This is a genomic window from Rhodococcus sp. MPR-R1B (assembly GCF_058793255.1).
The window spans coordinates 57,672-173,014 of sequence record NZ_JBXAFO010000005.1; the positions used below are offsets into that span (position 1 = coordinate 57,672).

A 115,343-nucleotide genomic window follows, 5' to 3' on the forward strand; every position below is an offset into this window, starting at 1 on the left:
CCGATGATCATTCTGTTCGGCATCTTCTTCTTCGTCATGAACCGGATGCAGGGCGGCGGTGGTCGCGGCGGAGTCATGGGATTCGGTAAGTCGAAGGCCAAGCAGCTCACCAAGGACATGCCGAAAACCACGTTCGCAGACGTCGCCGGTGCGGACGAGGCTGTCGAAGAGCTGTACGAGATCAAGGACTTCCTGCAGAACCCGGCTCGCTACCAGGCGCTCGGCGCCAAGATTCCGCGCGGTGTCCTGCTGTACGGCCCTCCCGGAACCGGTAAGACGCTGCTCGCACGCGCTGTCGCAGGCGAAGCCGGCGTCCCGTTCTTCACCATCTCCGGTTCTGACTTCGTCGAGATGTTTGTCGGTGTCGGTGCTTCGCGTGTTCGCGACATGTTCGAGCAGGCCAAGCAGAACAGCCCCTGCATCATCTTCGTCGACGAGATCGACGCCGTCGGTCGTCAGCGCGGCGCAGGACTGGGCGGCGGACACGACGAGCGCGAGCAGACACTCAACCAGTTGCTCGTCGAGATGGACGGCTTCGGTGATCGCACCGGCATCATCTTGATCGCCGCAACCAACCGCCCCGACATCCTCGACCCCGCACTGCTGCGTCCGGGACGCTTCGATCGCCAGATTCCGGTCGGCGCCCCCGACCTCGCCGGTCGCCGCGCGATCCTGCGCGTGCACTCGCAGGGCAAGCCGATCGATCCCAACGCCGACCTCGAAGGTCTCGCCAAGCGGACCGTCGGAATGTCGGGTGCCGATCTCGCCAACGTCATCAACGAGGCTGCGCTGCTCACCGCACGCGAAAACGGAACCGTCATCACCGAAGCCTCGCTCGAGGAATCGGTGGATCGTGTTGTCGGTGGACCGCGGCGTAAGAGTCGCATCATCAGCGAGCACGAGAAGAAGATCACGGCGTACCACGAGGGCGGTCACACGCTGGCTGCTTGGGCAATGCCTGACATCGAGCCGGTCTACAAGGTCACGATCCTCGCTCGCGGTCGCACGGGTGGCCACGCGATGACCGTGCCCGAGGACGACAAGGGTTTGATGACGCGTTCGGAGATGATCGCTCGTCTCGTCATGGCAATGGGTGGACGCGCCGCCGAGGAGTTGGTGTTCCACGAGCCCACCACCGGAGCGTCGTCCGATATCGACATGGCGACCAAGATCGCCCGCGCGATGGTCACCGAATACGGCATGAGTGCCAAGCTCGGCGCGGTTCGCTACGGACAGGAGGGCGGGGATCCGTTCCTCGGCCGTTCGATGGGCGTTCAGTCCGACTACTCACACGAGATCGCCCGTGAAATCGACGAAGAGGTGCGCAACCTCATCGAGGCAGCGCACACCGAAGCGTGGGCAATCCTCAACGAGTACCGCGATGCGCTCGACCTCATCGCTACCGAACTGCTCGAGCGTGAGACGTTGACTCGCAAGGACCTCGAGAAGATCCTTGCCGGCGTCGAAAAGCGTCCGCGCATCACGGCTTTCAACGATTTCGGTGGGCGCACGCCTTCGGATCGTCCGCCGGTGAAGACTCCTCGCGAACTCGCGATCGAGCGCGGCGAAACCTGGCCGGAGCCCGCTGCCGCACCTGTTCTCGTCAAGACAGGTGCACCCAACAGCGGTGTCCCCAACGGTGGTCTCCCCAACAACGGTGGTCTCCCCAACAACGGCAACCAGGGACCCTCGAACGGCTACGCACAGCCTTCGTACCCGCAGCCGAGTGCTCCGCAGCAGACTCCGCAACCGGGTACGCCCGACTACGGAGCGCCCGCCGGATGGTCGGCACCGGGTTGGCCTCCGCGTGAGAACCCGTCGCCGACGTACCCCGGACAGCAGTCGGGTGGGTACACCGGTGGACAGAATCCGACCCCGCCGAACCAGTCGCAGGGCCAGTACGGTCAGCCCCAACACGGTCAGCCCCAGCCCGATCAGGGGCAGTACGGTCAACCGCACCCGGGGCAGCAGGCGTACCCGGAGCAGCCGCATCCCGGCCGCCGTTACCCCGCGCAGCCCGATTACCCGGTGCAGTACCCGGACAGTGGACCCTTCGCCGATCCGAACCGGGGAAACCCGACCGGCGAAAACCAGTGGCAGAGCCCCGCACCGGAACAGCCGCAAACTCCTCCGCCGCACCATTCGGCTGAGGACGAGGGACCGAGCACCGTTCGCTGGGACGGACCGGACGGATCTCGCTGACCTTGCGCCACTAGGCTCTGCGGCGGGGGACCTGTGAACAATTCTCGAGGAGAGTTCGGTTGTCGGTGAATGATGTGGCCAGTGAACTGGTGTCGCTCGGAACGGGCCGCCCGTTCGATCAGGCGCGGGCAGAGGCTGCCGTACGGGAATTGTTGATCGCGGTCGGTGAAGATCCGGAGCGCCCAGGCCTGCTCGATACGCCGGCCCGGGTTGCGCGCTCGTACAAGGAGATCTTCGCGGGTCTGTACTCCGAACCTGACGACGCGTTGAACACAACTTTCGACGAGGGTCACCAGGAGTTGGTGCTCGTGCGAGACATTCCGATGTTCTCGACGTGCGAGCACCACCTGGTGTCCTTCCACGGTGTTGCTCACGTTGGCTACATCCCGGGAAAGTCGGGCAAGGTCACCGGTTTGTCGAAGCTCGCGCGCGTCGTCGACCTGTACGCCAAGCGTCCGCAGGTTCAAGAACGCCTGACCAGTCAGATCGCGGATGCTTTGATGCGCAAGCTCGACCCGCGCGGAGCCATCGTCGTCATCGAAGCCGAGCATCTGTGCATGGCGATGCGCGGTATCCGCAAGCCCGGAGCCAGCACGACCACGTCTGCGGTTCGTGGGCTCCTGCAATCCAGCGCGGCCTCGCGGTCCGAAGCGCTGGACCTCATCCTGCGTAAGTGAGCAAGATGTCCGCGGCTCCCGTTGCAGGCAGCGATCCGGCCCGGATGGTCGTGATGGGGATTCTGAACGTCACCGCCGATTCGTTTTCCGACGGTGGTCAATTTCTCGATCGTGACGCGGCGATCGCTCGCGGACTCGAACTGCAACGCATCGGCGTCGACATCGTCGACGTCGGCGGCGAGTCGACGCGCCCCGGAGCCACCCGCGTCGATCCGAAACTCGAGGCGGACCGAATTGCCCCGGTGATCGAAGAACTCGTGGCAGCCGGAATTCGCGTCAGCGTCGACACGATGCGTGCTTCCGTCGCCGCCGCCGCGATCGAAGCGGGCGCAGGCATCGTCAACGACGTATCGGGCGGTCGCGCAGACCCCGACATGGCCTCCGTTGTGGCCGACGCCGGAGTGCCCTGGATCCTCATGCATTGGCGCTCGGCCGGCGACTACGTCCATCGTGGCAGCGCCGATCACTACGACGACGTGGTCCGCGACGTCCGTGACGAACTGCTGTCGCAGGTCGATCTGGCGTTGAAAGCAGGGGTCGATTCGTCGTCGATCATCCTCGACCCCGGCCTCGGGTTCGCTAAGAACGCCGACCACAACTGGGCACTGTTGCGAGCACTACCCGAGTTCAACGCGACCGGATTCCCGGTACTGGTCGGCGCTTCCCGAAAGCGGTTCCTCGGGTCTCTGCTCAGCGATCCCGACGGCAATCCGCGTCCACCCGGTGGCCGCGAGACTGCGACGGCCGTGGTCTCCGCCCTTGCAGCGCGCGAAGGCGCCTGGGGAGTTCGGGTGCACGACGCACAAGCCTCGCTCGACGCCATTGCCGTGGTCGACGCCTGGAACCGTGGACGAGAAAGGGCCTGACATGGGGGACCGAATCGAATTGCGCGGACTGAAGGTTCGCGGCAATCACGGAGTGTTCGACCACGAGAAGCGTGACGGTCAGGACTTCTTCATCGACATCACCGTATGGATGGACTTGGCTCCCGCCGCGGCGTCGGACGACCTGACGCAGACCCTGCACTACGGCGAGTTGGCGGAAGCCGCCGCAGCGGTAGTCGCCGGCCCGTCGCGCGATCTCATCGAGACCGTCGCCGCTGAGATCGCCGACGACGTCATGAAAGATTCGCGAGTCGAGAGCGTCGAGGTTGTTGTCCACAAACCGTCGGCACCGATTCCGCTGGTTTTTGCGGACGTCGCCGTCGTCGCACATCGGACCCGATCGGCATGACGCGCGCTGTTCTGTCGATCGGTTCCAACATCGGCGACAGCGTGGCTCACCTGCAGTCCGTTGTCGACGGGTTGGGCAGCGCCGTCGTTGCTGTCTCACCGGTCTACTCGACCGCGCCGTGGGGTGGCGTCGAGCAGCAGGATTTCTACAACGCGGTGGTGGTGGTCGACGATCCCGAAGCCGATGCCGCTGAATGGCTTCGCCGCTCGCAAGCTCTCGAGGAAGCCGCAGACCGGGTGCGCGAACAGCGGTGGGGGCCAAGGAGCCTGGACGTGGACGTAGTCGACTGCGAAGGCGTCGTCAGTTCCGATCCCGTGCTCACACTTCCGCATCCGCGCGCGCATCTTCGGGCATTCGTTCTCGTTCCCTGGCTGGACGTCGAGCCTGACGCGACGCTGATCGTCGACGGCCAGAAGTTGCCGGTGGCACAAATTCTCGACGGCCTCGATAGCACTGAGCGCGAAGGTGTCCGCACTACCGATGTGGTGCTTGCGCGGTGACCGAAAACGACAAGGGTTTGAAGCCGACCCGGATCAGTGAACTCGCGGTACTCGCCGCAGTGGCGGCCGTGGCCACCTGGATTCTGATTCGCGTGTTCTACGGTTCGATGCCGCCCATCCCCGTTTATGCGGGAGCGTCGCTCTACTTCGTCGCCGTTGCCGAGGCCGTCTTCGCTTTTGTCATTCGTTCACGCGTCAAGAACCGGCAGGTCGGCGACGGGCTCAGACAGCTTCATCCGATCACCGCCGCCCGAGCGCTGGCATTGGCCAAAGCATCCGCTTTGGTCGGTTCAGCTACCGTCGGTGTCTGGGTCGGAGTGCTGGTGTATCTCATCCCACAGCGCTCGGTTCTGCAGGCCGCAGCCTCCGACACGCCGGGCGCGTGGGTGGGGTTGGGCGCCGCAATTGCGCTGGTAGCGGCAGCTCTGTGGCTCGAACATTGTTGCAAGACGCCGGAAGATACACCTGACGAGCCTGCGCACTGACAGCCTGGTCGGCAAATCACCCACCGAGGTACGTGGCGACCCCGGTCTCGGCAAGTACCCTGGCAACCATGACAAATTCTGGTCGATCGAAGTCTGCGCGCCGAAGCAAGCGCAGCGCGAGCCAGATGATCATCGCTGCTCTTCTGGCACTTGCTGTCATTGCTTCGCTGTTTCTGATTTTCAGTAACAGCGTTCAGCTTCTTCGGGTGGGTCTGGTCGTCGCTCTGTGGGCAGCCACCCTCGGCGCTATCGCCATGACCAAGTATCGGCGTGAGTCGGCACTGGACAAAGCCAAGGTTGCCGATCTGCAGACCGTGTACGAACTGCAGCTCGAACGTGAAATTTCTGCTCGACGCGAGTACGAACTGAGCGTCGAAGGTCGCGTGCGACGTGAGGTGACCGCGGACGCGGAGGAACTGGCCGGCCTGCGCGCCGAATTGGTGGCGCTGCGCCGAAACCTCGAAGCACTGTTCGAAGGTGGGCTGCTGCCCGAACAGACCGCGCTCAAGACCGATTCGACGCGAGTGCCGGAACTTGGCGGTAGTTCGTACGGCGCGTACCAGCCGGCACCGTCGGGGTTGTACGTTCCCGGCGCCGGCCAGAGCGGGCCCAGCCAACCGGCACCGAACGTCGGCGGCTTGGCTTCGCCCAACGACGATCCGGTGACTGCTGAGACAACCGTCGTGTTCGCGGAGACGTCGTGGCGTGACAGCAGCTTCGTGGCGCCGCGCGTCATCCCGACCCAGAAGTCTCGAGAGACGCAGAAGCCACAAGAGACGCAGAAGCCCCAGAGCGGGAACCAAGCACCGAGTTCTCCGGTGAGTTCCTCGCCGACACGAACGGTGAAAGACGTTCCGGTGAAGAAGGATTCGGAGCCGGTCGCGCCGGTCGAGCCTGAAGTCAAGGCTCCGGCCCAGGCCCCGAACATCGAAGATGCCGTCATCGAAGACGCTGTCGTCGAAGAGGTGCCCGAGGTTGTTCCCGCGGTTGTTCCCGAAGCTGTCGCGGAAGCTGAACCCGAATCCGCTGCGGAGCCTGACGCGGAGCCGCGACGTCGTCGCCGTGCTGCCCCGGAAGATGCCGCCAGTGGTGCTCATTCCAACGGATTGACCGTCGCCGAAATCATGGCAAACCTGAGTTCGAACAACCCGTCCGAAGGCTCCGGTCGACGCCGTCGCCGAGAGGACTGAGTCGCAGATCACTCGCCCGGCCATGGCATGACGGTTCGGGCGAAGGATATCCTCGGACGCAGAACGTCTGGTACCCGCCGAGCGGGACTGGAACGAACGAGAGGAATCCGGTGACTTCCTTCGGGATCACTAATGGACCTGCACCTGCGCGATTGACGGTAGGAATTGTCTCCGCAGGCCGGGTCGGAACAGCTGTCGGTGCCGCATTGGAGCGAGCCGGTCATGTTGTCAGCGCTTGCTCCGCCGTCTCGAGCGCCTCGGTTGCCCGCGCTGTGAAGCGGCTTCCCGATACCGAAATTCTTCCGGCCGCCGACGTCGCAGCTCGTTCCGAGTTGCTGATTCTCGCCGTTCCTGACGATCAACTTGCGGATCTTGTTCGAGGTCTGGCGGCCACCCATGCCGTCAAGCCGGGCACGCTCGTCGCCCATACGTCCGGTGCCAACGGGATCGCGATCCTGACTCCACTCACCGAACTGGGCGCACTACCCCTGGCTATCCATCCGGCGATGACGTTCACCGGTCACGACGAGGACACCGCACGGCTGTCGTCGGCATGCTTCGGAATCACCGCTGCCGACGACATCGGTTACGCGATCGCGCAGTCACTGGTCCTCGAGATCGGCGGCGAGCCCGTCCGAGTGCGCGAGGAGAACCGCGCGCTCTACCACGCCGCACTGGCTCACGGCAGTAATCACCTGGTCACGCTCGTGGTCGACGCCGTCGAGGCCCTGCGAGCGTCGTTGCAAGGTGACGAGCTGCTCGGTCAGCAGTTGGTCGACGGCGATCCGGGTGGAGTGGCCGAGCGAGTCCTGCAGCCGCTGCTGTCGGCGGCCTTGGACAACGCGCTACGACGCGGTCCCTCGGCGTTGACCGGCCCGGTGGCACGCGGCGACGCTGCTGCTGTCGACACACATTTGCGCGTACTGACAGACCTGGATCCGGAGCTCGCTGCCGGCTATCGGGCGATGTCCTTGCGATCGGCCCAGCGGGTGGGCGCCCCCACCGAATTGTTCGACATCTTGACTGAAACGGGAGGTGACCGTCGTGAGTGATCTGCAGGGCGGATACAAGCGCGGCGAACTGACGGTGCACCACGATCCGGACAAGCTTCGGCGCGTCTCGCGGGCACTGCGAGGTGTCGGGCGTCAGGTGGCGCTCGTTCCGACGATGGGTGCGCTGCATGCCGGCCACATCGAACTGGTTCGTCAGGCCAAGGTCACCGGCGCCGTCGTGATCGTTTCCATCTTCGTGAACCCGCTCCAGTTCGGTGCCGGTGAAGACCTGGACGCGTACCCGCGCACTCTCGATGCGGATCTCGACCTGTTGCGCGCCGAGGGCGTCGAATTGGTGTTCGCGCCGAGCGCCAAGACGATGTACCCGCGGGGCCAGCGCACCACCGTCGTGCCGGGCCCGTTGGGTAGCGAACTCGAAGGCGGAGCGCGCCCCACTCACTTCGCGGGAATGCTGACGGTAGTGGCGAAGTTGCTGCAGATCGCGGCACCCAATCACGCGTACTTCGGTGAGAAGGACTACCAGCAGCTGACGCTCATCCGTCAGATGGTGTGGGATCTCAACTTCGATGTACAGATCATCGGAGTTCCGACGGTTCGCGAGTTCGACGGTCTCGCGTTGTCCTCTCGCAATCGCTACCTCGACGAGAACCAGCGCGCGGCAGCGGTCGCGCTGTCCGCCGCTCTGATCGCCGGTGCACACGCGGCGGCTGGGGGAGCGGAAGCAATCCTGGAAACCGCACGCGCTGTTCTGGCAGCTGTTCCGGAAATCGAGGTCGACTACCTCGAGGTTCGGGGCGTCGATCTGGGCCCCGCGCCCGAGCGAGGTGACGGCCGACTGTTGGTGGCCGCCAAGCTCGGAACCACCCGTTTGATCGACAACGTCGGTGTCGCGGTGGGAACCGGCTTCCTCGAGCGTGACACCGACCCATCCGCCGACGCCATCGACGACCTGCTGTATCACTGAGCACTTTTCACGAGTAAGGACCTGGATATGTTTCGCACGATGATGAAGTCGAAGATCCACCGCGCCACCGTGACTCACGCCGACCTGCATTACGTCGGCTCCGTCACCGTCGACCAGGATCTGATGGACGCCGCAGACCTCCTCGAAGGCGAACAGGTGTGCATCGTCGACATCGACAACGGTGCGCGTCTCGAGACGTACGTCATTGCCGGCGAGCGCGGAACCGGTGTCATCGGAATCAACGGTGCGGCAGCGCATCTGGTCAAGCCAGGCGACCTGGTCATCCTCATCGCCTACGGCGTGATGAACGAGCAGGAAGTCAAGGAGTACTCCCCGCGCGTCGTCTTCGTCGATGCCGACAACAAGCAGATCGAACTCGGTTCCGACCCGGCTCACGCGCCGGAGGGTTCGGGTCTGATCACCCCACGCATGCTGTCGACGCTCGAGGCCTCGCGCGAATCCAGCCTGGTGTAATCCATGCTGCTCACGGTCGACGTCCGGAACACCAACATCGTTCTCGGTCTGTTCTCCGGGACTGGTGAGTATTCGAAGCTGTTGCAGGACTGGCGAATGCGAACCGATCCTCGGATGACTGCCGACGAGTTGGCGTTGACCTTCCGTGGGCTGTTGGGTTCTCATGTCGATCAGATCACCGGCGTTGCGGCGCTGTCGACAGTGCCGTCCGTCTTGCGTGAAATCCGTGTGATGCTCGAGCGGTACTGGGGTCACGTTCCCCATGTGGTCGTCGAACCGGGTATTCGCACCGGTGTGCCACTGCTGGTGGACAACCCCAAAGAGGTGGGAGCCGACCGGATCGTCAACAGCCTTGCCGCTCACCATCTTTACGAGGGGCCATGCATTGTCGTGGACTTCGGTACGTCGACCTGTGTCGACGTCGTTTCCGCCAAGGGTGAGTTTCTGGGCGGCTGCATCGCGCCCGGACTCGAGATCTCGACCGATGCCTTGGCGTCGCAGTCCGCTGCGCTGCGCAAGGTCGAATTGGTGCGCCCGCGTTCGGTGGTCGGCAAGAATACCGTCGAATGCATGCAGTCCGGTGCGGTATTCGGCTTTGCAGGCCTCGTCGACGGATTGGTCAACCGCGTCCGCGACGAACTACCGGAGTTCGGTGGTGACGACGTCTCCGTGATCGCGACCGGGGACAGCGCACCGCTGATCATTCCCGAGTCCGACACCATCGATCACCTCGAACGGGACCTCACCCTCGAGGGGCTGAGGTTGGTCTTCGAGCGCAATCAGGCGCGTCGTGGATCCGGTCGACGACCCGTCGCCTGATCGATTGTTTCGTTCCAGCGGTTTCGCGATTGCAAAAGTTATGCCACAATGGTGCTCGTGAATCGCTGCATGGGTGCTCAGGAGTGTTGTCGAGGCTGACCGCTGCCTTGACCAATTCACATTCCTTGGAGCTAGCTCGTGCTATCCACATATTCTGCAGATCTCTCTGTTTTGACCCCGACTCTCGCTGCTGATCGTGCTGTTTCCGCAGGTCGTAGCGCTAATCGTGGGGCGTCCGGACGCCGTCCGAGTGGTGCGTCGTTGCCTACCCGCCTTCGCCCGGCCGATCTGCTGCGTCTGACCGACGAGGGAGCAAACGGCGTGCTCGACGGCCGTTTCGACCACCTCATCCCCGACACCTTCCCGACGCTCGACCGTTGGTCCACCCGCTTGCACGCGGACGACGACGTCGATGTGTGGCTCATCAGTTGGGTACCCGAACGCAACACCGAATTGCACGACCACGCAGGCTCGTTCGGCGCCTTGACCGTCCTCAGTGGTTCGCTCACCGAATTCCGTTGGGCCGGTGACGCCCTGGTGGAACGCCAGCTCGACGCCGGCGACCAGGCTTCGTTCCCGCTCGGCTGGGTTCACGATGTCGTGCGTTCGACGGATGCTCCCGGTGCTCCGATCGAAATCAGCTCTGATGCACCGACTCTGAGCGTTCACGCGTACTCGCCGCCGCTGACGGCAATGTCCTTCTACGAAGTGACGGATCACCGGACACTTCGCCGCACCCGTACCGAGCTGACCGACCTGCCCGAGGGGGGCACCAAATGACCATCGACCAAATGCTCGACGACGCTCGCGCACAGATCGATCGTATGTACGTCTTCCAGCTCACCGAAGCCTTCCACCGCGGCGCGATCTTCGTCGACATTCGCCCGCAGGCGCAGCGCGCCATCGAGGGAACTCTTCCCGGCGCACTCGCGATCGAGCGGAACGTGCTCGAATGGCGCCTCGACCCCACCAGCAGCGCACACCTCGCGTTGGCCACCGACCACGACGTCGAGTGGGTGATCGTCTGCTCCGAGGGTTACACCTCGAGCCTGGCCGCAGCGTCGTTGCAGCAGTTGGGTCTGCACAAGGCCACCGATCTCGTGGGCGGGTACCAGGCGATCAAGGCCGCCGGCCTGCTCGGTGCGCTCAGCGGAGTTCGTCATTGCTCCCGCGAGTTGGCGGCTGTGTCAGCTCATTGAGGTATTTGCTGTGCGCCTTTATTAACCGCGGGCGGTTAATAAAGGCGCACAGCGGGTCTGGCGGTACATCTTCGGGCTCATTCCGTGATGACGGGTGAACGCGGTTGTGAGGGCAAAGGGGCTCGAGTAACCCACTTCTCGCGCGATCGACGACACCGTTCGTGCCGGGTCTGCGAGCAGATCCGCCGCCACCGACAAGCGCCACTCGGTCAGATAGCCAACCGGTCCGATCCCCATGAGGCTGGTGAACCTGCGCGCGAAGGCCGCTCGCGAACAGCCGGACTCCTGGGCCAAAGCCGCGACCGTCCAGGGGTGCTCCGGCCGATTGTGTATGAGCCGCAAGGCATGCCCGATGACGGGATCCTCGTAGGCCTTGATCCAACGCGGCGATCGATCCGGGTTCGCCGCGAACCACGTACGGACCGCCGAGATCAGAACCAGGTCGAGGAGCCTGTCCAACAACACTTCCTGCCCTGGCCCGTCCGCGGCGATTTGTTGTTCCAGAAGCGTCGTCATCGGCGTGGTTTCCATGCTGCGACGGACTACCGCGACGGGTATCAGGCTGTCGAGGATCTGACGGCTGACATAGGAGTCCAAACGGTATGTGCCCGTGAGCATGACGGTCTGACCACTGGTCGAGTTGCCCCAGGTGCGAACGCCGAGAACCGACATGTCCTCGAGTGCTGTGCCGTCGACCGCAGCGCAATTCTGTGCCTCGTCGATCAGTACGTGGACTGGTGTGTCCGGGTGATCGGCGACCGTATACGGATCGGGGCCGCGCAACAGTGCAACGTCGCCGGCCTCGAGTTCTTCTGTCTGGCCGGTGTCGGAGACGACGACCGCGCTGCCTCGAACCAGAACCAGCACGGTGATCGGTGCGTGGTCCTCGATACGTAGTGACCACGGTGGATCGAGCAGCGAGCGCAGTAGAAAAGCGCCCTCCGCCCGCGATCCCGCCAGCATCATCGACAATGCATCCATGCTTCGACCGTAGACGCTGGCGTATGTTTCTGCGACCTTCGGCTATGGATCGTATTGGTGCTCCGCGGTCGAATGAGTGCATGACGACAACAAGCGACATTCAATCGGCAGTAGTGATCGGTGGTACCGGTAAGACCGGTGCGCGCGTTGCGCAGAGGCTGACGGCGGTGGGAATCCGTACCCGAATCGCGTCGAGAACATCCGGGACGCGTTTCGACTGGAACGATCAGGCGACGTGGCAGCCAGCAGTGTCCGGCGTCGACGTGGCATATGTGACGTATGCGCCAGATCTGGCTGTTCCGGAATCGAGCACCCACATCGAGGAGTTCGCGGAGCTTGCGTACCGCGAAGGGGTTCGTCGCATGGTGCTCTTGTCCGGGCGCGGTGAACCGGCGGCGCAGAAAGCCGAGCAGGTTCTCGCCGACAGCGGTCTGGAATGGGCTGTGGTGCGGGCCAGTTGGTTTGCCCAGAACTTCAGTGAGGGGTACCTACTCGATCCGATTCGGGAAGGCCACCTGGCACTTCCGGTCGGTGAGGTGGGGGAGCCGTTCATCGACGTCGACGATCTCGCCGACGTGGCGGTGGCCGCATTGACTCGAACCGACCTCCTCGGCCGAGTTCTCGAGGTGACAGGTCCGGAGTTGCTCACCTTCGCGGCGGCGGTGGATGCGATTTCGACGGCGTCGGGTCGTCTCGTGACATTCGAAAGAATTGGACTCAAACAGTTTTCCGACGGCATGGCGGAGGTCGGCGTCCCGAGTGACGTCGTGGAGTTACTCATGTACCTGTTTGCCGAGGTTCTCGACGGACGAAATCAAAGTGTGACCGGCGTCGTCGAAGCGGTCCTGGAACGACCCGCTCGAGATTTCACCACTTTTGCCGGCGAGGCTGCCCGAACGGGGGTCTGGTCGTGAAGAAGTCCGAGATCTTCTTGGAGCTGTTGCTCGGGGTGACTGCGCTCGGCGCGCTCGTTGCCGGTGGTGCGTTGTTTGCCTTCTCTTCCTTCGTGATGCCCGCCCTGCGGTCGGTGGATGCACATACCGCGATCACGTCGATGCAGGCGATCAACGTCGAAGCGCCGCGTAGTGCGTTGATGCTTCCGCTGGTCGGATCGGCGCTCACCGCGATCGCCGCTGGAATCTGGGCATCGATCTCCAGACCGGACGGCTGGGTCCTTGCTGTCGTCGGTTGCGTCGGGGTGCTCGCGTCCTTCGCGGTGACCGCGATCTACCACGTCCCTCGCAACGACGCGTTTGCCTCGGTCAGCACTACCGACGCGGCCGCATGGGCGTCGTACGAGGCGGGTTGGACTATGTGGAATCACGTTCGGGTCGGGCTGTACCTGCTGTCGGGAATCGTGCTCGCGGTGGCCGCGGTGCTACCAGCAACAAACGCGGTGGACACGGCCCAGTAGTCTTGTACCCCGTGAGTGATGTAGAAGCCCAGCCAGTCGACGACACCCCCGAGCAGCTCCGTATCCGGCGCGAGAAGCGTGAACGGATCCTCGCGCAGGGGCAGGAGGCGTACCCGGTTTCGGTCGATCGCACCCACACGCTCGCGCAGATCCGCGCGGAGTACCCGGAACTCGAGCCGGACACGGCGACTGGCGTGCTGGTCGGCGTCGTCGGCCGCGTCATCTTCATGCGCAACACCGGCAAGCTGTGCTTCGCGACTCTGCAGGAAGGCGACGGTACCCAGCTGCAGGCCATGATCAGCCTCGCCGGCGTCGGCGAAGAGGCACTGGCTGCCTGGAAGTCCGACGTCGACCTCGGCGACTTCGTCTTCATCCACGGTGAGGTCATCAGCTCCCGTCGCGGCGAGCTCAGCGTGATGGCCGACGCGTGGCAGATCGCGTCCAAGTCGCTGCGCCCCCTGCCGGTTGCTCACAAGGAAATGAGCGAAGAGTCCCGGGTGCGTCAGCGCTACGCGGATCTGATCGTTCGCCCCGAGGCTCGGGACAACGCCCGCAAGCGCGTCGCAGTTGTCCGTGCGCTGCGCAATGCACTCGAGAGCCGCGGCTTCCTCGAGGTCGAGACGCCGATGCTGCAGACGCTGCACGGCGGCGCGGCAGCTCGCCCGTTCGTCACGCACTCGAACGCCCTCGACATCGACCTGTACCTGCGTATCGCGCCGGAACTGTTCCTCAAGCGTTGCGTCGTCGGCGGTATCGAGAAGGTCTTCGAGATCAACCGCAACTTCCGCAACGAGGGCGTCGACTCCACTCACTCGCCCGAGTTCGCGATGCTCGAGACGTACGAGGCCTACGGCACGTACGACGATTCCGCGAAGATGATTCGTGAACTCGTCCAGGAAGTTGCGCAGGAAGCATTCGGCACGCAGGTCCTCACCCTCGCCGACGGTTCCGAGTACGACGTCAGTGGCGAGTGGCAGGTTCTCGAGATGTACCCGTCGCTGTCGGCTGCCATCGGCACCGAGGTCACGCCGGATACAACGGTCGACGAGCTTCTCGCTCTGGCGGAGAAGGTCGGCCTCGAGGTTCCCAAGGACAAGGGCTACGGCCACGGCAAGCTCGTCGAGGAGTTGTGGGAACACCAGTGCGGCGATCAGCTGTACGTGCCGACGTTCGTCCGTGACTTCCCGGTCGAGACGTCGCCCCTGACCCGTGATCACCGCAGCAAGAAGGGTGTCACCGAGAAGTGGGACCTCTACATCCGCGGATTCGAATTGGCGACCGGCTACTCCGAACTGGTCGACCCGGTCATCCAGCGTGAGCGCTTTGTCGACCAGGCGCGCCTCGCGTCGGCAGGCGACGACGAAGCGATGGTGCTGGACGAGGAGTTCCTCGCCGCGATGGAACAGGGCATGCCGCCGACCACCGGCACCGGCATGGGAATCGATCGACTGCTGATGGCTTTGACTGGTCTCGGTATTCGCGAGACGATCCTCTTCCCGATCGTTCGTCCGTCCGCTCGCTAGCTTTACTTCGATCAAGGTTCGGCCGCACATGTTGCGGCCGAACCTTTTTCAGTTGGGGCGCTCCCAAGGTATTCGATAGTTCCCAACGACATTCGCCTGCGACAAAGGATTCATCCATGCGCGGTCGCCCGAGTTTCGGACTTTCGAATTGTTGCGATGATTTGGTCGATCGTGCCCTGGTTGAGTGCGTCAGGTAGTCCCTGATCCGACTGGACAAGGAAGACCATGACCTCGGCTGTGGAGTATCCGGGTGTGGTGACGACATCGAATTGTGCTGAGGGCGGATAGCATTCGTTGTCCGCCGGGATATTTGTGACGGTTGCGGCGTACCGGATCGAAGGGCGTCCGGAGATGGTGAAATTCGTGGGTCCGCCGTAAGCGATACTGGCGAGAGTGCCGTTCTTGGAGGCGAAGATTGCGCTCGGTAGAGGTCTTTTCTCGAGCCGTCGTCTGTCATGATTCCCCCGTCTGGATGCATCCCCCGATGCGTCGCGAGGAGTGTATCGGCACTGTCCTTGTCGCAAGACAAGTCGACCGGCATACCCGGTGGCGAGAAGTCCCAATCATCCTGACGAGCCGAGACAGGACGTTTGTCCAGGTGCTATTGTCGCTGCTTATCGAAGGATCTGGGGAGGAATGGTCGTGGTGAAAAAGGTTGTTGTCACGATGGTTGACGATCTGGACAAAAAATCACCCGCGGACGAAACTGTGGAGTTTTCCGTCGACGGAGTTGCTTACGAAATCGATCTCACCGCCGCCCACGCCGCGGAACTGCGCGATGCATTGAAAAAGTGGATTCCCCATGCGAGAAAGTCGAATTCCGCAAAATCGGCCAACGGATCGGTGGCCAAGTCTCGCCCAGTTGCCGACCGCGATCAGAGTGCCGCCATCCGCGAATGGGCCAAGGGTGCCGGCTTCGAGATTTCGGCCCGCGGTCGTATTTCCACCGAGGTGCGCCGAGCCTACGAAAAGGCCGTCTGAAATGGATCGCGAATGGATTCGGGCGCATTTTGCCGAAACGGATTGATAACGCGTTCTAGTTTGTTAGCGTCTGCACGGTTCGCATCTCTCGTAGAGGAGTCGGTCGTGCACAGAAACAGGTTGTTCGGGGGCGTGGTTCTTGCCGCTCTGATGCTCGTCGGGTTCACCTCCGTGGCTTCGGCTCAGGCTCCGTTGCCCGTGCCCAATGCCTTCCTTGCCGGTGTTCCTCAGGAGTTGGGAAATCCTGGCGGTTCAGCTCCTGGATCCAATGACTTTTCGTGTAAACCGACTGCCGAACATCCCAATCCGGTTGTGCTCGTTCACGGAACGGGTGGAAACAGGCAGACCAACTGGGCCACCTATGCGCCGTTGCTCGCCAACGAGGGCTACTGCGTCTTCGCGCTGACGTACGGCAACTTCCCCGAGCAACCGTGGCCGTTGTCGGCGATCGGTGGAATGCAGGAAATTCCTTCCAGCGCAGCACAATTGTCGAATTTCGTCGATCAAGTACTTGATGCCACGGGTGCTACATCGGTAGATCTGATCGGACATTCCCAGGGCACCATCATCAACGGGTACTACGCGAAGTTCCTCGGTGGTGCCGACAAAGTGGACAACATCGTCTCGGTGGCGTCGCTGTGGAAGGGAACGCTCGGAAACGAGCAGGCAAGTGTCGGCCGCAGCCTTCGCGAACTCGGGGTATCCGAGGCAGCGCAGGCCGGATTCCCGATCTGCAAGGCATGTCTGAACATGGGGGCAGGTTCGGAGTTCATCGAAAATCTCCGTGCGGGAGGCGTTTACGCGCCGGGTGTTCACTACACGAACATCACGACCCGCTACGACGAACTGGTGCTGCCGTATACAAATGGGCTGGAGCCTGGGCCGAACGCCACCAACATCGTCGTCCAGGACGGTTGTGAGCAAGACATCTCCGATCACCTCGCCATCGCGGCATCGCTGCGCGCCGCGACTTTTGCTCTCAATGCACTCGACCCCGCGCATCAGAGGCCGGTACCTTGCAACTCGGTATTGCCCGTCGTGGGTTGATCACTATGCGGAGGCCTTCGGTGGGGATTCGAACATGCGTGGGCGCTCTCGCTGTGGCGGGAGCCGTGGCAGTGTCCGCGCCGTCTCTTGCGTCGGCGAACGAACCTCTTCCCGTCCCGTCCGGTTTCCTCAGTGGAATCGCCCTCGAAGCGACCAACCCGGGCGGATCGGCCCCTGGCACCAACGACTTCTCGTGCACGCCTTCCGCTGCTCATCCTGATCCGGTCGTCCTGGTGCACGGGACGGCGGCCAACCGTCAGACCAATTGGGGTGTACTCGCACCCGTACTGGCCAACGAGGGATACTGCGTTTTCGCGCTCACCTTCGGGAATCGAACGGACCAGCCGTGGCCGATTTCCGCAGCCGGCGGTCTCGCACCACTCGGAGACAGCGCAGGGCAGCTGTCGGACTTCGTCGACGACGTTCTCTCTGCGACGGGTGCCTCGAAGGTCGACCTGATCGGGCACTCCCAGGGGACGACGGTCAGTGCCTACTACGCCAAGTTCCTCGGCGGTGACACGCACGTTTCCAAGATCGTCTCCATCGCTCCGTTGTGGGACGGCTCGGAGGTCGGCCCGCCGGAAGGCGTCGGGGGACCGGATTTCGACAACGCCAGCTTCGTCACCGAACTGCGCGACGCGGGCGTCTACTCCGATGACGTCGAGTACACCAACATCGTGACTCGGTTCGATCAAGTGGTCGTTCCGTACAGCAGCGGAATACTGGCCGCGTCGAACGCGTCGAACATAGTTGTTCAGGACGGTTGCGAGCAGGACCTGTCGGATCACATCGCGCTGGTGGCGTCGCAGCGAACGGCGACTCTGACGCTCAACGCGCTGGATCCGTCGAATCCGCGTGAGGTGCCGTGCGCTCGGGTACTCCCGATATTCGGCTGATCAGGCGTCGAAAATCGCTGTTCGCTTCAGGCGTACAGGAACCGGGAAACGATTCCCTCAGCTGCGACGTTGTGAACGGTAAGCAGTCCGGCTTCCGCCGCCAATCGGGTGGAGGAGCAGCAGGTGGACTTCGCGCCCTCTAGAGTAATAAGTGGGGTCGTGCAACCTTTGTCGATTCGTGGACGTCAGTCCGCTGACCGGCGAGGCGATCAGTCTGTAGTGCCGGAGCGAAACGCGGCGACCAGGGACGAGACATCCGGTCTCGAACCTGCCCGCCGGAGAGTGTGAGGGAGAGCGATGTTCGAGAGGTTCACCGATCGCGCGCGGCGCGTTGTTGTCCTGGCTCAAGAAGAAGCCAGGATGCTCAACCACAACTACATCGGCACGGAGCACATCCTTCTCGGCCTCATTCACGAGGGCGAAGGTGTCGCAGCCAAGTCGTTGGAGTCGTTGGGTATCTCCCTCGAGGGAGTCCGCAGCCAGGTCGAGGAGATCATCGGCCAGGGCCAGCAGGCTCCGTCCGGTCACATCCCCTTCACACCGCGCGCCAAGAAAGTCCTCGAGCTGAGTCTGCGCGAAGCGCTGCAGCTCGGACACAACTACATCGGTACGGAGCACATCCTGCTCGGTCTCATCCGTGAGGGTGAGGGCGTAGCAGCCCAGGTTCTGGTCAAGCTCGGTGCCGATCTCAACCGCGTCCGCCAGCAGGTCATCCAGCTGCTGTCGGGCTACCAGGGCAAAGAGCCCACCGAAACCGGTGGCACCCGCGGAGAGGCCGGCACGCCGTCCACCTCGCTCGTGCTCGACCAGTTCGGTCGCAACCTGACGCAAGCTGCCCTCGAAGGCAAGCTGGACCCGGTCATCGGCCGCTCGAAGGAAATCGAGCGTGTCATGCAGGTTCTCTCGCGTCGTACCAAGAACAACCCGGTTCTCATCGGTGAACCCGGTGTCGGTAAGACCGCTGTGGTCGAGGGCCTGGCTCAGGCAATCGTCAACGGTGAGGTCCCCGAGACCCTCAAGGACAAGCAGCTGTACACGCTCGACCTCGGGTCGCTCGTGGCCGGCAGCCGTTACCGCGGTGACTTCGAAGAGCGCCTGAAGAAGGTTCTCAAGGAGATCAACACCCGCGGCGACATCATCCTGTTCATCGACGAGCTGCACACCCTCGTGGGTGCGGGCGCGGCCGAAGGCGCTATCGACGCGGCCTCCATCCTCAAGCCCAAGCTTGCTCGCGGTGAGCTGCAGACCATCGGTGCCACCACGCTCGACGAGTACCGCAAGTACATCGAGAAGGATGCTGCTCTCGAGCGTCGTTTCCAGCCCGTTCAGGTGGGCGAGCCGACCGTCGAGCACACCATCGAGATCCTCAAGGGTCTTCGTGACCGCTACGAGGCTCACCACCGTGTCTCCATCACGGACGGTGCTCTCGTGGCAGCGGCGACGCTGGCCGACCGCTACATCAACGACCGTTTCTTGCCGGACAAGGCGATCGACCTCATCGACGAGGCGGGCGCGCGAATGCGCATCCGTCGGATGACTGCACCGCCGGACCTGCGCGAATTCGACGATCGCATCGCCGACGCGCGTCGCGAGAAGGAGTCCGCGATCGACGCGCAGGACTTCGAGAAGGCTGCGAACCTGCGTGACAAGGAGAAGACCCTCGTTGCTCAGCGCGCTGAGCGTGAGAAGCAGTGGCGTGCGGGCGACCTGGACGTCATTGCCGAGGTCGACGACGAGCAGATCGCCGAGGTTCTGGGCAACTGGACCGGTATCCCCGTCTTCAAGCTCACCGAGGAGGAGACCACTCGTCTGCTCCGCATGGAAGAGGAACTGCACAAGCGGATCATCGGCCAGGAAGAGGCGGTCAAGTCCGTCTCGAAGGCGATCCGTCGTACGCGTGCAGGTCTGAAGGATCCCAAGCGTCCCTCGGGCTCGTTCATCTTCGCCGGCCCGTCCGGTGTCGGTAAGACGGAGCTCGCGAAGTCGCTCGCCAACTTCCTGTTCGGCGACGACGATGCCTTGATCCAGATCGACATGGGCGAGTTCCACGACCGCTTCACCGCTTCGCGTCTGTTCGGTGCCCCTCCCGGGTACGTCGGATACGAAGAGGGTGGCCAGCTCACCGAGAAGGTGCGCCGCAAGCCGTTCAGCGTCGTGCTGTTCGACGAGATCGAGAAGGCACACCAGGAGATCTACAACACCCTCCTGCAGGTGCTCGAGGACGGCCGTCTCACCGACGGTCAGGGACGTACCGTCGACTTCAAGAACACGGTGCTGATCTTCACGTCCAACCTCGGTACGTCTGACATCTCCAAGGCAGTCGGCCTGGGCTTCAGCTCGGGAACGGGCACGGAGTCGAACTACGAGCGCATGAAGCTCAAGGTTCACGACGAGCTGAAGAAGCACTTCCGTCCCGAGTTCTTGAACCGTATCGACGACATCGTCGTCTTCCATCAGCTCACGAACGAGCAGATCGTTCAGATGGTCGACCTGATGCTCGCTCGCGTCGAGGCGGCACTCAAGAACAAGGACATGGCCATGGAGGTCACCGACAAGGCCAAGTCGCTTCTGGCCAAGCGCGGATTCGATCCGGTACTGGGTGCACGACCGCTGCGTCGCACCATCCAGCGCGAGATCGAGGACCAGATGTCCGAGAAGATCCTCTTCGGAGAGATCGGACCCGGCCACATCGTGCTCGTCGACGTCGAGAACTGGGACGGCGAAGGCTCGGGCGAGGACGCGAAGTTCACGTTCACGCCTACCAAGAAGCCGATCGACGTGCCGGACGCACCGCCGATCGAGCTGACCAAGGCCGGCGAAAGCGAAAGCGCAGCAGAGTAGTACAGCAGAGTGGGTAACGAACGGGCGGCACCTCACCGGTGCCGCCCGTTTCGTGTATCACGGGAGAGGGCGTACACATGAACGACATCGAACTGGGTCACCTGCGTCGTTGCGTCGAATTGGCAACGGAAGCATTGGATGCGGGCGACGAACCTTTCGGTTCCGTCCTGGCAGCGGCCGACGGAACATTTCTGGCGGAAGATCGAAACCGGATCGCGGGCGGCGACAACACTCGCCACCCCGAGTTCGAGCTGGCTCGGTGGGCGGCCCAGTATCTGACGCCGGACGAGCGTTCGACGGCAACGGTGTTCACCTCGGGAGAGCACTGCGCGATGTGTTCGGCCGCGCACGCGTGGGTGGGCCTCGGACGGATCGTCTACATCTGCTCTTCGGCCCAACTCGGCGACTGGCTCGCGGAGTGGGGTGTGGCTCCGTCGCCGGTGAAGTCTCTGTCCGTCAACGAGGTTGCGCCGAACGTCCCGGTCGAAGGCCCGGTGCCGGAGTTGGTTCCGCTGGTGCGAGAACTGCATCGGAAGTTGCATTCGCAGAGCGCTTGACGGGCACACACAAACGGGCGGCACCTCGCTGGAGGTGCCGCCCGTTTGCGTGTGAAGTCAGGAAACTGCGTCGACCGCTCGAACCTTCTCTCGCAGTTCACCCTTGACGACCTTGCCGCTTGCATTGCGCGGCAGTGCTTCCACGACGACGATGTCCTTCGGGTGCTTGTAGCGCGCGAGACGATCGTTGAGGAAGCTGCTCAGCTCCTCGATGGTCAGGTCCACGGCTGAACCTGGCGCCATCGCGACGATCGCTACGGGCACCTCGCCCCATTTGGCGTCGGGGCGGCCGACGACGGCCGCTTCGACGATCAATTCGTGTTCGTAGAGGACGTTTTCCACCTCCGCGCAGTAGATGTTCTCTCCGCCGGAGATGATCATGTCCTTCTTGCGATCCACGACGTAGACGAAGCCTTCGTCGTCGACTCGAACGAGATCGCCGGAGTGGAACCATCCACCGTGGAAGGCGTCAGCGGTGGCGGTGGGGTTGTTCCAGTATTCGCTCATCATCGTGGGCCCGCGGTAGACGATTTCACCGATTTCACCGGGCGCCACGTCGTCCATGTTCTCGTCGACGACCCTGGCCGAGATGGTCGGGATGACCCGACCGACGGATCCGAGCTTACGAATCGCATCCTCGCCGTCGAGAACGCAAGTGATGGGCGACATCTCGGTCTGTCCGAAGACCGCGACATTGAATGCGTCCGGGAAGGTTTCGGCCATTGCCCGCAGGATCGTGTCGGACGACGGTGCGGCGCCCCACGAGATGTTCTTCACCGACAGTGCTCGCGGTTGCGCCTTCTGTACGGCGCACACGGCCTGCCATTGCACGGGCACGAGGAACAAGCTGGTGACCTTCTCGGCTTCCAGAATGTCGAGTAGTTGACCCGGGTCGAATGCGCCGACCGGATGGATCACCGTGGTCGTGCCGAGTTGCAGGCTCGGCGCTATGGAACCGAGGGCTGCGATGTGGAACATGGGCGACGCGCAGAAGCCGATGGAATCGGCATTGAACAGGTGGAAGGCCCTGATACAGGTCAATGCTTGCGAAGACAGGTTGGAGTGGGAGAGCACCGAGCCCTTGGGGCGACCGGTGGTTCCCGAGGTGTACATGATGAGTGCAGGAGTGTCGTCCGGGATGTCGACGAACGCGTGCGACTCGCCCTCTTCGCTGATCAAGTCCTCGTAATTCAGGCTGTCACCCTCGGCGGGGGAGCCTACGGTGATGGAGATGTCGATACCCTCGGACGCGGCTCGTGCAGCTCCGGCCAACGGAGCCAACGGTCCTTCGGCGACAATGACTTTGGAGCCGGAGTCGTTTACCAGATAAGCGACCTCGGGTGGTGTCAGACGGAAGTTCACCGGAACAGCGATGGCGCCCAGTGCGTTGGTCGCGAGCACGACCTCGAGGTATTCGGGGCGGTTGAGCATCAGGATGAGCACGCGGTCGCCGAAGCTGACGCCGCGTCGGGCAAGAGCGTCCGCCAGCTTCTCGACGCGTGCGTCGAGGGTGCCCCAGGTGATGGAATCGCCCAGGAATCGCAGTGCGGTGCGATCGGGAATCATCTGCGCATGCCTGGCGATCTGATTGTTCCAGTTGGTGCGGCGTGAACGCTGCGCCTCGGAGACTGCATCGGTGGAGGCCATCGATGGGTTCCTCTCATGCGTGGGTGATTGTGTGACTCAGGCTACAGTGAGCCGTCGATTCGTACAGTGGTTTTGTTAACGAAAATTCGCAGTGATTACTTGAAGTGGGGCGCGCGTTTCTGCAGCATCGCCATCGCGCCTTCTTTGAAGTCCTCGCCAGTGAGAAGTTCTGCCTGACCGGTATTTTCGAGCTCCAGCGCAGCATCGAGGCGGTCCAGTGTCACCGCATTGAGCGCGCGCTTGGTGAGTTCGAGGGCGCGTCGGGGAGCCTTCGACGTGCGATCGACGACGGAGTCGACGAGTGCGTCGAACGCGTCGTCGGCGACGGTGCGGGACACGAGCCCGAACCGCTCTGCGTCCTCGGCGGAAACTCGCTCGCCCAGCAATGCCATCTCGGCCGCTCGGGCGCGTCCGATCGCTGCCGGTACCAACGCACTGGCGCCGCCGTCGGGCATCAGACCGATGTTGACGAAGGAGAGGAGGAAATAGGCGCTCGATGCGGCGTACGTCAGGTCCGCGGCTAGAGCGATGGACACTCCGACGCCGGCGGCCGGGCCGTTGACCGCGGCGATCACCGGGACCGGGGCGCTGGTGATGGCGCGAATCAGCGAAGTCGCCGCATCCATGACGACTTTCGGGTCTGCGGGGTTGACGGCCGCTGCGGCGAGGTCGGCTCCGGTGCAGAACGCTCGACCGGATCCGGTGATGACGATGGTGCGAACGGCCGGGTCTGCGCCGCCGTCGTGGACGGCAGCTGCGAAAGCAGTCATCGTGGGCAGATCGATCGCGTTCATCCGCTTCGGGCGGTCGAAGGTCAATCGCAGTACACCGTCGGTGATTTCGGAGCGAAAGCCCGTCTCGGCGGTGGCGGTCATGCCGCGCTCACAGCCGTGACGAATCCGGAAAGCCGTGAGGTGATGAGGTGTTCGGCCTCCGAGACCATGCGGTCGATCATGTCTGCGACGGTCGGGATGTCGTTGATCAATCCTTGGCTCTGTCCGGCGGACCAGATGCCTGCATCGAGGTCGCCGTCCTCGAAGACCTTGCGTCCGCGGGCTCCGGCTACCAGATGCTGAATGTCGCTGAACTGCGCGTCGCCACGTGCTTCGATGTCGACGACCTCGGCACTGATCGCATTCGCGGCTACGCGCGCGGTGTTGTGAAGCGTCCGGAAGATCAGCTTGGTGTCGCGTTCGGTGTTTGCGACAATCTGCTCTTTAACCGATTGTGCGACAGGGGATTCCGCGGTACACATGAAGCGAGTTCCCATGTTGACGCCGTCTGCTCCGAGCGCAAGCGCCGCGACGAGTCCACGTGAATCTGCGATTCCGCCTGAAGCGATCACCGGAATCGTGAGTTGCTGCGTGGCCGCCGGAATCAGAATGAGCCCTGGTATGTCGTCCTCGCCTGGGTGCCCGGCGCATTCGAAGCCGTCGATGCTGACGGCGTCGACGCCCAGTCTCTCGGCTTTGACCGCATGTCGAACTGCAGTGCACTTGTGGATAACCTTCACGCCCGCGTCCTTGAAATGCGGAAGATGATCGATCGGATTGGAACCGGCGGTTTCGACGATCTTGATCCCGGATTCGATGATCGCCTGGCGGTATTCGGCGTACGGCGGCGGCGTGATCGACGGCAGAATAGTGAGATTGACGCCGAAAGGCTTGTCGGTGAGATCGCGGGTTCGAGCAATTTCCTTGACGAGGTCTTCCGGTGTGGGTTGAGTGAGGCCCGTCAAGAACCCGAGGGCGCCGGAATTTGCCGTGGCCGCAACAAGTTCTGCCCGTCCCACCCACATCATGCCCCCTTGCACGATGGGATGGTCAACGCCGAACATTTCGGTGAAGCGAGTGCGAATCATCTGCTCACAACTACTTTCTTACGGTCGGTCATTCGGCATCGAACCCTCTTGCGGGCGAAGAAAACTTCACGCCGCAGGGAACGAGCCCGCCAGCGGACTACGTGCGAGGTTGTGCGAATCGTCACTAACATAACACCGCTGAGAGAGCGGGTGTCAAGACTCTTTTTCCGGAATCCGTCCGCCGCTACAACTGCGTTGTAGGGTTTCGGGTGAAGCAGTACCGGGCGCGAATTGCGACCTTCGCGACGGTTAACATGATCCGTTCGGACTCGCGCCCGTGGAAGTGCGGTGCAGCGGACGAAGGCAGTGCAAGAGAAAGCAACGGAAGTGGAGGGTCAGGTGCCCGGACAGACACGCGTCTCCGTGCGTGGCGGCGACCCTGCACCACGGACGCGTCCGAAGAATCGGAAGGCGCAAATCGCGGCCGCTGCTGCGGAAGCATTCAGCGAACGTGGCTACCACGCGGTGGGCATCGACGAGATCGCAGCGAAGGTCGGAATTTCCGGTCCGGCCCTCTATCGTCATTTCCCCACGAAATACGCCCTGTTCGTCTACACCGTGAACAACCTGACGCAGGCGTTGTTGGATGCCAGCGATCCAGCTGTGCACGGAAACGAAAATCCACGCGAGCAGTTGAACTCCACGATGGTGGGTGTCATCCGCGCGACGATCGAGAATCGGCGCCGGGGAGGGCTCTACCGATGGGAGGGCAGGTACCTGGTCGACGAGGATCGTGAGCAATTGCGGGTGGGAATGCGCACGCTCAATCTTCGGATCGCCGAGCCGCTGGCAGCGGTTCGTCCGGAACTCGACCCGGCGGATGTAGAACTCATCGCGCCCGCCGTGCTCAGTGTGATCGCCAGTATCACCGGTCATCGATCCGCGTTGTCCGCCAAGCAGATCGAAGCGCTGATTCTTGCGGCATGCTGGTCCGTCATCGGCGTCGAATTGCCCGCTGCCGAGGAGGACGGCGCGAGGGCAGGGGCGTCCGAACGCAAAACAGGCCTCGTACGGACGTCGAAACGCGAAGTGCTGCTTCAGGAAGCAGTGTTGCTGTTCTATCAGCGCGGCTACCACGACGTGAGCATCGAGGAGATCGGTGCCGCGGCGGGTATCAACGCGTCGAGTGTGTATCGGCACTTCGCGAGCAAGGCCGACCTTCTTGCTGCGGCCTTCCACCGTGCGTCCGATCGTCTGACTATGACGTTGGGCTCGGCGTTGGCTGAGTCGGAGACTCCTCTCGCGGCCGTCGAGACGTTGGCGAAGATGTACGTCGAGGTTTCGTTCGGAACCAGCGAACTGTTGGCCGTGTACTTTGCCGAGATCGGCAGTTTGCCGGATCGATCACGGACCGAGTTGCGCAACATTCAGCGTTTGAACGTCGAGGAGTGGGCGCACTTGTGTGTCGAGGCGCGTCCGGAGTTGTCGATCGTCCAAGCGCGGTTTCTCGTCCACGCGGCGCTCGGACTGGTCTTCGACATCGGCCGAATCGTGCACTTTTCCTCGGAGAACTCCGCGCAGGCCCGCGTCGAGAAACTGCTGTCCGCGACGCTCCTCGGGTAGTCCCGTCCGAAACAGTAGGTGTGACTTCACGTATCGCGGGTAGGTTCGTGATCGCAAGGCGTTCACCGAATCATGTGAAGACGGAAGTAGGGACAGCAATGCCAACTCGTACCGCACGCACCGCCTGGAACGGCACCCTCGAGGCCGGATCGGGACAGGTGGAACTCACCAGCTCGGGCGTCGCCACCTTCGACGTGTCGTTCCCCAAGCGCGCAGCTGAGGAGGCCGGCGGAACCACCAGCCCCGAGGAACTCATCGCCGCGGCGCATTCGTCCTGCTACGCGATGCAGTTGTCGGCCCTGATCGCCGAGGCCGGCGGGACCCCGCAGAGCCTCGACATCACCGCGGACGTGTCACTCGGCCCCGACGCGGTCGGATTCAAGCTCACCGGAATCAAGCTCACCGTTCGCGCCGAGGTCGACGGCCTCGACGCCGACGGTTTTGCCAAGGTTGCCCAGGCGGCCAAGGAAACCTGCCCGGTCAGCAAGGCACTGACCGGCGTAGACATCACGTTGGATGCGGCCCTGGACTGATCATCTCGCGCTCGGGCGCCCCCTCCGGCGCCCGAGTGCGGTGGTGTGTGACGACCAGGTAGCTCGCGAACAGGATCGGGAGCACCCACAGGTCCGAGGGATCGCGATAGACCAGGATCGGCAAGAGATCTCCGCGGAATCCTCCTGCGGTCAGGCGGAGAAACCCGATCACCCACTCGTATGCGTCGCCGATCGGCGATATCACCTTCACGGCGGCGAAGCCGATCCCCGTGACCGCGATGGACCAGGCGATCGCTGCTCGCCCCACCAGACTTCGCCTGAGCACCTCGAGAACCGAGAGCAGAAGCAGGGGAAGCAGGAACACACCGGCAACGTCGGACAGCTTGCCCGTCATCGTGTTCCCGAATGCCCCTTTGAGTACGTGGTCGTTGATCAAGATGACGGCCACCGAGACCAGTGCCCACGGATTCAGCAGCAGATCGCCCGGACGGTTCACGACAGGTTGATGATTGCCGAGCCGGACGAGAACAGATCGCACTTGAACTGAAGGCGCAGACCGGTGGCGGCTTCGGGGACCTCGTACGCCAATTCGCCTCGCTTGGCAGCGCCCGGCGCGAGCTCTCCGTCGACACTCGACGTGCTGCTGTCGGTGAACGTGATGTTGTACGACTTGTTTGCCGAGTCCTGCAGTTCGAAGCACATCATCGACGAGACCGTCGACGGCTTGTCACTGTTGTTGGTGACCTCGGTGTCGACCACGACGTAGCGGTTTCCGGGATCAGCGGTGATGAACTGATTGGTCGAGACGTAGGGATCGACGACGCCGTGTACCTGGACGCGCCAGTCGCCCAGTTCGACGACGTCACCGATTCCGAAGGCGGCCGCAGGTGCGGCGGAAGAACCGTTGTCGTCGACCTTCTTCGCTTCGTCGGTCTCGCCCGAGGCGATGGTTGCGAACAGGGCTGCGCCGACGGCGAGGAGGGCGAGGGGAGTGCGGAGTGATCGCATGATGTGCGCCTTTCGAGAGTTGGTATGGCACAAGTCAACGATGTGCGGACTGCCCACCGCTTCGGTCGAAAGATCGGTCCGCCTCATCCTTTCGGTCGGAGCCTGGCGGTTCGTCCACCCGTTCGGCTGATTCGAGGCGTCGGTGGCGGTGGATACGCTTGCTCGGTGATCACCACCAAAGGAACCGTTGTGCGACGACGCGTATGGACTACCGCCGCTGTCGCGTTCAGCCTTTTCTGTTCCTTCATGACGGTGGGCATCGCAGGCGCGTCGGGAAATATGCCACCGGTATTGGTCGGTATCGGGTTCGTCCTGGGCGTGGCCGGTGGGATATCGCTTGTGTGGCGCCATCAGTATCCCTGGGTGGTTCTGGCGATCACGCTGGTCGGCCCGTTGTTCTTCCCCACCGATGCGACGGCGGCGCTCATCGCATTGTTCGCCGTTGCTCGAATCGCGCGTGGGCCTCGGCTTGCTGCCGCTGCGGCAGCTGTCTTCGTCGCGTGCGGAATTTCGTTGACCTACGACGCTTTTCGCAATCGTGAGTACTCCGTTCTCACGATGGGAACGATGAAACCCAAGGACGGTTCGGCGGTCGTTCAATACGACGTCGCCATCTGGATCCCGTGGCTCGTCGCAGCCGTCATGGCCGGCATCGTCGTGGCGCTCTCGCTCCTGATTCGGACCAGAACCGAACTCGTCGAGGCCGAACACGTACGGGATCTTGCCACCGAGAAAACAGACGTGATGCGCGACGAGATGATTCGCACCGAGGAACGAACGCGGATCGCGCGCGACATGCACGACACGATCGCGGCCAGTCTGAGCCGGATTTCGTTGTTCGCCGGTGGGTTACAGGTCAGCGCGGCAGACAATCCCGAGAAGGTCGTCAACACCGCTGCGATGATCAGAACCACCGCGCACGAGGCTTTGGACGAATTGAAGGGAATCGTCGGAGTGCTCAGGGGAAGCGGTGATCGCCGCGAACACGGCGGGCACCAGGGGATCGACGCGATCGGCGATCTGGTCAACGGTGCACGCGCCGCGGGCATTCACTGCCGTCTCGAATCGGAGTTGCTCCCGGGTGATGTCGGAATGCTGGCGGGGCACGTCTGTTATCGCGTCGTTCAGGAATCGTTGACCAACGTCCAGAAGTACGCGAGCGACCAGATGCTCGTCGTTTCGGTGACCGGGTCGCCGCACGACGGAATTCGTATCCTCGCACGCAACAAGCTGAGCGAGCTTGCACCCATGACGTCGATCGGTTCGCGGTCCGGCTTACGCGGGTTGGCCGAACAGGCAAGAGAAATCGGCGGCAAGGTGGAGGCAGGCGCGCTGGGGGACGATTTCCTCGTCAGTTGCTGGGTGCCCTGGTCGTCGTAACCCTCCCACCCTCCGACTGTCGGGGGCTCTGGGTAATCTGAGCGCACTATGGACGCTGACTCGCGCATCACAGTTTTGATCGTCGACAACGACGCCTGGGTTCGGCGCGGAATGAAGGACATCCTGGAAGCAGCGCCGGACATCGTGGTGGTTGCCGAGGCCGAGGACGGCGATCAGGTCGCAGCCAAAGTCACTCGGTTTCGTCCGCACGTGGTGCTGATGGATCTGAAGATGGCACGGGTCGGTGGCTTGGAGGCCACCCGAGAGTTGATGACCATGAGCAATCCGCCGAAGGTCATCGCGATGACCGCCTTCGACGTCGACGACATGGTCGTGCAAGCGGTCGAGGCGGGCGCGCACAGTTTCCTGAGCAAGGACGCGGCCCCACAGGCGTTCCAGCAGGCAGTACGGGTGGTGGCGTCGGACCACTCGTTGTTCAGCTCCGATTCTCTACGTGCCATCGTGGCCTCGGCGCCGCGTCGGCAAGCACCCGACCTGACTCCCCTCGCTTCGCTCACCGAGCGTGAGCGCGAAGTGCTGACAATCCTGGCGACAGGCGCGGCCAACAGCGTCATCGCGGAGCGACTGTACCTCGGTGAGACCACCGTCAAGACGCATATCTCCTCGTTGTTCGCCAAGCTCGGTGTGCCCAACCGGGTGAGTGCGTCGTTGATCGCGTTCCGGTGTGGCCTGGTGACGTGACTCGGGACTAATCCCGACCCTGTTCGTTGTTGCACCTTCGGTGACTGATCAAATCGTGATTGACCAAGACGTGACCATCGAAGTGTGGTCTGACGTCGCTTGTCCGTGGTGCTACATCGGAAAGACCAGGTTCCTCTCGGCGCTGGATCGTTTCGAGAACAAGGACCGCGTCAACGTCATCTGGCGCTCGTACCAGCTCGCTCCGGAGACCCCGGTGGGAGAGGGCCGAACCGAACTCGACGCCTTGGTCGAGATGAAGGGGATGGCGCCTGATCAGGTACGTCAGATGTTCGCCCACGTCAGCGCGACGGCCGCCGAGGTCGGGTTGACCTTGGACTTCGACACCGTGATCGCCGCCAATACCTTTGATGCGCACAGGTTGCTGCATCTCGCGGGTAAGCGGCAGAACGAACTCCTCGAAGCGCTGTTCAAAGCGCACTTCAGCGACGGCAAGGTGATCGACGACCGTGAGGTGCTGGTCGAGCTGGCCGTGAGCGTCGGCCTCGACGCCGATGTCGTGCGCGAGCAACTGGGCTCCGATGCCGCAGCGGAGGCTGTCCGCGAAGATCTCTCCATGGCCCGCCAACTGCAGGTCAGCGGCGTTCCGTTCTTTGTCGCGAACCGTGCGGTTGCCGTGTCCGGCGCTCAGCCCGAAGAGGTGTTTCTGCAGTTGCTCACTCAGGCCTCCGAACCGGCCTGAGTAAGGCGAGCGGCACGCACAGCCGGGGCGTTCGAAAACGGCAACAGATGTGCGCCGTTCACGGGGCAGGACAACGTCACGTGCGCTGCATCGACGAACCGGTACGGCTGCGCTGCAACAACTCCGGCAAGGTTCTTGCGCAGACGCGACATCTCGGCCCGCGCGGTCACCGTGCGGGCCGGGTCACCGAAAAGATCCTGCGCCAACCGCGATGCGGTCAGTCCACGCCTCTCGGATCCGAGGAGAAACAGAATCTCCGCATGCCGCTGGGTCGGGGAGTAGGCCCATTCGCCCAACCCCGACGTGACGGTCACCGACATGTTCTCGGAATCGCGCAGATCGATATGCACCGTGGGCGCACTGATTTTCTCGCCGGTGGCGATCGGCCGGACCACCCACCCGCCGGGAAGTGGATCCAGTTCGCACAGACCCAAAGCGGGGAACCACGTCCTGCCGGGAGCCAAAGCCGCGGGGAGCAGCACGCGCGAGCGATGAGGTAGCGCATCGACCGCCGCTACCCAGCCATGAGTATCGATCACCAATGCCGGTGATCCGCTACGAGCAAGCATCGGCCCTGCAACAGAACGCAATTGATCGAGATTGTCCCGATGCTTGTCGCGCAGGTGTGATTGCGCGAGGCGTGCGACGGCGTCGACCAGAGCGAGTGTGGTGGGGTGGACGGTCTTGGCGGGACCACTGATGTCGACGACGCCGATGACACGGTCGTCCCGCGGATCGCGGATGGGTGCCCCCGCGCAGGTCCACGGATGATGGCTGCGCGCATAGTGTTCCGCCGAGAAGATCTGAACCGCCTGTCGTGACACCAATGCCGTTCCGATGGCGTTGGTGCCGACGCTGTCCTCGGCCCAGTTCGCGCCCTCGACAAATCCCAGACGCGCAGCTTGGTCCAGTACTCGATGGGACCCGCTGCGCCACAGTACAGTTCCGCGAAGATCTGCGACGACCATGATGTTCTCACCGCTCGCGGTAACCGATTCGAGTCCACGCGTCACGTCGTCGAGCACGTCGTACAGTCCGGACTCACGACGACGGAGATCGAGTTCGGCGACGTCCATGGACGGTTCGACCCGGTTGTGTTCGGGGTCGATACCTAACTCGCGCAGGCGTTGCCACGATTGGCGGACCACGTCCCTGGGGCGGGCCGGTGCGCGGTCTCCGGCCATCGTCGCGTCGTACACCGCGGCGAGGGTCCTCGCGTAGTCGCGAGGATCCTCGCCGGGCGGCATCGCGGGCTCGGGCAACCGCTTTTTCAGCGAAGATACCGTTTTCAGCGAAGACACCGCTTTCAGTGAAGACACCGCGGTCAGCGGTAGACGAGGCCGCCGTCGATGAGACCGGCCTGACCGGTCATGTAGTCGGAATCGGGCCCGGCAAGGTACGAGACGAAACCGGCGACATCGTCGGGGGTTTCAGCTCGACCCAGCGCAATTCCGCCGACGAACTTCTCGTAGGTGGCGCCCTCTGGTGCACCGGTCAATTCGGCGAACCTCTTGTCGATCGTCACCCACATGTCGGTGCCTACGACGCCGGGGCAGTACGCGTTGACGGTGATTCCGTCGGACGCGTATTCCTTGGCTGCAGCCTGAGTGAGGGCCCTGACCGCGAATTTTGTTGCGCTGTAAACACCTAACATGGCGAACCCGTCGTGACCGGCGATGGATGACGCGTTGATGATCTTTCCGCGCTGACCGAGCGCTTGGAACTTTGCTGCTGCAGCTTGAATTCCCCACAGGACACCGTCGACGTTGACGCTCCAGATCTTGGAGACCTCTTCCGGCGTCGCGTCGGAGATCGGGCCGACGAGAGCGATTCCCGCGTTGTTGACGATGACGTCGAATCCGCCCAATTCCTGGTGTGCATGTTCGACGGCTGCGTGAACCCGCGCGCGATCGCTGACGTCGGCGACAAACGTCGTTGCACGACGGCCGATCTGTCTGATCTCGTCGGCAACCGCATCCAGCTTGGTTTGGTCGAGGTCGACCAACGCGATGTCGGCGCCGTCGTGGGCGAGGCGGAGAGCGATTCCGCGTCCGATGCCTTGGCCGGCGCCGGTGACCAGTACTACCTTGCCCGTGATGCTCATGCAGATCTCCTCGTAAGCAGTGAACCAGTCGGTTGTGAACCGGTGAGTGATTTGTATGTGACGGCGACCACAATGCGGAAGGGTTGCACCGTGTTGCAATTCCGGAAAATCGGACAGCAGTTGCAACCCTCGGCAACCCTCCCGGTACCCCGCGCGGCGGTTCCATAGTTGCGCCACCACTTCGCGAATCATCTTGCGAGACAATCTGGGAGAGGGCACATGACCGCTACAGTCGACACACCCACGGAACCGGCCACGCCGAGCCGACAACCGTCACGCCGCTGGATCGGGTTCGGGATCGCGAACCTCGTGATCGTTCTCGTGCTGGCCGTGGCGAGTTGGTACCTTCTGGCCGATCCGACCACCAGTCCCTGGAGTTTCTATCCTCTGCCGTTCAACGCGGCGCTTTTCTGGGCAATCCTTTTTGTTGTGTTCATCGGCTTCAATTGCGAGTTCGCCGGCTTCGATCGACTCCCACAGCCGGCGAAAGGCCTGGCGATCATGGTCGCGACCGCGGCCTTCGCCGTCGTGGTGACGTGGCTCCTGGCAAACGGCTTGGGGAGTTTGTACCCGGATTTCGCGGCCGATCGTGAGGGCGGCCTCGGATATTTCGCGGGTGCGCTGTTCGTGCTCTTCGGCTTCGGGACCTGGGTGATGGTGGTCCTGAACTGGCAGCATTGGCCGTGGACTTCCCTGGGGATGAAGCAGCCGTTGGTGGGTTTGTGTGAGATCGCGTTTGTCGCCGTTCCGACGCTGGCGCTGTACTTCGTGTTCGGTCTGCCGTCCGTGTCGCTGTCCGCCACGGATCCGTTGATGACCGTCGACACCGTACTCGGGTGGTTCTACTGCGTCGTGGTGGTCGTGATCCTGACTGGCCAGACGCTCGACAACTGGCCGTGGCGACTGTTCGGCGGCGGCGGTAAGACGGCGCTCGCAGCCACGATCGGTAACTTCGCCGTCGGAACCGGCTTGTACTTCGTGGCACTTCCGGTCGTGAAGGTGTTGGTGGGAAGCGATGCCGTTGCCGAGTTGGGTGGTGTGGTCCATCAGTTCCCGGCGCAGCTCGGTGTGTGCTGGGCCTTCTGGATGATCTTCTGGGCCAACGCCTTCGGTAACAAACCCACGGGCTTTGCGGACGGGGTCAACCTGGCGATCCGCGCGCTGCTCACGTTTGTGCTCGCGGTGGTCACATTCTTGTTCTATTACCGCTTTGCAGCAGAGCACATTCTTCACGAGCCGGCAGTTGTCGACGGATTACACGGCAATGCACTGGGTTTCGTGGATTGGGCCGTGTTGTGGACGTTGTTCTACGTCGTGGGATTTCAGTCGCTGGGACTCGGCAAATTCAAGCCTGCTGAGGGGTGAGTCGGTTGCCCGCACATCGGTGCGGGCAACCGGTGTCGGACGCCGGCACCGCGTCCACTGATTGCAACAGACTGCAACGCTTGTGACCGGGGCCACTTATGGGATGTGCTGTGTGTCACATTCACAAACAAGGAGAAGTGATGACGCAAACCATCGATTCCGCAGTCACCCCCGAGGTGAAGTTGACGGCGGTGACACCTCAGGAGCGCGTCGACGCCTGGCTGGCGGACTTCGAGTCGGCCCTCGCGGCTCGTGACATCGAGCGTGTGGCAGGCAAATTTGCACTCGACAGCTTCTGGCGCGACTTGGTGTCGTTCACCTGGAACATCAAGACCGTCGAAGGTCGCGAGCAGATTGCCGACATGCTCTCCGAGCGTCTCGACGACACCGATCCTTCGGGATTCCGGACCACCGAGACACCCGACGAAGCCGACGGCGTCACGTCAGCCTGGATCGAGTTCGAGACTGCAACCGGTCGCGCGCACGGACACCTTCGTTTGAAGGGAGATGAAGGTTGGACCCTGCTGACGTCGCTGCAGGAGTTGAAGGGGTACGAAGAAGGTAAGGGCACTCGTCGTCCGCGCGGCGCCAAGCATGGGGCAGACCCGAACCGCATCACGTGGGCCGAGCAGAAGGAGATCGAAGACCGCGAACTCGGTTACACCACACAGCCTTACGTCGTGATCGTCGGCGGCGGCCAGGGCGGCATCGCGCTCGGCGCCCGGATGCGTCAGCTCGGAGTACCGGCCATCGTGATCGACAGCCACGAGCGACCCGGCGATCAGTGGCGCGGACGCTACAAGTCCCTGTGCCTGCACGATCCGGTTTGGTACGACCACCTGCCATACATGCCGTTCCCCGACAACTGGCCGGTGTTCGCGCCCAAGGACAAGATCGGCGACTGGCTCGAGATGTACACCAAGGTCATGGAGGTTCCGTACTGGAGTTCCACGACCTGCACCTCTGCGTCGTTCGACGAGAAGACCCAGGAATGGACCGTCGAGGTCAACCGCAACGGCGAGAAGCTGACGTTGCGTCCCAAGCAGTTGGTGATGGCGACGGGTATGTCCGGCAAGGCCAACGTTCCGACGTTCCCCGGGCAGGACAAGTTCCTCGGCGATCAGCACCACTCGAGCAAGCACCCCGGCCCGGATCAGTACGTGGGCAAGAAGGTCGTCGTGATCGGGGCCAACAACTCCTCGCACGACATCTGCGGCGCACTGTGGGAGAACGGTATCGACGTCACGATGGTGCAGCGCAGCTCGACGCACATCGTGAAGTCGGATTCGCTGATGGATTTGGGCTTGGGCGATCTGTACTCGGAGCGAGCACTGGCCGCCGGCATGACGACACACAAGGCGGACCTCACGTTCGGTTCGCTGCCGTACCGGATCATGCACGAGTTCCAGATCCCGGTGTACGACGCAATCCGTGAGCGCGACAAGGATTTCTACGATCGCCTCGAGAAGGCGGGCTTCGAGCACGACTGGGGCGACGACGGTTCGGGCCTGTTCATGAAGTACCTACGCCGTGGCTCGGGCTACTACATCGATGTCGGCGCTGCCGAACTGGTTGCCAATGGAGACATCAAGCTCGCGCACGGCAATGTTCGTGAGCTGACCGAGAACAGCGTGATTCTCGAAGACGGTACGGAATTGCCTGCCGACGTGGTGGTCTACGCGACCGGCTACGGCTCGATGAACGGCTGGGTGGCGGACCTGATCGGTCAGGACACCGCCGACAAGGTCGGCAAGGTGTGGGGCCTGGGGTCGAACACCACCAAGGATCCGGGACCGTGGGAAGGCGAGCAGCGCAACATGTGGAAGCCGACGCAGCAGGAAGCGCTGTGGTTCCACGGAGGCAATCTGCACCAGTCGCGCCACTACTCGCTGTACTTGGCGTTGCAATTGAAGGCGCGTTACGAGGGCATCCCGACGCCGGTGTACGGACTGCAAGAAGTGCATCATCTGAGCTGAAAAAGAACTGCTGTGCGCCTTTATTAACCGCGGGAGGTTAATAAAGGCGCACAGCAGGTTCAGCGAAGGGCGTACTTCTTTGCTACTTCGCTGTTCTTGGTCGCGCGCTCGGTAAGGAAGGCGAATGCCAACCCGAGTACGAGCCAGAGCGTCGCCTGCGTAGCGAGCGAGGAAAGTCGGAACTCCCACAGCAGAGTTGCCGGGAAGTCCTCGCCCACCTCGTTGATGCCGGGAAGCGAGACGTAACCGATCGTGGCGATCACCAGGAATGCAGCCACCGGAGCAGCGATGCGCACGCTGAGGAACTCGTGCCCGGAAACTGCCTTTGCCGCCGCTGCTGCCGCGGTGACGGACAGCAGCCCGAGAATCACGGCGGCCAGCCACAGCAGTGTGCGCTGGTTGATGGTGTCGGGATCTCCGACGGCCGGCGGATTGGCCGGGTACTTGAAAAAGGGGACGGCCTCGATAGCCAGCCAACCACCGACGGCGATGGTGATCGCCAACAACGGCCCGGACATTCCGGTGAGTCGTCGAGCGTAATTGGCAACGACCGAGAAGATCGCCCCGAGTGCCAGTCCGGCAAGCGCTGTGGCCAGGAACAGCCCGGCGCGCTGCCCGTTGCGGCTCACCAGTGGTTCTTCTTCGTCACCGTGCGAATGCCCAGCGGCTTCGCCGGAAACCTCACCGGTGGCGCTGTTGGCTTCTTCGATCGCAATGGCAGCGTTGACGTGCGGTTCACCCAGCACGAATGCAACTCCGCCGGCAAGGATGCCTGCGATCAGACCAGCCAACAAACCACGAATGAGAAGCTTCGTGAAATTGTCGACTAGTGGCACGGCAGGCCCATCAAGTGTCGACCGTCGTGCATCAATTCATGCATGTACATGCCGGTGCGAGAGATAGCGCCCTGGTCGAATCCGACCAGGTAGAGAGCCAGCATCGCGAACAGAACTACTGCAGCGGCGAGGAAAGCAAGACGAGTCGAATCGATCGACGTATCGGGAGAATAGGCGAGAGCCATCGAAGCCTCCTGGGATTTTCGCGTCCCCTAGGTCCATGCGATGGCCGAAGTGTCTGGCTGTCGAAATAGTCGTGCCGAAAAAGGCACTTCACCTCGAATTACAGTGGCGCGACCGCTCCGGGCTTTCACCGGATTCCTGTCGGACCATCGCGTTTACATGCGAACTTTTGCACTACAGCACGCACCGTGTCAACGCGTGAAGCCGAGATGACCGTCGATTGTGCCCGCCAAGGCAGGCACAATCGCTCGAGATCAGCTCTTTGCGGCGACGTCCAGGACAACTTCGAATTCGAGCAACGACGCACCCGAAGCGACGGGCTTCGCGCGCTCGCCGGAATGGGCTTCACGGGCGGGGCCGTCACGCCAATCGGCGAACGCCTGCTCGGACTCCCACTGAGTCACCACGAAGTAGCGGCTCTCACCGGCGGTGGGGCGGAGGAGTTGGAATCCGAGAAAGCCCGGGGAGTTCTCGACTGCGTGAGCGCGTGCTGCGAAGCGCTTCTCCAGTTCGGGGCCGGCGCCCTCGGGGACCTCGATTGCATTGATCTTCACGACTGCCATGCAAGCGACATTACCCGCGCACCTTCACCGCGTACCGTGACACTCGTGTTGCATGACGAAGGTGGAACGGGACAACCGATTCTGTTGTTGCACGGCCTCATGGGCAGCTCCCGAACGTGGCGACGCCAGGTGCCGTGGATCCGCGAGTTCGGCCACGTCTACACCTTTGACGCTGCCGGTCACGGCAGGCCGGCGCCAGCGGCACTGACTACCGAGGCATTCGTCGAGGACCTGACATCGGCGGTTGCGTCCATCGAGGAGCCGATGATCGTGATCGGTCATTCGATGGGGGCTCTGCATGCGTGGTGCTTCGCCGCCGCGCATCCCGAAAAGGTTTGTGCGCTGGTCCTCGAAGACATGGCCCCGGACTTTCGTGGACGCACCGCTGCGGACTGGGCGCAGATGATCTCGGCGTGGCCGCAGCCGTTTGCTTCCGAGGAGGCGATGAAGGAATTCTTCGGCCCCGTCGCCGGCCAGTACTTTCTCGACTCTTTCGACCGCCGCGACGACGGGTGGTACCTGCACGGCGACGTGTCGACCTTCCGCGACATCTCGGAGGAGTGGGGCACGAGGCATTTCTGGGATCAGTGGAAGGCGATCGAGGTGCCGACCTTGCTGATCGAGGGAGAGTTCACCATCACCCCCGAGGGACAGATGCGAGAGATGGCCGAGAGGCCGGGAACTCGGTACGTACGTATTGCCGATGCAGGCCACCTGGTCCACGACGATCAACCGCAGCGCTATCGCGAAGTGGTGACGGAATTCCTTCAGACCGTGAGCTGACTTCGGATCGACGCGCCCACCTGCTCCAGCTCGACGGCTCGCCTGGCGAGGAGTCCAGCAGCGAACTTCGCCTTGTCGCCGCGATGGCGGGGGACGACGTGCAGGTGCGAGTGGAACACGGTTTGGCCCGCGGCACGCCCGTCGTTGACGAGAAAGTTGACTCCGTCAGCGGCGATGTCGCAGCGGCGTAGAGCTCCGGCGATGAGCGTGCCGACGCGGAACATCTCTGCGCCTTCGTGACTTTCGAGAGCATCGAGGTTCTCTGCATGACGCTTGGGGACCACCAGGGTGTGTCCGCGACTCACCGGCCGTGCATCGAGGAATGCGAGAGTTGTCTCGCTCTCGTGAACGAGAATCGCCGGCTCGGTCAGCGCGACGATCTTGCAGAAGACGCAGGAATCGGTGCTCATGCCTACAGAATGTAGTCCGAAATCAGATCCGACCCCGGACTACAGCAAGCGCAGTTGGCGTGCCCTCGTGATCGCTTCGTTTCGATTGTGTACGTCGAGCTTCTTGTAGAGAGTGCGCAGTTGAGTCTTGACGGTGTTGACGGACACGTACAGTTTGTCGGCCATCGCAGCCGACCCCATGCCGAGCGCCAGGAGTGAGAGGACTTTCTGCTCGCGTTCGGTCAACTCCACGATATGTACGAATTCCGGAAATGATTCCGCAGGCGACCTTTTCGAGAACTCGGCGAGTGCACGCGATTTCGTTTCGGCCATCGATTCGAGTTTCTCGACGTCCGCCGATGCGATGGTCGCGAACGAACGTAGAAGTCCGGTCTGATCCGCGATGCTGCACGCTCTGGACCACTCCTGAGAGGCGAGGCGTGGCTCACCCAGCTCGGAGTGTGCAACCGCTTGCACCAGAAGCGATTCCATCTGTGCCCGCGGATAGGATACGCCAGACCAGTCGAACTGGTGACACAGCGCCACCGCGGCCTCGTTCTGGCCGATCCGCTGACGTAAACGCGCCACCGACGTGAGCGTCCACGGATTGGCGGCAGGATCGATGATCTCCTTGGCCAGTGCTACGGCATTGTTCCCCTGTCCGAGAGCGAGCAAGAGATCGATCTCTGCGGATTGCAACAGAGGAAGCGCGAAAGATGTAGCCGTGTACTGCTTGGAATGTGCTTCGATCGCATTGTGGAGCAACAGTAGTGCCGCAGTGTGGTCGCCGGAGGTCAAGGCGAATTGGCAATGCGCATAGACGACGAATGCCCACAGTTCCTCGGTGTCGGACGGAAGACCGAGTTCGGTCAATGCGAGACGTGCGTCGTCGAAGTCGAGTGTGTCGAGAGCAGTGAGCGCCCGCGCTGTCAGGCCGGCGATCTTGACCACAGGTTCGAGCCAACCGCCGGGGTCCGGATGCTTCTGTTCGAGTTCGGACCAGTGTGTGGCCTGCCGCGGCTCACCAGCCAGCGCCCAATTCAGGGCGGCACTTCCCGCAGAGTTACGAGCGATGAAGTCGACTCCCTGAGACAGGGCGCCGTGGTACGCCATTCGAGCCTTGATCGTGGATTCTGTGAACCTGCCGCTCAATTGAAAATTGATCGCCCATTGAAGTCGCATGAGAGGGAGCTGTGCGCTGACCGCTTCCGGGTTGTTCTCCAGCGCACTGCGACTGAGATGAGACAGGCGCCTGGTGGTTTCTGCTGCGAGCCCGTACTCGCCTGCCATCCTGAGCATGATCGATTGAACGCAGGCAATGCTCAAGGCGTCCTTCGCGCCGGATTCAGCGCCGAGAGCCCACAGTTCTGCCGGCGATTCGGGTAGCAAGTCGACTACCGTCGAGCGCTCGCTCGGATGCATCGTGAACAGTGCGCGCCCCGCCTCCACGGCAGAGTGTTTGTCCGCAGCTTCCGCCGGAATCCGTTGGAGAGCAGAGCGAACCGAGTCCAGATTGTGGACGATCATCGTCACCCAGTGTTGCTCGACGATGTCTACTGCCAGGGTCCAGTTCTGTGCCTCGACCGCGTAGTCCAGCGCCGACGCGTGATGACCGTGGTCGAGTCGGTTGTGTGCGAGGAACGAAAGACGTTGCGCCGGATCGACTCCAGCGCGCTTTTGGTGCGCGAGTATCGATCGACGAATTGCAGGCGGCAGCTCCCAGGTTTCTTCGGCTTCGGTCTCGACCCGTGACAACAACCCGGCTGTCTCCAGTATCGCCAGGCGCACGCGAATCTGATGAACGGTCTCGCCATCCTCAGGGTGTTGGGACTCGAACAGCATGGCGGCGATGTCGACGGTGATCGATCGCGCAAAGGCCGTCGCGAGCAGGAACTCGAGTTGTTTCACATGATCAGCGGTCATGAGAACGGATTTGTTCACGTAGTCGTCGATCGCCTGCGCGATGTTCTTCCTGATCATCTGCTCGCGGTTGCGGCTACCCGATGTCTGGACGGCGGGAACGGCGACACGAACCAGCGCTGGCAGCCCACCTGTCAGGGATGTGATTTGTTCGGCATCACCGTCAGTCGTGTTTACGTCAGCTTGTGCGAGCAAATGGGCGGTATCGGCTCTCGTGAACAACAGCTCACTCGCGCCTATCACCTCGTGGTCCGTGTCGAGCAGGTACGGCTCGGAGAACATGCCGAAGCCCGAGAGCGTGACCACGAGGTCCAGGTTGTGACAGAGGGCGAGGAGTTCGATCAACTGATCGTCCAACTCTGGTTCCGATATCAGATCCGGCCTGATCAGCACGAGCAGCACGGGGCGGCTGAGGGCGTTCAGGGATTTGGCGACAGCGGTGAAAGGATCGGCGAGATCGTCGACGTCGGGCAGTGCGATTCCGGCAGCGTGGATTCGATCGAGGACAACGGCCCAGAAATCTTCGAGTGTCGACGAGGGCCGTGGGGCCGAGACCCAGACGAGTATTCGTTCGGATGCCAAATGGGCGCGCAGCCACGATGCGATCAACGACGATTTCCCGTGGCCGTTCGGTGCACGGACGATTGTCAGCGCGGCACGTCGGTCAAGTTTGTCGAAGAGCGCTTGCCGGGGAATCGACGTCGCGAGGGTGCGCCTTTCTGGAATAGCTGCCCAGTCGTGGCCGTCCATCCCGAACATCAGCGCGGACCCTTTCTGCTTTCGCGCCCCGCAATGATTGAAGAGTTTGGGCGGATTGTCTCGATCCATCTATCTACAGGGAGGAGCGTAGCTGGTGCGAATCCAGAGCGTGCCATCCCGGGCAATTCACCCGGGAATTCACCCCGGCTGAGAGAAGTTCACCCACACAATCACGCCGTCACCATTGGCTTTCGAGTCCCTCGAGCGACTTCTATTGAACGTAGCTCGGGATTCGCCAAATGTGGCCGCGAGCGCCTGTCGGAGGCCCGAGAGTCAGACATCGAAGGAGCGTCGTGCGAACTCGTCTGTCAGAGGTGCGGTCGAAGGCCGTTGTCGTCGGACTCCGGCCGAGAGCGTGGCGCCGAGGAGTGCGAGGTATCGGCATAGTTGTCGTGACCGGAGCTCTGGCGGTCGGCGCTGCTGCGCTCGGCTTGCTGCCGATGCAGTCGGATCTTCGATTGGCGGCCGAGGGAGAGTTCGTGCCTCCCTTCACCGTCGAGCTGACGGCGATTGACGGTGCACCGCCCTTCGATCCCGCTGACGGTCCAGGGCTCGATTCGGGCCCGTCCAACGGCATTGTCCGAGAGGGTGATCCGGTGACGTATGTCATCGACATCGGTGTCCGGGGCAACCCGCTCTCCGACGTGGTCGTGCAACTTCCGGTGCCTCGAGGTTTCGTTCTGCCGTCCGTGCCTGATTACTGCGGAGACGGCTCGGGTGTCGACGAGGTCGGATTACATTGCCTGATAGGCAATCTGGACGCGGACCGGTACTTCACCCGAACGGCGACGATGACTGCGGGAAAGCGGGAAGACGCCGACGGTCTACCGATCGCTGCACTGGTCACCGCAGATCGGGGGGCGGTTCGCGTGCGGTCGGGCGATGTCACGGTGCGGGTGGCGACCACCCCGGGAGTGTGTGATCCGTACGGGATTTCTGTTGGTGGTCAGAGAAGCCAGTGGGCTGCTGTCTCGGCAGATGGACGAATCTCAGGTCTGGTGACATCGGGCATCTCGGAGGCGGTGGTGATCGACGGCGTCGATCAATGCGGGCACGCGACAGCGCGGACGGTGAAACCGTTCGAGGGTCACTTCTCGTTTGTCGGACTGCTACCGGGGACGTATCGCGTCACGGTCGACGGCCGAGCGCCGGTGGAAGTGGTGCTGGAACCAGGTGCAATGGCGGTCGGTGGCCTGACGTTCTGATACAGCTTCGCAGGAATGGCAACACTCGTAACAGTCAGTAGCAGTCAATGGAGGATCCAGTGCGTGAAAGCCTGGGCGTTGTATTCGAAAATCAGTCAATTTCAACAGCTCTCGTAGATGCAGACACACCCCTTCTGGGCTCGATCGACGAGTTCCGTCACCCCTGGGGTGCAGACGGGACTGTTCCCTCTCCGCAAGCGTCGGCGCGCGCACTCGCCTCCGCGGCCGAGGTCGCCACCGGTCGAGCCCTGCGCTCGAATCTGTGCCCCACCGTCGTCGGAGTGATGTGCGAGCGTGCGGACGTGCGCGAACATGTCTCGGATTCGTTGTCCTCCAGTCCTTTCGAGAACATCGAGTTGGTCAACGGTCTCGACGCACGGCTTGCCTACCTGCGGACGGTCGACGCTCTCATTGGTGTTTCGCCGATTCTCGCGTTCTGGCCGGACGGCAGTGAGACCGTGATCGCGGCCGTCGACCCGAGAGCAGGCGTCGTGGACTCGGCGCATCGTTACGACACGGCCGAGTTGCTTGCGGACAGCTCGACATTTGCTGCGACATTGGACCTCCTCGTCGCCGAACGAGACCCTGTGCCCAAGATGCTCGTCGCGATGCTCGTGAAGGAAGACTCTCGGCAGCCGTCCGCGGAAGCCGCTGAACTGGCAGGTCTCGGCTTCCTGTTTCTCGGCGAGCGGACCCAACTGGCGATAGGGGCTGCGCTGGTAGCGGCCGATCGCGGAAGCGAAGTTCGGTCCGGTGACGGCATGGCTGTCCGGCCCGTCAACAGGGTCCGGTGGGCGGCGGCAATAGTGCTGCCGCTCCTGCTCATGCTGACGGGATTGCTGATCGCTCTGTCGCCGGACGGGTCGCGAGCGGTGTCCACTGATCGCCCGAACATCGGCGCCGAGTCGGCGACCTCCACCAGCGGGCCCCCGCCCGGCGCTGCCCTACAGATTCCGACACTTGCGCCTTGCGATCCAGTGGTGCCTGCCGTTCCTGCTGTACTTCGGCGTTCTGATCCGGAAGTCGCACCGCTCCAGACCGACGAACCCACAGCCGAAGAATGCACCCCGCTGCGAGTCGGCTAAGCCGTACCCTCTCCGGCCAGCGCAAACAGGCCGTCGTCGGTCTGCTCGACCAGTCCGTCGACCAGCAGTGAATGCAACGCACGGTCACGCTGACCCGGATCGGCCGGCCAGACGATGTCGAGTTGCGCGCGCTCGACCGGACGGTGACTCTCGCGAAGAACGGCCATCAATTTTCCACGAACCTGGCGATCTGTGCCCGCGAACTTCTGCACCTTCTTGGGTGGTCCGGTGTGTGCCGGTTTGCCCGAAGCGACCCACGCGCAGTTCGGCAAAGGGCAGTTCTCGCAGTTCGGGTTCCGCGCCGTGCAGATCAGTGCACCGAGTTCCATGAGAGCTGCGCTGTAGGTGGCGGCGCGCGCACGCGTCCTCGGCAGCAGCGCCGCGACGTCGGCGAGGTCTCGCGTGTTGGACGGGTTCCCGGGTTCCGCATTGCCGTGGACGGCTCGCGCAACTACGCGTCGTACGTTGGTGTCCACCACAGGCACTCGCTGTCCGTAGGCGAAACACGCGACGGCGCGGGCGGTGTACGAACCGATTCCCGGTAGCGAGAGCAAGGTATCGACGTCTTCAGGGACCACGTCACCGTGCTCGGCAGCCAGGACGCCCGCGCATTCGTGTAACCGCAGCGCGCGTCGTGGATAACCGAGTTTGCCCCACGCGCGAAGCACCTCTGCCTGGCTCGACGCTGCCATCGCCGACGGCACCGGCCAGCGCTCGACCCACTCTTCCCAGATTGGCGCAACGCGCACCACCGGCGTCTGCTGGAGCATGATCTCGCTCATCAGGATCTGCCAGGCACTGACGCCCTCGCGTCGCCACGGCAGGTCGCGAGCCGTCTCGGAGTACCACTTCAGCAGCACCGAAGATTCCACTGCCACTGCTACCGACACACTCCTCGAACCTGCGCTCCCGGTCGACGAAGGAGACGTCGACTTGTGGGGGCCACTTTATCGGCAGTCGCCGACACGGCTGTCTTTGACGCCCGACCGCCGGGTCACAACAACTGCACGTTGCTCAGTTTCCACTCGCCGTCCTCGCGGACCAGAGAAAGTTGCATCCGGTTGCGGTCGATTCTCGGATCGGGGGAGTTGGTGTTCGTGATCGTCTGATCGAGGAACACGAGAACCTCGGCGTTGTCGCCATCACTGCTCGCCAACCCGGCTGAAATGATCTGAGCGGACGAGGTCGCCTGATACTGCACGATCATGTTCTGCAAGTTGGCTGCCACCTGGGCGTACTGACCGGCGAATTCGCCAACAGAATTGTCACGGACCACGGAGAGATTCTGATCGAGGTTCTGGAAGTTGTACGTCGCAAGATCAGTGGCGAATTGCCGTCCGCTGTCCAGGGCGCTGATACGCGCGTTTTCGTCGACCGATTTCTGCCAGGTCGCGAATGCGCCCCATCCGAGCGCCGCGACCACGACCAGGGCGCCGGCAACGATCGCTACGGTCTGCTTGCGAAGCCGCTTGGGCTTGTCGACGATTGTGGGCGTCTGGGGTTCGGTTGTCTCGGTCATTGCGTTCCTTGTACTAGTAGTGCGGCAAACGAGTTGTCACCGAGAACGGTGTTCTGACCACCGTTGAGGCCCAGACGAATCGACGTTCCGTCACCGGCTGCGACCGTTCCGAGGGCAGGATCGTATTCAGCAACCCCGTCGATCGTTCCAGTTCCGGTGGGGACGTTCTGCGATCCGCGATTCTGAATCCGGCCCGACTGGTCCGCGCAGTGTTGGTTCTTGTCGAGCGTGGTCGGTGAGGTGTCCTGTACCGATCGCCGGGGCGTGTCGTAGATACAGACCGGTCCGAGTGCTGTGATCAGATCAAGCTGTGCCCGTCCGTCTTTGACGATACTTCCGAACTTCTCGAATCCTTTGGGCACCACCACCAACAAGGCATCGACGGCGGGCATCCGTGCAGTGACGATCTGAGTGGAGACGAGAGAATTGGCCAACAGCAGACTGAACGGCTCACGACTCTGTTCGATGAGAGGCAGTATCTGATTGTCGAGAACACTCGGGCTTCGATCGAGGAGTGTGCGCAGTTGCGGATCGGAGTTTCGTACCTGATCTGTCAATTGGCGAAGTGTGAGTGCAACTTCGGGAAGAGCGTCAACATTTTCCTCGTTCGCAGTGAACAGTGAGCGCGAGTTCTCGACGAGTGTGTTGACACGCGGTTGATCGGATTGGACAGTGCGCGCGAGCACGTCGAAGTTGTCGACGAGCGCCTGCAGATCCGGACCCAATCCGTTCAATCCCTCGCCGAGTTCGTGCGAGAGGGTTCGCAGGTCTGCCGGATCGACGGTGTCGGCAGCAGCGTTGAAATTCGCAATCACGGTTCCCAACGCGACCGGGATCGAAGTGCGCTCAGTCGGAACAACGGAACCTTCAACCAGATACGGGCCGCCGTCGGTCTGCGAGGACAACTGAACTTTCAATACCGGAACGGCGGTGTCCTGGCTGATGGCCACATGCGAATCGTTGGGGATCTGTTTGTCGGCGGCGATGCTCAACGTCATCACGACGAGGTCCTGGGCAGAGTCCACCTCCACCGACTCGACGTCGCCGACGGTGACTCCGCGATAGGCCACTTCCGAACCGGGAGCGATTCCGGCCGCGTTCTCCAATTCGACGATGACCGAGAAGGTTCCGGTGAACGGATCTCCGGCACCGACTTGCCGGAGTACGTACGTCGTGCTGACCACCGCGATGAGGAGAAAGGCGGCGATCTCGAAATAGACGGTTCGGTTCTTCATCGCGTTCCTCCTTGCAGGGGTGTCGTGATCGGCAGTTCCCGATCGGAGGCGGGCAGAGGTGGCAGTGGCGGTGCGGCGCCCGGGATTATCTCGTTGAGCACTCCGGTCACGGTGCCCTCGACATCGACGTCGAGGTCGATGTTCACGTAATCGCCTGGGCTGGCACGCTCGAGGAGCACTCTTGCGTTGTCCAGGTTGGCCATCGTCTCACCCAGTGTCGGGCCCATTGCCGAGAACTGGTCGAGGATGGGTGACAGTCGTCCGGTGATCTCGGAAATCTGGTCGGACGACTGGTCGAGTACGGAATTGGTTGCGGTACTGAGCTGATCGGTTTCGTCGAGTAGATCGAGGAGCGGTTGTCGTTGGTCGGCGATCACGCCCAATGCGGGTGTGAGTGTGCGCAAGCCTTCGTCGATCGTGGTGCTCTCGTCACCGATCAGAGCGCTGAGCCGGTTCAGTGAATCCAGTGCCGAATTGATCGATTCCTTTCGGTCGTCAAGTGTTCCGAGAAAAGTGTCAAGGCGTGCAAGCAGATCGCGGATCGTCTCCTCCCTGCCGTCGAGAATCTGATCAGCCTCACTGACGATGTTCTTGACCTGCGCCAACCCACTGCCGTTCAACAGAGTTCCGACGGCGCCGAGCAGTTGTGCGACATCGGGTCCGCGCACGGTCTCCGATCGCTCGATGGTGGAACCTGGTTCGAGAATGGGGCCCGCTGGATCGACCGGAACTTCGAGGTTGACGAACGCATCGCCGATCGGGGTCGACAGCTCGATCCGAGCGCGGGTGCCGACAGGTAGTTCGATGTCCGACGCGATTTCGGTATGTACCACGGCTGCAAAGGTTTGCGCGCTCATCGACGTGACTCTGCCGACGACAGCCTGCCCGATCCGCACCTCGCCGCCGACGGGAAGTAACGACGCGTCGACGAATTCCATGTTCAGCGGGTACGACTCTCCTGGCAGACCGCGTCCGAGGGGGAGGTGCTGGAAGTTGAGACTGCAGCCGGTCAATGGCGCCGCGATGACAAGTGCCACGACAACGCTCACCACGGACTTGTTCGACGCCATCAGTTGCCCCCACCGAGGATGCGTGCCAGGTCGGAGCTGCCTGCCGAAGGAAATTCGATGGGATTGACGATTCCCGGCCCGGTGCACAGCGGAATCGGCATCTTCTCGCACAGTTCTCGCGTCGTGTCGAACTGTGAGAGATCGGTGGCGACGTTCAATCGCGCCCTGGCTCGGCCTTCTTCGGTGACGAGGTTGGCGACGTTCTCGAATCCCGTTGGTGCCGTTTCGATGATCTCGCGCAGTTGATCCTGTTTGGTCGCGACTGCACCGGCCAACTGCGCGAGCGTACCCAGATCGGCGGTGACCGCCTCGCCGTGTTCGGCGAGTAGCGCTGAGACCTGTCCGAGCAACGTGGTCAGGGAATCGAGCGCCCCGCTGATGTCTTCTCGCTGGGCGCTGAACGTGCGGGCGGTGACTGTCACTGAGTTCGACAGGGAGTCGACCTTGGTCTGGTTGTCCGCGATCAACTGCACGAGGGTGTTCAGGTTCTTCACCAGTTCGGAGATGTCGGGACTTGCACCCGCCAGTACCGAACTGGCCTGTGAGATGGACCGAACGGCATCGTTGAATGCTTGCCCGTTGCCGTCCAACGCGTGGGCGCCTTCTCCGATGAGGTCACCGATCCCGCCGCCGTCGGCGCCAGGGCCGAGCGCCACCGTCAATTCGTTCACCGATGCGGTGAGTTGGTCCCACGTCAGAGGGGAGTGAGTGCGTTCGAGAGGGATCACCGCGCCGTCGGTGAGGAACTCACCGTCCTCGTAGCCGGGGCCGAGTTCGATCGTGCGGTCACTGATGACCGAGGGAGACAGGACCCAGGCCTGCGCGTCGGCGGGTATACGTGTTCCGGATGGCAGGCTCAGCGCCACTCGTACCCGGGACCCTTCCGGCGTGACGCTCTCGACCCTCCCGCTGGGAACTCCCAGAATCGTCACTGTGTTCCCGGTGAAGATAGCGTCGGTCGAGGTGAATTCGGCGGTGAGAGTGAGTCTGTGTTCGTCACGCGTGACGAACAGGACGGCACCGATCGCGCAGATCACTATCGCTGCCAGCACGGCGAGTTTCTTGACGGTCGTGGTCATCGACACCCCTGAACGAGCCCGACGACGCACAACCAGTTGTCCGGGATGAGGGTGGAGGGCGAGTTGAGGTCGAGCCAGTTGCCGTTACCGGTCGCGTTGGTGACGTAGCGGACGCTGGGGGCGAAGTTGTCGAGCAGTGTGGTCAGTGATTGTTCGTTCTCGGACAGAACTCCCGTCACCACGTGGATGTCTCCCATGACCGAGTCGACCAAAGCCTGGTTGTCGCCCAGGAACTGGGCAAGTGTGGTGCTCAACTGATTCAGGTCTTGTACAAGCGCATTCAGCACATCTCGCCGGTCGGCGATCGTGGACATCACCAGATCCGCATTCCCCAGAAGGGTTTCCAGAGTGTCCTTCTGCTCGATCAGTGTTGCGGTCGTCTGCTGCGCTCCGGTGAGAAGGGAACGGAGCGCAACGTCGTTGTCGTTGACTACTCCGGAGAGTGCGTCGATTCCCTCGAGTGAGCGGCGAATGAGTTCGGGATCGTCCGGTGAGTTGTCGGACACCACGGTCAGCATGTTTCGCAGTTGTTGCAGATCAAGGTTTTCCGACGTGGATTGTGCTCCTCGACCGAGATCGTCGAGAGTGAACGGAACGCTCGTGTTCTCGATGGGGATGGTCGAACCTGCGGGTAACGAGCGCGATCCGTTCGGAGTGACGTCGAGCGAGCGTCGGCCGAGCAGAGTCGAGATCTTGATGTCCGCACGGGAGTCTTCGCCGAGAGTGACGCCGTCGTCGAGTCGAAAGGTGACTTCAACCGAGTTGCCGCTGACCGCCAACGAGGTGACCACCCCGCTCGGGACTCCCGCGACGTTGACCGGATCGTCCTGCGTCAACCCGGTGGCGTTGGCAAAGACGGCGTGGTACTCGTTGGTCTTGACCTTCAAGATCAGTTGAGGGACAACGAGTGCGGCCAGAACCACACCGACTCCGACGAGGATGCAGATGATTCCGTTGCGGACCGGGTTCTTGACGGTGAGCCAGTTCATCGGCACACCGCCGAACGCTCGGGGCCGCCGAGGGTCACCGATTGGTCCAGCGCGCTGAGCCGGAAGTTGCAGATGTAGATGTTCGCCCAGCTTCCGTAGCTCATCGCGATCCCCAACTGGGTGAACAGTTGATCGAAAGCGGTGATACCGGTCGCCAGCGACTCACGATTGTCGACGACGACGCGAGCCGACTGATCGATCGAAGTCAGCGCGCCAGCCAAGTCCGGTTCCGCGCCCGTCACCAAGTCCTGAAGGGAAGAAGTCAGGGCGCCTGCGGAATCCACTGCGGCCGAGATCTGTTGGCGGTCCTGTGCCAAACCGCCGACCAGTGTGTCGAGCGTGTTGATCATCTCGACGAAGTTGGGTCGATTCGTCGTGGTCACGGTAAGGACCCGGTCGAGGTTGTTCAGTAGTTGGTCCAAGATCGCGTCCCGGGACGTCAAGTTCTCGGTGACGGCAACAGTGCGCTCCAGCAGGCTTTCGATGGTGGAACCTTGTCCTTGGAATACCTGGACGACCTGTGCGGCAAGCTCGTTGACTTCTGCGGGGTCAAGTGCGTCGAACAGGGGACGGAATCCGCCGAGGATGTCGGTGAGGTCGATCGCCGGCTGAGTCTGTTCCACGGGAATTGTGGCCCCGGGGGAGAGGTAGTTGCCTGTTGCGCGTTCGGCCTGTCCGGGTTCGATCGAAATTGTTCGCGCTCCCAACAGGTCTGCGTACCTCACCACAGCGCGACCGTCGGACGGAATACGTTGTGCAGATTCGAGTTCGAAGCCGACGACGGCTTGGTTGTTCACCAACTCGACGCTGTCGACGCGCCCTACTCGCACCCCGGCGATCTGAACATCGCTGCCGGTGACCAGGCCGGAGGCATTGACGAAGACGGCCCGGTACTGCGAACTCGACCCGGAGACTGGGTTGATCAGGGTGCTCACCACAACCACGGTGGCGAGAATCGACAGTGCAGCAAACAGTCCGAACCTGATCAGAGATTTCTTCACGCTCATCCGCCCACCACCGTCGTGCCGCGAAATACCGGCCCCGCCACGAGAGTGTCCAAAGCTGTACCGCCCTGGGTGAGAGCCGAGATCAGGGACTGTTCGGCAGGGCTGCCGACCGGGCCGACGGTTCCGCCGAACGCGGTCGCGGCGGCAGGACAGTTGGGTCCGCGGGTTCCGTCGTACTGTGGGCAGTCGGTCTTTCCGTACGGATACAGATCTGTGACGGACAGCCGTAGATCGGTGCTGAGCCACGGACCATGCGCCAACGCGGGCGGGAGCTTGATCGTGAGATTGCGCAGGCCGTTGTAGAAGGTGGTGATGTGGTCCGGCCGCGAAGTGATTGCGCTGGTGAGGGAATCGGCGTCGTCGACCAAGGTGATCATGCGGTCGCGATTGTCACCGATCAGACTCGTGGCAGCAGCTCCCGTGCTGGTGCCGGCACGCAGAAGCCCCGCCAACCCGTCGGATTTCTCGACGACGGTCTTGGATGTGGTGATGGAGTTCTCGAATGCGGCGAGCATGTCCGGCGCACTCGTCGAGAGACTGTCGGCGAGGGTGGCTATGTCGTCGAGGTCGTCACCGAGTCCGTCGATGACGGGCTGCGCACCGACCAACGCTTGGTGGACTGAATCGAGCGATTCGCCGATCTGGTTTCCCTTGCCGCTCAATGCGTCCGAGACTGCCGTGAGTGCGACGTTGATGTCGGCGGGGTCGAGGGAAGAAACGAGCGAGTAGATCCGTGAGATCGATTGGTAGAGCTGGACCGCGACTTCGGACTGATCGGATACCAACTCGGTACCCGGAACGAGAGCAGGACCACGCGAGAGTCCGTCAGGTTGAATCAGGTCTACGAAGAAGTCACCGAAGATGTTGCGGGGCATCAGTCGCACCTGACTTGTCGACGGTATGTCCTCGAACGCTCCCTCGTCGATCGCGAGTGAGACGGTCGAAGCGGTGGTGCCCGGCTCGATCTCGGCCACCGCGCCGACGACGACGCCGCGGTACTGAACCGACGATCCGACTCGCAGCGCACCGGCACTGGCGGGGACGACAGCACTGACCTGCGGTGTGGAACCGGTGGAGTCCGTACCTCTGCTGAACAAGAAGACGTAGGCGAGGATCAGGATGACCACGGCGAGTAAACCCCGCAGTGCCAGGGTGATTCGGCTGGAATTCGTGACGATCATCCGGTCAGCCCGGGTACGTGAGGTTTGAGTCCCCACAGCGCAATGGTCATCGCGACGTCGGTGAATGCAAGGAAGACGATGCTGGTGCGCAACGCTCGTCCGGCGGCTCGTCCGACGCCTTCGGGTCCACCCGTCGCGGTGTAACCGTAGTAGCAGTGCACGAGGGTCACGACGACCGCGAACACCATGACTTTTATCAAGGACAACCAGATGTCGTTGGGAGAGAGGAAAAGACTGAAGTAGTAGCCGTACGTTCCCTCCGACTGGCCTTTGACCCGGATCACCGCAAGCGCCGTTGCCATGTACGAAGCAAACAGGCCGACCAGGTACAGCGGGACCACCGCGATGAGCGCCGCGATCATTCGGGTGGTGACCAGGTACCGCAGCGAGGGAATCGCCATGACTTCGAGCGCGTCGATTTCCTCGGAGATCCGCATCGCTCCGAGCTGCGCGGTGAATCCGGTTCCGACCTTGGCTGCCAGGGTGATTGCGGCAACGAGTGGTGCCACCTCGCGAGTATTCGCGATGGCGGACATCACGCCGGACAGCGGTGCGAGGCCGACTAGGTTGAGTCCGCGGTAGCCCTCGAGTCCGATCTGGGAACCGGCGAAGAACGAGATCGCGAAGATCACGACGACGCTGCCGCCTCCGGCGAGCAGGGTGCCCGAACCGAATGCCACCTGGGCGACGAGACGGGCGACTTCACGCCAATAACGCTTGAGGGTTGCCGGAATCGAGGTGATGACACGCGCGTGGAACGTGAACTGATCGCCGAGTCGACTCAGGCCGTCGACGGTCCGCGAACTGACCCGCTTGGCACGAATTGCGATGGGCAGGTGCATCAATAGGCACCTTTCACCGAGACGAACAGTGGGTAGAACTGAGTAATTGCGAGGTTGGCGACAAACACGAGGACAAACGAGAGCACGACGGTCTCGTTGACTGCGTCGCCGACGCCTTGAGCTCCGCGCTTGACGGTCAGGCCCTTGTAGCAGGCCACGATTCCCGAGATGAGAGCAAAGGCAACGGCTTTGATGCCGGAGACGACGAAGTCGCTGGGTTGACTGAATTGAACGAGATTGCGCAGGAAACTCTGTGCGTTGCCGTCGAGTATCAGGACGTGAACGAAGAGGCTTGCGCCCAAACCGATTACGAGAACTATCGAGTTCAGTAGGAGGCAGACGACGGCAATGGCGATCATCCGGGGTACGACCAGGCGTTCGAGCACGGGTAGACCGAGCACTTCGAGTGCATCGATTTCCTCGCGTATCGTTCGCGCTCCCAAATCTGCGCAGATTGCGGAACCGCCGACACCGGCGATGATCAGGGCGCACACCAGGGGGCCGGCCTGTCCGATGATGAGGAACGCGACGACGGCACCGCTGTACGCACCCGCGCCGATTTGATCTGCGAGCGCACCGATCTGCAGTGCTACCCCGACACCGAGGGGAATCATCACCAGAGCGGATGCGACCGAGGTGACGTGGGCGAGAAACCACATCTGGTCGAGTGCCTCACGCCAGGCGAGGCGCTTGTGTCGAAGAGATGTGAACGCCGCAACGCACACGCGAACGGTGAAGGTGAAGAGCAGTCCGATCTCGGAGAGCAGGTTCGAGAACATGTTCGTCTTGGCGGGGGAGACAGCAGTTGTTTCCCCGGTTGTTCCATTCCCGGTCGTCGTAGCTTCGGTGCTCACGCCATCCCCCTCTCCGGCCGAATCGTTCTGGTCGGGTTTCTTCGATCACACTCGGGAGCTCGAAGTGCTCCAGGTCACGTTCGGAGACGGTATCAGGAAACTGACTCTGAAGTAAGTTCCATTTCGGCCACTTCATCACCGGGCGCGAATGTCGACGCGGAACTTTCGTTTGCGTCCACGCAACCTTCCCGGCGAGAGCCCGAAATGCGGCGGGTGCACAATGAGTGAATGCCACGATCAAGCCCCATTTCCGCTTGGAAGTCCCTTCGCGAAGGCAACGAGCGATTTGTCAACGACGCGTCCATTCACCCCAGCCAGGGAATCGCGGACCGCGCGAAACTCGTCGATGGGCAGCACCCCACAGCGGTGCTGTTCGGTTGCGGTGATTCGCGCGTAGCCGCCGAGATCATCTTCGACCAGGGTCTCGGCGACATGTTCGTCGTGCGCACTGCAGGTCACGTGCTCGACGATTCGGTGCTCGGTTCCATCGAGTACGCGGTTCACGTGCTCAACGTGCCGCTCATCGTCGTCCTCGGGCACGACGGTTGCGGTGCCGTGAAGGCAACGCTCGACGCCCTGGACAAGGGCGCAGTTCCCGACGGATTCATCCGCAGTGTGGTCGAGCGTGTTGCTCCGTCCATCCTGATGGGCCGCAACGAGGGCTTGTCCACCGTGGACGAACTCGAAGGCCGTCACGTCGTGGAGACCGGCTCGCTGATCATGCAGAGGTCCCGGATCATCGCCGACAAGGTGGACAAGGGTGCGTGCGCGATCGTCGGCGTCACGTACACGTTGTCCGACGGTCACATGCGAGTTCAGGGCGCGGTCGGCGACATCGGCGAGAGCGTCGAGACCGTCGAGGGTTAGATCTTCCGGGGCAGTGGTACCTGGCAGCAGACAATGGGTACCGACACGCCGCCTCAGCTGACGGTTAGTGGACCCTGCGCCAACTACCGTTGAGTCCGTGTTGGAACCTAATGGACCACTGCCCCCCGAGATCTACTGGCGTCGCCGGGCGCTGGCCATTGGTGCCGCCGTCATTGCACTGGCGTTGATCATCTGGGCGGCGTCCGCCCTCTTCGGCGGTGGAAGTGATACCCCGGAGGCCGATTCGGCCGCTGCGAGTTCCTCGCTGACGACGGACGTCTCCTTCACCCCCAACCCTTCCGGCTCCAACGCGCCGGACGGTGGCGGTGGCTCGGGTGGCGGCGCTGCCGGTGGATCAGGTGGCTCGGGCACGCAGGCTTCGGGATCGTCTTCGTCTTCTTCCTCTTCGTCGACCACCGGGGCTCCGGTCCCGGCCGGTCAGTGCGCCGACTCGTCGCTGGCAGTCAAGGCCACCGCAGACAAGGCGACCTTCGCTCCCGGCGAAGAGCCGTCGTTCACGATCGTCATCACCAACATCGGTTCGGCACCCTGTGATCGAGATCTGGCGGGCGGCCTTCAGCAGGTGCTCGTCTACAGCATCGACGGCAAGACCCGGTTGTGGTCCAACGTCGACTGCTACCCACAGCCCGCAGCCGACGTACGCAATCTCGCGCCCGGCGAGCAAGCTGCGTTCAAGGTCGCCTGGTCGGCCACGACGTCGACCCCCGAGTGCGCGACCGCGCAGAACCCCGAGCGCAATCCGGTGGGCGCAGGCGCTTACACGGTTGTCGGGCAGCTCGGTGCACTGCGAAGCTCCCCGGAGCCGTTCAACATCGCATGAGCGCGGGCAAGCCCGAACAGGCCCGCTAGTTGAAGGATCCGGTGATCGACGTCTCCGCGAGCCGGGAAAGTCCCTCACGGATGTGACGAGCCCACAGCCCGCCGATGCCCTCGACCGACTGCAGATCGGCAGCCGTAGCGGCCAGCAGCGACTGGAGAGTGCCGAAGGATCCGACCAACCGGTGGATCTGATGGAACTGCAATCGAGGTACACGCATCAGCACGCGATATCCGCGAGGAGTCATCGGAGTGTCGAGAGCTTCGATCGTGCCTGGATAACCGAGAACACGCGCAAGAGTCGTGAGATCGAGTAGATCGGCGTCGGTGACGCGATCGAGTGCGACGAGGACGTTGTCCATCGCCGCGGTGCCGATGGGTTCGGGACCGGCAAGATAGTCCCGAACGATGAGTTGACGTGCAATGTCGTTGTCGCCGACCAGTTCTTCGAGCTGCAGTGCCAACTGGCGACCGTCGGTGCCGAGCTCGAGGACATCCTGTTCGATTTCGATCGACACGCGGCGAACCATTTCCAAGCGCTGTACGACGGTCAACGCGTCGCGCAGAGTCACGAAATCCTCGATCTCGACGACCGACAGTTGCCGTGTCACTTCGTCGAGTCGCGCTTTGTATCGTTCGAGCGTCGCGACGGCCTGGTTGGCGCGCGAAAGTATGGTGGCCGAGCCGTCGATGACGTGCCGGATGCCGCCGACGTACACACTGACGATCGACATCGACTGACTGACCGAGACCACGGGATAGCCGGTCTGAATTGCCGTGCGCTCGGCAGCGCGGTGCCTCGTGCCGGATTCGACGGTGGGAATCTTGTGATCGGGAACCAGCTGGACGTTGGCACGCACGATGCGTGTGCCGTCCGTCGAGAGGACAACCGCGCCGTCCATCTTCGACAGCTCGCGCAATCGGGTCGGTGCGAACTCCACGTCGAGGTTGAATCCGCCGTCACACAGCGCTTCCATTTCCTCGTCGTATCCGAGGACGATCAGCGCGCCGGTACGGCCGCGCAGAATTCGTTCGAGCCCGTCTCGCAAAGCGGTACCCGGCGCCAACCTGGCGATGGTCTCTCGCAATGCCGACGACGACTGTGTGTCCGCCATCGCACTGATCATTGAGAAACTCCCTGCTGAGGTCGATGTCACTTCGGTCGGGTCCGATGCCTGCGCCGGACGGATTCCCGTTTAGATTACCTATCCATGAGTAGTACCTGGACCCTGCCTGATGACCTGACTGTCCCGGAGCCGGTCGAATTCTTTCCGGCCGCCGGCGAGAAGCTGCCTCAGCACTGGTCGAAATGCTTCGGCTGCGGCGACGACCAGCCTGCGGGAATGGCGATGAGTTTCAGGGCTGGTAACGGATTGGAAGTGACCGGTCGTCTGGAGGTCGCCAAGAAGTATCAGGGCGGTCCAGGTGTCATTCACGGCGGCATTCTGTCGACGGCATTCGACGAGGCTCAAGGTATGGCATGTATGGCTCTCGGCTCGCCGGTGGTGACCGGGCACCTCGAGATCGACTTCGCCCGGCCGATCCCGTTGGGATCGGTGCTCGAATTCCGGGCTCGCATCGACGGTGTTGTACGCCGCAAGGTCTACACCAGTGCAGAAGCGGTGATCGTCGAAGGTCCGACAGCGGATCCGGACACGGTGGTGGGAACCTCCCGCGGACTGTTTCTGACCATCACCTCGGAACACTTCGCCAAGACCAAGGAGTTCGTGGACGGCGAACCGACGTCCCCGTTCGGCACCTCGTCGGTCTGACGAGGTAGTCGGCCGAACGACGATCACTTCACCGGCGTGAGCTTGGGGCGAGACGGGGCTTGTTTGCCGCCCATCAATCCGGCGTAGGCCAGTGCCTCGGCCAGATTCGCCACTTCGTTGACGCGCATGCCGGGAATGTTCGGGCCGGAATCGACCGGCACGATGGCGCTGGTGAATCCCAGTCGGGCAGCTTCGATCAGCCGTCGGTTCACCCCGGCAACCCGTCGAACCTCCCCGGCGAGTCCGACCTCGCCGAGGATGACGAGCCCCTTGGGGACGGGTTTGGCTTTCACGGCGGAAGCGACCGCAATGGCGAGAGCCAGATCGGCACCCGGCTCGGTCATCCGCATACCGCCGACGGTCGCGGCGTAGACGTCGGCCTTCGAGATCGACACTCCGACGCGGCGTTCCAACACGGCGAGAACCATGGCCACACGGGCGGTGTCGAGCCCGCTGACGGCTCGGCGGGGTGTCGGTAGCGGCGTGGCGGCGACGAGCGCCTGAACTTCACCGAGTAGAGGTCGCTTACCGTCCATCATCACGGTGACGGCAGTGCCTTCCACAGCTTCTTCACGGTGATGCAGGAACAGGCCGGACGGATCGCTGATCTCGTTGATGCCCTGCTCGCTCAGCTCGAAGCATCCGACCTCGTCGGCCGCACCGAATCTGTTCTTGACGCCGCGGACCATGCGCAGGGTGGAGTGCTTGTCACCTTCGAAGTGCAGAACCACGTCCACGAGATGCTCGAGCGAGCGCGGACCGGCGACGGCGCCGTCCTTGGTGACGTGGCCGATCAGAAGCACCGGGATTCCGCTGGCCTTTGCCAGGGAGGTCAGGGCGCTGGTGACGGCCTTGACCTGAGTCACGCCGCCGACGACCCCGTCGACGTCGGCAGCAAGCATGGTCTGCACCGAGTCGACGATGACCAGTGTCGGTTTGACCTGCTCGATGTGGCCGAGGATGGTCGCGAGATCGGATTCGGCCGCCAGATACATCCGTTCGTGGACAGAGTTGGTGCGATCTGCCCGAAGCCGAACCTGACCGGCGGACTCCTCGCCCGTGACGTACAACGCTCGATCATCCGCGCTGCGCATCGCCCAGCGGTAGACGACCTCGAGAAGTAGCGTCGATTTTCCGACGCCGGGCTCGCCCGCGAGCAGCACCACCGAACCCGGTACGACGCCACCGCCGAGGACGCGGTCCAACTCGCCGATCCCCGTGGGTTTGGCCTGCGTCGAGGTGCTGTCGATCTGTGTCAGCGGCGTGGCCGGCGTCGTAGGCAGCACGGCGCTTGATCCTGCTTTGGCGAGTGAGGCGCCGGCGCGACTGGCGACGGGTGCCACTACGGCGACCTCGGTCATCGAGCCCCACGAATCGCAGTCCGGACATCTACCGACCCACTTGGGCACTACCGACTGGCATTCGGAGCAGCGGTAGTTCGATTTCACTTTGGCCACCGGGACAGACTAGAGGCGGGGTCCGACATGGACCCCGCCTCTAGTGTGATTCTGAAGTTGTTCTGCGAGGCGCATTGTGCGCCTTGGTGATTCGAGGCTCAGTGCCCAGCTTCTGCAACGTCGGGTGACTTGTCCGACTCGTTGCGCTCGAGCTGCGGGCCCGCGTCGACAGGCACGTCGACGGTGACCGATCCGGCCTTCTCGAACTTGAAGGTGATCGGGACGGTCAAGCCGGGGCGAACGCCTGCCTTGATGTCCTGCAGAACGACGAGAGAGAGCGCAGCGGGTGCGTCGTCGTTCTCTTCGTTGTTCTTGATCTGGGTCTCGGCCTCGGTCGCGGCGCCTTCGCCTGCGGGCAACTGACCGGCCTGCAGCGACGTCTGCGGCTTGATCGTCAAGCCACCTACCTCTTCACCTGCGATGACGCGTGCTGCGTAATCGGTGGTGATGCTGACGAGCTTGTCCGTGGTCTCGGCGCTGTCGTTCACGACGGTGAACGCGAGCACGGCGTTGCCGCCCGGCTCGATGCTGTACTCCTCGGACGAGGGGTAAGCGATGTGCACGTTGCGCAGTGCGATCTCACCGAGGTCGGCGCTGTTGCCGTTCACGGCGGCCTGCTGGACGGCGGTCTGGCTCACCTGTCCGGAACCGCAAGCGGACAGCGCGATGGCTGCGCCTGCAGCCAGTGCAATGGCGGTAGCGACTCGACGAGTCGGCTTACGGATAGCAGTCACGATTTGTCCTCCACGGCGTCAGGTTCGCACTCCACTAGGCAGAGTAGTAGATAAGGTCCCGCGGGCTGGCCGTCGGGTCGCCACAACGGTTGTCTGCGTGGGCTTTCAGTCCGTTACGCAGGGGTGCTCCAGACCAGTTGAATGCACGTACAACAAGCCCTGTCAACCCCTACGCTCGAGCAAGGATGCCCCTGACCTGCACAGTTGATGAGTGGTCGGTTCTTTCACGTGTTAAACTAGTGGAATCGAAAGGGGCACGGGACACATGATTTTCAAGGTCGGAGACACCGTCGTATACCCCCATCACGGTGCGGCGCTGATCGAAGCTATCGAAACCCGCACCATCAAGGGTGAGCAGAAGGAGTACCTGGTTCTGAAGGTCGCTCAAGGCGATCTCACAGTACGGGTTCCTGCAGACAACGCAGAGTACGTCGGAGTTCGTGACGTGGTCGGCCAAGAAGGCCTCGACAAGGTTTTCCAGGTTCTGCGAGCACCGCACACCGAAGAGCCCACCAACTGGTCTCGTCGATACAAGGCAAATCTCGAGAAGCTTGCCTCAGGTGACGTGAACAAGGTTGCAGAAGTTGTTCGTGACCTGTGGCGTCGTGAGCAGGACCGCGGACTTTCCGCTGGTGAGAAGCGCATGCTCGCCAAGGCTCGTCAGATTCTCGTCGGAGAGCTCGCGCTCGCCGAGGGCACTGACACCGAGAAGGCAGAGACCATTCTCGACGAGGTCCTCGCGGCCGCGTCCTGACTGCAACACAACAAAGCTGACAGTGGCAGTAGTAGCCCTGGTACCTGCCGCAGGTCGGGGAGTGCGATTGGGCGAGAAATTGCCCAAGGCATTTGTCGAACTCGGTGGGTGCACCATGCTTGCACGCGCGGTCGATGGACTCCGGAAATCCGGAGCGATCGACCGCGTTGTTGTCATTGTGCCGCCTGAACTGGTCGAATCCGTCGTAGCCGACCTCGGTCGTGCAGCGGACGTCGACGTCGTCGGCGGTGGTGCCGAAAGAACCGATTCGGTTCGAGCCGGCCTCAGCGCTGCCGGCGACGCAGATTTTGTACTCGTGCACGATGCCGCACGGGCATTGACACCGCCGGCGTTGATCGCGCGCGTCGTCGGAACTCTCCGAGCCGGCAGCTCCGCTGTCATCCCGGTACTTCCGGTTACCGACACGATCAAGTCGGTCGACGTACTCGGCGCAGTCACCGGTACGCCTCTGCGTTCGGAGTTGCGTGCGGTTCAAACTCCCCAAGGATTCTCCACCGACGTCCTGCGCAGTGCGTACGACGCCGGTGACGTCGCCGCGACCGACGACGCCGCTCTGGTCGAGCGTCTCGGTGTTTCGGTGCAGACGATTCCCGGCGACGCTCTCGCCTTCAAGATCACCACTCCGCTCGACCTGGTCCTTGCACGGGCGCTCCTGAGCTCGGAGACAGCGTTGAGTGCGGATTCACAGGACGGAAATTAGATGCGCGTCGGTCTCGGCACGGATGTTCATCCCATCGAGGTCGGTCGTCCTTGCTGGATGGCCGGGTTGCTGTTCGAGGAAGCAGACGGGTGCTCGGGCCATTCGGACGGCGATGTCGCCGTCCACGCGCTGTGTGACGCGTTGCTCTCTGCGGCGGGCCTCGGTGACCTCGGTTCGGTTTTCGGCACCGGCAGGCCCGAATGGGACGGCGTGAGCGGCGCTCGAATGCTTGCCGAGGTTCGCCGACTGCTCGAAGAGAACCAGTTCGCCGTCGGCAACGCCGCGGTGCAGGTCATCGGCAACCGTCCGAAGATCGGGCCACGTCGCGACGAGGCACAGAAGGTGCTCTCGGACATTCTCGGCGCGCCTGTTTCGGTGTCCGCGACCACCACGGACGGCCTCGGCTTGACCGGTCGCGGCGAGGGGATCGCCGCCATGGCCACCGCGTTGGTCATGACAACCGAACACGACAGGTAAGATCGCTGGTCGTGACCCTGCGCCTATACGACACCGGTACGCGGGCCCTTCGGGATTTTGTTCCGTTGGCCCCCGGACATGCATCGGTGTACCTGTGTGGGGCGACAGTTCAGGGCGATCCTCACATCGGACACGTTCGTAGCGGCGTCGCTTTCGACGTGCTGCGACGCTGGCTGTTGGCGCACGGCAACGACGTTGCCTTCGTGCGCAACGTGACGGACATCGACGACAAGATTCTCAACAAGGCCGCCGGCGCCGGTCGACCTTGGTGGGAGTGGGCGGCGACGTTCGAGCGGTCGTTCACGTGGGCCTACGACCAACTGGGTGTGCTGCCGCCGTCCATCGAGCCGCGGGCCACCGGTCACGTGACGCAGATGGTCGAGATGATGGAACGCCTGATCGAGAACGGCCACGCGTACGCGGCGGGCGGCGACGTCTACTTCGACGTGCAGAGCTACCCCGAGTACGGCGCACTGTCCGGCCACAAACTCGACGACGTTCATCAGGGCGAGAGTGCGGCCGAGGGCAAGCGCGATCCTCGCGACTTCACCCTCTGGAAGGCCGTCAAGCCCGGTGAGCCCTCGTGGCCGACACCGTGGGGACCCGGCCGTCCGGGCTGGCACCTCGAGTGCTCGGCCATGGCGGAGTTCTATCTCGGGGCGGCATTCGACATCCATTGTGGTGGACGCGATCTCGTCTTTCCGCACCACGAGAACGAAATTGCGCAGGCCAAGTGCGCCGGCGACGATTTCGCTCAGTACTGGTTGCACAACGGCTGGGTCACGATGAGTGGCGAGAAGATGTCCAAGTCGTTGGGCAACGTTCTCTCGGTGCCGAACGTGCTCAAGAAGGTTCGTCCGCAAGAACTTCGGTACTACCTCGGTAGTGCGCACTACCGTTCCAATCTCGAGTACTCGGACGAGGCGTTGGACGAAAGTGCGAAGTCCTACCAGGGGCTCGAGTCGTTCGTCCTGCGCACACACAAGCGTGCGGGCGGCGTCGAACTCGGTACGTGGACCGAAGGTTTCGCGGCGGCTCTCGACAACGACTTGTCGGTGCCGATCGCGTTGGCCGAGATTCACGGCAAGGCGAGCGAGGGTAATTCCGCGCTCGCTGCCGGTGATCTCGACGCGGCTCGGGTGGCTGCCGGCCAGGTGCGGGCCATGCTCGCGATCCTGGGCGTCGACCCACTCGACGAGCATTGGACGCAGTCCGGTGGCGACACCGAGACGGCAATGGAAGCTTTGGACGTGTTGGTGCGGGCCGATCTCGATCGTCGGCAGCAGGCACGTACGGAAAAGAACTGGGCGGTGGCGGACGAGGTTCGCGATCGCCTCATCAAGGCGGGTATCGAAGTAACCGATACTCCCGACGGACCCGAATGGTCCCTTAAGGCAGGGCAGTAACAATGGCTGGAAACTCGAGCAGGCGCGGCGCAGTCCGGAAGGGCGGCACCAAGAAGGGCCAGGTTGCCGGTTCCGGCGGTAAGCACCGTCGCGGTCTCGAAGGGCGTGGCGCTACGCCGCCCGCCGAGGCACGCACCAAGCATCCCGCGGCAAAGCGTGCAGCGCGCGCCGCACGTGCCGACGAGAAGCAGGGCCGCGGTGGCCGTCCGGGTCCGGGCCGCAAGGTTCTCGACGGTCCCGAGACAGTGCTCGGACGCAACCCGGTGGTCGAGTGCCTACGCGCCGGCGTTCCGGCGACTGCACTGTGGGTCGCCGTCGGCACCGAGAGCGACGATCGACTGAAGGAATCCGTTCAGCTCGCTGCGGATGCCGGCATCTCGATCCTCGAGGTCCCCCGCACCGATCTGGATCGCCTCAGCGCCAACGGTCTTCACCAGGGCATCGCCCTGCAGGTTCCGCCGTACCGCTACGCGCACCCGGACGATCTTCTCTCGGAGGCACGCAAGCATGCCGAGCCGCCGCTGCTCGTCGCGCTGGACAACATCACCGATCCCCGCAACCTGGGTGCCGTCGTGCGCTCGGTCGCAGCTTTCGGTGGACACGGCGTCGTGATTCCGGAGCGTCGTAGCGCGAGCGTGAGTGCTGTCGCTTGGCGCACCAGCGCCGGCGCTGCCGCTCGTTTGCCGATTGCTCGGGCAACCAACCTCACCCGCACGCTCAAGGACTGGGCATCGAAGGGTGTTCAGGTCGTCGGTCTCGACGCCGAGGGCGACACCACTCTCGACGATTTCGACGGCAGCGGTCCCGTTGTGATCGTGGTCGGTTCCGAGGGCAAGGGCCTTTCGCGCCTCGTCCGCGAGAACTGCGACGCGATCCTGTCGATTCCGATGGCCGGTCCGGTCGAGTCGCTCAACGCCTCGGTTGCCGCCGGAGTCGTCCTGGCGGACATCGCCCGCAGGCGTCGTAGCAGCTGAGTTGTAACGGCTTTCGGGTGAGTCTGGCGGGGTTCTAGCTCCGTACCGACCAGGCTTCCCACAGTGCAGCGTAGGAACCGTCCGCGCCGATCAGTTCGTCATGTGTCCCGCTCTCGACTACGCGGCCACCGCTCATGACGAGTATGCGATCGGCGCGGACTGCTTGGCTCAGCCGGTGTGCGATCACCACGGCGGTCCGGCCGGTGACTGCGAGCTCGGCTGCCTGATCGAGTAGACCGGCTGCGGTGGTTCCGGCTTCGGCAGTCGCCTCGTCGAGGATGACGACGGGAGGATCGAGCAGAGCCAGTCGGACGAGGGCTATGTGCTGTGCCTGCGCCGCCGTCAACTGGTACCCACCGGCCCCGACCCTGGTCTCGAGTCCGTCCGGAAGTTCATGAATCCATTGAGCTTTCATCGTGTCGACGGCTTCGGCGATCTTCGCATCGTCCGAATCTGGTGCACACAACCGGAGATCGTCGGCGATCGTCCCGACGAACACGTGAACTTCCTGGCTGACGAGGACGACTTCGTGCCGAAGTTCGGCATCACTCAGGTCGTCAATCAGTGTGCCGTCGACGGTGATTCGCCCGTCCCCGACGGGAATGATGCCGGCAATCAGTTTGGCGAGCGTGGTCTTTCCGGCGCCGCTGCTTCCGACGACGGCGATTCGTTCCCCCGGTGCGATCGAGATCGAGATCGAATCGATCACCGGGGTGGAGTTGTCGTACGAGTAGGAAACCCGGTCCACCTCGACGCCGATGGGTTCGGACCGAGCCGAGGCAGGAATGCTCGTGGGCCGCCCGGGCATCGCGGTGACTCCGATCAGGCGAGCCAGGCTGGCACCCGCATCCTGCAATTCGTCGATGTTCGAGAGAAATACCGCGATGGGGCTGAACAGACTGTGGAAGTAGAGGGCGGCGGCGGTAGCGGCCCCGATGGACACCGAGCCTGTGGTCACGAGCCAGTAGCCGACGCTCAGGACGGCGGCCAGTCCGAGCAGTTCGGCGCCGTTGAGTTGGGCGAAGAAGTTGGTGCGCAGGCGAACTGCCTGCATGTCGAAGCTGATGGCATGCTCGGAGGTCTCGGCGATTCGGTCGATGTGCTCGTCTGTTCGCCGCAGGGCAGTGACAGTGCCTGCGCCTCCGAGAGTTTCGATGAGCTGTTGTCCCCGCCTGGCCTGCGCAGCGCGAGAGCGTCGGTAGACGGGTCCGGAGCGTCGGAGGAAATGACGAAGAGCGAAATAGTGAATCGGCGCAACGGCAACGATTGCCACGGTGAAGCGCCAATCGATCACTCCCACACCGACAAGCGTCAGTGAAATCATGAACAGGGCAGACACGGTGGCGGGTAGTACTCGCGCGATGACGGTGTTTACCGCTTCGACGTCGCCCGAGACCCGGGAAATCAGATCACCGGTTCCGGCATCCTCGACCAGTGACGACGGCTGCGCGAGGGTGGCGGCGAACACGTCCTCACGAAGATCGGCCAGCACGTTCTGCGCGACGTTCGCCAGAAGCTGTGTGCTCCACCAGGTCAGCGCAACCCCTGCTGCCGCTGCGCCGAGCATGAACGCGGTGATACGCAGGAGTGAGGCAAACGGTTTGCCCTCCGTGACCGCATCGACCATGAGTCCGAGCAGTGCCGGGGTGGACAGGCCGCAGGCCGTAGCAGAGAGAAGCACGACGGTCGTGAGTGCGAGCGCTCGCTTGCGTGGCCGAAGCAGTGCGATCAATGCGCGGACGGTCTGCTTGGTCGACGCGATCGGCAGGGCAGATACAACCGGAACAGCAGATGCATCCGGAAGGGTATCGGTCACAGCGACTCTCCCTCCCGAACGCCGTGGTCGATCGTGACGACACGGTCACACGAATGGAGCAGGGTCGGGCTCGAGGTGATCACCAGAATGGCCTTGTCGGGGAAGTTTCTCAGGGAGTGTGCAATTCGATGCTCGGTGACAGAGTCCACGGAAGTGGTGGGTTCGTGGAGGACCAGGATCGGCTGGGGTTGATGGAGAGCGCGGGCGAGGAGAAGGCGTTGGCGTTGACCTCCGGAGAGTTTCTTTCCTTGCTCGCCTACCTCGGAGAGGTGGCCGTCGGGCAGATGCGTCAACACGTCGTCGAGCGCAGATGACGTCATTGCCGACGAGTCGACGTTCGGTGCAGCCAGATTGTCGAAGACGGTGCCGGTGAACACGGTTCCTTCATGAGCGGACACGAACACCTGATCGCGAACTCCGTCCGGGCCGAGTTCGGTTGCATCGGTGCCGAATACGAAGTAAGAGTCGGGGTCCAGCGGAGTCTGAAAGGCGAGTTGGCGTGCCAGTCGGTGAGCGGAATCGTCCGCGCGCACGCCCACCACCTCGCCGCGGCGAGCTGAGACGACTGTTCCGTTGTCGGTCGAAATCAGCAGGGCGTCTTCACTTCTGACAGCGCTGATCGGGGCGGTGGAAGGCGTCGGTTCGATCAGGTGCGGCTCGGCCAGGAGTTCGGACAGTCTGCGTGCGGAGCCTCGCTTGGCAGCGAGTTCTGCACCGAAGAACCCCAGAGTTTCCATCGGACCGGCAATGACCCTGCTCAAGCCGACAACGGTGACGAAGTTGCCCACGGTGATCGTGCCTTGATGCGCCATCCACGCGGCTCCAAGCGCGACCGAAGCCAGCACCAACGCGGAGACCCCGGAATTGAGCGCGGTCAGGCTGGACATTGCTCTGACCGTCCGGATCGCTGCCTTCATCGACTCCCGGCTCGCGTTGACGTATCGCGACAGGGCCGTGGGCTCGGCTCCGAAACCCTTCAGTACCCGCAGGCCCAGCGTGAAATCAGTTGCAAGCATGCCTGCCTCGGCTGCCTTCTTCTGCTCTGCATACACACGCTCGTCCAGTGGACCGCTGATCTTGTGGATGAATACGAGCTGCGCAGCAGTGATGAGTACGACGATCAGTGCGAGCGGCCACGAGACGAAGGCAAGCGAAATCACTGCCGCGGCGAGCCCCGCAAAAGCTGAGCCCTGTTCGGCGACAACCCAGGAGAAGCCCGAGACGTGTGAGGCGTCCGAGGTGGAGATGGTGAGAACTTCACCCGTCGAGCGCTGAGCTTGCATGCCTCTGGCATCGAGGACCCGTCTGGCAGCGTTCAATCGTAGGTCGTGTTCGCCGTAGACGAAGACCTGCGTGTTCAGGCGAACCGCGATGCGCCACGACAGAGCAAGTCCCACGAACAGAGCACACAACACAGCAAGCCACACGAGAAGTGCTGTGCTGTCGGACTTTCCGATTGCACGGTCGACGACGGTACCGATCAGCACCGGAATGAGGGCTTGAGCTACCTGATACGACGCCTGGCCGGTGACGGCTGCAACCAGTCGCGGGCCGCGTCCGGAGGAGAACGATCCGACTCTGATCATCTCCATCGGACCGGAACGAGTTTTGGGCAGCGCTGACACTCGTGAAACTCCTCGCCCAGATCTGAACACTCGTTGTGCAGTTCTACGGTAGAGCCGGAGCGGGTGCGGAAAGTGCTCGCAGATGCCAAGGGCTACGCGGCAGCGGACAGATGGAGTATCGACACCCCATTACCGGGATCAGGTCTCGATATACCTGCCTGGTCGAAACAAGTACGTTTGCGAAGAGAGCTGACAGAAGATGAAAAGCACTACCCGAATAGTGGCTGCGTTGGCCGCGATTGCCCTGCTCGCAGGCTGCCAGAGCAGCACCGAGTCAACAGCGTCGGAGGACACGACGCAGTTGGCCGAGACCGGTGCGCTGCCGGTCACCGTAGATCACGCGTACGGCTCGACCACCATCGAGACCGAACCTCAGCGGATCGTGACCATCGGCTGGAACAGCCAGGATTCGGTCCTGGCACTGGGCAAGACGCCCGTCGCCATGGAGTCGTTCAGCGGGGCAGGCTTGGAGAACGGAATCCTGCCGTGGGACGAAGAATTGTTGGGCGACGTCGAACCCACGTTGCTCGACAGCACTTCCGGTGTGCCTTTCGAGCAGATCCTGGCGTTGGAGCCGGACGTGATCATCGCGGTGGTCTCGGGAATCACCGAAGACGACTATGCACGTCTTTCTCAGATCGCACCCACGATTCCGTTCAAGGAGACCGCATGGGCGACTACGTGGCAAGAGCAGATGTCGACCATCGGTTCAGTACTCGGACAACCGAAGCGGGCGGCTGAGCTGATCGAGGAAACTGACGATTCCATAGCCGACCTGGCTGCTGGGTCCCCGAATCTGAACGGGAAAACCTTGACCTTCCTCTCGGGAAACATCGACGGCCTCACCAATTACTGCGCCGACGACGGCAGAGTCATCCTGATGTCCCAGCTCGGACTGAAGCAGTCGGCCGGAAGCGCAGAGCTGTGCGGGGACACCCAGGGGTCGGTGACTGCATCGCGCGAACAGTACAACGAACTGGACGCGGACGTGATCGTGCTCAACGACGCGAGTGGTCAGGGGCTCCCCGGATTGATGGGGGACAAGTTGTTTGCCGACCTGCCTGCAGTCAAGGACGGCAGGCTGATTCAGCAGCTCGGTCTGGCCCGAGTCATGGCACTGGCTTCGCCCACGTCGCTGAGCGTCAAATATGCCTTCGCCGAACTGGTCTCGAAGATGAACGGCTTCTGACCAGCTAGGCTGACAATTCGCACGCGTCCGAGTAATAGTTCTTCGGTGTTCGTCCGGTGACCTTGCGGAACACGCTGGTGAAGGCGCTGGGGGTTTCGTATCCGACGCGACGGCTAACCGTCGAAACAGGAACGCCCGCAGCGAGATAGGACATCGCGGCGCGGACGCGAACTTGAATCCTCCACTCGGTGAAGGACATCCCCGTTCCCTGAGAGAACACGCGGCTCAGGGTACGGGGGCTTCCACCGACCACATAGGCCCAATCGGCAAGCCCGCGTTGATCGGCGGGGTCGGCGATCAAGCGGCGTGCAACGGCGAGGGCCCGGGGATCGGCGGGCATCGGCACTGCGACATCAGCCGCCTCGATGGGCGCGAGCGTGTCGAAGACTACGGATTCCGCCCGCAAGCGAGCCTCGGTAGGCATGTTTCGCTGGTGCAGATGGATGAGCATCGTCTTGACCACGTCGTCGATGCCGATGATCGCGGGTTTTGTCCACGGGTGGGGGAACGACTCGGGCCGGAAATAGGTGAAGCGAGCCTCGGTGGATGCGCCGAGCGTGATGCGCCGTGGAGTTCCAGCCGGAATCCACATGCCGACCGTCGGTGGGATCTGCCAACGAACGTCGTCGATGTACGCGCTCATCTCGCCGGAAGCGCCCCACAGGAGTTCGTGCTCGGGATGGCGGATCTCACGCCACACGCGCTTCTGATCGCGCCCGATGGTGGACGTCGTCATGGCGAAGGGGAGCGGAACGTACCGGCCTGCCGGCACAGCCCAGTACGGAAATCCTGTGGAACTCATCGGTGGATCATACCGCGAGTGACTTAGGTAATGCTTTCCTATTTGGTTCTTCGACGCAGGGCACGACGGAGTGCGGTCGCGACAAAAGACCGAGGGTGGCACCGAGTCCGAAGACTCGATGCCACCCTCGATCACATTCCCCGACGGAGTGTTTACAGGTGGAGCAGGTGAATCAGCTGCCGTTGGCCAGGACACCGCTGATGATGTCGGAGATGAAGCCGGCCGGGTTGTCGAGGATGGAGGAGCCGGCCGAACCGGTTCCGCCCTCGCCGTCAGAAGAGCCGAAGCCCAGATCTGCAGAGCCTGATGCGGCAGCCTCACCGGGGTTCTTGGCGCGGATCTTGGCGTACACGCCGCTGATGTTCTGCTCGGTGTTGAACGTCGAGATGCCGATCGAACTCGACATTTCCTGGTACGAACCGATCGGTGCATCGTCGGCGACGAGGTACTGCGCCTCGATCGTCACGGTCTTGCTGCCGGTGGGCGAGATCAGCCAACCGGTGCTGGGCACATTCACGGTTCGGGCGGCAGTGTCAACCGAAGGCGTGACGGATTCGGTCTTCTGACCGCCGATCAAATGCCAAGCGTTGACCGTCGCCGTGCCCTGGATGTATTTGAACGTGGCGGGGTAGCGGTCGACGAACTGGTCGACGTAACGCTCGGGGTGGCCGGTCGTGGAGATGACCGTGCGCACGGTGACTTTGCCGCCGGGTGCAACTTCGCCGTCGCCGACGATGTTCTTGGTGATCCGGACGTTGGAGGAGTTGACCGTTGCCGAGGACGGGTGGGTGGCATCGGCGCTCGCGGTGCCTGCGGTCATTACGAGCCCGCTGGTTGCAAGTGCAGCGATTGCGATTCCGGTGAGTGTCTTGCGCATTGAGAAACGTGACATGAAATTCTCCGTTCGAGGGGTTCACGCTGACGGCGATGGGGATGACTCTTCAAAGGTTGCGCCGTGGTAACCATTGAAACCTATCGGACGCTTGCCTATGTGTCAGTTCGGCAGAATTTACGGAAAAGTCCGAATTGAGAGGACTTTTTCGACCTTGATTGCCTGTTGTTAACTGATTGGCGACCAATTCGGCGAAAAGCTGGGCGAATGTCCAGGTCGACTGTATCGTACTTCGAGAGTCGGGTTGCAACAAGTTCCAGTAATCAATGAATTCGGTTGTCCTGGAACCACACAGAGTGGAGATTGTTCGTGGCAAAGTTTGGATCCAGGAATCGTAGTCTGTCCACCGTTGGAGCTGGTTTGGGGGTGATTGCTCTTGCTGTGGGCGCAAGCGCGCTGGGTGCGGGAGTCGCGACTGCCGAGACGGCAACTTCTGGTGCCTACACATTTACTCGCACCGTGGACAATGCGTCCCCGAAGATCGGTGACACGATCACCTACACGACAGTGTCGAAGAAGAGCGGAATCGACGGATATATCAGCAGGTTCACCGAGACGCATGCCGCATGCTTGACCTTTGTCCCGGGCTCGGCGAAGGTCACGAAGTTTCACGTTGGCGGGACGATGACCGAAACCACTGAAACGCCGGAACTGACAGCCACGACGCTCGAGGTGACCAGTGCCGGCTGGATCAACAACGGCAGCAAACCGGTGACCATGAAGACCAGCTACACGGTCACTGCTTCGTGTGCGCCGGGAACCGTGTACGGAAGTGGATTGGCGGTAGGTGCCACGGTGATGGGCAACGGATTCCAGTCGAGTGCGAATTTCGCCAACTTGGGCCCGTCCATCACTGTCCGCGCCGCGGATGTGGTCGATCCCGTTGACCCGGTTGATCCCGTTGATCCCGTTGATCCCACTGGCCCCGGAACCGGTGGCGGAACCGGATCGCTCGGCTCGTTGAGTGGTGGCCTCGGTTCCCTCAGCGGCCTGTTCGGCTCCAGCTAGGCGAGAGTTGTGAAACGGCGGGCCGAGACTGTCGTAGTCTCGGCCCGCCGCGGTTGTTCGGTGATCAAGTGCTCAAATCATGAGGTGCTCAGCCGAATTCGATCGAGGTGTTGATTTCTTCCACCTGGTTGGAAGTCTGCATGTTCGTCGTGTCGGTGAACTGATTCGCAAAGCTGACCAGGTAGACCGGCGAGTTGTCGTCGGCTTGGTAAGCGACGACTGTCATGACGGCGTAGAGCGGAACGTCCAGGTTTGGGGCGGTCCAGGTTCCGGAGAGGCGGAACCCCTGCTGTCCGTCGACGTCGATCTCGGTGTACTTCACCTCGGTCCATCCGTCGAGGGTGGCGATCGTTTCACGCGCAGCGGCAAGAACCTCGTCTTTTGTTGCGGTGCCTTGGTTTTCGACCGTCACGGTGGTGTTCGGCATGAAACCGCTGGGTTCCTGGCTGTTGCTGGACAACGCATCCGTAACGCCGGCAGGGATGTTCTCGCCGTGAGTCCAGCTTGGCGGGAGGCTGACGCTGATGTTCGGCGCTTCGGGGTCGTCGCCGGTTTCGATCGTCGTCCGCTCACCGATGAACGGTGTCCCGTCCCGCAAAGTCGGCGTCGCGGCAGCGGCAGACGACGAGGATGCAGAACTTTCGGAAGCAGTGGTCTCACTGGTGTTGGTATCACTGGAGACAGCGTCGCCGCTTTCCGAACTGCTGCATCCGGACAGGACGAGTGCAGCAGTGATCAGTGACGCTATTCCGAGAGCAAGTGTGTTGCTCTTAGGGCTCATAGTGTGACAGTCCTTCAGGTTCTGGCGACGGCCGAGCGCCGCCGGCAGCATTGCTGGCGCGGCTGAGACTATCAGCGCTAGGACGGCCTGGTAGTGGCCTTCAAGGTAATGGTGCTGCCGGGCCGCAGCTGTGCCAGCGACGCAATCCCTGCGTCGGAAACGACGGCGATGACCGGGTATCCGCCGGTCACGGGATGGTCTGCCAGAAACACGACGGGCTGGCCGCCTGGCGGCACTTGGATGGATCCCATCACGACGCCTTCGCTCGGCAATTCCTCGGTGCGTGAGCGATGTAAAGGCCCTTGGCCCTGTAACCGGACCCCGACTCGGTTGGTGTGTTCGGTGACTTTCCACGTGGTGTGAAGGAGCGCGTGAACGGATGCGGCGGTGAACCAGGAATTTCGGGGGCCGAGCGTGATCTCGATCGGAACCGCGCCGAGTGCAGGTGCGGGCGGTGGAATCAACTCTTCGGTGGGCCACGTCCCTTCCTCTGCCCCGAGGAGGAGTAGATCGCCGGCGGCGAGCGGCGGCGGCCCGAGCCCGGAGAGTGTGTCGGTGGATCTGCTGCCGAGTACCTGTGGGACGTCGACGCCACCGCGTGCAGAGATATACGTTCTCAACCCGGTTGTGCTGTAACCCAATTCGATAATGCTGCCACCGCCCAGGTGGATGCTCGCGTAGTCAGGTGCCGGCCGTCCATCGACGGCCAGCGGCACCCGCGCGCCTGTCACTGCCACCGTCATCGAACCGACGGCCCGCATAGCAAAACCCCCAGTGGTGACTTCGATGGTTGCTGCTCGAAAAGTGTTGCCTACGAGTCTGTTCGCGCTGTCGTGCGAGATCATGTCGACGGCGCCGGATCTGCCGACCCCGAGAGCGCCGTAGCCTCTCCGCCCGCGGTCCTGAACTGTGGCGAGCGGGCCGGTACGCACTACCTCGAGCCAGGCCATGAATCCATTGTCCCGCAACAACGCGGTGAAGACACCAAAATCATGCTTGCACCGAAATCATGCACGGACAAAGGTGACTGTGGTGCCGGGTAGAAGCAGTGCCGGCGGGCGGCGCTCGGCATCCCACACCGACAGTTCCGTCGTTCCGATCAACTGCCAGCCGCCCGGGGAGCTACGCGGGTAGACGCCCGAGAACGGTCCGGCCAACCCGACTGCACCGGCCGGGACCTGCCTGCGCGGGTCCGATCGACGTGGAACTTCGAGCTTTCTCTCGTTGCTGGTCAGATACGCGAAGCCGGGGGCGAAACCGATGAACGCGACGGTCCACGACGCAGACGTGTGAGCCTCGATGACGCCGTCGACCCCGAGTCCGGTCAGCTTGCCCACTTCGACGAGATCGTCGCCGTCGTAGCGGACCGGAATCTCGACAGCAGGCCAGCTCTCATCTGCTGTGAGTTCGATCGGTACGGCCCCACGTACCCACTTCTCCACGAGTTTGCGTCCGGTAATCGTGTTGTCGTACTCGATCAGGATGGTTCGCGCCGCGGGAATCAGATCGATCACTCCGGGGATCCGACTGGCGTCGAGAGCCCTGAAGTTGCCCAGCACGCTCGGCAGTTCGTCGTATTCGACGAGGACTGCGGATTCACCGGCTGGCAGGATCGTGATCATGTGAACGGCGTGATCTCGACGTCGGAGGATTCGAGGAGAGCGCGGATCGCTGCGGCCATGTCGACGGCTGCCGGACTGTCACCGTGTACGCACACCGACTCCGCGGTGATCTTGAGGGTGCTCCCGTCGACCGCATCCAACTCGCCGTCGACGACCATTCGCCGAACCCGTTCTGCAACAAGTGCCGGGTCGTGCAGAACTGCGCCCGACTCGGTGCGGGGGACCAAGGTGCCTTCTGCCGTGTACGCGCGATCGGCAAAAGCCTCGGCGACCACGTCGAGGCCGGCTTCGCGCGCCTCTTCCAGAAACACCGAACCAGGTAGTCCGAGAACAGGTAGCGAACTGTCGTAGGCAACGACGGCGGCGACCACGGCCCGCGCCTGCCGTCGGTGATGGACTATTGCGTTGTAAAGCGCGCCGTGGGGTTTGACGTACGCGACCCGCGATCCGGCGACACGAGCCAAACCGTCGAGTGCCCCTATTTGATAAATGACGTCGGCGGTGAGGTCTTTCGGGGACATGTCGATGAAGCGTCGGCCGAAACCGGCGAGGTCTCGGTAACCCACCTGCGCGCCGATCCGCACGCCGCGGGTGGCTGCGGATTCGCAAGTCGCCAACAGCGTTGTCGGGTCGCCAGCATGGAATCCGCAGGCGATGTTCGCGCTGGTGACAAGTTCGAGCATGGCGTCGTCGTCGCCCAGAGTCCAGGCTCCGAAGCCCTCGCCGAGGTCGCTGTTCAGATCAACGCTGTAGCCCATACCTCGATTCTAGGTAGGTATGGGCTCTCGGTGTTCAGGCGTGCGCCGGAATCCGTCCCGCATTCTTGCGGCGTGCGGATCCGAAGAGTCGGCATATCAGGTAGATCACGAACGAGACCGAGGTGACGAAACTCGAGACGGGAACGCCGGGTGCCAGCGACAGAAGGATGCCGCCGACGGCTGCCAGTTCGGCGAACACGACGGAGAGGATCGTGGCCTTGAGTGGGCTTGCCGTGACGTACGCGGCGGCCGCTGCGGGGGTGATCAGCAGCGACATCACCAGCAGCGCACCGACGATCTGTACGCCGAGTGCTGCGGTGATGCCGACCAACACTGCGAACACGATCGACAGTGCCCGAACCGGAACACCGCGAGCTGCAGCAACTTCGGGGTCGGTGCTTGCGAACAGCAAAGGGCGGTAGATGAATCCGAGTGTGCCGATCACGATGACCGCGCACAGCAGCAGAAGTTCGAGACCACTGTTTCCCGGCGCCACGATCTGTCCGACCAACAGTGAGAAGCTGGTTCCCGTGCGACCGTCGTACGCCCAGAGGAACAACACCGACAAGCCGAGACCGAAAGCCATGATCACGCCGATCACCGAATCTCGGTCCCGCGCTTTGGCTCCGAGCAGCCCGAACAGCACTGCCGCGACCACGGATCCGACGATGGCACCGAAGCCGACGCCCACACCGACGAGAAGTGCGGCGGATGCACCCGTCAGTGACAGCTCACTCGTTCCGTGCACCGAGAACGACATCTGACGACTCACGATCAGCGGCCCGATGATGCCTGCCAACAATCCGAGGATGGCACCGGCAATCAACGCCTGTTGGACGAAGTCGTACTGCAGTAGGTCGACGGTGGCGGACACGTCGAACATCCGCGACATCGCGTCGGTGAACTTGTTACTCACTGGTGGTGATCCTCATCAGAATGGTGAACGCCTTCTCCCGGGCGTAGTCCGCCTGCGCTGCCGAGCGCGTCGATGGCGTCTCCGGTGCCGATCACGACGAGGCGGCCACGAACCTGCAACACTTCGACGTCGGTGTTGTACAGATCCGAGAGAACCTCGGACGTCATCACTTCGGCCGGCGTCCCGATCCGGAATTTGCCGTCCACCAGATAGAGCACTCGATCGACCAACGGCAGGATCGGATTGATCTCGTGCGTCACGAACAGCACTGCGGTGTCATGGCTGCGCCGACGCTTGTCGATCAGCGTCGAGACCAGGTGCTGGTTGGCGAGGTCGAGGCTGAGCAGCGGCTCGTCGCACAGCAGGATCCGCGGGTCGCCGACCAAAGCCTGTGCGATCCGCAGTCGCTGCTGCTCACCGCCGGACATGGAACCGATGGGAGCGTCGGCAAACGACTGGGCGCTGACCTGTGCGATGGCGTCGTCGACGATCTTGCGGCGACGCCCCCGGCGCAGTAGGCCCGTACCCCACTGGTGACCGTCGACGCCGAGGCCTACCAGGTCGCGGCCGCGGAGCGGGAGGCCGTCGTCGATGGATTTCTGCTGCGGGATGTACCCGACGTGTGAGTTCCCGGCCCGTGCCGGCGTGCCGACGATCTGGGCGCTACCGCCGCTGAGTTGTAGTTGGCCCAGCAGAATCTTCAGGAGCGAGGTCTTGCCCGACCCGTTCGGCCCGAGTACGGCGATGAACTCACCTGGCTGTACCTCGAGATCGAGCCCGTCCCACAATGTGCGGGCGCCGAAGGACAATCGAGCGTCCTTCAGCGTCACAGCGGGCACGGAGGCCTCTGAAGGCGCGGTGTTACCAGAAGGCACGGTGTTACCAGGGGGCACAGGAGTATTCGCGGAAGTTTCTGTCACAAGCCGATCGGTTCTTCTCGGAAATGGTGGGGCAAATAATTACTGGGCAGAGAGGGCGTTTGCGAGCGACTCCGCGGTCTGCGTCTGCCACTGAATGTAGTCCAGGCCCTCGGGGAGAGTCTCCGTAACCTCGACGACAGGCACTCCGGCGGTTTCGGCTGTGGTGCGCATGTCCTGGGTCACTTTGTCCTGCGTCTGGATGTTGTAGACCAGTGCGCGGGCCTGCTTCTCCGAGAGGAGCTGGCGCGTTGCGGCGATTGCGGCCGGTGACGGATCGTTGCCGTCTTCGATGGCACTGGTGAACTCTTCGGGAGTTGCGTCCTTCAGTTCAGCTGCGACCAGGAGGTAGTGCGCGATCGGCTCGGTCTGCGCCACCGGTGCGCCTGCGTGGGCAGCGGCTATGGAATCGGTGATCGCTGTGACGCCGGCGAGCTTCTGGCTGTATGCCTTCGCGTTGTCCTCGTAGGTCGCCGCGTTGTCCGGATCGAGAGCGCTCAGCTGATCGGCAACCGAATGTGCGACGGCGTCGACGGTCGGAATGTCGAACCAGACGTGTTCGTTGACTGCGCCGTGGGTGTGACCGTCATGCGATTCGCCCGCGGTTTCGCCGGCGTGGATGCCACCGTCGAGCAGGTTGTAGGCGTTGACCGTCTTCTGCTCACCCTTGCCTGCGTCGAGGACGTCGGTGATGAACTGGTCGTAGCCGCCACCGTTGTAGACGACGAGTGAAGCGTCGGTGATCTTGGCGGCATCGGCTGGAGTCGCCTCGAACGAGTGCGGGTCCGCGGACGGCTCGTTGATGATCGACGTCACGGTCAGCTTGTCGCCGGCGACGGCCTGCGCGACGTCGCCCCACACGTTCGTCGATGCGACGACGGTGATGCCTTCGTCTTTCGACGAGCTGGAGCTGCACGCGGTGAGCGCGAATGCTGCGGCGACCGAGACGGCCGCGAGGGCGGTGGCGGTGCGGAATTTCGACGACGAACGCACGTGCTTTTCTCCTGAACAAAGGCTGGGCTAAATGCTATTGGAAACCGTTACCGTTACACATTAGCGCATAGTCGCTGGTAGTTCACCTTCGGTTCAGCCCCAACGCGCCGTCTGCGGGCACTACGGCTAACGTCCGTTTATGCCCCGGTCCCGTCAGCCACGCCGTCAAGCCACTTTGGCGTCGCTTGCCGCCGAGCTCAATGTGTCGAGAACTACAGTCTCGAACGCGTACAACCGACCCGATCAGCTCTCCGTCGAGCTGCGGGATCGAGTGCTCCAAGCGGCCAAGCGACGCGGATACCCCGGACCTGATCCGGTCGCCCGCTCCTTGCGAACTCGCAAAGCCGGTGCCGTCGGTCTTCTGCTCACCGAAGCACTCAGTTATTCGTTCCGTGACCCGGCCGCCATGAGCTTCCTTGCAGGTCTCTCGGAATCGTGTGAGGACGCCGGCCAGGGCTTGCTGCTCATCCCGGCCGGGCCCGGCCGCGACGAGGTGGATGCTGCAGCCGTGGTCCAGCAGGCGGGCGTCGACGGCTTTGTCGTCTACTCCGTGGCCGACGACGATCCGTATCTCGCTGCCGTGCTCGAGCGTCACATTCCGATCGTCGTCTGCGACCAGCCGCGCGAGATTCCCGGTGCATCCCTCGTGGGCATCGACGACCGCGCTGCCATGCGCAAGGTCGCCGATTACCTCATCGGGCTCGGCCACCGCGACATCGGCGTGCTCTGCATGAGGCTGGGGCGCGACCGGATGGACGGCGTCGTCAGCCAGGAACGACTCAAGTCCCCACACTTCCACGTCCAGCGTGAGCGGATCGAAGGAGTGCGCGACGCGATGGTGGCGGCCGACATGGACCCACTCTCACTCACCGTGATCGAGCGGTACGTCCACACATCGCAGTCCGGGCACTCGGCGGCGGCGGAAGCTCTCGCGACCAACCCCGAGATCACCGCACTGGTCTGCACCACCGACGTGCTGGCTCTCGGCGCTTTGGACTGGGCGCGCTGGCAGGGCATCGATGTACCTGGCCAACTGTCGATCACCGGATTCGACGGCGTCGACGAGGCGCTGCGTGAATCACTCACAACGGTGCGCCAGCCCCAGGAAGAGAAGGGCCGGCGTGCCGGTGCGCTCTTGATGTCGCCGTCCGGATCCGGCGTTCCGATAGTCGAGATGCTCGACACCGAACTACTGGCCGGGCGAACATCAGGTCGGATCAAGGGGTAGCGCTCACGCCAGGAGTTGGGCGCAGCGCAACAAGCCCAGATGGCTGTACGCCTGGGGGTGGTTGCCCAGTGAGCGTTCCGCGATGGGGTCGTACTCCTCCGCGAGCAGTCCGGTGGGACCCGCTGCCGCGACCAACTGGTCGAACAGTGCCTCTGCTTGCAGGCGTTGCCCGATCAGTAGGTATGCCTCGACGAGCCAGGCGGCGCAGAGGTGGAACCCACCTTCGATGCCGGGCAGACCGTCGTCGTGATGGTAGCGGTATACCGTTGAGCCGCTGCGTAGTTCAGCCTCGGTGGCTACGACGGTCGCTGCAAAGCGCGGATCCGTCGGATCGATCAGCCCCGACAGTCCGATGTGCAGAGTCGCCGCGTCGAGATCGGTACCGTCGTAGGCTGCGGTGTACGACTGGACGTCGTCCTTCCAGCCCTTGTGTCGTACTTCGTCGGCGATCTGGTCACGCAGTTCCACCCACTCGGGCAGGGCCTCGCGAGAAAAGCGGGTCGCAAGATCGACGGCGCGGTCGACGGTGACCCAGCCCATAACCTTGGAATAGACGTGGTGGCGCGGGTTGTCGCGAATTTCCCAGATGCCGTGATCGGGTTCGAACCAGCGCCGCTGCACTGCTTCGACCATGGCGCACACCAGTTCCCAGTCGCGGTCGCTCAAAGGATCGGGATCACTGGCCTTTTCGCGTGCATTCGCCAGTTCGACGATGAGCTCGACGATCGGGCCGAACACGTCCAGTTGAACCTGCTGATTCGCGGCGTTTCCGACGCGGACCGGCCGGGAGCCGGCGTATCCGGGGAGTGAATCGATGACGGCCTCTGGCGGTAGCGAAGTCCCGTAGAGCGTGTAGAGGGGGTGCAGGCGCTCGGGTCCCGGCAGTGTTTCGAGCACGCGGTGTACCCAGTCCAGGTAGTTCTCGGCCTCGTCGGTGGATCCGACGCTCACGAGAGCTGTTGCGGTGAGGGCGGCGTCGCGCAACCAGCAATAGCGGTAGTCCCAGTTGCGGACTCCGCCGATCTCTTCCGGCAGGGACGTCGTCGCGGCAGCCATGATGGAACCGGAATCGGCGTGGACCAGCCCGCGCAAGGTCAGTGCAGAGCGTTTCATCAAGTCCGGCTTCAGCTTCGGGAGTTCGAGCGTCTTGGCCCAATCGGACCAGTAGGCCTCCGAGGTCGCTCGACGCTCGAGCTCCGGAACGTCGGACGGGCCGATTTCTTCTGTTCCGCAGCGCAATTCGAGGACGACGTCACCCTTGGACGGCTCGACGATGGCGTGGGCGGTCTGCTGGTTTCCGTCGGTGGCGATGTTCCACAGCACACCGGGGGAGCGGAGCACGTACGGCTCGTTGGTGCCGAGGACCCGAATGCCCTCGTCGACGACCTCGAGCGTGACCTGACCCTGGCCGAACTCGGGACGGGGTGCAAACGAGACGATCGCGTCGGCCTGACCGGAAATGATGCGGGTCAGGTCGGTTCGTCCCTGTGGGACGTCGTGGGGGAGGTAGTCGGTGACGGACAGGCTCGCCCAGCGGGTCTGAACTGTCATCGTGCTGTCGATGTACTTCTGGCTCAGCGGCAAGGCTGTGCGTCGAGGCCCGACCGAGAAGTGGCCGGCCCCGGTTCCGCCGAGAAGGTGTGCGAAGACGGCCGCTGAATCCGGTTCCGGGTGACACAACCAGGTCAGCGTCGCATCCGGGGTCACCAAAGCGACGGTGCGCGGACTGGCGAGCATCGAGAGTCGCTCGATGGGCGGAGCGTCGGCGCCGGAAAGCCACGTACGACGCTCGTCGAGCAGGAATGCCAGAGCGGCAGCGACGTCCTCGGTGCTGTCGACGCGATAGTCGGCGACGGTGTCCCCGCTGCCGACCTTGATTCCGATGTCCGGCCCCTGAAGCCTGCTGAACGCCTTTTCGTCGGTCACGTCGTCGCCGATGAAGACGGCAGCGGTTGCGCCGTCCTGATGGCGAATCAAGTCGAGTGCGTGCCCCTTGTCGGTGGCGATGACAGCCAACTCGACCACCGATTTGCCCTCGGTGACCTGAACGCCTGGCCAGAGTGCCGATTCGGTGCGGACGGCGATGAGCGCCTTCTCGGCGTCGTCGGCACTGGTGTTGCGTACGTGCAGTGCAACGCTGGCGGGCTTCTTCTCCACCGTTGCCCCAGGGGTGTCGGCGGCGATTCGGCCCAACTCGGTGACGATCTCGTCGAGCAGTTTCCTGGCGTCGGCGTCGATCGCGTGAACGAATCCGATGTCGAACTCGGAGCCGTGGCTGCCGACCAATTGCACTTCGGCGGGAAGTCGGGACAGCGCAGCCAGATCCTTGAGGGCGCGGCCCGAGATCACGGCAGCCGTCGTCGACGCGAGGCTGGCGAGAGATCGAAGCGCACGCACCGTTTCCGCCCGGGGATACGCCTTGTCCGGGTTGGCGACGATGGGTGCCATCGTCCCGTCGTAGTCGGAGGCTACGAGCAGACGCGGCGTGCGTGCCACGCCTGACAGCGCTCGGCGGAGTTCGATGGACAGATCTTGTGCGCTCACCTCTTCAAATCTAGGTGATGCAGCGACTCCTGGCTCGATACGTTTCCGGCCGATCAGTGCAAAAATGACAGATGCGACAAAGGATGTCTATTCGGGTTTCCGAGTTCCGTCACCGAGCAGCAGTTCAACCGTCAATTCCAGTCGATTGGCGACATCGGTAGCCGAAGAGCGTCGCGTGAGCCATGCCACCAAATTGGACAGCCACACATCGGAGATCACGCGCGCGATCGCCAACTGCTCTTCGGTTGGCTCCTCTTCGGTCATCGCTCGTGCGAAGAGGCGGTCCATCAACTGGCCCACCTGATCGACCTCGGCCGCTGCGGAGGCGTCGGCGAACATGAACGCGCGAGTCATCGCTTCGGTGAGGAGCGGATCGCGCTGCATCGCGCGGGTGATGAGGCTGAGGATCAGCTGCATCCGCTCGAGCGGACTGGTTCCAGGCGGGATCTTGCCCTTGGAATCGATCTTCTCGAATTCGCGTGCCAGGGCGGACACCAGTAGGTGAACCTTGGACGGGAAGTAGCGATAGAGCGTTCCGACTGCGACGTCGGCACGCTCGGCCACGGCGCGCATCTGAACAGCCTCGTAGCCCCCCTTGGACGCCAAGGCGAGTGTTGCGTCGAGAATCCGCTTGCGGCGTTCACGTTGCGCGTTGGAGCTGAGATCGTCGTCCCCGAGCGTTGCAGAAGCAACCGCGTTGGAGCGGGATCGGGATGTTGTGGTCATCGACAAATTCCTTCGCGCCTTGACTCTTGGCCAGGTGTCATATTAGAACACGTTCTAAACAATTGTGTCACTTATCGAGAGGCGGGAACCAGTTGTGACAATCGCCACGACCGATGAACAGCGGGCGGTCCAGGAATCGATAGAGGCCTGGGCTCGCTCGGCCACGCCGATGGACATGGTACGCCGTGGACCAGCAGTTTCGTGGCGGGAGAAATGGTCCGAGTTCGCGTCTCTCGGGATATTTTCGGTCGCCGTTCCCGAAGCGGTAGGCGGAGCCGGGGCCGAAATCGTCGATCTCGCAGCAATGCTCGAGCAGGCGGCAATCGAACTCGTGCCGGGTCCTGTTCTCACGACTGCACTCGCAGCTCTGGTGGTGGGGCGTAGTTCGTCGCCCGCTGCCAAGCGATGGTCCGAAACGCTCGCCGACGGTGCGCTGCCGTGTGCCGTCGTATTGGACGAAAGTCCAGTTGCGGCAACGGCGAATGCGTCCGGCGGCATCGAGCTTCATGGCGAAGGAGGTTACGCCTGGGGCGGCGATTCGGGCGTATCGGTACTCGTGTCGGCGGGCGTCGTGTCCGAAGACGAAGGCTCGCGTGTCGTCTGGGCCCTCGTCGACGGAGACAGCGAAGGCGTGACCTACGAAGCGGTCGACACGATCGACAAGTCGCGACCACTGGCGCGAGTCTCCTTCGATCGAGTGACGGTCGACGCCGACCGAATCCTCGATGACATTGCGCCAGGATCGGTTTCCGACCTAGCGGCGGTACTGGGGGCTGCCGAAGCTGCCGGAATTGCGGCGTGGAGCCTGCGTACTGCGGTGGAGTACGCGAAGATTCGCGAACAATTCGGAAAGCCCATCGGCTCGTTCCAGGCGATCAAACATATCTGCGCCGAAATGCTGTGTCGCGTAGAGAATGCCGGAGCCGTCGCCTGGGATGGTGCGGTCGCCGCCGAGTCGGGCGACGAACTTCCGATCGCCGCAGCAGTGGCCGCCGCGGTGTCGCTGGATGCCGCTGTCGACACGGCAAAGGACTGCATTCAAGTGCTCGGCGGCATCGGATTCACCTGGGAGCACGAGGCGCACTTCTACCTTCGTCGAGCACTGTCGCTCCGGCAGATTCTGGGCGGATCGTCTCATTGGCGCGCACGCGTCGCGGAATTGACGATCGGCGGCGCACGGCGTCACCTTCAGATTGACTTGAGTGAGCTCGAATCCGACCGGTCCGACATTCGCGAAGAGGTAGCGCAATTGGTGGCGCTGCCCGAATCCGAGCAGCGCAACGCATTGGCCGAATCGGGCTACCTTGCGCCGCACTGGCCCAAGCCGTACGGCCGGGGCGCCAAGGCCGCGCAACAGATTCTGATCGAAGAAGAATTGGCGGCCGTCGGTATCGGCCGACCCGATCTGGTGATCGGCTGGTGGGCAGTGCCGACCATCCTCGAGCACGGCAGTGCGGAGCAGATCGAAAGATTTGCGACTCCGACGCTCAAGGGCGAGATCACCTGGTGCCAGCTCTTCAGCGAACCCGGCGCAGGTTCGGATCTTGCGGCACTGCGCACGACCGCGGAAAAGGTCGACGGCGGTTGGAAGCTGAACGGCCAGAAAGTCTGGACTTCGCTTGCGCGTGAAGCTGACTGGGCCATCTGCCTCGCCAGGACCGATCGCGAGGTTCCCAAGCACAAGGGCATCACGTACTTCCTTCTCGACATGAAGACGGCTGGGATTCGAATCTCGCCGCTGCGCGAGATCACCGGAGATGCCCTGTTCAACGAAGTCTTCCTCGACGACGTCTTCGTCCCGGACGAGTGCGTCGTCGGCCAGCTCGGTGGAGGCTGGAAACTGGCCCGAACGACCCTCGCCAACGAGCGGGTCGCAATGAGCGGTGGCTCTTCGCTCGGCGGTGCGATGGAGGAATTGCTCGAGCTGGCCGGCGACCCCGATCCTGTGGTGGCAGACAAGCTCGGTGGGCTGATCGGAACCGCCATGGTGGGCTCACTGCTGGAATTGCGCACGACACTGCGGCAATTGGACGGTCAGGATCCGGGTCCGGCGTCGAGCGTCCGCAAGCTGGTGGGCGTGCGCCAGCGTCAGAATGTCGCAGAGTTCGCCATGGAATTGGGTGGTACTGCCGGGTGGGTGGAGGGCCCGCTTTCGCGTGAGTTCCTCAACACGCGATGCCTGTCGATTGCCGGCGGAACCACGCAGATTCTGTTGACCGTCGCCGCGGAGAGAATTCTGGGCCTGCCCCGTGATTAGACGGCGTGAGTAGAGGCCTTTAGAAATGTCCACGTTGGTGATACAACTAGAACACGTTCTACATCAGAGACAGGATTGCCAGCGTGGACTTCACTCCCGATGAAACCCAGGAAGCGGTAGCCGAGGTGGCTACCGCGCTCCTTGCCCGCGAACTGGAGCCGGACGCGCTCTGGGCGGCATTCGCCGATGCCGACCTGCTCACGTTGGCCCTGCCCGAGCGTCTGGGCGGCGAGGGACTCTCCGTCGCCGACGTCGGTTCCCTCCTCGTCGAGGTCGGCCGGGCCGCTGCTCCAATTCCGGCTCTCGCAACCCTCGGCTTCGGTGTACTCCCCATAGTCGCTCTGGGGACCGACGCTCAACAGGACGAATTGCTCACCGGAGTCGGCGCCGGACGGGTGTTCACCGCGGCGCTCGGTGAGCCGGGTCAGCAGTTCCCGGCACAGCCGTCGACCACCGCCCATCAGTCGGGCGACTGGTATCGCGTCAGCGGGACGGTGCTTGCCGTGCCTTTCGCGGCGAGCGCACACAGAATCCTTGTGCCCACCGACGCCGGAGTCGTTCTCGTCGATCCGACCGCCGCCGGCGTCGCATTGACGCCGACTCCCAGTGCGTCCGGCAGTCCCGAGTTCGCAGTCACCATGGACGAGGCAGTCGGTGAACTTCTCGGTGCCGGCGAGGAAGCCGTCCAGACGCTGTACCGGATCGCCACGGCAAGCATCGGAGCCGTTGCAGATGGTTTGGTGTCCGGTGCCGTCGATCTCACTGCGGCGCATGTCGGCTCGCGTGAGCAATTCGGTAAGCCGCTCGCCACGTTCCAGGCAGTCTCACAACAGATAGCCGACGCGTACGTCACCTCTCGGACCCTTCACGTCGCGGCGTTGTCGGCGTCCTGGCGCGTGTCGGAGGGCCTGGACGCCCAGTCGGACCTCGACGTCATGGCGTACTGGATCGCCCAAGAAGTGCCTGCCACGATGCAGGTGCTTCACCACCTGCACGGCGGTCTGGGCGTCGACGTCACGTATCCACTTCATCGTTACTACTCGACTGCAAAAGACCTGGCACGCCTGCTCGGCGGTGCTTCGCAGCGACTCGACCTCGTGGGGGCCCGGTGTTCATCGATCTGACCGACAGTCAGCGCGCATTGCAAGCTGAACTTCGACGCTACTTCTCGACGCTGATCTCGCCCGAAGAGGCCAAGATCATGCGCGTGGAGCGGCATGGTCCTACCTATCGCGAGGTCATCCGTCGTATGGGCAAGGACGGCTGGCTCGGCGTCGGCTGGCCGGTGGAGTTCGGCGGACGTGGGTTCGGTGAAGTCGAGCAGCAGATTTTTGTCAACGAGGCTGTGCGGGCGGATGTCCCACTGCCTTCGGTGACGTTGCAGACCGTCGGTCCGACCCTGCAGAAGTACGGCAGCGAGGAGCAGAAGCAGAAATTCCTGCCCGCGATCCTCGCCGGTGAAGTGCACTTCGCGATCGGCTACACCGAACCGGAAGCCGGCACCGACCTTGCAGCACTGCGCACTTCGGCGGCACGAAATGGTGACGAGTACGTCGTCAACGGCCAGAAGATTTTCACCACCGGCGGGCATGACGCCGATTACGTGTGGCTCGCCGTGCGGACAGGGTCTGCCGATTCAAGGCACCGCGGCATCTCCATCCTGATCATGGACACCAACGATCCCGGCTACACCTGGACCCCGATCATCACCTGCGACGGTGCGCATCACGTCAACGCCACCTACTACGAGGACGTTCGCGTTCCGGCGAACATGCTTGTGGGTGAGGAGAATCAGGGCTGGCGCTTGATCACGACGCAGCTCAACCACGAACGCGTCATGCTCGGTCCGGCAGGTCGTGTCGCAGGGATTTACGACCACGTCTTCGATTGGGCCAAGCGTGAAAACCTGCTTGATCACGTTGACGTACGGCGCGCGCTCGGCGAAATTCATGCGACGTACCGCCTCAACGAGCTGCTCAACTGGCAAGTGGCGTCGAGTGATTCGGAGTCGGTGGATATCGCCGACGCTTCGGCAACCAAAGTGTTTGCGACCGAGCGTATCCAGCGTGTCGGTCGACTGGCGGAAGAGATCGTCGGGCGGTACGGAAATCCGATCGATCCCGAAACTGCTGATCTCATGGAGTGGCTGGACATGCAGATCAAGCGCAACCTGGTGATCACCTTCGGCGGTGGAGTCAACGAGGTGATGCGCGAATTGATTGCGACCGCCGGCCTGAAGCTTCCTCGCGTTCCGAGATAGGAAACAAATCGTGTCAGATCCCATTCTCACTGCTGCCGAGCGGGTTCGAGAGGACGGGCCAAGCGCTCCTCGCGCCGGCCGGGACCCCGTGAACTTGCCGATGATCCGCAACTGGGTCGAGGCGATCGGTGACGAGAACCCGATCTATGTCGACGAATCGGCCGCCCGCGCCGCCGGACACGACGGAATAGTCGCACCGCCGGCGATGGCGCAGGTATGGACGATGCGCGGTCTGGGGGCAATTCGAGAAGCCGACGACCCGTTGGGCCGGATGACAGACATCCTCGACGAGGCCGGATTCACCTCCGTCGTCGCGACCAACTGCGATCAGATCTACCACCGCTACTTGAAGCCGGGTGAAGAAGTCACCATCTCCTCGGTGTTGGAAGACGTTGTGGGACCCAAGAAGACAGGTCTTGGTGAAGGATGGTTCTTCACTACTCGCAGCTTCTGGCGGGTCGGCGAAGAACTGGTCTCGGAGATGATGTTCCGGATCTTGAAGTTCGCGCCGCCAGTCAGCGAGAGTTCCTCCACTGACGTGCCTGCGGACCTGGACGCATCTCGAATGCTGCGTCCGACAGCATCCCTCGACACGCAGTTCTTCTGGGACGGTGTCGCCGCACACGAGTTGCGTATTCAACTGCGTGCGGACGGTTCGGTACAGCACCCGCCGGTGCCCGCGATCTGGAAACACAAGTCGGAGCAGACCGACTACGTGGTGGCGTCAGGTCGGGGAACGGTCTTCAGCTTTGTCGTTCACCACGCCCCCAAGGTTCCTGGTCGGTCGTTGCCGTTCGTCGTTGCCCTGGTCGAACTGCCTGAGGGTGTGCGGATGCTCGGCGAATTGCGCGGCGTCGATCCGTCGAGTGTGTCGATCGGAATGGAGGTGGAGGCGATCTACCTCGACTTCCCCGGAGACGACGAGACCGGGGGAACTCCCTGGACTCTGTACGCCTGGCAGCCGGTTTCTGTGTCTGCGGTGTCTGCGGTGTTTGCGGTTTCTGCGGTGAAGGAGTGACGATGACTTTGACGACGGATATCACTGTGGGAGAGGTTCTTCCGCAGCTCTCGATTTACGGCGACCCGACGTTTGTGGTCTCGGCGGCGCTCGCTACCCGCGATTTTCAAGATGTTCACCACGACCGCGATCTCGCACAGAAACGCGGCTCGAAAGACATTTTCGTCAACATCCTCACCGACACCGGCTTGGTGCAGCGATTCGTGACCGATTGGGCCGGACCGCGGGCTGTACTCACGTCGATCAAACTCCGCCTCGGAGTCCCCTGGTACGCCTACGACACCTTGACGCTCTCCGGAACGGTGACCTCCTACGACGAGGATCTCGTATCGCTCGCGGTGGTCGGCAAGAACAGCCTGGGAGATCACATCACCGCACAGGTCACACTGGCATTTCCGGCGTCGGGCTCGAATGGAGACATTGAAAACGGAGACATTGAATGAGCGCATTGTCCGGCAAGGCAGCGATCGTCGGAATCGGAGCCACGGATTTCTCGAAGGACTCCGGTCGCAGTGAACTGCGACTGGCCGCCGAGGCTGTTCAAGCCGCGTTGGACGACGCCGGTCTGACACCCGCCGACGTCGACGGTCTTACCTCGTTCACCATGGACACCAACACCGAAGTGGCAGTAGCTCGTTCGGTGGGGATTCCGAACCTCAAGTTCTTCAGCCGCATTCACTACGGAGGCGGTGCCGCTGCGGCGACGATTCAGCAGGCCGCCATGGCTGTTGCCACCGGCGTCGCAGACGTCGTCGTCGCTTACCGCGCGTTCAACGAGCGATCGGGTGCCCGTTTCGGGCAGGTGAACTCCGGCCTTGTGGCGCAGGTCAATTCGTCGGGCACGGATAACGCTTTTTCCTATCCTCACGGATTGGGTACTCCCGCATCCTTTGTCGCGATGGTCGCGCAGCGATACATGCACGTATACGGAGCGTCCAGCGAGGACTTCGGTCGAATCGCCGTCGCCGACCGTAAGCATGCAGCCACCAATCCGAAGGCGTTCTTCTACGGAAAACCGATTACCCTCGAGGACCATCAGAACTCGCGATTCATCGCTGAACCTTTGCATCTCCTCGATTGCTGCCAGGAATCCGACGGCGGCATCGCGATCGTCGTCACCTCGCCAGAACGAGCCAAAGATCTGAAGAACACCCCCGCCGTTATCGCTGCCGCCGCACAGGGCAGCGGGGCAGATCAATACATCATGACCAGCTATTACCGCGACGGTTTGACCGGCCTACCGGAGATGGGCCTTGTCGGCGATCAGCTCTGGTCACAAAGTGGGCTGCGCCCGTCGGACATGCAGACGGCGATCTTCTACGACCACTTCACGCCCTATGTTCTGATGCAGCTCGAGGAACTCGGTTTCTGTGGCAGGGGAGAGGCAAAGGACTTCATCGCCGGTGGCGCAATCGAACTCGGCGGCAAGCTTCCGATCAACACCCATGGTGGACAGCTCGGCGAGGCATACATTCACGGGATGAACGGTATCGCCGAGGGTGTTCGGCAGATCCGCGGTACTTCGGTCAACCAGGTCGACTCCGTCGAGAATGTACTGGTGACTGCGGGAACGGGCGTTCCGACATCGGGGCTTGTGCTGACTCGCTGATTATCGTGGGCACAGCTTCATCAAGCGTCACGGCCGGTTGGCACCGCATCGAGGTCTCCTTCGATGCGGTGCTCGGTCCGTGTTCTGTTGTCGCCAAAGAGGTTTGACCTCTCAGGTTTTGAAGGTGGTGTTCGCCGGCCTGGGTTGCTGCCCGGGGTCGATCGAGGGCGGCGGAATGAACCACGGTTTGTTGTCGACTCCTATGCGGATTTCCCATTTCCCGACGAATCCGGCTTTGCGGTGCATCAGCCGGTGATGTGAACGGCACAGCAGGACCAGGTTGTTCATCTCCGTCGGGCCACCGTTGGCCCAGTGCTTAATGTGGTGCGCATCGGTCCAGGCGGGTACGCATGTGCAGCCGGGGAAGGCGCAGCCCTTGTCCCGGGCGATCAACGCCACTCGCTGTTCGGCGGTGACCAGCCTCTTCCCTGGTTGCGCATCCAAGGGCGCGCCGTGATCGTCGAGCAGAACGGTCGAGAGGAAACAATCACACCCGAGAAGCCTTGTCTGCGACACGGACAGCGGTCCGAGCCAGGGCATGTGCCCGACATCAAGATCAGACACAGCCACTCCACCATCAGCCATGGAGGGTGTTGCGGCGCAGTCCCGATGCTCAGCTAAATCCCGAGCATTGATGTGCACATTCACGTGCGGACGCTGACCACCATCGATTCCGGTCTTGGCGCAATCGAGATAGCGGCGGATCAGTTCGGTGAACCCGTCGGCAGTCCGTTTCGCCGCCGACCGAGCATCGGGCGTCCCATCCGGTGCCGGGGTCGGCATCGTCAGATTCGACAACGCCGACAACAACATTTCACCGGTGAGGGCGTCGAAATCCCCACGCACCACCACCCGACCGTTCAATGTCGACGCGATCCGCAACTCGTTCCGGTCGACGTCTTCGGCGGGTGGAATCTCATCCGATTCGAACAACCGCTCCAAGGTCGCGATCACGTTCCGCACTTTTGTCGTCGTCGCCTCAACTCCGGAAGCAGCCGCAAGCAGTAGGTCGATACAGCGAGGGAGCGCGGCGTCTGGCATGCCCTTCGGTGGTGATTCACAGAACGCCACGATCAACACGGCATGCTCGAAGGAGCAGTCCCCGCCATCGAACCGAGCAGCCACCGCCGGAAACGGCCGCAAAGCTGCACCCAACGCGGCGATCTTCTTCCCGTCCCGAACCTGCAGCGTCGTGTTGGCCGCCAACCAGGACCCCACTCCGCGGCTGGCGATCACCTGATCATCCGGGCGCAACGACAACTCGTCCACCACCGCCACTCGAACGGCTTCGAGGCGCAGAATCTCCGCACTCGCCGACACCGCAGCAGCACGCAACTCAGCAGCAGACAACTGCCACAGGCGTCCGCGTAACCCCACCGCAGAACCAGACACCACGTCCGACAACAAGACGCTCATTGAATCCCCCGATCCCCTGCCCAAATCATACTCGAACATACGTTCGGGTCAAGGGTCGATTTCGCAGGGGCTAAGCGCTGATACTGTCGAGGTCGTGGACCACGTCGCAGCAGGCGCCGAGTAATTCGCGATCATGGCTGATGAGTAATACACCGACGCCGGTTTCGGCGGCGCGACTCTCGATCAACCGAATGAGCGCGGCCGTCGTGGCGGCGTCGAGCATCGCCGTCGCCTCGTCACAGATGAGGTATTTCGGTTGTTGCGCCAGCGATCTCGCCAGGCAGGCGCGCTGTAGTTGGCCGTCGCTCACCTGGTGTGGTCTGCGCGACAAGAGATCGGGAGTGAGGCCCACTTCTGCTGCCAGCGCGGCCACATCGATTGACCTACTGGCAATGTCACCGGGTTGGCCGATGATCGAGGCGAGCGTCTGCCGAGGGTCGGTCGATGCGCGAGGTGACTGAAACAGCATGGACACCGTGCCGCGTAGTGCCGCGGGTACCGAGAATTTGGTACCCACAACGGGTGATCCGTCGATCCGCACTTCGCCTGACCACGGTGCATCCAGCGAAGCGAGAATCCTTGCAAGTGTTGATTTTCCGGTGCCCGAAGGCCCGGTCAGGCCGATCAGCTTTCCCGACGGAATCTCGAGCGAGACGTTCTCGAGAACTGGCCGGTTGCGACGGTAACCGCTGGTGATTCCCAGAGCTTGCAGACTCATGTCAGCCCACCTTCCGCAGCGTTCGGTACGTGCGGTCACCCAATGTGACCAGTTCGGTCGGGCCACCGGATTGTTTCGACTCCGGGCGTCGTAGGTGATAGACGCACTCCTCGGGGAGATCGGTGAGTTGCGGTGGCGATCCCGGCATGGGAGTCAAACCTCTGGAAGGTAAGGCGCCGAGAAGGTCTCGGGTGTAATCGTGAAGCGGATCTTGGAACACCAGCGCGGCCGGACCGGTCTCCATGATGCGTGATGCGTACATGACGGCAAGTCGATCCGCGACACCGTTGCGGGTAAGGGATGCCAGGTCATGGGTGATGAGCAGGACCGCCGCTCCGGCGTCCGCGCACTCTCGAAGTAATCCCATGACGTGGTCGGTGAGTTCGCGGTCGAGGTTGGCGGTGGGTTCGTCTGCGACGATCACCGACGGATTCCCGGCCAGCGCACCGGCAATGGCCACGCGTTGCGCCATGCCGCCCGACAGTTCGTGCGGGTAGCAGTCCAGGGCCGACGGTTCGAGTCCGACGCGAAGTGCCAAGGCATCGCAAGTGTGATCGCTGCCGAGTGCGTCGATCGTCTCCTGTAGCTGCGATCGCGCAGTCCGGACGGGGGTGAGATGTGTTGCGGCGGATTGTGGAACTAGAGCCACGTGCCGCCCACGGAACGCGGTGCCGGAGAAGACGTCGATCTCGAGGTCCGGTGTTCCGACGGTGACCGTTCCGGTTCGAGAAGCATTCGGCGGCAACATGTTCATGACCGAGGTGGCGATGATCGACTTGCCACACCCCGATTCCCCGACAAGTGCGGTCACCGTGCCGGCTGGAACGTCGAGGTCGATGTCGCTCGCAGCGTGAACTACCGATCCTCCGAGCAGAGGGATCCTGACGGTGAGAGATTCGATGCGCAGGCCGTGGTTCACAGTCGCAACTCCGAAGGTCGAGGTGGTGTGAGCATCGACCGCAGGGCCGAACCGGCGACGGCAACTGCGACGGTGGCGATCACGAGAACTGCGGCGGGGAATGCCAGCGTCCACCAACCGCCGAGGAGTAGAGAACTGCGTGCCTCTTCGAGAAGCGTCCCGAGACTGGGCTTGTGCGGGGGAAGGCCGAATCCCAGGAAGGACAACGTCGATTCGTGCCAGACGGCGTGGGGCAGCAGGAGAACGACTGCGATCAAAGCCTGCGGCGCCGTCGCCGGCACGAGGTGGCGCATGATCACGTGACGTCGACTTGCTCCCGCGAGAATGGCGGCGTCGATGTAGGGACGCTCGCGCAGACTCAAGATCTCGGAGCGGATGATCCGGGCCACTTGGGTCCAGTGGGTCAGTGCGATCGAAAGCACGATGGCGGCAATGCTTCCACGGAACATCGCGACGATGACGATGCCGAGCAACAGGTGGGGGAGTGCGTTGACGGCATCGGTGCCGCGCATGACGAACCTGTCCACCCAGCCACCGACCAGTCCGGCCGTAGTGCCGACGGCGACGCCGATCACCGTGGCGAGCAGCGCGCAGGCGAGTGCGATCAGAAGTGAGGTTCGAATGCCTGCAGCTATGCGCACGAACAGATCTCGGCCCGCCGAGTCCGTTCCGAAGGGGTGATCGAACGACGGAGCCAGGCGAGCCGCCGAGAAGTCTGTGACTCGGTCGTCGACGTCGGCCAACCATGGGACCAACGCCGCGTACAGCGCAACGAGGATCAGCACGCCGAGGGCGATCTTGAAGCGTCGTTCAGCCATCGGTACTCACTCTCGGGTCGAGTACTGCAACGAGGACGTCGGCAAGCAGTGAGCCGAGCATGACCGTCAATGTCGTACCGACGGTGAGGAACGCGAGCAGTGCCATGTCGAGGTCACGGGCTGACGAGACGATGGCGCCGGCGATCCCTGGCCAACTGAAGACCTCTTCCACCAGCACTGCCCCGACTATCAGCTCGGGCAGTCGCACGCCGACGATGTTGACGAAAGGCGCCAGTGAGGTCGGCAGTATGTGGCGTTTCGTGATGGTCGGCGTCGGGATTCCGCGTGCTACGGCGCCCGCGACAAATCCCTCACTTTTCGAACCCACGACGGATTCTCGGACCGCGAGTAGGAGCCACGGCATCTGCGAGATGGAGAGGACCGTCACCGGTAGGACCAAGTGCCGGATCACCTGTCCCGGTGTGGGATCGGCACCCCCGTCGGTCAACCCGGCGACCGGGAGCCAGCCGAGAGTCAACGCGAAGAGCGCGATGGCACCCAGCGACAAGACAAACGGCGGAAGTCCTTGGACCACGACGCTCAGCCCGGACACGGTCTTGTCCAAGAATCCTCCACTGCGGATTCCGGCGAGAACACCGAGTGTCAGCGAGGCGAGAATCGCGATGAGGAGTGAGATACCGACCAGCAGCAGGGTCCATGGCAGACGCTCGGAGATAACTTGGGAAACAGGCTGATTGAACGATCTGGAGATCCCGAGATCACCGGTGAACACGCCCTGGAGCCAATTCCAGTACGTGCTGTACCAGGGGTTGTCGAAACCCATCTGATCGGCGATCAACGCTTTGTCCGCGTCGCTGGTCGTCATGTATCGCGTGCCCAGGTAGCCTTCAAGTGGATCGAACGGTGAGATCGCGGCGGCGGCAAAGAGTCCCGCGGACACCACGGCGATCACCGGCACGATGAACAACCCCCGCCGACCGACCATCGTGAGGATGGCCTTTCGGCGGGAGTTGCCACGGTGGTCGAGCGATTGCCGCGCGTCTACCCGAACGTCGACCGCTGTCATTGCCCTCTGGCCCACGTCTGCAGTGACCACCACGGGCCCCAGGTCACACCGTGTGAGTGTGGCTCGAGTACAGGTCCGGACATCTGCCAGTCGGAATCCTTCGAAACGTACGTATGGTCGAGGAATACGAGGATGACAAATCCGGGATCCTCGACGTACGCCTGCTGCACGTCGCGATACGCGGCGTCACGCGTTGCCTGATCCAGGCTGCGGCGTCCTACTTCCAGGCCTGCGTCGACTGCTGGATTGGAGTAGTCGCTGGCGTTGTCGTAGATGCTGCCGACCCCGGGCGCTATGTACTTCGAGTTCAGCGCGTCGTACGCCTGCGTGTCTGGATCGAAAGGTTCGTCTCCACCACCGAGAAGCGTCGAATCCTGGTTGATTCGAGGGTCTATGCGGTCCCAGGAGAGCGCTTCGAGATCCACCTCGATGCCGACAGCGAGAGCATCGGAGGCAAATGCCTGAGCGAGATCACGTCGAACGGTGTCGACGGAGTTGTACATGATCGTGAACTGCGCCCGCTGACCGTCTTTCGAACGGATTCCGTCGGAACCTTCGATCCAGCCCGCTTCGGTGAGAATTCGCTCGGCCTCGGCCGGGTCGTAGGCGAAGGTTGCGTTCGGGTTGTACGAATCGCCGTAGACCTCGGGGATCGGAGTGGCGGCGACGCGGCCGTGTCCGCTCAGGACGTTGTCGATCATCGACTGGCGATCGGCGGCGAGGTTGAGCGCCATCCGTACGGCTTTGTCGCCTGCCACGGGATTGTTCGTCGGAAGTGAGAGACCGCGCCAGTCCGCTGACTGATGGGCAGTCACCGACATGTTGTCTTTGCCCGAGAACGTATTGGCAAGCAGTGGAGGGAGATTGGTTCCGTCGATCTCGCCGGACACCATACGTTGGGCGCGGGTGTTGTCGTCCGGAACGTAGAGGAGAGTGAGCTTCTTGATCTCCGGTGCACCGTCCCAGTAGTTCTCGTTCGCCTCGAAGACCGCTCGATCCGGTGAGAGATCGACGAGTGTGTACGGACCCGTACCGACAGGCGCGGTATTCAACGGCGATTCGGCGGCAAGTCCGGGTGTCGCGAGGGATTCCGACGGAACCATGCCGATCAGCATCTTCGTCAGCAGGGGCGCATACGAGTAGGCGAGACGAAACTCGACTGTGCTGTCGTCGACGGCCACGACGTCGCTGATCATGTCGTACGACGACCGCGCTTCGGAGGCGGAAGCCGGATCGAGGATCGCCTTGTACGTGGCAACCACGTCGTCGGCGTCGAAGGTCGACCCGTCGGAGAAGGTGACCCCGTCGCGGAGTTTGACCGTCCAGACCGTCGCGTCGGCGTTGGCAGTGGGCATCTCCGCGGCCAGAGACGGCTCGAAGCCCGGCATGCCGGTCCCTCCGGTGAGTCGGACGAGACCGTCGTACATCTTGGCCTCACCGGCAGCGCCGAAGCCTGCGACCGGGTTGTAGCCGCCCAGCTCGTAGCCGTCGGCCAAGACCAGGCCGTCGTTGTTGCCCGAGGAGTCGGTGCCAGTCGGGCTACTGCACGACGTGATCAGAAGTGCGCCGATTGCGGCGGTTGCGGTGAGCGTCAGAACGCCTGGTTTGTGGAGTTTCACGGGTGTCCTTTCCTTGGTGGACAGGTGTCCGAAAACATCTGTTCACCTATTCAGGTATTCATATGATCTCATCTCGAAACGGATATTTCGCACAAAGGCCGAACGCTGGGACCTTGGCCCCGCCAGTGGCACTCCGAGAGCGCTGTTATCGCAGGCCGTAGTCTGTTCCCCGTGCGCGTACTAGTAATCGGCTCCGGAGCCCGTGAACATGCCCTCCTTCTCTCTCTTGCTCGCGATCCAGGTGTCACGGCCCTGATCTGCGCGCCTGGCAATGCCGGGATCGCAAAAATCGCCGAGCAGCACCCCATCGACGTCGCTTCGGGTGACGCGGTTACCGCGCTGGCCCAGAAGGTCGAAGCCGACCTCGTCGTCATCGGACCCGAGGTTCCGCTGGTCCTCGGTGTCGCAGACGCGGTGCGCGCAGCAGGTATCGCCTGCTTCGGGCCTTCGGCCGACGCCGCCCGCATCGAGGGATCGAAGGCTTTCGCCAAGGACGTGATGGCTGTCGCCGGCGTCAAGACCGCTCACAGCGAGATCGTCGACAATCCGGCCAAGCTCGACGAAGCACTCGACCGCTTCGGTCCCAACTGGGTGGTCAAGGACGACGGATTGGCCGCGGGTAAGGGCGTAGTCGTCACGACGGATCGTCTCGCCGCGCGCGATCATGCCGCAGAACTGCTCGAGACCGGACACCCGGTTCTCCTCGAGTCCTTCCTCGACGGTCCGGAAGTTTCGCTCTTCTGCCTCGTCGACGGCGAAACCGTGATCCCGCTGCTCCCGGCACAGGACCACAAGCGAGTAGGCGACGGAGACTCCGGACCCAACACCGGCGGCATGGGCGCGTACACCCCATTGCCGTGGCTGCCCGACGAGATGGTCACGCAGATCGTCGACGACGTCGTCAAGCCTGTCGCTGCCGAGTTGGTCGCGCGCGGTAGCAGTTTCTCCGGCCTTCTCTACGCCGGTCTGGCGATCGGTGTCGACGGCCCGGCCGTCGTCGAATTCAACTGCCGGTTCGGTGACCCCGAAACTCAGGCCGTGCTTGCTCTCCTCGAAACGCCGCTGGGCGGTCTACTCAATGCGGCCTCGACCGGAACACTCGATTCGGTCGGTCCGTTGCAGTGGCGCGACGGTTCCGCTGTCACGGTCGTGATTGCCGCGGAGAACTACCCGTCAACCCCACGCACCGGCGACGTGATCACCGGAGCCGACGCCGACGGAGTCCTGCACGCCGGTACCAAGAAGCGTGAAGACGGTGCCGTCGTCTCGGCCGGCGGGCGTGTGCTGAGTGTTGTCGGAGTGGGCAAGGATCTGACCGAAGCTCGCGACGACGCCTACGCAAAGATCGCCGACGTCAAGCTTCCCGGCGGTCATTTCCGCAAGGACATCGGGCTCGGCGCCGTCGAAGGTCGCATCTCAATTCCCTGACTCGTTCTTTCGGAGGGCCGGTGAACTTTCTGTTCATCGGCCCTTTTCATGGAAAATCAACGGTTCCTCGAAGTTACCCACGAGTATGGACTTCTCGTTCGGTTTCTCCCGGTATATCTCAGCGCGGGGGTCACGGAAAGAGAAGGGCACACTTGAGCATTCGCGCTGGATCCAACGAACGGCACGCACGTACCAATTCCACGCTCTCGCGTAGAAACTTCTTGGCAGCAACAGGATTAGCTGTGGGGGCCGCCGCACTCTCGTCCTCGTGGACCACGGCGGCCGCTGCGCCCAGACGAGCATTGAACGACGGAGACCGTGTCCCCGCGCTCGTGATCGGCAGTGGATACGGCGGTGCCGTTGCGGCACTTCGCCTGACACAGGCCGGTATCGACACGCACATGGTCGAGATGGGGAAGTCGTGGACCACACCAGGGTCCGACGGCAAGATCTTCTGCCCGATGCTCTCGCCCGACGGTCGGTCCTTCTGGCTCAGAGACCGTACAGTTCAACCGGTTTCACACTTCTCCGGCGGCTCGGTGGACAAGAACATCAGCCGCTACGTCGGTGTTCTCGACGCCGAGGACTTCGGCGGGATCAAGGTCTACCAGGGCCGAGGGGTCGGCGGTGGGTCGCTGGTCAACGGCGGTATGGCCGTCACACCCAAGCGTAACTATTTCGAAGAGATCCTGCCCGGTGTCGATTCCAACGAGATGTACTCGACGTATTTCCCGCGCGCGAACGCTGCGCTCGGAGTCAACAACATCGACCCGGCCTGGTTCGAATCGACCGAGTACTACAAGTTCGCGCGGACGGGGCGAAAGACCGCTGAGAGATCCGGTTACACAACAACGTTCGTGCCGAATGTCTACGACTTCAACTACATGAAGCAAGAAGCTGCCGGCCAGGTCACCAAGTCCGCTCTGGTCAGTGAGGTCATCTACGGCAACAATGCCGGAAAGAAATCTCTGGACAAGACGTACCTCGCTGCGGCATCCGCCACCGGCAAGCTCACCATTTCAGCTCTGCACGTCGTGACCTCGGTTTCCCCGGCCGCGACCGGCGGTGGCTATCAAGTGGTGATGAACCAGATCAACGAGCAGGGCAATACCGTCGGCACCAAGACAGTGACGGCGGACAAGGTCTTCTTCGCGGCCGGCAGTATCGGGACCAGCAAGCTCCTGGTCGCGATGAAAGCGCAAGGGCAGCTGGCGAATTTGCCGGGTGCAGTTGGACAGGAATGGGGTCACAACGGCAACGTGATGGTGGGCCGCGCCAATCACATGTGGGACGCCACCGGTGCGAAGCAGTCGGCGATCCCCGTGATGGGTATCGACAACTGGGCCGACACATCCGCTCCCGTCTTTGCGGAAATCGCACCCTTCCCGGCCGGTACCGAACTGTGGGTCAGCCTGTACTTGGCGATTGCCAAGAATCCGCAACGTGCTCAGTTCCAATTCAACTCGGCAACAGGCAAGGTCGGATTGAACTGGCAGCGCTCGCAGAACCAGCCGTCGATCGACATGGCGAAGAAGCTCTTCGACAAGATCAACAAGAAGGAAGGCACGATCTACCGGACCGACCTCTTCGGCCCGACGCAGACGTGGGGCGATCAGTTGACGTACCACCCCCTCGGCGGTTGTGTGCTCGGCAAGGCGACCGACGGCCACGGTCGACTCCCGGAGTACCCGGGTCTGTACGTCATGGACGGATCCCTCGTACCGGGCAATGTGGGAGTCAATCCGTTTGTCACCATCACCGCTCTGGCCGAACGGAATATCGAGAACATCATTGCGAACGACATGAACTAGGGCGGCGACTCGGGGTCAGGTGCGGTGGGATCAACTTCCTGCCGCACCGATCATGTCGCGAAGAGTCAATTGAGTAGTCGAATCGTTTTGTCCAACGTCTTAGTTGCTGCCGATGTCGAGGTTCGGTGATGTGGCCGAGGCGTCGGTGTAGGTCGATATTCAGGATCCGTGACGGGCGAGCAACGGTCAGGTTTACGAATCGACCCGCAACATAACCAACAGGCCGAAATAATCAAGGGAGATGCGGCGGGGAGGTGGTCGACGTAATCAGACCAATCTTGTCGACGTTCTCAGCGCGAATTATCGATTCGAATCCGCCGATGGCGAGCCGTTGCCGAATGAATCCGAAATCAATTTGGCAACTGTCAGGATTTACCGCTGAAAGTCCAACGGGATTATGGCCCGCCCCAAAAGTAGTCGTAGTTGTCATCGGTGTTTCTGACCTGTTTGTCGTTGTGAATGGATTCGGTTGAAAGAAGTCAGTAACGGCTTTCGATGTGACTGCGATTGATCGGGTACGACCGGGAACTGATTCCGGCCTGGCCAGTTGGAGATCCGTGTACCAGTCACCCAATCCATATCCGCCTCAAATGCCGCCGACGAGCGGTGGTGGCTGGCGCGTTGCCCGTGCGTCCTCATCGTTAACCGAAAGCCAACGAGTCGCAGTGGTGAGTGCTGTCGGTGCGGGTGCGGTGTTGTTCCTGATGCTGTTGTGCCAGCTCCTCCCGCAATTGCTTTCGTCGAGAAATCGCTATAGGTATTCGTATCGGGATTTCACGGAGCTGACGTCGGGGCTTTACCTCGTGCTGCTCGGCCTCCTGGTCTTGGCGATGATCTTTCTCGGCTCACGCGACAAGTCACGAATGACACTTGGTCTCAGCCTTTTCGGCGGTGCTGCGTTCTTGATCGCTGTCGAATTCTTGATAGATGCCCCGGCCGCCCGACTGTTGAGCGTTCTTGCTCTGGTGCTCGCATCGTCAGGGTGGATCGTTTCGCGCCGCGCGAGCAAGGCGGTATTTGCATTACTACCGATTACCCTTGTGCTGAGCTTCTTCGCCGCTGTACTGGCCTCGATCCAGATGGACACGAACGACGGATGGGCGACGCCGTTGTATTTGGTGCTGCCAGTGATCGTTACCGCCTGGCTCGCCCGGCTTGTCGACAGCCCGCCGCCGGCACCGGCAGCCGGCCAATACGGCGTTTATCAACAACCGGTAGGTTTCGCTCCTGACGGACAACCGGTGTTCACGTACTCACGGTTTCCGGCGGCGCCCGCATACATGTCGGCGCGAACCAACAGCATGTCGGTGGTATCGCTGTGCCTGGCTGTCCTGGGCCTGGGAATCCCCGCTATCGTTTGTGCCCACATCGGTCGTTCTCAGATCAGGTGGTCAGGCGAGGGGGGTTGGCAATCAACCACTGCTGCTATTGTTTTGGGCTACTTCTGGATACTTGTTGCAATTGTTGCCATTGTCACCATCGTCAATGTGAACAATTGACATGGTGCGACCAGCTTTGGCAGTGGCCTGTGCGGTGGGATCAACTTCCTGCCGCACCTACTCGGCGTGGGTAGCGGTTACAGTCACCTGGACAGACGACGGTCGATCCAGGGATGTAGACGTGAGGCGGACAAAATCCGAGGTCGACGGTGATTGGCTCCGGTGGGGCGTGCCGTCGAGCGACGAGCTGGTGGTATCCGAACACGAATTAGACGACGAGCCCGAAGATTTGGTTCTGTGGGGTGGTGCGTCGAGTGCTGATCAACCGGTGACATGGGAAACCCACGCACACCGATCGAACGAGATTCTGTTCCCTCGTTCCGGCATTGTGGTTGTGCGCTCAGGCGCCCAGATGTGGACGTTGTTGCCGGGTCGAGGGCTGTGGATACCGGCACTGCATCGACACTCGGTGCGCGTTGCCGCGGGTGCGCAGTTCCTGACGGTGTATTGCGCTGTAGCGCAGGGTCCTTCGCTCGGTGATCACCCGGTTGCGGTACACGGCACGCCGCTACTCTACGAGTTGTTTCTGCATCTGAGTGCTCGCGAGATGTCGGACGACGCGAGGCGCCGCGCCGAGCGAGTGTTCTTCGACCTCGTTGTTCCCGGCGACGAGCGCGGAGCGATGAAGATCCCCGATTCGGGCCCGGTCGGCCGGATTGCACGCGACCTGTTGTCTCATCCGGAGGATCCACGCAGTTTCGGGGACTGGGCGAACGAGATCGGCGTCAGCACCAGCACTTTGGCTCGTCAATTCAAGGTGGACACCGGCGTGAGTTTCGGCCAGTGGCGAGTACTGCTTCGGATGAACGTGGCGATGTCCCTACTCGGCCAAGATGTTGCGGTCGCCGATGTGGCAGAACAGGTCGGATACTCGACGCCCAGTAGTTTTGTCGCCGCCTTCAAGCAGTCCACCGGTGTCACGCCGATGGCATTTCGAAAGACTGCGGACCGTTGATCGGATTTCGACATTCTTTGACAAAACTCCGCGATTGCGTAATCTCCTGATCCGTTCTACCGTTAGCCATGTAGGCGAGGCTTACTTTACTTTCCGGGTTCGGGGTTCTCCCGAGACCCGCTCGACAGCATGGGGCAGAAGTGATCGATTTTGTTGCGCCGCGTTCGAAACGCGGTAGCAGGGCCATCTTCATGGCTGTGGCGGTGGCACTTTCGACGGTGCTGGCAGCATGTGGCACCTCCACGACCGACACGAAGTCCGACGGTGATGCGTGGACGTATGTCGATGCGCGTGGTCAGCAGATTTCGCTCGACAAGATCCCCGAACGCATCGTGGCGACGGCAGACACCGCGCCGGTGTTGCTCGAATACGGCGTCGTGCCGGTCGGCATCATCGGCTTTTCCAGGCTGGACGAATCAACGTTGAATGCATTCGACTTCAGTGGAATTGCCCATGTCAGCGAAACCGATACGGACATCAGCGCCGAGAAACTCCTGGCAGTGAACCCGGATCTGGTCATCGACATCTGGAGTTCGTACAACGGTGGAAACTTCGGCAGCATCTGGGGCGACGACATCGTTCGCGTCGAAGAGGTTGCTCCCATTGCCGGTGTCAAGATCACCGACGGGGCGCAAGCGGCGTTGGACAGCTTCAGTTCGTTGGTCCAGGGTATCGGCGGCACCGACACCTCGCCGGTCTATGCGGCAAAACGGGAAGAGTTGAGTGCGCTCGGTGACCGGGTGCGTGACTTGGCCACATCGCGACCGAATATCTCTGTTGCATATGTGATTCCGTTGGAGTCGAGCCTTGACTATGCGGTGCCGGGATGGACTCCGCTCGGAAGTATTCTCGAAACGATGGGCGTCGAATTCGCCAAGCTCGACAGCGAGGACGGTTTCTGGGCATCAGCGAGTTGGGAAGAGCCAGGCGCCTTTCCGGCTGATCTCCTCCTGATTCCGCCGACGTGGTCGGATGCACCGGAGCTCAATTCGCCGACTTTCACCAGGCTTCCGGCTGTGGTTTCGGGTCAGGTTGCGTCGGTCGAACTTCGTACGGGGTACAGCCTGACGGGCATCACGGAGCAGATGAAGCGTTTTGCCGACGTCTACGAGAAGAGTGGGAAAGTCACCTGAGTGGCATCATCGCGGCGCGTGATCTCGCAATGATCGATTGACTCGGTCGAGGATGTCGATGGCAGTGGTCAATGTGTCGAGGTCACCTTCGTCGAGGGCTGTCAGTTCTTGGGCCAGGACGCCGATGCGTAGTTCGGATCGACGGTCTCGTCGCGCGCTTCGTTCGTCCTTCACGAAAAGTGTGCTCACCCGGCCGTCTGTGGGATCGGGCCGTCGCTCGATCAGATCTTTGTCGGAGAGGATGCGCACCAGTGTGCTGACGGTGTTCGGGCGTCTGGAGAGACGGTCGGCGACAGCCCCGATGCGAGTGCCCGGGTGGTGTGCGACATCGTGAAGTACTTCGGATTGTGCCTCGGGCAAAGTCGCGTCGGTGCCTGACGTAGCCATGTATTCCTGCAGCGCTCGACGCAATTCGAACGCCGCAGCGATGAGTGATCTCGATGCTTCTTCCGCGGTGGGCACGTGATCAGAGTAGCGATCGACCCCGTGTGATCCACGCCCTGGAACTGTATCTGACACAGATATAGTTTACAGTTCTTCAAAGGGTAGGGTCACCTAACCATGGAGGAAGATGAAGCTGTCATGCTTCACGACGTACGGGACACGATCATGAATTTTCGAAAGAAGTCACGCAGTGTAATGCTGATCGGCGCACTGACATTGGTGGCAGCTCTCAGTGGCTGCTCGAGCGAGGACGCGTCGCCCACAGATGCCGAGATCAGTGCGTCAGCTCCGGCGGACTCTGCGTTTGTCGCTCCGCGAGAAGTCCCGGTTGGAATGGGGAGCGGAAAGTCGGACGGCGAGTTCCCTCGTACCGTCTCACACTTCAAAGGGGACACCACGATCGAATCGCAGCCCGAAAAGGTTGTCGTCATCTCGACCGGGCAAGCAGATGCACTCCTGTCGCTCGGTGTCGTGCCCGCAGGTTCGACGCGTGGTGACGGTGCGGACCTGGTGCCTCCGTACTTGTTGTCTGCGTACCCCGAATTCCGTACTCAGCTAAGTGATGTCGTTGACGCAGGTGGACGCTTCACACCGAATTTCGAAGCGATCGTCACGCTCGATCCTGACCTGATCTTGATGAATGTTGCAGGAAAGGACGCTGATTCGCTGTACGACCAGCTTTCTGCCATCGCACCCACGGTGGCAACACAGGGAACCGGCGTCTACTGGAAGCAGGACTTCCTGCTGGTTGCCGACGGGGTAGGTAAGACGCAGCAGGCGGCGGCACTGCTGGATACCTTCAATACCGATGCCGCGGCCCTCGGTGCTTCCCTCTCGTCGCCGCCGACGGTGTCGTTCACGCGCCAGAACGGAAATCGTCTGCGCATCTTCGGTATTCCTTCGTTCACCGGCAGTATCGCCGAGGATGCCGGCTTGACCCGTCCGCAGTCGCAGCAGTTCGACGACACTTCCCGAGACATCAGTGAAGAAGAGTTGAACGTGGCGGACGCCGACTGGATCTTCTACGGCGTGCAGGGCGGGGACCCGGCGACATTGACGAACGCGCCGTTGTGGGGGCAGTTACGTGGTGTGGTCGCCAACCACGCCGTCGCTGTTGACGACGACGTCTTCTACCTCAATACCGGGCCGACTGCGGCTCGTGAAGTGCTGAAGGTTCTGCAGAGCGCATTGCAGCAGTAGTCGATTCAGCTTGGTTGTGAGTGCCGACGAATCGGAAGAGGGCTCCACCCACCGTGACGGCAAGCGTCGCGAGAATGGCTCCGGCGATGACGTCGGTGAGCCAGTGCGCACCCAAGTAGAGGCGAGTCAGCGCGACGACGACGGTGACCGTCACGGCGAGGAGCATCAGAAGGCGTTTGACGGCCGTTGTTCGGTCGACGCTCACAACGAGAACGGCAATGCCGAACAGCGCTGCTGTGCCCGTCACGTGACCGGAGGGGAACGAGTGGCCGGTCTCGAGAAGAACCTGGATGTTGGTCGGCGGACGTTCGCGACCGACGAGCGCTTTGATTACCGTGCTGGCGACCGCCGCCCCGCCAACGGTTCCGATCACGATCAAGCCCGGAACGACCGAACGCGCTCGCCAGGAGATGAGCACTCCGCAGGTGATCCCGAGTAGCGCGGTGGCGACCGGGCTACCGAGATCTGTGACGGCGACCGCGATCTGGTTCAGGGCGCCGCTCCGATGATCGACCATCCAGTCGGTCACCGGCCCGTCGAAGCTCGTCAACCACCCGCTTCCATACACCTGGATCGACAGCGTCACCAGTGCAAGCACGAGTCCGCACGTGCGAAGGGCTGTAGACCGAACGCTGGAAGCTCGGTAGATCGAACCGAACGCGAACAGAGCTGCGGCCACCACGATTGCGGCAACCGCGATCTCTGCGGTGGTGCTCTCGGTCAGGACTTCGGTGACCACGTTTCGCACGGTCGACACAGTTGCAGGCATGAATGCAGTGTGACGATCCGAAGCTGAAGAAACGCTGAACGGAACTCGGCCCTGGGTCTACCGTCTGCTCTACTGGGTGCATCCGAACAACTGCGTGGCGACGAAACGGGGCCGGTGGTGCGAGTACTGGTGGTCGAAGACGAAGTGCGCCTGGCCGAGACGATCCGGCGGGGATTGGTGGCCGAGGGATTCGTGACCGCGGTCGAACTCAACGGTGACGACGGATTCGCGACTGCGTGCAGTGACGAATTCGACGTGATCGTTCTCGACATCATGTTGCCGGGCAAACACGGGTACGACATCGTGCGGGATCTACGCGCCCGGGAGATCTGGACGCCGATCCTCATGCTGTCGGCAAAGGACGGCGAATACGACCTGGCCGATGCATTCGATCTCGGCGCCGACGACTACCTGGTCAAGCCATTCTCGTTTGTCGTGCTTCTCGCTCGGCTGCGCGCACTGGTGCGTCGCGGCGCTCCACAACGTCCGGCGATACTCTCCGTTGGACACCTGTCCCTCGACCCGGCCAAACATCAGGTGAGCAGAGCGGGAATCGAATTGACCCTGACGCCGCGGGAGTACAGCGTTCTCGAATTCTTGATGCGCAACAATGGTGTGGTGGTCACGAAGACCGAGATCGTTCGCTCCGTCTGGGACACCAACTACGAAGGTGACGAGAACATCGTCGAGGTGTATATCGGTTACCTTCGTAAGAAGCTCGACCTCCCGTTCGGAACTCAGAGCATCGAAACGGTCCGAGGCGTCGGGTACCGCTTTGTCGGCACTGCCTGATCTTCAGTCGTTCGGTACCGGAATCGTCACCTCGAATCGACTTCCACCGCCCACTCTCTCGTTGACGGAAATGGTTCCGTGGTGCGCCGCAACTATTTCCGACGCGATGGCGAGTCCAAGTCCGGACCCGCCTCCCTGCCTCGACCGCGGCTGGTCCAGGCGGACGAAGCGTCCGAAGATTCGTTCGCGTTCTGCTTCAGGGATTCCGGGCCCGTCGTCCTCGATCACGATGTGGGCTTCGTTTCCGGCTTCGGAGCACTCGAGATACACGAGGGTCTCCGCATGCCGCACTGCATTGTCCACGAGGTTTCGCACCATCCGCGTCAATGCTCTCGGGTCTCCGGAGACCCGAACCGGAGCCACGGCAGCGGCGACCGTAACTGCGGAGATACCGTCGATCCTTTTCTGCTCGGCGAACAAGATGTCATCGAGGTCGACGTCGACGACGATGCCGAACTTTTCGAGTTCGCTTTCGTCCGAGCGCGCGAGAATCAACAGGTCTTCGATCAACTGCCGCATTCGGCGCGCCTCGGGAAGTAGTGCGTCTTCGATCAACGCGTCGTCGAGGAGATCCGGGTGTCGGTGTGCCAGTTCGAGGGCCGTCGTGATCGTGGACAGCGGACTGCGTAACTCGTGTGAGGCATCGCTGACAAATCGTTGCTGGGCCAGCGCACCTTCGTCGAGGCGCGCCAGCATGTCGTTCATTGTTGTTGCCAGTCGGGCTATCTCGTCGTTCCCTGACGGTACAGGCACTCGTTCACCTTGACGCCCACTCGAAATCGACGCTACCCGAGCGCGGATGCGTTCGACCGGAGCGAGGGCCGAACCGACAAGGCGGTAGGTGGCAAACGCAGCCAGCCCCAGGACCAGGGGTCCGACTATGGCTAGCAGAACGGCAACGGTCGTCACCACGGTTTCAACCGGTTCGCGGTCGGCGCCGACGAAGACGGTGACTGGTCCGGTCGGCGTCTGAGCGCCTCGCCCGATCAGCCAGTAGTCCTCGTCGTCGGACTTCTTGACCCTTCCGAGAGCGTCCGACTCGTCAGGGCCGAGAAAACGTTCGGACAGGAGGTCGCTGTCGGTTCCCGGTGATTGGGCGACTATTCGGTGATCGGCGTCGACGATCTGCACGATTCCGATCTGACTGTCTGTGGACAGAAGCGAAGGGTCGAGATCGGCCGGGTTTTTTCCGTTGAGCTGCTGGACCAATTGCGTGGCGCGAGCTTCGGAGCCGTTCAGCGCGGACAGATGCAGGGAGTTTGCCAGCACGAAAACCAGTGCAAGCCCGGCGATCACCAGGCAGAAGGCGATCACGAGTGTCGAAGCCACGGTCGAACGGGCACGCACGCTCCACCGGGAGGGGTGCAGAATCGACTCGCCGATGAAGTTCATGGCGTCCAGTCTGTACCTTCTCGGCTGTGCATTTACGAAGACGGGTGACGCGGTCCCGTAATCGGACCGCGTCACCCGTCTAGAGGATCAGGCCACTCGCTTGGCGGTGCGGCCGCCGAATTCGAGCATCACGGCGCGACCGGTGTCGTCGGTGACGAAGCGGCCCAACGCCCGGGTGGTGTCGGCGCGAGCAGCGAAGTCACGGTCGTTGAGGAAGGCGATCGGGATTGCCGGCGGCCAGACGATGTCCTCGTATTCACCGAGATCCTGCGCGCTGCCCATCCGGATGCCGATTCCCTCGTCACCGGGGGCGACGGTCATCGTCAGTGAGCCGGCCTGATACTTGCCCAGGACTGCGTCGACGGCAGCGGGTTCGGGCTCGACCACGTCCAGGGATGCCGGCGTGGGTAGTTCAGTGAGGTTGGCCATGCACCAGTCGACGATCTTCTTGCCGATTCCGCCGCCGAGGGCGTTGGTCAGCACGGTGACGGCGAAGTTCTTCTCGGGCACTGTCATGAACTCGGAGACCTGGAGGTTGCTCACGTTTCCGCCATGCCGGACTACCTGTGTGGTTCCGTATCGAGTCAACAGCCATCCCAGGCCGACTTCTTCGAACATCATCGCGGCGGGACGCTGCGGCTTCTGCATCAACAACCGGGTGGACTCGTCGAGTGGCTGTCCTTCGCCGGGGTGTTCGCCAGACAGTGCGTAACGTGCCCAGACGAGTTGGTCTCGCACCGAGGACCACATTCCGCCGCAAGGGATCATGCCGCGGTCCAGTCCGGTTTCGTTGGACACGAACGGCACACCGTCGCGGATGTAGTGACCGAGTGCGAACCGGTGGGTCATCACGTCCCAGGGCAGGAAGGCCGAGTTCTTCATTTCGAGGGGGTCGAGCACGCGCTGCTTGACCAGCTCTTCGAAGGTCAGTCCGCTGATCTTGGCCACGACATGTCCGGCGAGAACGAATCCGGAGTTGCTGTAGGAGAAGACTTCTCCGACGGGGAATTCTTGTCGCAGTTCGTTCAGCCGTGAAACCGAGCGTCCCAGGGCGTCTTCGCCCCAGCCTGCCGAGAGGCCCGCGTCGCCGGTGAATCCGCCGGTGTGGGTGAGGAGATGACGCATCGTGACTGTGCGCGTGGCTGTTTCGTCGGCGAAGGTCAGTTCGGGGACGTACTCGACCAACGGGGTGTCGAGATCGAGTAGGCCGTCCTCGACGAGTGCCATCGCGGCTGTTGCGGCGAACACCTTTGTGGTGGAGCCGATCATGAACATCGTCTTGTCGGTGACCGGGAGTTGGGTTTCGACGCTCTCGATGCCACTGGTGACGACGATGTCGTTGTCGCCGTGAACGATGCCGACCGAGACGCCGGGGATGTTCGCCTCGACCCTCCACTGATCGACGAGTTCTTGAAGCTGTTCTTGCATCTTTGATTCCTCGAGTTCGCTGGCGTTCTGTGTTTCGGCGTTTTGTGTTTCCGTCATCGTATGTGTATCGGTCATCGTCACGCGTTAACCCGTGGTAGGAAGCGGAATCCGACGTACACTCCGTCTCGGTGCGGCCGTACCGTCGTCCAACCGGCGGCCCCGGGTTGACGGGTGGTCCAGGTCCCCGGGATCTGCGACGGTACGAGAGTGGCTACCGTTGCAGGCTTCTTCGGAGCTGTTTCGTCTTCCTCGGGATTCGGGATTACGTCGCCGATGACGGTGATCACGGCCTCGTCAGCGGACTCTCCACGACGGAACTCGATTGCTATTCCGCCCGAGCTGTACTTTCCCAGAACCGAATCCGGAATCGACTCCACACTCGCGGGGTTCGGGGCGAGGGCTTGCGGAGGTTCGAGTCCGACCAACGCGGCCGCGGCTTCGGTGAAGAGATCACGGTAGAGGCCGTCGGCCTTGCCGCCGCTGGTCAGCAGTGCGATCGCGACATTGTGGCGGGGGAAGATACGCAGATATGCGTGCTGCCCGATGGTGCTGCCGTCGTGCCCGAAAATCTCTTCGCCCGACCAGGTTTCGTGGAACCAGCCCAAGCCCCAACCCGACTTGTCCGGGAACAGTTCGCTGATGTCGATTTCGGGTGTGCGCATCGCGGCGGCCGATTTTTCCGACACTATCCGTACGCCGTCGACGCTCTGTCCTTCGAGAAGACCGAGTTCCGCGAACGTGAGTAGATCTCCGATGCTGGCAGTGATGCAGCCGGCGGGCCCCATCGAGCGGGTGATCGGCCAGACGGGCATCACGACGGAGTTCCCCGTATGACCCGCTGCCACAGAGTATCTCGGTGTATCCCCGGTCAACGTGAGTGTGTGCGCGAGGCCGAGCGGATCGATGATCCGCTCCTTGAGGATGTCGTCCCAGATGCCGCCGCGAAGAACCTCGACGATACGAGCTGCAAGGACGTACGCGGAGTTCGAGTACGCGAAGCCGTCCTCGAGTGGATGAACCTGACGGAAGTCACGCAGGCCCTCGACGTAGCGTTCGACGACGTCGTCGCCGCGACCCTTGTCGATGAACAGGTCACCGTCGATTCCGTTGCGATGGTTCAGAAGTGCGCGAACCGTGATGCGGGCAGCTGTTTCCTCGTCCTGCAGTGCGAAATCGGGCAGGATCGACCGGACGGTCGCGTCCAGGTCGAGCAAGCCTTCGTCGACAAGCTGCATGACCAGCATCGCGGTCCATACCTTGGTGATGGATCCGATCTGGAACAGGGAGTCGGTGGATACCTCGACCCCGGTGTCTGCGTTGATCACGCCGGAAGCCACCGTCGTACGGGTGATTTCCTTGCCGCTGGAATCGAGTGTGAGAATACCGAATTGAGCACCGGTGACGCCGTAACGCTCACACAGTACGTCCAGTGAGCGCTTCCACGCGTCGGCGCCGGCAGATGCATTGGCCAGGCCGGTCTTGGGCAGCTTCGCGGAGGTGTATCGCTTCACCCACTCGATGAGCCGCGTGCTGTAGTCGATTCGGTGCGAGATCGAGCCGTTGACGAGGAACCCGTGGCTTGCACCGGGATACGCCACCAGTCGGGTGGGTACATGCTGCTGGCGCAGTGCGGCGAACCAGGCCTCGGCCTGACCCAGCGGGCACCGCTCGTCCGACTTTCCGTGCAGGATCAGCGTCGGGGTCACCACATTCTTCACAGCGGCGAGCGGTGAGGCTGCCAGCAGCCCCGCGGAGTTCTCGGGAACAGTCGTGCCGGTGGCGAGTGACGCGAGGTGCGGACCGAAATCGCAGACTCCGGCCATGGCGTTGAAATCGCAGATCAGCCCGCCGGCAACTGCAGCGGCAAAACGATCCGTCGCGGACGTCAGGTGACACGTACTGTATCCGCCGTAGCTGTACCCGGTGATCGCCAGACGGTCCCCGTCGACAAGTCCCTCGGCGACAAGCGCGTCGATCGGCTCGAGGAAGTCGGCTTGGTCGGAGGTACCCCAGGCGCCGTTGACGGCGTACATGAAGTCTGCGCCGTACCCGTCCGACCCACGTGGATTGAGGGTCAGGATGCGCCAACCCTGGGCGGCGAGAACCTGGTGGGCGGGGTGATAGGTATCTGCAACGCCGGTCCACGCGTTGTGCGGTCCGCCGTGAATGTCGAGCAGAAGAGGTGCAGCGCCACTGGTTTCGGGAGCGGACAGTAACCAACCATGCACGGTGCGGCCGTCGGAGATGGTGAACTCGCGTTCCTCGGCGGCAAACAGTGTCACCTCGGGGAGTGCTTCTGCGGTGAATTTCGTCAGCGTGGTGACCGCGCCGCTGTCGAGATCGACGAGTGCGACCTCGCCGAAGGACTGCTGCGTGGTGACGATGACGGAGGCGACGCGGGCGTCACGGGCAACGGAGAGCGCCGAGACGACCTCGTTGGGATTGGCGACGAGGGATCGAGAGGTGCCGGTTTCGATGTCGGCCGCGTACAGATGCGTCCATCCACGATCGCGTAGGCAGAACACGATTTCGTCGCGAGTATTCGACAGTGCCGGTGTGCCGCCGGGGTAACCGGGTGCACCGGGCATCACGTTGCGATCGAGATGAGCTGTGAGGGTGACGTCGACCGGTGTCTCGGTTGGGCCGGGGACGGACAGCCGGATCAGGTCTGCAGTTCCGACACGGACCTCCGGAGTGCCGATGGCGACGACCGAATCTCCCTGCGGATGCCACAGTGTGGAGCCCTGCACTCCGGTGGCATGACCGAGTCGCTGCGGGGGAACCGACAGATCGTCGACGAGGATGCGGTAGGCGCTGAACGTGAGGTTCAGATCGCTGTCCGGTTCCAGATTCGCGGTGAAGGCGAGAGCCTTGCCGTCCGGTGACCAGGACGGAACGTCTGCATTCCAGTCACCGTCGGTGAGCCGTCGAACTGCCTTCGTCTCCAGTTCGACGGTGTGCAGGTGGCGCCGGAAGGTGCCGAGCCAACCGGCACCGTCCACCTTGTATCCGAGTCGGTCGGTGACGATGGGCGCGTTCGGGTCGGTGGAGTCCGAACGTGAGACCACGGCGGCGAATGCAATGGCTTTTCCGTCGGGGCTCCAGGCCGCTGCGCCGGCTCCGAGGGGGAGTGATGCTGCTGTGGTGAGGGTTTCGGCCTCGCCGCCGGCGAGCGGGATCAGGTGCAACTGCGCGGAGTCGCCGACCTTGCGGAGGAAGGCGATCGACGTTCCGTCCGGAGAGAACCGCGGGGCCGAATCGGCAGGTCCGGCAGTGAGGCGACGAGCCTGGGAATCGCGGGACACCGCCCACAATGATGTAGTTGCCTTTCCGGCAATTATTTCCGAGCGAACGAAGACGACCACGGCGCCGTCGGGAGAGATTGAGGTCTCCGTGGGTGTGACCACACGGTGGAGGTCGTCGAGAACAAATGGACGGTCAGTCATGTAGATCCTTCGAATCGGAGAAATAGATGCAGACGTAAAGCTTTGTCTTCCGGCTTATTTCAGAACGCGAATGCCAGGGCCGGCCAGGGTGCCGCCAACTGGTGCATACAGGGCCGTTGCGCCGTTGAAGAACATGAAGTTCGGCGACGTGGACACCGGAATGACGTCGGACGAGGTGAACAGTGCTTGTTCCGCTTCCTTCCACACCGAGCAGGATTCCTGCCCCGGCAGAACCGAGGCCTTCGCCGCCAGTTCGGCGTACTTTTGATTGTCGATCGATGCGAAGTTGACACCCGACGGTGGGGTGGGGCCGGCGAAGTACGGAACGAAGATGCTGGGGGTATCGCTCTGGACGGTCAGTCCGATCGAGATCGACCATGACGTCAGGTCTTTCGCTGCGAATGTGTTGGAAATGATGAAGTTGTTGTCACCACCACGAAGCTCTACCTTCGCGCCGAGCTCCTGCCACTGCTTCATCGCGTATTCTGCTGCTGCAGAGGTGGTGTCGCGGTAGTTGGCAAAGATGACCGTCAATTGCAGCGCTTGACCGTCCTTGGTCAGGACACCGTCGGATCCGGGCTTCCAACCGGCGTCCGCAAGAGTCTTTTTCGCAGCGGCCATGTCGAACTTCGGAACTACACCGGTGACGCTGTCGAAGTCACACGCCCGCGGATCGACTACTGCCAGTGCCGTAGCTCGTGAGCCTTTGCCACCGGTGTTGATGTCCGTGTAATCGTCGAGATCGATCGCCTGCACGAGTGCGGTGCGTACCGCTTCGTCCTTGGTGGGGAGAGCCGCATTGTGGTTGAAGATGAACTGTCCGCTCAGGGTGTTGGACGTCATCGACTCGAGGCCTGAAGCTTCCACACGTTCGATATCCGCGCCGGCAACCGGGGCCGCGTTGACCGTTCCGGTGAGGACGAGATTCGCCGTCGTCGCGGCGTCGGTCACGACCTTGATCGTGACCGTCTTGGGCACTCCGAGCGTGTCCGACGTGGTTTCGCCGTTCGGCCCCCAGTTGTATCCGTCGCGGCGTTCGAGCGTGACGTGATCGTTGGCCACTACTTCGGTGATCTTGAACAGTCCGGTTCCGTTGCTGCTGCCTCGAACACTGGCAGGGTCGTCGAGGGCTGCCTGGCACGCCATCTTGAGAGCGCCGATGCGCTCGAGGAGGAAGGGCGCGGGTTCCGTTGTCTTGATCGTGAGCTCGTCACCATCAGCGGTTGCTACCGCAGTTTCGGGTACGGATGCTCCCAACCACGGCGAGCCGTTGGTCGTGTCTACGACCCAGTTGATGTTGTTTGCCGCTGTCTGGGCAGTGAAGGTCGTGCCGTCTTCACACGTGATCCCCTTTTTGAGGGTGAAGTTCAGCGAAGTTCCGTTCTCGCTCCATTTTTCGGCCAGATACGAGCCCGCTGCGCGGGTTTTGGGGTCGATGGCCAACAACGAGTCGTTCGTATAGCTGTTGATCGCCTGCGTGGCAGTCAGATTGGTGATCAGGGGATGAAGGTTGCCGGGATCGGTGTTCACGATCGTGGTGAAACTGCCGTCCTTCGCGTAGTCGCCGGAAGAATTGCCGCCAGGATCAGAGGTGCTTCCGCACGAGGCAACCGTGAGAACGCCGATCGTGACCAGAGCCGCAGTGGGCACTGAGCGAGCTTTCATCTGATGCACCTTTTGATCGAAGGAAGTCGTTGATCAATGTTGCGCGAGGGACGTGGCCCAGGTCTCGTTGAATCGACTCATGCTGAGCGCCTGAATCTGTCGGATCGTCACAATGGGTGGTCGTCGTTTCTTGCCGCACCACGGTTCGACTACCGTCGGAGTGTGCGCTCAGAATCTCGTCGATCAGATATCCAGACCTTCCATGTCATGGATGTATGGAAGGCCGCGACCGAACGTCAGCGGACACATGGTGACGTCCTGACCTTGGCGGCAGGTCAACCGTCGACGCCCGCGCCGGCACCGGTGCTACGTGCGACGCGAGAGATTCTGGGCACCGAACTACTCGGGTATACCGAGACTTTCGGGATCCTGCAGCTACGCGAGGCTATTGCGCGCTACCACAGCGAGCGATCGGGAATCGCCGTCGACGCCGAAGACGTGGTGGTGACGACCGGTTCGTCCGGGGCGTTCACCTTGCTCTTCCTGGCCGCGTTCGACGAGGGCGACACCGTGGTGGTTGCTCGACCCGGATATCCCGCGTACCGCAATACCCTTGCCGCTCTCGGCTGCAACGTCGTCGAACTCGACTGCGGGCCGGCAACTCGATACCAGCCGACAGTGGAAATGCTCGAGGCTTTGCCGTCGCCGCCTGCCGGTCTGATCGTCGCGAGCCCGGCAAATCCCACGGGCACGGTGATCTCGCCCGAGGAGCTCGCTGCATTGGCGACGTGGTGCGAGCAGCACGGAACTCTTCTGATCTCGGACGAGATCTACCACGGCATCGGATACGGCGATCAGCACACGTCGAGCGCCTGGGAGACCTCACGCGAATCCGTCGTGATCGGCTCGGTGTCCAAGTACTTCTCGATGACGGGTTGGCGACTCGGGTGGATGTTGGTGCCGACCTATCTTCGGCGCCCGCTGCAGAGACTCGCGTCGAACATGACCGTGTGTCCGCCCGCGATCTCTCAGTACGCCGCCGTCGAGGCATTCTCGGACGAGGCGAAGGTCGAGTTGGACGGGCACGTTCAGCGGTACGCCGTCAATCGTGAACTGTTGTTGACCGGGTTGCCGAAACTGGGCATCACCGAGTTGGCTCCCGCCGACGGTGCGTTCTACGTCTACGCGGACATCGGCCATCTGTGTGGCGACGAGGGCGCCACCGCGTGGTGTGCCCGGTTGCTGACAGATACCGGGGTCGCGCTGGCACCCGGAATCGATTTCGACACCGTCCACGGAAACCGGATGGTCAGACTCTCGTTCGCGGGTGCGACAGCAGACATCCAGGAGGCACTGGCCCGCCTCGAGAAGTGGCTCGGGTAACAAACAGCAGGGTCTTCGAGCTGTTTCGCCATGCGGAGGTGCCCTCTGCTGGCACGATGTCGTGGTGTCTTCTGCAGCTACGCCCAAGGGCGAACGACGTCGCCAAGCTCTGGTGGCGTCCGCTGCTGAACTTTTGCTGGAGGGCGGGTTCGACGCCGTTCGTCACCGAGCGGTGGCAACCAGAGCTGACCTTCCACTGGCTTCGACGACCTATTACTTCGACTCACTCGACGATCTGATCGCGTGTGCCGTCGAGCTCAACGGCAACGCCGACATGGAAGCGATGCGCGCCAGAGTGGCTGCGGTGACCCAACGTCGGCGGGGCGCGGAATCAACCGTCGAACTGTTGGTCGAGCTGCTGCTCGGAGACGAAGAGAAGCGGCCGGAGAGCCGCGAGCGTTTGATCTCGCGCTACGAACGATTTGTGGCATGTGCCCGTCATCCCGCACTTCGTGACGTGCAGTTGCGCCTACGAGCCCAGCTCGACGACCTGTTGACCGATGCGCTTCGACGCTCGGGCCGGTCGGCTCCCGAGGGGCAATTGCGCCGTCTCGTCGCGATGGTCGACGGTGCGATGATCACGGCTCTGGGGGAGTACGACCCGGACCCACGGGGGTTGGCCAGGGGAATGCTCTTGGAATCGATCGACGTGATGGCGCCGCCGGTCTAGCTCGGTTCTCTATCGGGGGTAACGGCACTGCTTGGCCCCCGTTAGACTGAGGCCTCGTGAGCCGCATCCCGAATGTCCTTGCCAACCGCTACGCCAGCCCGGAGCTCGTTGCTCTGTGGTCTCCCGAGTACAAGATCGTGCTCGAGCGTCAATTGTGGGTGGCGGTGTTGCGTGCGCAGGCAGAGCTGGGCATCGACATTCCGGCCGACGCCATCGACGACTACGAGCGTGTCATCGACAACGTCGACCTCGAGTCCATCGCGGACCGCGAGCGGGTCACCCGCCACGACGTGAAGGCACGCATCGAGGAATTCAACGCACTCGCCGGGCACGAGCAGGTCCACAAGGGCATGACCAGCCGCGACCTCACCGAGAACGTCGAGCAGCTGCAGATCGTGCGTTCTCTCGAACATGTCTACAACCACGGCATCGCCGTTGCCGCCCGCTTGGGTGAGCGCGCTGCCGAGTACTCGTCCATCGTTATGGCCGGCCGCTCGCACAACGTCGCAGCTCAGGCCACCACCTTGGGCAAGCGTTTCGCTTCGGCCGCCGACGAGCTGCTGGTTGCACTGACGCGTCTGCGCCAGCTGATCGACCGGTACCCGCTTCGTGGGAT

The 115,343-nt window shown here is 62.5% G+C and carries 110 protein-coding genes and 1 riboswitch (2 of these 111 cut by a window edge); of the genes, 58 read left to right on the forward strand and 52 right to left on the reverse strand.

All coding sequences use genetic code 11. The features are described from left to right. From ftsH to AC1Q61_RS09305, 13 genes are all read left to right on the forward strand, one after another. Positions 1–2,202, forward strand: partial view of an ATP-dependent zinc metalloprotease FtsH gene (gene ftsH, locus AC1Q61_RS09245; protein WP_215515637.1) — the 3' portion only. It extends 363 nt beyond the left edge of the window; the window shows 2,202 of its 2,565 coding nt (coding positions 364–2,565); its start codon lies off the left edge, out of view; it ends in the stop codon at positions 2,200–2,202. Between the two features lie 59 nt (positions 2,203–2,261). Then, positions 2,262–2,879 carry a GTP cyclohydrolase I FolE gene (folE, locus tag AC1Q61_RS09250; protein ID WP_019746783.1) on the forward strand — a complete coding sequence of 206 codons (618 nt, stop codon included), beginning with the start codon at positions 2,262–2,264 and terminating at the stop codon, positions 2,877–2,879. Positions 2,880–2,884: 5 nt separating this feature from the next. Beyond that, positions 2,885–3,745 carry a dihydropteroate synthase gene (gene folP, locus AC1Q61_RS09255; RefSeq protein WP_020968349.1) on the forward strand — a complete coding sequence of 287 codons (861 nt, stop codon included), beginning with the start codon at positions 2,885–2,887 and terminating at the stop codon, positions 3,743–3,745. A 1-nt stretch (position 3,746) separates the two neighbouring features. Continuing rightward, positions 3,747–4,112 (forward strand): dihydroneopterin aldolase, encoded by a 366-nt coding sequence (gene folB / locus AC1Q61_RS09260; protein ID WP_042923559.1) that lies wholly within the window; start codon positions 3,747–3,749, stop codon positions 4,110–4,112. After that, positions 4,109–4,612, forward strand: a complete 504-nt coding sequence (gene folK / locus AC1Q61_RS09265) for a 2-amino-4-hydroxy-6-hydroxymethyldihydropteridine diphosphokinase (protein ID WP_042923562.1) — start codon at positions 4,109–4,111, stop codon at positions 4,610–4,612. The genes folB and folK overlap by 4 nt, the downstream gene beginning before the upstream one ends. 17 nt (positions 4,613–4,629) lie before the next feature. Further along, on the forward strand, positions 4,630–5,097 hold the full coding sequence (locus AC1Q61_RS09270; protein WP_153213529.1) for a DUF3180 domain-containing protein: 468 nt from the start codon (positions 4,630–4,632) through the stop codon (positions 5,095–5,097). 68 nt (positions 5,098–5,165) lie between these two features. Further along, the gene (locus AC1Q61_RS09275) at positions 5,166–6,287 is read left to right on the forward strand and encodes a DUF6779 domain-containing protein (RefSeq protein WP_215515638.1); all 1,122 of its coding nucleotides are present in this window, start codon (positions 5,166–5,168) and stop codon (positions 6,285–6,287) included. A gap of 110 nt (positions 6,288–6,397) precedes the next feature. Continuing rightward, positions 6,398–7,339 (forward strand): Rossmann-like and DUF2520 domain-containing protein, encoded by a 942-nt coding sequence (locus AC1Q61_RS09280; protein ID WP_003945822.1) that lies wholly within the window; start codon positions 6,398–6,400, stop codon positions 7,337–7,339. Next, the gene (gene panC / locus AC1Q61_RS09285; RefSeq protein WP_193595659.1) at positions 7,332–8,264 is read left to right on the forward strand and encodes a pantoate--beta-alanine ligase; all 933 of its coding nucleotides are present in this window, start codon (positions 7,332–7,334) and stop codon (positions 8,262–8,264) included. The genes AC1Q61_RS09280 and panC overlap by 8 nt, the downstream gene beginning before the upstream one ends. Before the next feature lie 27 nt (positions 8,265–8,291). Then, positions 8,292–8,738, forward strand: a complete 447-nt coding sequence (panD, locus tag AC1Q61_RS09290) for an aspartate 1-decarboxylase (RefSeq protein ID WP_003945761.1) — start codon at positions 8,292–8,294, stop codon at positions 8,736–8,738. 3 nt (positions 8,739–8,741) lie between these two features. Further along, a complete protein-coding gene (locus AC1Q61_RS09295) occupies positions 8,742–9,557 on the forward strand; it encodes a type III pantothenate kinase (RefSeq protein WP_007726991.1) in 816 nt (271 codons plus the stop codon). A gap of 261 nt (positions 9,558–9,818) precedes the next feature. Then, a complete protein-coding gene (locus tag AC1Q61_RS09300; RefSeq protein WP_007726989.1) occupies positions 9,819–10,337 on the forward strand; it encodes a cysteine dioxygenase in 519 nt (172 codons plus the stop codon). Further along, a complete protein-coding gene (locus AC1Q61_RS09305) occupies positions 10,334–10,756 on the forward strand; it encodes a rhodanese-like domain-containing protein (RefSeq protein ID WP_003945445.1) in 423 nt (140 codons plus the stop codon). Before AC1Q61_RS09300 ends, AC1Q61_RS09305 begins: the two co-directional genes overlap by 4 nt. 21 nt (positions 10,757–10,777) lie before the next feature. On the opposite strand, the gene AC1Q61_RS09310 is transcribed toward AC1Q61_RS09305, so the two are convergent. Then, positions 10,778–11,737: an AraC family transcriptional regulator gene (locus AC1Q61_RS09310; protein ID WP_042923567.1), complete on the reverse strand. Its 960-nt coding sequence runs from the start codon at positions 11,735–11,737 to the stop codon at positions 10,778–10,780. An 80-nt stretch (positions 11,738–11,817) separates the two neighbouring features. On the opposite strand from AC1Q61_RS09310, the gene AC1Q61_RS09315 reads away from it, so the two are divergent. From AC1Q61_RS09315 to lysS, 3 genes are read left to right on the forward strand one after another with little or no spacing between them, the layout of a single operon-like run. After that, positions 11,818–12,651: an NAD(P)H-binding protein gene (locus AC1Q61_RS09315; protein WP_042923570.1), complete on the forward strand. Its 834-nt coding sequence runs from the start codon at positions 11,818–11,820 to the stop codon at positions 12,649–12,651. Further along, on the forward strand, positions 12,648–13,151 hold the full coding sequence (locus AC1Q61_RS09320) for an anthrone oxygenase family protein (protein WP_007726982.1): 504 nt from the start codon (positions 12,648–12,650) through the stop codon (positions 13,149–13,151). Before AC1Q61_RS09315 ends, AC1Q61_RS09320 begins: the two co-directional genes overlap by 4 nt. An 11-nt stretch (positions 13,152–13,162) precedes the next feature. Beyond that, a complete protein-coding gene (gene lysS, locus AC1Q61_RS09325) occupies positions 13,163–14,674 on the forward strand; it encodes a lysine--tRNA ligase (RefSeq protein ID WP_003945834.1) in 1,512 nt (503 codons plus the stop codon). Between the two features lie 110 nt (positions 14,675–14,784). On the opposite strand, the gene AC1Q61_RS09330 is transcribed toward lysS, so the two are convergent. After that, entirely contained in the window at positions 14,785–15,237 is a 453-nt protein-coding gene (locus tag AC1Q61_RS09330; RefSeq protein ID WP_042923573.1) for a DUF8017 domain-containing protein, read from the reverse strand. Between the two features lie 79 nt (positions 15,238–15,316). Here AC1Q61_RS09330 and AC1Q61_RS09335 point away from each other — a divergent pair, with 79 nt between their 5' ends. From AC1Q61_RS09335 to AC1Q61_RS09355, 5 genes are all read left to right on the forward strand, one after another. Beyond that, the gene (locus AC1Q61_RS09335; protein WP_042923743.1) at positions 15,317–15,655 is read left to right on the forward strand and encodes a histone-like nucleoid-structuring protein Lsr2; all 339 of its coding nucleotides are present in this window, start codon (positions 15,317–15,319) and stop codon (positions 15,653–15,655) included. A 150-nt stretch (positions 15,656–15,805) separates the two neighbouring features. Continuing rightward, the gene (locus AC1Q61_RS09340; protein WP_047269726.1) at positions 15,806–16,702 is read left to right on the forward strand and encodes an esterase/lipase family protein; all 897 of its coding nucleotides are present in this window, start codon (positions 15,806–15,808) and stop codon (positions 16,700–16,702) included. Positions 16,703–16,740: 38 nt separating this feature from the next. Further along, the gene (locus AC1Q61_RS09345) at positions 16,741–17,598 is read left to right on the forward strand and encodes an esterase/lipase family protein (RefSeq protein WP_007726967.1); all 858 of its coding nucleotides are present in this window, start codon (positions 16,741–16,743) and stop codon (positions 17,596–17,598) included. 297 nt (positions 17,599–17,895) lie between these two features. Then, complete coding sequence (locus tag AC1Q61_RS09350; protein ID WP_003945604.1) at positions 17,896–20,439, forward strand: ATP-dependent Clp protease ATP-binding subunit; 2,544 nt, start codon at positions 17,896–17,898, stop codon at positions 20,437–20,439. A 77-nt stretch (positions 20,440–20,516) separates the two neighbouring features. Then, a complete protein-coding gene (locus AC1Q61_RS09355; RefSeq protein WP_042923578.1) occupies positions 20,517–20,996 on the forward strand; it encodes a nucleoside deaminase in 480 nt (159 codons plus the stop codon). Positions 20,997–21,053: 57 nt separating this feature from the next. On the opposite strand, the gene fadD5 is transcribed toward AC1Q61_RS09355, so the two are convergent. The 3 genes from fadD5 to AC1Q61_RS09370 form a co-directional block, all read right to left on the reverse strand. Beyond that, entirely contained in the window at positions 21,054–22,643 is a 1,590-nt protein-coding gene (gene fadD5, locus AC1Q61_RS09360; protein ID WP_042923580.1) for a fatty-acid--CoA ligase FadD5, read from the reverse strand. 95 nt (positions 22,644–22,738) lie between these two features. Then, positions 22,739–23,518, reverse strand: coding sequence for an enoyl-CoA hydratase (locus AC1Q61_RS09365; RefSeq protein WP_075832067.1), 780 nt, complete (start codon positions 23,516–23,518; stop codon positions 22,739–22,741). After that, positions 23,515–24,504: an NAD(P)H-dependent flavin oxidoreductase gene (locus AC1Q61_RS09370; protein ID WP_064075123.1), complete on the reverse strand. Its 990-nt coding sequence runs from the start codon at positions 24,502–24,504 to the stop codon at positions 23,515–23,517. Before AC1Q61_RS09370 ends, AC1Q61_RS09365 begins: the two co-directional genes overlap by 4 nt. Positions 24,505–24,843: 339 nt before the next feature. On the opposite strand from AC1Q61_RS09370, the gene AC1Q61_RS09375 reads away from it, so the two are divergent. Together AC1Q61_RS09375 and AC1Q61_RS09380 are read left to right on the forward strand one after the other, a co-directional pair. Then, positions 24,844–26,067, forward strand: a complete 1,224-nt coding sequence (locus AC1Q61_RS09375; protein WP_042923747.1) for a TetR/AcrR family transcriptional regulator — start codon at positions 24,844–24,846, stop codon at positions 26,065–26,067. A 98-nt stretch (positions 26,068–26,165) separates the two neighbouring features. Next, positions 26,166–26,600, forward strand: a complete 435-nt coding sequence (locus AC1Q61_RS09380) for an OsmC family protein (protein ID WP_042923588.1) — start codon at positions 26,166–26,168, stop codon at positions 26,598–26,600. Here the strand turns inward: AC1Q61_RS09380 and AC1Q61_RS09385 are convergent. Together AC1Q61_RS09385 and AC1Q61_RS09390 are read right to left on the reverse strand one after the other, a co-directional pair. Then, complete coding sequence (locus tag AC1Q61_RS09385) at positions 26,575–27,057, reverse strand: hypothetical protein (RefSeq protein ID WP_042923589.1); 483 nt, start codon at positions 27,055–27,057, stop codon at positions 26,575–26,577. The genes AC1Q61_RS09380 and AC1Q61_RS09385 overlap by 26 nt on opposite strands. Next, positions 27,054–27,569, reverse strand: a complete 516-nt coding sequence (locus AC1Q61_RS09390) for a DUF4352 domain-containing protein (protein ID WP_042923591.1) — start codon at positions 27,567–27,569, stop codon at positions 27,054–27,056. Before AC1Q61_RS09390 ends, AC1Q61_RS09385 begins: the two co-directional genes overlap by 4 nt. A 24-nt stretch (positions 27,570–27,593) precedes the next feature. Between AC1Q61_RS09390 and AC1Q61_RS09395 the strand changes: the two genes are divergently transcribed. The 3 genes from AC1Q61_RS09395 to AC1Q61_RS09405 are packed head-to-tail and all read left to right on the forward strand — an operon-like array spanning position 27,594 to position 30,351. Further along, positions 27,594–28,949: a sensor histidine kinase gene (locus tag AC1Q61_RS09395; protein ID WP_042923593.1), complete on the forward strand. Its 1,356-nt coding sequence runs from the start codon at positions 27,594–27,596 to the stop codon at positions 28,947–28,949. A gap of 48 nt (positions 28,950–28,997) precedes the next feature. Continuing rightward, positions 28,998–29,651 (forward strand): response regulator, encoded by a 654-nt coding sequence (locus AC1Q61_RS09400; RefSeq protein ID WP_042451934.1) that lies wholly within the window; start codon positions 28,998–29,000, stop codon positions 29,649–29,651. A 55-nt stretch (positions 29,652–29,706) separates the two neighbouring features. Further along, a complete protein-coding gene (locus AC1Q61_RS09405; protein ID WP_241199088.1) occupies positions 29,707–30,351 on the forward strand; it encodes a DsbA family oxidoreductase in 645 nt (214 codons plus the stop codon). Here AC1Q61_RS09405 and AC1Q61_RS09410 read toward each other — a convergent pair. Together AC1Q61_RS09410 and AC1Q61_RS09415 are read right to left on the reverse strand one after the other, a co-directional pair. Continuing rightward, positions 30,330–31,598, reverse strand: a complete 1,269-nt coding sequence (locus AC1Q61_RS09410) for a GAF domain-containing protein (RefSeq protein WP_042923751.1) — start codon at positions 31,596–31,598, stop codon at positions 30,330–30,332. The genes AC1Q61_RS09405 and AC1Q61_RS09410 overlap by 22 nt on opposite strands. A 77-nt stretch (positions 31,599–31,675) precedes the next feature. Continuing rightward, positions 31,676–32,455: an acetoin reductase gene (locus AC1Q61_RS09415; protein WP_054826788.1), complete on the reverse strand. Its 780-nt coding sequence runs from the start codon at positions 32,453–32,455 to the stop codon at positions 31,676–31,678. Positions 32,456–32,674: 219 nt separating this feature from the next. Between AC1Q61_RS09415 and AC1Q61_RS09420 the strand changes: the two genes are divergently transcribed. Together AC1Q61_RS09420 and AC1Q61_RS09425 are read left to right on the forward strand one after the other, a co-directional pair. Further along, entirely contained in the window at positions 32,675–33,820 is a 1,146-nt protein-coding gene (locus AC1Q61_RS09420; RefSeq protein WP_003945569.1) for a hypothetical protein, read from the forward strand. Positions 33,821–33,960: 140 nt separating this feature from the next. Beyond that, positions 33,961–35,796: a flavin-containing monooxygenase gene (locus AC1Q61_RS09425; RefSeq protein ID WP_003945504.1), complete on the forward strand. Its 1,836-nt coding sequence runs from the start codon at positions 33,961–33,963 to the stop codon at positions 35,794–35,796. A gap of 59 nt (positions 35,797–35,855) precedes the next feature. Here the strand turns inward: AC1Q61_RS09425 and AC1Q61_RS09430 are convergent, their stop codons facing one another. The 3 genes from AC1Q61_RS09430 to mhuD all read right to left on the reverse strand — a co-directional run bounded on the left by AC1Q61_RS09430 (position 35,856) and on the right by mhuD (position 37,378). Further along, positions 35,856–36,632, reverse strand: a complete 777-nt coding sequence (locus AC1Q61_RS09430) for a CbtA family protein (RefSeq protein ID WP_118606842.1) — start codon at positions 36,630–36,632, stop codon at positions 35,856–35,858. Continuing rightward, a complete protein-coding gene (locus AC1Q61_RS09435; protein WP_003945915.1) occupies positions 36,623–36,817 on the reverse strand; it encodes a CbtB domain-containing protein in 195 nt (64 codons plus the stop codon). Before AC1Q61_RS09435 ends, AC1Q61_RS09430 begins: the two co-directional genes overlap by 10 nt. 25 nt (positions 36,818–36,842) lie before the next feature. Then, positions 36,843–36,981, reverse strand: a riboswitch (cobalamin riboswitch). A gap of 88 nt (positions 36,982–37,069) precedes the next feature. Then, positions 37,070–37,378, reverse strand: coding sequence for a mycobilin-forming heme oxygenase MhuD (mhuD, locus tag AC1Q61_RS09440; RefSeq protein ID WP_007726927.1), 309 nt, complete (start codon positions 37,376–37,378; stop codon positions 37,070–37,072). A gap of 45 nt (positions 37,379–37,423) precedes the next feature. On the opposite strand from mhuD, the gene AC1Q61_RS09445 reads away from it, so the two are divergent. Next, entirely contained in the window at positions 37,424–38,161 is a 738-nt protein-coding gene (locus AC1Q61_RS09445) for an alpha/beta fold hydrolase (protein WP_042453393.1), read from the forward strand. On the opposite strand, the gene AC1Q61_RS09450 is transcribed toward AC1Q61_RS09445, so the two are convergent. Together AC1Q61_RS09450 and AC1Q61_RS09455 are read right to left on the reverse strand one after the other, a co-directional pair. Further along, positions 38,146–38,571, reverse strand: a complete 426-nt coding sequence (locus AC1Q61_RS09450; RefSeq protein WP_003945905.1) for an HIT family protein — start codon at positions 38,569–38,571, stop codon at positions 38,146–38,148. The genes AC1Q61_RS09445 and AC1Q61_RS09450 overlap by 16 nt on opposite strands. Positions 38,572–38,610: 39 nt before the next feature. Then, a complete protein-coding gene (locus AC1Q61_RS09455; protein ID WP_118606840.1) occupies positions 38,611–41,298 on the reverse strand; it encodes a helix-turn-helix transcriptional regulator in 2,688 nt (895 codons plus the stop codon). Positions 41,299–41,522: 224 nt separating this feature from the next. On the opposite strand from AC1Q61_RS09455, the gene AC1Q61_RS09460 reads away from it, so the two are divergent. Together AC1Q61_RS09460 and AC1Q61_RS09465 are read left to right on the forward strand one after the other, a co-directional pair. Next, positions 41,523–42,434 (forward strand): hypothetical protein, encoded by a 912-nt coding sequence (locus tag AC1Q61_RS09460; protein ID WP_118606838.1) that lies wholly within the window; start codon positions 41,523–41,525, stop codon positions 42,432–42,434. A 59-nt stretch (positions 42,435–42,493) separates the two neighbouring features. Beyond that, complete coding sequence (locus tag AC1Q61_RS09465; protein ID WP_231915580.1) at positions 42,494–43,519, forward strand: hypothetical protein; 1,026 nt, start codon at positions 42,494–42,496, stop codon at positions 43,517–43,519. Here AC1Q61_RS09465 and AC1Q61_RS09470 read toward each other — a convergent pair. The 10 genes from AC1Q61_RS09470 to AC1Q61_RS09515 all read right to left on the reverse strand — a co-directional run bounded on the left by AC1Q61_RS09470 (position 43,516) and on the right by AC1Q61_RS09515 (position 53,295). Then, complete coding sequence (locus AC1Q61_RS09470; RefSeq protein WP_007726916.1) at positions 43,516–44,397, reverse strand: HhH-GPD family protein; 882 nt, start codon at positions 44,395–44,397, stop codon at positions 43,516–43,518. The genes AC1Q61_RS09465 and AC1Q61_RS09470 overlap by 4 nt on opposite strands. A gap of 116 nt (positions 44,398–44,513) precedes the next feature. Then, entirely contained in the window at positions 44,514–45,038 is a 525-nt protein-coding gene (locus AC1Q61_RS09475) for an Rv1363c family protein (RefSeq protein WP_118606836.1), read from the reverse strand. Then, positions 45,035–46,273, reverse strand: a complete 1,239-nt coding sequence (locus AC1Q61_RS09480) for an MlaD family protein (protein ID WP_042923604.1) — start codon at positions 46,271–46,273, stop codon at positions 45,035–45,037. The genes AC1Q61_RS09475 and AC1Q61_RS09480 overlap by 4 nt, the downstream gene beginning before the upstream one ends. Beyond that, entirely contained in the window at positions 46,270–47,343 is a 1,074-nt protein-coding gene (locus AC1Q61_RS09485; protein ID WP_118606834.1) for an MCE family protein, read from the reverse strand. Before AC1Q61_RS09485 ends, AC1Q61_RS09480 begins: the two co-directional genes overlap by 4 nt. Beyond that, positions 47,343–48,422, reverse strand: coding sequence for an MCE family protein (locus AC1Q61_RS09490; RefSeq protein ID WP_037132219.1), 1,080 nt, complete (start codon positions 48,420–48,422; stop codon positions 47,343–47,345). The genes AC1Q61_RS09485 and AC1Q61_RS09490 overlap by 1 nt, the downstream gene beginning before the upstream one ends. Continuing rightward, complete coding sequence (locus tag AC1Q61_RS09495) at positions 48,419–49,411, reverse strand: MCE family protein (RefSeq protein ID WP_037132399.1); 993 nt, start codon at positions 49,409–49,411, stop codon at positions 48,419–48,421. Before AC1Q61_RS09495 ends, AC1Q61_RS09490 begins: the two co-directional genes overlap by 4 nt. Beyond that, positions 49,408–50,418 carry an MCE family protein gene (locus tag AC1Q61_RS09500; protein WP_054782178.1) on the reverse strand — a complete coding sequence of 337 codons (1,011 nt, stop codon included), beginning with the start codon at positions 50,416–50,418 and terminating at the stop codon, positions 49,408–49,410. Before AC1Q61_RS09500 ends, AC1Q61_RS09495 begins: the two co-directional genes overlap by 4 nt. Continuing rightward, complete coding sequence (locus tag AC1Q61_RS09505) at positions 50,415–51,599, reverse strand: MCE family protein (RefSeq protein ID WP_063315055.1); 1,185 nt, start codon at positions 51,597–51,599, stop codon at positions 50,415–50,417. The genes AC1Q61_RS09500 and AC1Q61_RS09505 overlap by 4 nt, the downstream gene beginning before the upstream one ends. Then, positions 51,596–52,441 carry an MlaE family ABC transporter permease gene (locus AC1Q61_RS09510; RefSeq protein ID WP_003945610.1) on the reverse strand — a complete coding sequence of 282 codons (846 nt, stop codon included), beginning with the start codon at positions 52,439–52,441 and terminating at the stop codon, positions 51,596–51,598. Before AC1Q61_RS09510 ends, AC1Q61_RS09505 begins: the two co-directional genes overlap by 4 nt. Then, on the reverse strand, positions 52,441–53,295 hold the full coding sequence (locus AC1Q61_RS09515; protein WP_003945667.1) for an MlaE family ABC transporter permease: 855 nt from the start codon (positions 53,293–53,295) through the stop codon (positions 52,441–52,443). Before AC1Q61_RS09515 ends, AC1Q61_RS09510 begins: the two co-directional genes overlap by 1 nt. A gap of 228 nt (positions 53,296–53,523) precedes the next feature. On the opposite strand from AC1Q61_RS09515, the gene AC1Q61_RS09520 reads away from it, so the two are divergent. After that, positions 53,524–54,162: a carbonic anhydrase gene (locus AC1Q61_RS09520; protein WP_007726896.1), complete on the forward strand. Its 639-nt coding sequence runs from the start codon at positions 53,524–53,526 to the stop codon at positions 54,160–54,162. A gap of 97 nt (positions 54,163–54,259) precedes the next feature. Next, complete coding sequence (locus AC1Q61_RS09525) at positions 54,260–55,003, forward strand: DUF4232 domain-containing protein (RefSeq protein ID WP_007726893.1); 744 nt, start codon at positions 54,260–54,262, stop codon at positions 55,001–55,003. A 25-nt stretch (positions 55,004–55,028) separates the two neighbouring features. Here the strand turns inward: AC1Q61_RS09525 and disA are convergent, their stop codons facing one another. Next, complete coding sequence (gene disA, locus AC1Q61_RS09530; RefSeq protein ID WP_024487741.1) at positions 55,029–56,114, reverse strand: DNA integrity scanning diadenylate cyclase DisA; 1,086 nt, start codon at positions 56,112–56,114, stop codon at positions 55,029–55,031. A 96-nt stretch (positions 56,115–56,210) separates the two neighbouring features. Here disA and AC1Q61_RS09535 point away from each other — a divergent pair, with 96 nt between their 5' ends. Then, the gene (locus tag AC1Q61_RS09535) at positions 56,211–56,771 is read left to right on the forward strand and encodes a PaaI family thioesterase (RefSeq protein ID WP_003945494.1); all 561 of its coding nucleotides are present in this window, start codon (positions 56,211–56,213) and stop codon (positions 56,769–56,771) included. A 23-nt stretch (positions 56,772–56,794) separates the two neighbouring features. Here AC1Q61_RS09535 and radA read toward each other — a convergent pair whose 3' ends face one another. Continuing rightward, positions 56,795–58,228, reverse strand: coding sequence for a DNA repair protein RadA (radA, locus tag AC1Q61_RS09540; RefSeq protein ID WP_003945739.1), 1,434 nt, complete (start codon positions 58,226–58,228; stop codon positions 56,795–56,797). Positions 58,229–58,326: 98 nt separating this feature from the next. Further along, positions 58,327–58,962, reverse strand: coding sequence for a copper chaperone PCu(A)C domain-containing protein (locus AC1Q61_RS09545; protein WP_007726888.1), 636 nt, complete (start codon positions 58,960–58,962; stop codon positions 58,327–58,329). Positions 58,963–59,227: 265 nt separating this feature from the next. On the opposite strand from AC1Q61_RS09545, the gene carD reads away from it, so the two are divergent. The 5 genes from carD to rlmB are packed head-to-tail and all read left to right on the forward strand — an operon-like array spanning position 59,228 to position 63,294. Continuing rightward, positions 59,228–59,716 carry an RNA polymerase-binding transcription factor CarD gene (gene carD, locus AC1Q61_RS09550; protein ID WP_003945666.1) on the forward strand — a complete coding sequence of 163 codons (489 nt, stop codon included), beginning with the start codon at positions 59,228–59,230 and terminating at the stop codon, positions 59,714–59,716. Between the two features lie 22 nt (positions 59,717–59,738). Continuing rightward, complete coding sequence (ispD, locus tag AC1Q61_RS09555; protein WP_039972758.1) at positions 59,739–60,437, forward strand: 2-C-methyl-D-erythritol 4-phosphate cytidylyltransferase; 699 nt, start codon at positions 59,739–59,741, stop codon at positions 60,435–60,437. Beyond that, complete coding sequence (gene ispF / locus AC1Q61_RS09560) at positions 60,438–60,914, forward strand: 2-C-methyl-D-erythritol 2,4-cyclodiphosphate synthase (protein ID WP_047269647.1); 477 nt, start codon at positions 60,438–60,440, stop codon at positions 60,912–60,914. Between the two features lie 11 nt (positions 60,915–60,925). Next, the gene (gene cysS / locus AC1Q61_RS09565; protein WP_003945830.1) at positions 60,926–62,320 is read left to right on the forward strand and encodes a cysteine--tRNA ligase; all 1,395 of its coding nucleotides are present in this window, start codon (positions 60,926–60,928) and stop codon (positions 62,318–62,320) included. A 2-nt stretch (positions 62,321–62,322) separates the two neighbouring features. After that, entirely contained in the window at positions 62,323–63,294 is a 972-nt protein-coding gene (gene rlmB / locus AC1Q61_RS09570) for a 23S rRNA (guanosine(2251)-2'-O)-methyltransferase RlmB (RefSeq protein ID WP_003945749.1), read from the forward strand. A gap of 34 nt (positions 63,295–63,328) precedes the next feature. Here rlmB and AC1Q61_RS09575 read toward each other — a convergent pair whose 3' ends face one another. Then, complete coding sequence (locus AC1Q61_RS09575) at positions 63,329–65,110, reverse strand: ABC transporter ATP-binding protein (RefSeq protein WP_047269645.1); 1,782 nt, start codon at positions 65,108–65,110, stop codon at positions 63,329–63,331. Further along, positions 65,107–66,735: an ABC transporter transmembrane domain-containing protein gene (locus AC1Q61_RS09580; RefSeq protein ID WP_492650830.1), complete on the reverse strand. Its 1,629-nt coding sequence runs from the start codon at positions 66,733–66,735 to the stop codon at positions 65,107–65,109. The genes AC1Q61_RS09575 and AC1Q61_RS09580 overlap by 4 nt, the downstream gene beginning before the upstream one ends. Before the next feature lie 199 nt (positions 66,736–66,934). Between AC1Q61_RS09580 and AC1Q61_RS09585 the strand changes: the two genes are divergently transcribed. Then, positions 66,935–67,924, forward strand: coding sequence for an iron-siderophore ABC transporter substrate-binding protein (locus AC1Q61_RS09585; protein WP_029537512.1), 990 nt, complete (start codon positions 66,935–66,937; stop codon positions 67,922–67,924). A 4-nt stretch (positions 67,925–67,928) separates the two neighbouring features. Here the strand turns inward: AC1Q61_RS09585 and AC1Q61_RS09590 are convergent, their stop codons facing one another. Together AC1Q61_RS09590 and AC1Q61_RS09595 are read right to left on the reverse strand one after the other, a co-directional pair. Continuing rightward, positions 67,929–68,726, reverse strand: a complete 798-nt coding sequence (locus AC1Q61_RS09590) for a helix-turn-helix domain-containing protein (protein WP_020968391.1) — start codon at positions 68,724–68,726, stop codon at positions 67,929–67,931. Between the two features lie 172 nt (positions 68,727–68,898). Then, the gene (locus AC1Q61_RS09595; RefSeq protein ID WP_020968392.1) at positions 68,899–69,618 is read right to left on the reverse strand and encodes a hypothetical protein; all 720 of its coding nucleotides are present in this window, start codon (positions 69,616–69,618) and stop codon (positions 68,899–68,901) included. 366 nt (positions 69,619–69,984) lie between these two features. Between AC1Q61_RS09595 and AC1Q61_RS09600 the strand changes: the two genes are divergently transcribed. Further along, positions 69,985–70,626, forward strand: coding sequence for a hypothetical protein (locus tag AC1Q61_RS09600; protein WP_029254438.1), 642 nt, complete (start codon positions 69,985–69,987; stop codon positions 70,624–70,626). Positions 70,627–70,714: 88 nt separating this feature from the next. Here the strand turns inward: AC1Q61_RS09600 and AC1Q61_RS09605 are convergent, their stop codons facing one another. The 7 genes from AC1Q61_RS09605 to AC1Q61_RS09635 form a co-directional block, all read right to left on the reverse strand. Continuing rightward, positions 70,715–71,407 (reverse strand): LpqN/LpqT family lipoprotein, encoded by a 693-nt coding sequence (locus AC1Q61_RS09605; RefSeq protein ID WP_142006446.1) that lies wholly within the window; start codon positions 71,405–71,407, stop codon positions 70,715–70,717. 77 nt (positions 71,408–71,484) lie between these two features. Then, positions 71,485–72,357, reverse strand: a complete 873-nt coding sequence (locus AC1Q61_RS09610; protein WP_020906112.1) for a 5-oxoprolinase subunit C family protein — start codon at positions 72,355–72,357, stop codon at positions 71,485–71,487. Positions 72,358–72,414: 57 nt separating this feature from the next. Further along, the gene (gene pxpB, locus AC1Q61_RS09615; protein WP_021342825.1) at positions 72,415–73,029 is read right to left on the reverse strand and encodes a 5-oxoprolinase subunit PxpB; all 615 of its coding nucleotides are present in this window, start codon (positions 73,027–73,029) and stop codon (positions 72,415–72,417) included. Then, on the reverse strand, positions 73,026–73,787 hold the full coding sequence (locus AC1Q61_RS09620; protein WP_021342826.1) for a LamB/YcsF family protein: 762 nt from the start codon (positions 73,785–73,787) through the stop codon (positions 73,026–73,028). Before AC1Q61_RS09620 ends, pxpB begins: the two co-directional genes overlap by 4 nt. A gap of 34 nt (positions 73,788–73,821) precedes the next feature. Next, a complete protein-coding gene (locus tag AC1Q61_RS09625; protein ID WP_003945811.1) occupies positions 73,822–74,703 on the reverse strand; it encodes a metal ABC transporter permease in 882 nt (293 codons plus the stop codon). Further along, positions 74,700–75,542 (reverse strand): metal ABC transporter ATP-binding protein, encoded by an 843-nt coding sequence (locus AC1Q61_RS09630; protein WP_020723636.1) that lies wholly within the window; start codon positions 75,540–75,542, stop codon positions 74,700–74,702. The genes AC1Q61_RS09625 and AC1Q61_RS09630 overlap by 4 nt, the downstream gene beginning before the upstream one ends. Before the next feature lie 120 nt (positions 75,543–75,662). Then, positions 75,663–76,613, reverse strand: coding sequence for a metal ABC transporter solute-binding protein, Zn/Mn family (locus AC1Q61_RS09635; RefSeq protein WP_019746850.1), 951 nt, complete (start codon positions 76,611–76,613; stop codon positions 75,663–75,665). A gap of 139 nt (positions 76,614–76,752) precedes the next feature. Between AC1Q61_RS09635 and AC1Q61_RS09640 the strand changes: the two genes are divergently transcribed. Further along, positions 76,753–77,841: a LacI family DNA-binding transcriptional regulator gene (locus AC1Q61_RS09640; RefSeq protein WP_003945452.1), complete on the forward strand. Its 1,089-nt coding sequence runs from the start codon at positions 76,753–76,755 to the stop codon at positions 77,839–77,841. Between the two features lie 3 nt (positions 77,842–77,844). On the opposite strand, the gene otsB is transcribed toward AC1Q61_RS09640, so the two are convergent. Both otsB and kstR read right to left on the reverse strand, forming a co-directional pair. Then, a complete protein-coding gene (gene otsB, locus AC1Q61_RS09645; RefSeq protein WP_118606828.1) occupies positions 77,845–80,385 on the reverse strand; it encodes a trehalose-phosphatase in 2,541 nt (846 codons plus the stop codon). An 87-nt stretch (positions 80,386–80,472) separates the two neighbouring features. Further along, positions 80,473–81,111 carry a cholesterol catabolism transcriptional regulator KstR gene (gene kstR / locus AC1Q61_RS09650; protein ID WP_003945752.1) on the reverse strand — a complete coding sequence of 213 codons (639 nt, stop codon included), beginning with the start codon at positions 81,109–81,111 and terminating at the stop codon, positions 80,473–80,475. Between the two features lie 94 nt (positions 81,112–81,205). Here kstR and AC1Q61_RS09655 point away from each other — a divergent pair, with 94 nt between their 5' ends. The 6 genes from AC1Q61_RS09655 (at position 81,206) to AC1Q61_RS09680 (ending at position 88,255) form a co-directional block, all read left to right on the forward strand. Then, complete coding sequence (locus tag AC1Q61_RS09655; RefSeq protein ID WP_136471263.1) at positions 81,206–83,368, forward strand: acyl-CoA dehydrogenase family protein; 2,163 nt, start codon at positions 81,206–81,208, stop codon at positions 83,366–83,368. Positions 83,369–83,451: 83 nt separating this feature from the next. Further along, positions 83,452–84,492: an acyl-CoA dehydrogenase family protein gene (locus AC1Q61_RS09660; RefSeq protein WP_050657065.1), complete on the forward strand. Its 1,041-nt coding sequence runs from the start codon at positions 83,452–83,454 to the stop codon at positions 84,490–84,492. Then, positions 84,477–85,628 carry an acyl-CoA dehydrogenase family protein gene (locus tag AC1Q61_RS09665; protein WP_118606824.1) on the forward strand — a complete coding sequence of 384 codons (1,152 nt, stop codon included), beginning with the start codon at positions 84,477–84,479 and terminating at the stop codon, positions 85,626–85,628. The genes AC1Q61_RS09660 and AC1Q61_RS09665 overlap by 16 nt, the downstream gene beginning before the upstream one ends. A gap of 7 nt (positions 85,629–85,635) precedes the next feature. Then, complete coding sequence (locus AC1Q61_RS09670) at positions 85,636–86,646, forward strand: bifunctional MaoC family dehydratase N-terminal/OB-fold nucleic acid binding domain-containing protein (protein ID WP_168798840.1); 1,011 nt, start codon at positions 85,636–85,638, stop codon at positions 86,644–86,646. A gap of 2 nt (positions 86,647–86,648) precedes the next feature. Then, on the forward strand, positions 86,649–87,089 hold the full coding sequence (locus tag AC1Q61_RS09675) for a MaoC family dehydratase (RefSeq protein ID WP_020968404.1): 441 nt from the start codon (positions 86,649–86,651) through the stop codon (positions 87,087–87,089). Further along, entirely contained in the window at positions 87,086–88,255 is a 1,170-nt protein-coding gene (locus tag AC1Q61_RS09680; RefSeq protein WP_019746856.1) for a lipid-transfer protein, read from the forward strand. The genes AC1Q61_RS09675 and AC1Q61_RS09680 overlap by 4 nt, the downstream gene beginning before the upstream one ends. Positions 88,256–88,366: 111 nt before the next feature. Here the strand turns inward: AC1Q61_RS09680 and AC1Q61_RS09685 are convergent, their stop codons facing one another. From AC1Q61_RS09685 to AC1Q61_RS09710, 6 genes are all read right to left on the reverse strand, one after another. Then, entirely contained in the window at positions 88,367–89,671 is a 1,305-nt protein-coding gene (locus AC1Q61_RS09685; protein ID WP_270008387.1) for an HNH endonuclease signature motif containing protein, read from the reverse strand. Between the two features lie 70 nt (positions 89,672–89,741). After that, entirely contained in the window at positions 89,742–90,389 is a 648-nt protein-coding gene (locus AC1Q61_RS09690) for an ABC transporter ATP-binding protein (RefSeq protein ID WP_003945821.1), read from the reverse strand. A gap of 1 nt (position 90,390) precedes the next feature. Continuing rightward, positions 90,391–91,308 carry an oligopeptide/dipeptide ABC transporter ATP-binding protein gene (locus tag AC1Q61_RS09695; protein WP_042920388.1) on the reverse strand — a complete coding sequence of 306 codons (918 nt, stop codon included), beginning with the start codon at positions 91,306–91,308 and terminating at the stop codon, positions 90,391–90,393. Further along, the gene (locus AC1Q61_RS09700; protein ID WP_020906350.1) at positions 91,305–92,126 is read right to left on the reverse strand and encodes an ABC transporter permease; all 822 of its coding nucleotides are present in this window, start codon (positions 92,124–92,126) and stop codon (positions 91,305–91,307) included. The genes AC1Q61_RS09695 and AC1Q61_RS09700 overlap by 4 nt, the downstream gene beginning before the upstream one ends. After that, on the reverse strand, positions 92,119–93,153 hold the full coding sequence (locus AC1Q61_RS09705; protein WP_492650846.1) for an ABC transporter permease: 1,035 nt from the start codon (positions 93,151–93,153) through the stop codon (positions 92,119–92,121). Before AC1Q61_RS09705 ends, AC1Q61_RS09700 begins: the two co-directional genes overlap by 8 nt. Then, complete coding sequence (locus AC1Q61_RS09710; protein ID WP_492650831.1) at positions 93,150–94,772, reverse strand: ABC transporter substrate-binding protein; 1,623 nt, start codon at positions 94,770–94,772, stop codon at positions 93,150–93,152. Before AC1Q61_RS09710 ends, AC1Q61_RS09705 begins: the two co-directional genes overlap by 4 nt. 171 nt (positions 94,773–94,943) lie before the next feature. Here AC1Q61_RS09710 and purD point away from each other — a divergent pair, with 171 nt between their 5' ends. The 5 genes from purD (at position 94,944) to AC1Q61_RS09735 (ending at position 101,598) form a co-directional block, all read left to right on the forward strand. Continuing rightward, the gene (purD, locus tag AC1Q61_RS09715) at positions 94,944–96,200 is read left to right on the forward strand and encodes a phosphoribosylamine--glycine ligase (protein WP_007734401.1); all 1,257 of its coding nucleotides are present in this window, start codon (positions 94,944–94,946) and stop codon (positions 96,198–96,200) included. A 152-nt stretch (positions 96,201–96,352) separates the two neighbouring features. After that, positions 96,353–98,011 carry a GMC oxidoreductase gene (locus AC1Q61_RS09720; RefSeq protein ID WP_042920384.1) on the forward strand — a complete coding sequence of 553 codons (1,659 nt, stop codon included), beginning with the start codon at positions 96,353–96,355 and terminating at the stop codon, positions 98,009–98,011. 590 nt (positions 98,012–98,601) lie between these two features. Next, positions 98,602–99,510, forward strand: a complete 909-nt coding sequence (locus AC1Q61_RS09725) for a DUF4190 domain-containing protein (protein WP_492650832.1) — start codon at positions 98,602–98,604, stop codon at positions 99,508–99,510. A gap of 121 nt (positions 99,511–99,631) precedes the next feature. Beyond that, positions 99,632–100,465 carry a helix-turn-helix domain-containing protein gene (locus tag AC1Q61_RS09730; protein ID WP_042920319.1) on the forward strand — a complete coding sequence of 278 codons (834 nt, stop codon included), beginning with the start codon at positions 99,632–99,634 and terminating at the stop codon, positions 100,463–100,465. A 191-nt stretch (positions 100,466–100,656) separates the two neighbouring features. After that, positions 100,657–101,598, forward strand: coding sequence for a substrate-binding domain-containing protein (locus AC1Q61_RS09735; protein ID WP_042452671.1), 942 nt, complete (start codon positions 100,657–100,659; stop codon positions 101,596–101,598). 6 nt (positions 101,599–101,604) lie between these two features. Here the strand turns inward: AC1Q61_RS09735 and AC1Q61_RS09740 are convergent, their stop codons facing one another. Then, a complete protein-coding gene (locus AC1Q61_RS09740) occupies positions 101,605–102,060 on the reverse strand; it encodes a MarR family winged helix-turn-helix transcriptional regulator (protein ID WP_042920317.1) in 456 nt (151 codons plus the stop codon). Between the two features lie 99 nt (positions 102,061–102,159). Between AC1Q61_RS09740 and AC1Q61_RS09745 the strand changes: the two genes are divergently transcribed. Continuing rightward, complete coding sequence (locus tag AC1Q61_RS09745; RefSeq protein WP_230793146.1) at positions 102,160–103,242, forward strand: ABC transporter substrate-binding protein; 1,083 nt, start codon at positions 102,160–102,162, stop codon at positions 103,240–103,242. Here the strand turns inward: AC1Q61_RS09745 and AC1Q61_RS09750 are convergent. Then, entirely contained in the window at positions 103,178–104,011 is an 834-nt protein-coding gene (locus AC1Q61_RS09750; protein WP_230793145.1) for a phosphatase PAP2 family protein, read from the reverse strand. The genes AC1Q61_RS09745 and AC1Q61_RS09750 overlap by 65 nt on opposite strands. 117 nt (positions 104,012–104,128) lie before the next feature. Here AC1Q61_RS09750 and AC1Q61_RS09755 point away from each other — a divergent pair, with 117 nt between their 5' ends. Beyond that, positions 104,129–104,803, forward strand: a complete 675-nt coding sequence (locus tag AC1Q61_RS09755) for a response regulator transcription factor (protein WP_042453533.1) — start codon at positions 104,129–104,131, stop codon at positions 104,801–104,803. A 3-nt stretch (positions 104,804–104,806) separates the two neighbouring features. Here AC1Q61_RS09755 and AC1Q61_RS09760 read toward each other — a convergent pair whose 3' ends face one another. The 4 genes from AC1Q61_RS09760 to AC1Q61_RS09775 form a co-directional block, all read right to left on the reverse strand. Further along, positions 104,807–106,195, reverse strand: a complete 1,389-nt coding sequence (locus AC1Q61_RS09760; protein ID WP_492650833.1) for a sensor histidine kinase — start codon at positions 106,193–106,195, stop codon at positions 104,807–104,809. Between the two features lie 87 nt (positions 106,196–106,282). Next, on the reverse strand, positions 106,283–107,680 hold the full coding sequence (locus tag AC1Q61_RS09765) for a serine hydrolase (protein ID WP_161120913.1): 1,398 nt from the start codon (positions 107,678–107,680) through the stop codon (positions 106,283–106,285). 20 nt (positions 107,681–107,700) lie between these two features. Further along, complete coding sequence (locus tag AC1Q61_RS09770; protein ID WP_228401913.1) at positions 107,701–111,069, reverse strand: serine hydrolase; 3,369 nt, start codon at positions 111,067–111,069, stop codon at positions 107,701–107,703. Between the two features lie 54 nt (positions 111,070–111,123). Further along, positions 111,124–112,734: an ABC transporter substrate-binding protein gene (locus AC1Q61_RS09775; RefSeq protein ID WP_042452661.1), complete on the reverse strand. Its 1,611-nt coding sequence runs from the start codon at positions 112,732–112,734 to the stop codon at positions 111,124–111,126. Positions 112,735–112,896: 162 nt separating this feature from the next. Between AC1Q61_RS09775 and AC1Q61_RS09780 the strand changes: the two genes are divergently transcribed. The 3 genes from AC1Q61_RS09780 to purB all read left to right on the forward strand — a co-directional run. After that, the gene (locus AC1Q61_RS09780; RefSeq protein WP_037132442.1) at positions 112,897–114,057 is read left to right on the forward strand and encodes a pyridoxal phosphate-dependent aminotransferase; all 1,161 of its coding nucleotides are present in this window, start codon (positions 112,897–112,899) and stop codon (positions 114,055–114,057) included. A 64-nt stretch (positions 114,058–114,121) separates the two neighbouring features. Then, complete coding sequence (locus tag AC1Q61_RS09785; RefSeq protein ID WP_003945736.1) at positions 114,122–114,727, forward strand: TetR/AcrR family transcriptional regulator; 606 nt, start codon at positions 114,122–114,124, stop codon at positions 114,725–114,727. Positions 114,728–114,783: 56 nt separating this feature from the next. Further along, positions 114,784–115,343, forward strand: partial view of an adenylosuccinate lyase gene (gene purB, locus AC1Q61_RS09790; protein WP_003945775.1) — the 5' end (the start) only. The gene runs 862 nt beyond the window's last position; 560 of the gene's 1,422 nt are visible here — the first part of the coding sequence; it begins with the start codon at positions 114,784–114,786; its stop codon lies beyond the right edge, outside the window.

Bases quoted from the DNA above. Each gene is read 5' to 3' on its own strand.
- kstR (WP_003945752.1), bottom strand. From the start codon at position 81,111: ATGACCACAACATCCCGATCCCGCTCCAACGCGGTTGCTTCTGCAACG.
- AC1Q61_RS09605 (WP_142006446.1), bottom strand. From the start codon at position 71,407: ATGAGCCCTAAGAGCAACACACTTGCTCTCGGAATAGCGTCACTGATC.
- ispF (WP_047269647.1), top strand. From the start codon at position 60,438: ATGCGCGTCGGTCTCGGCACGGATGTTCATCCCATCGAGGTCGGTCGT.
- AC1Q61_RS09275 (WP_215515638.1), top strand. From the start codon at position 5,166: ATGACAAATTCTGGTCGATCGAAGTCTGCGCGCCGAAGCAAGCGCAGC.
- AC1Q61_RS09510 (WP_003945610.1), bottom strand. From the start codon at position 52,441: ATGCACCTGCCCATCGCAATTCGTGCCAAGCGGGTCAGTTCGCGGACC.
- AC1Q61_RS09640 (WP_003945452.1), top strand. From the start codon at position 76,753: ATGCCCCGGTCCCGTCAGCCACGCCGTCAAGCCACTTTGGCGTCGCTT.
- fadD5 (WP_042923580.1), bottom strand. From the start codon at position 22,643: ATGGCCTCCACCGATGCAGTCTCCGAGGCGCAGCGTTCACGCCGCACC.
- AC1Q61_RS09680 (WP_019746856.1), top strand. From the start codon at position 87,086: ATGAGCGCATTGTCCGGCAAGGCAGCGATCGTCGGAATCGGAGCCACG.
- disA (WP_024487741.1), bottom strand. From the start codon at position 56,114: ATGGCGGACACACAGTCGTCGTCGGCATTGCGAGAGACCATCGCCAGG.
- AC1Q61_RS09700 (WP_020906350.1), bottom strand. From the start codon at position 92,126: ATGGCTGAACGACGCTTCAAGATCGCCCTCGGCGTGCTGATCCTCGTT.
- AC1Q61_RS09725 (WP_492650832.1), top strand. From the start codon at position 98,602: ATGCCGCCGACGAGCGGTGGTGGCTGGCGCGTTGCCCGTGCGTCCTCA.
- AC1Q61_RS09775 (WP_042452661.1), bottom strand. From the start codon at position 112,734: ATGAAAGCTCGCTCAGTGCCCACTGCGGCTCTGGTCACGATCGGCGTT.
- AC1Q61_RS09380 (WP_042923588.1), top strand. From the start codon at position 26,166: ATGCCAACTCGTACCGCACGCACCGCCTGGAACGGCACCCTCGAGGCC.
- AC1Q61_RS09760 (WP_492650833.1), bottom strand. From the start codon at position 106,195: ATGAACTTCATCGGCGAGTCGATTCTGCACCCCTCCCGGTGGAGCGTG.
- AC1Q61_RS09765 (WP_161120913.1), bottom strand. From the start codon at position 107,680: ATGACGGAAACACAAAACGCCGAAACACAGAACGCCAGCGAACTCGAG.
- AC1Q61_RS09520 (WP_007726896.1), top strand. From the start codon at position 53,524: ATGCCACGATCAAGCCCCATTTCCGCTTGGAAGTCCCTTCGCGAAGGC.
- carD (WP_003945666.1), top strand. From the start codon at position 59,228: ATGATTTTCAAGGTCGGAGACACCGTCGTATACCCCCATCACGGTGCG.
- AC1Q61_RS09750 (WP_230793145.1), bottom strand. From the start codon at position 104,011: ATGCCTGCAACTGTGTCGACCGTGCGAAACGTGGTCACCGAAGTCCTG.
- AC1Q61_RS09475 (WP_118606836.1), bottom strand. From the start codon at position 45,038: ATGACCGAGACAACCGAACCCCAGACGCCCACAATCGTCGACAAGCCC.
- AC1Q61_RS09735 (WP_042452671.1), top strand. From the start codon at position 100,657: ATGGCTGTGGCGGTGGCACTTTCGACGGTGCTGGCAGCATGTGGCACC.
- AC1Q61_RS09690 (WP_003945821.1), bottom strand. From the start codon at position 90,389: ATGAGTCTGCAAGCTCTGGGAATCACCAGCGGTTACCGTCGCAACCGG.
- AC1Q61_RS09745 (WP_230793146.1), top strand. From the start codon at position 102,160: ATGGAGGAAGATGAAGCTGTCATGCTTCACGACGTACGGGACACGATC.
- AC1Q61_RS09315 (WP_042923570.1), top strand. From the start codon at position 11,818: ATGACGACAACAAGCGACATTCAATCGGCAGTAGTGATCGGTGGTACC.
- AC1Q61_RS09485 (WP_118606834.1), bottom strand. From the start codon at position 47,343: ATGGCGTCGAACAAGTCCGTGGTGAGCGTTGTCGTGGCACTTGTCATC.
- folK (WP_042923562.1), top strand. From the start codon at position 4,109: ATGACGCGCGCTGTTCTGTCGATCGGTTCCAACATCGGCGACAGCGTG.
- AC1Q61_RS09595 (WP_020968392.1), bottom strand. From the start codon at position 69,618: ATGTCACGTTTCTCAATGCGCAAGACACTCACCGGAATCGCAATCGCT.
- rlmB (WP_003945749.1), top strand. From the start codon at position 62,323: ATGGCTGGAAACTCGAGCAGGCGCGGCGCAGTCCGGAAGGGCGGCACC.
- AC1Q61_RS09420 (WP_003945569.1), top strand. From the start codon at position 32,675: ATGACCGCTACAGTCGACACACCCACGGAACCGGCCACGCCGAGCCGA.
- AC1Q61_RS09355 (WP_042923578.1), top strand. From the start codon at position 20,517: ATGAACGACATCGAACTGGGTCACCTGCGTCGTTGCGTCGAATTGGCA.
- AC1Q61_RS09305 (WP_003945445.1), top strand. From the start codon at position 10,334: ATGACCATCGACCAAATGCTCGACGACGCTCGCGCACAGATCGATCGT.
- AC1Q61_RS09620 (WP_021342826.1), bottom strand. From the start codon at position 73,787: ATGGGCTACAGCGTTGATCTGAACAGCGACCTCGGCGAGGGCTTCGGA.
- AC1Q61_RS09295 (WP_007726991.1), top strand. From the start codon at position 8,742: ATGCTGCTCACGGTCGACGTCCGGAACACCAACATCGTTCTCGGTCTG.
- AC1Q61_RS09685 (WP_270008387.1), bottom strand. From the start codon at position 89,671: ATGAGCGTCTTGTTGTCGGACGTGGTGTCTGGTTCTGCGGTGGGGTTA.
- AC1Q61_RS09365 (WP_075832067.1), bottom strand. From the start codon at position 23,518: ATGACCGCCACCGCCGAGACGGGCTTTCGCTCCGAAATCACCGACGGT.
- pxpB (WP_021342825.1), bottom strand. From the start codon at position 73,029: ATGATCACGATCCTGCCAGCCGGTGAATCCGCAGTCCTCGTCGAATAC.
- AC1Q61_RS09435 (WP_003945915.1), bottom strand. From the start codon at position 36,817: ATGGCTCTCGCCTATTCTCCCGATACGTCGATCGATTCGACTCGTCTT.
- panD (WP_003945761.1), top strand. From the start codon at position 8,292: ATGTTTCGCACGATGATGAAGTCGAAGATCCACCGCGCCACCGTGACT.
- folB (WP_042923559.1), top strand. From the start codon at position 3,747: ATGGGGGACCGAATCGAATTGCGCGGACTGAAGGTTCGCGGCAATCAC.
- AC1Q61_RS09590 (WP_020968391.1), bottom strand. From the start codon at position 68,726: ATGAGTTCCACAGGATTTCCGTACTGGGCTGTGCCGGCAGGCCGGTAC.
- AC1Q61_RS09770 (WP_228401913.1), bottom strand. From the start codon at position 111,069: ATGACTGACCGTCCATTTGTTCTCGACGACCTCCACCGTGTGGTCACA.
- AC1Q61_RS09390 (WP_042923591.1), bottom strand. From the start codon at position 27,569: ATGCGATCACTCCGCACTCCCCTCGCCCTCCTCGCCGTCGGCGCAGCC.
- AC1Q61_RS09610 (WP_020906112.1), bottom strand. From the start codon at position 72,357: ATGGCCTGGCTCGAGGTAGTGCGTACCGGCCCGCTCGCCACAGTTCAG.
- folP (WP_020968349.1), top strand. From the start codon at position 2,885: ATGTCCGCGGCTCCCGTTGCAGGCAGCGATCCGGCCCGGATGGTCGTG.
- AC1Q61_RS09400 (WP_042451934.1), top strand. From the start codon at position 28,998: ATGGACGCTGACTCGCGCATCACAGTTTTGATCGTCGACAACGACGCC.
- AC1Q61_RS09370 (WP_064075123.1), bottom strand. From the start codon at position 24,504: ATGATTCGCACTCGCTTCACCGAAATGTTCGGCGTTGACCATCCCATC.
- AC1Q61_RS09490 (WP_037132219.1), bottom strand. From the start codon at position 48,422: ATGACCACGACCGTCAAGAAACTCGCCGTGCTGGCAGCGATAGTGATC.
- AC1Q61_RS09480 (WP_042923604.1), bottom strand. From the start codon at position 46,273: ATGAAGAACCGAACCGTCTATTTCGAGATCGCCGCCTTTCTCCTCATC.
- AC1Q61_RS09450 (WP_003945905.1), bottom strand. From the start codon at position 38,571: ATGAGCACCGATTCCTGCGTCTTCTGCAAGATCGTCGCGCTGACCGAG.
- AC1Q61_RS09340 (WP_047269726.1), top strand. From the start codon at position 15,806: ATGCTCGTCGGGTTCACCTCCGTGGCTTCGGCTCAGGCTCCGTTGCCC.
- AC1Q61_RS09415 (WP_054826788.1), bottom strand. From the start codon at position 32,455: ATGAGCATCACGGGCAAGGTAGTACTGGTCACCGGCGCCGGCCAAGGC.
- AC1Q61_RS09455 (WP_118606840.1), bottom strand. From the start codon at position 41,298: ATGGATCGAGACAATCCGCCCAAACTCTTCAATCATTGCGGGGCGCGA.
- AC1Q61_RS09395 (WP_042923593.1), top strand. From the start codon at position 27,594: ATGGCACAAGTCAACGATGTGCGGACTGCCCACCGCTTCGGTCGAAAG.
- AC1Q61_RS09495 (WP_037132399.1), bottom strand. From the start codon at position 49,411: ATGAACTGGCTCACCGTCAAGAACCCGGTCCGCAACGGAATCATCTGC.
- AC1Q61_RS09705 (WP_492650846.1), bottom strand. From the start codon at position 93,153: ATGACAGCGGTCGACGTTCGGGTAGACGCGCGGCAATCGCTCGACCAC.
- AC1Q61_RS09350 (WP_003945604.1), top strand. From the start codon at position 17,896: ATGTTCGAGAGGTTCACCGATCGCGCGCGGCGCGTTGTTGTCCTGGCT.
- AC1Q61_RS09410 (WP_042923751.1), bottom strand. From the start codon at position 31,598: ATGCCGCCCGGCGAGGATCCTCGCGACTACGCGAGGACCCTCGCCGCG.
- mhuD (WP_007726927.1), bottom strand. From the start codon at position 37,378: ATGGCAGTCGTGAAGATCAATGCAATCGAGGTCCCCGAGGGCGCCGGC.
- AC1Q61_RS09500 (WP_054782178.1), bottom strand. From the start codon at position 50,418: ATGAGCGTGAAGAAATCTCTGATCAGGTTCGGACTGTTTGCTGCACTG.
- AC1Q61_RS09675 (WP_020968404.1), top strand. From the start codon at position 86,649: ATGACTTTGACGACGGATATCACTGTGGGAGAGGTTCTTCCGCAGCTC.
- AC1Q61_RS09585 (WP_029537512.1), top strand. From the start codon at position 66,935: ATGAAAAGCACTACCCGAATAGTGGCTGCGTTGGCCGCGATTGCCCTG.
- AC1Q61_RS09425 (WP_003945504.1), top strand. From the start codon at position 33,961: ATGACGCAAACCATCGATTCCGCAGTCACCCCCGAGGTGAAGTTGACG.
- AC1Q61_RS09505 (WP_063315055.1), bottom strand. From the start codon at position 51,599: ATGATCGTCACGAATTCCAGCCGAATCACCCTGGCACTGCGGGGTTTA.
- AC1Q61_RS09310 (WP_042923567.1), bottom strand. From the start codon at position 11,737: ATGGATGCATTGTCGATGATGCTGGCGGGATCGCGGGCGGAGGGCGCT.
- AC1Q61_RS09535 (WP_003945494.1), top strand. From the start codon at position 56,211: ATGAGTAGTACCTGGACCCTGCCTGATGACCTGACTGTCCCGGAGCCG.